The organism is Xanthomonas sp. D-109 (assembly GCF_017746095.1).
Classification (GTDB): Bacteria; Pseudomonadota; Gammaproteobacteria; order Xanthomonadales; family Xanthomonadaceae; genus Xanthomonas_A; species Xanthomonas_A sacchari.
In genome coordinates this window covers 221,192-334,037 of record NZ_JAGHWV010000014.1, presented here as the reverse complement: position 1 = coordinate 334,037, position 112,846 = coordinate 221,192, and the positions used below count along the sequence as shown (strand labels likewise).

Sequence of the window (112,846 nt, the reverse complement as noted above, 5' to 3'; positions counted from 1 at the left end):
AAAATTGTCTTCGCCCAAATTGTTGCAAGTGGAACCGGAGTGGCCGAAGATTTTTACGGGTTTGTCGAAACATTTAAGATGCTTTATGAAATTCATCTGAATCATCGAGTTGTCGCAGTTAAGTAGCAAAGCTGGGGGCGGAGCGTGCTTCTACCCCTGTCAGTTTGACCTCTGGGGACTGAGCTTCACTGCGAGCCCGACGCTGCAGCCAATATCGCTCTCAATGGCGACTACGAGGATTTGGTAGCCGCTGGTGCTGAGCTAAAGCAAGTCATTCTTCTGATAAAAGATTTTACAAATTGCTATTGACAGTCTGCGCACCACGGTAGCAATCTCTGCCTCAAGGAGCGTCGAAACTCCTCAGAGAGCGGTACCCACCTCCGACAAACCGGTGGGTTTTTTGTGCCCGAAGCTCGGGCGCAAGCCGACGCGATGCCTGCGTCGGGAGGGCGGCTAATACAACACCCTTCGGGGAAATACGCCCGCCGGCTCTCTGCGGTTTCGAACCTCCCGACTTCCCGTCTGCCATGCGTGGCGGGCGCACCCCTTCATGGAACGAGGAGGCAACGATGGCGCACGACCGTTTGGACGACGACGACATGCCCGGCTATTTCCTGCCGGAGGACAGCCAGTTCCGCCTGGCGAAGCTGCGCGATCACGTGCGCTTCCTGGTCCGGCTGGCACAGCCACGGACGCAGGCCGAGGAGCGCGCCGCCGAACCCAAGGTACGCATGGGCGAACTGGCGCTCTGTCTGGAGTTGCTGGCCGAGCAAGTGGACCTGGTGCTGGGCGCGCTGTCCTATCCCGCCCAGCGGACCGACACCATGCAAGGCGCTCGGCATGCCGCTGCCGCGCTCGCGTCTGACGCCGGCGGCGCTGTATTTCGGATCACGCTGGAACAACTCCACTACCTCTCGCTGCTGGCCGGGACCGTCTCGGCCCACGCCCAGGCTCTGACGGTCGCCGATGGCAGCGAGCATGTCGGCCAAGCGCTGCCGCAAGCGGGCGAGGCGCTCTGCGATGCAGCGAACGCAATGCGTGCGCTGCTGGAGCGGATCGAGCGCCAGCCGCTACACGACGTTGCATCCAACGCGGTGCGCGAGGAGCGGGCAGTCTATGCGGTGGAGATGGGCGAGCCGCCTGCTGGAGGCGGACGGCTGCATTGATCGCGGCATGGCTGAGGCAGGCAGTCGGGTAGGTACAGATCACCGCGCATGCCGCGGAATAGCTTGTCGGTGATCCCGGCTGGCACAAAGACGCACGGTGTGGATCAAGCCTGCGTCCGATGGCAGGAAGCATCCAGTGTTCGCGATCTGACGCGAATTGTCTTCCTTCTGAGGCGCGGCGTTGGCCGCCCCGAAATTCTCCAAATATCTACTACTATCCGTTCGCCGCTGCGCATGCCGGCTAGGAATCCAATCAGGGGGACGACATGAAGTCTGTGACAGGGATGGTGGGGCTGCTTTCGATGGCGGTATGCCTGGGAGGCTGCGGGAATCTTGGGCGGTCGGCGGCTGAGCGCATTAACGATGCCATGCCTCCAAGTAGCGAGGTCTTGGCCAGCAAGTCACGACTGGATGCAATCGCGACGTCGCTTTCGCGGGATGTGGCGCCACTCGAGGTGGAGTACCAGACACGTTTGACGCAACGCGCGTGGGACTGCGCTGGCGGCTACGAGCCGTCCTTGTTTGCCAGTGCGGAAGACATTCGCAACAACTTGAGCAACAAGGCCTGTTTTGCACGCGCTGACGACGCGTTGCGCCAATGGCTGGGATTGCGCCGCGCTGGCCTGCTACTGGCCGCTCCGCCATTGCGCGACGTGCCGAAATCTCCACTGAGCGTCCTGACGGCGCCCAGTTACATCCAGGCCGTCAAATTCGCTCCGCGCGCGGGCGTGGCGATGCTCGAGACGGCCGGTAAGCATATGGTCGTGGACATCGGTAGCGGCCAGGTGGTGGCGCAGGGCGAGGGGCGATGGCTCACAGGTTCGTTCTCGCCCAACGGACGTCTGCTGGTTGGCAGCAAGGACGATTCGCAGGCACAGGTCAGTGACACCGAGACTGGCGACATGCTCGCGACTTTCCCCGTGCGGCACCTTGACTTCCATTGGGTCGGCGACGTCGGAGCGATCTACGAGGTCCAAAGGGGGCGCCCGGGGGATAGCGCCATTGCAGGAATCGTTTTCCTGGACTTCACCACTGGGAAGACATCACCCATTCCGATGGCAGAAGGTGCCGGCCTTCAGGGCGTTCTGCCCGTGCCAGGACAGCCGTTGCGCTATTTGTTGCTGAAGTGGAAAAGTGCGGCGGAAATCGAGTTGCGTCGTGGCTCCGGTGGCTGGTCCGTCCAGTTGCTTTCAGAACGGGAAATGCCGGCGGCTGGGTGGCGAGGTGCGGAACTGTCGTCCGACGGAACGTTCGCGTTCTCCACGGCTGGCACAGTGAGGCGGATCCAGTTGCCGTCGTTGCAAAAATCGACTGTCACGCTGGATCCACTCAAGGTGGATTCGGCAACCACCACGCCAGATCCCGATCGCCTGGTAGTGACAGGCTTTTTGACCAACGATCCTGATGGCAGCCAGGCCTACCTCTATTCGCTCAGCAAGCATACCTTGGCGAAAATTGATTCTCCGCGGGTCAGTGCCGGCCGGGTAATCTATATTCAATCGATAAACCGCAACGCCATCATCGATGGATCGAAGATTGGCCTTGTAGATCAATTTGTGTCGCAACCACCGATGGACGTGAGCGCTTATCTGGAGACGCGCCCCCAGGCGGTGGAACAAGCGAACGCAGCAAGAGCGTCGCAGATCCAGGATATACTGAGCGATCTAAGCGCCATGGACGTTCCAGCTGCAGGCACTCGTGGTACGACCGCTGAGCAGGCGCGACTATGGGCAAAGCAGGCCGATATTTTGGTAGCCCGCCAAGGCCGGGGATTCCAGGCTGCTTCCACGCTGGCGCGGCCTGGGCCGTTGGTAGAAGTGGGCCGTACAGCGCGGATCGAGGCGATTGGGATCTACGAGGGCGCCGATGCCGTCGCACTGCCTGGCACATCGCATCGCACCGGGACTGTTCAAGTCCACGTGCGGCGATCGGCGAAGCCAATCATCCTTGCGCTCAGTTCCTATGAGCCAGTGCGCTGGGTGCTGACGGTTGAGCCGGGTGCCAAGCTGGCGGCCGTGTTGAATAGCGGCTATGCCGAGTCCAAGGTGTACGGCGCAGGCAGTGCACGCGTTTATCAGATGGGACGCATGTACGCGTACAAACGTAGCAGCGACGAGTACCGCGCCCTGGATGCCGAGGTGGCCCAGTGGGCTGGGAAGCCCATCGACGTGTTCCAGGGACGCTATACCGGCCAGACATTCTTCGTGGGCATGTGAGTCAGACAGGTGGGCCGCAGGGAGAGCGACGGATCACGGTGCGTCGGTGACAGACGCTCAATCAACGGCTCGTTAGCGGTGTGTTCGATACTTCAGCTTTGTAGATGACCTTGGCGCGCAAGGAGCTTCGATGAGATTTCCGGTATGGGCTGTCTGGGTGTTCTGCCTTTCGTTGGCGCAGTGGGCGAGCGCCGCTGAAGATCCGGCTCTACAGGCCTATGCGCATGTGACCGAATTCCGCGACCGTGCCAGTCAGCTCACCGAACACGGGGCGACGAGCTCGCCCGACGATCTTCAGCGCGCACGCGACGCATTGCTCGAAGGTCTGCGCTATCTGGACGATCCCCATGTGCTGGCGTTGGCCGAGGGCAGCAAGACGCTGCGGTTCCGCCGCCTCAACCTGCTGGGCGATCTGGTACGGGTGCAGGTGTGGCTCGGCGACCGCGACGCGGCGGTGGCGGCCTGGCGCGCCCTGGACGCGATGTCCTGGCATGAGGGGCTGATCGACTTCGTGGTGGACAAGGATCCGGCCACGGCGGCGTTGCTGGACGACCCGCGCCTGGCCGAGGTCCGGCGCCACGAAGCGCTGGCGGTCCGCGATGCCACGGCGCCCTCGATTGCGGTGCCTTACGCCGTGCAGCTGACCGAAGCCCAGCGCGTGGCCGGGTTGTCGCAGGTGTGGATGGCCGTGCGCGATCGCTTCGTCTGGTTCGACCACGTGCCCGACCTGGACTGGGACCGCCTGTATCTGGAGACGTTGCCACTGGTCCAGCGCGCGGCGGATACCGACGCCTACTACCGTGTGCTGGCGCGGTTCCTGGCGCAGTTGCACGATGGACACACCGGGATCCTGCCGCCCAAGGAACTGGAGGACCATTGGTATGCCCGTCCCGGGCTGCGGACGGCTTGGCTGGACGGGGAGGTGGTGGTGACCTCGGTCAGTGATGCCGCGCTGCGCCGCCAAGGGGTGGCACGCGGTGACCGCATCCTCGCGGTCGACGGCGAGCCGGTGGAGCAGTACGCGCAGCGGGTGGTGCGTCCGCAGCTCAGCAGCCCCACCCCGCAAGACCTGCAGCTGCGCATGTATACCTACGCCTTGCTGGCCGGCGATGCCGCCACGCCGGTGCGGCTGTCGGTGGAGCATGCCGACGGGCGCCGCAGCGAGGTGCATGCCGCCCGCAGCGGCTACACCGCGGTGAAGGTGCCGGAGGCGCCGCTGCTGCGCATTCGCCGCGATGGCGTGGCGGTGCTGCGCGTGCCGCAGTTGGAGAACGATGCCAGCCTGCAGGCACTCAAGCAGGCACTGCCGCGCGTGCGTGCCGCGCGCGGACTGATCCTGGACCTGCGCGGCAATGGTGGCGGCAACACGTGGTTCGGCTTGCAGATCCTGCGCTACGTCGCCGCGGTGCCGCTGCCATCGCTGCGCTCTGTCGAGCGCGACAACGGCTCGTCGCTGGCGCAGGCGCGCGGGGCCAGGTTGATCGAGTGGCGGCCGGTGCAGCAAGAGCCGGTGGCACCCGAGCCGAACGCCTATTCCGGCCCGGTGGCGATGCTGGTGGATGCGGGCACGTTCTCCGCCGGCGAGGACACGGCGGCGGTATTCCGGCTGATGCGGCGCGGCCCATTGGTAGGACAGGCGACCGGCGGGAGCACCGGCCAACCGCTACTGCTGGCCCTGCCCGGCGGCGGTTCGGCGCGGATCTGCGTCAAACGCGACAGCTACCCCGACGGCACCGATTTCGTCGGCGTCGGCGTGCTGCCGGACATCGTGGCCGCACCGACCCGCACCGACCTACGCGACGGCAAGGACCCCGTGCTCGAACGCGCGGTGGCGGCGCTGGGCCAGCAGTGGCCATCGACGTCGCGCTGATACGGGATGCGCGGCGTGCGGTGCGGTGGCACGTCTGCGCCATCGCACTGGCTACGGCGCTTTTGCTGTTGCCTGCCTGCACCTCGATCGAGGTGCCACCTGCCAACTTGATTGCCAAAGAGGGCGCGTCCGAATCCGTCAATGTGGTCGCTGGCGGCGGCGTGGTGCCCTCATTCCCTTCTGTCCTGACACTCCCTCGCGTTGGGGACTACTTCTTCGTTGCGCCTTTGCGGCACAAGCCGATGTTGGTTCTCGCTGCGCGCACGATGGCCAGGTAGCGGTCCGCCAGCACTGGCGTCCATCCTTCCACGGCCGCGTCGTCGTCCTTGGCGGCGTCCTCCGCATACTTGTCGAGTGTGGAAAGGCACTGCGCATACAAGCCATTTTTGTACTGGGTGACGGCCAGATCGTTACGAATGGCGCCTTCGTCTTCCCATTCCAGTGTCGGCAGGCAACTCGGCACGACTGGCGACAAGGTAGCGAGCGCCGCCTTGTAGTCTTTCGCATCATAGAGACGCTTGAAGGTCGTCCGTGTGCGGTCCAGCGCGTCTCGGCCACAGCCATCCTTGACCCGCAGGTAGGGCGCCTCGAAATCCCCGTTGTAGCCGCAGAACGTCTTGCATTCGGTGGGCGTGGCAGCCGCTACGTCAATGCCCTGCGGCGTACTGGCGAACTTCACCTGGCAGGTGGGTTGGCCCTTGTTCCCCTTGGCGACGCCGGTGTGTCCCTCTATCGCGCCATGCAGTTCGCACACGTCTTCCCCCGTGGTGCTTTCCAGGGAGAAGGTCAATGTGCCGTTTTGCTGCTTGATCAGCAGGCGACCCCATCCCTTGTCGGTGATGTACTCGCCCGGCGGAGGAGTGCTGTCGGACACAACATGCGGCGCCGCCAAGGCGGGCTGTTCCTTGCGCGCTCCCGGCTTCGGGGCAGCGTCCGGTGGTTGTGCCGAACAGGCGGCGGTGGACAGCGTGGCGATCGCAGCGCAGACCAGCCAGGTCATCTTCAGGAGGTGTTTTGGCCATATCTTTTCGCCGATCCTGTTTTCCCTGCTGATCTTTAATGGTCGATGCGGCCATGCGTCAAGTCGGTGCGCAGATGCGCGCGCTGGCCTGCGGCTGGATATCTGGCGGGAGGTCGGTGGAACGCCGGGAGACCGATTGCTATCTTCCCTGCTTACGAGCCGCAGGCCATGTACAAGGGGTGACCGATGATGAAGCAGCACCGACGCGGGCGGCGCTTGTCGCTGGTCGCGCGAGTTGTGGCGATGGGGTTGATGACCTCGTGTGCGGGTTCCGCTTACGCAAGCAAGTCCACCACATTCTCCGGCGAGTGGGGTTATGCCAAGAGATGCGACTTGGGCCATTACGTGGGCCTGCATCTGCAGCAGCATGGCGATCGCGTCACCGGAGATTGGAGCGAAGGAACCAACGCGCACGGCCATGATGGGCAGTTGCAGGGGGAAGTACGCGGGGGCACGTTGTATATCCGCTATTGCAGTGAAGATGGAGGAAAAAGCTACGCCGCATGTCCCGCGTTCTCAGGACCAGAAGATCGGTTCCGGCTACAAAATGGACTGCTTGTTCGCTATCAGAAGTACGGTTCCGGTTATCGGCGCGACGTTGCGCTTCACCCGAGTGTCGCAGGGAAGGATGTGCCTTTCGATCAAGAATGCATGGATCAAGACGATGGGCTCGACCAGCCCTGACAATTCCTTGCGCCCGAAGCAAGCAACGTCCCTGTGCTAGCGTGAGAGTGCAGCTCCCCGCTTCCATGAAGTAAGCATCGAGATGAATTTCATGGCGAAATCGAAGCAAGCGCTTTGCATGGTCTTCGTCGCCTCGACGTTGCAACTGACAGCATGCCAGCCCGAATCGGCTCAATCAGTGGCGTCCACCTAGACGCTCCATCGCAAGGAGGCGCCTGCAGCGAGGACGACCGTGCCGCTGGTCAGGAAGCTCAGTCCGCAACTCCTGTCTGATGCCATCACGCTCGATTTCTCTGTTCCGCCCCAGGAGGATGATCCCGAGCCGCCGATCTTCATCGGATTGCGGGTCGCTGCTGCAGATGGGGAGGCTGCAGCGGCCAAGGTCGATCGCCTACGCGATGCCGGCGTGACCGCTCAGTTGCACCTCTATCGATTGACAGAGGCAGGCGAGCAACCGGTGGTATTGCAGCGGAGCGAAGAAATAGGGCGTACCGAGTATCGAGTCGTGGCCTTGGGCCGCGATGGGCATGTGCCACGTATCTTCGCGACAGATGCGGACGTCACAACGATGGAAGCCGCGGGGTTGATTGCTCCGAATGTCACCTACCGCGAATTGGACATGGCTTTTATACGGGATACGCCGCCCGGCCAATACCGGGTGTCCGTCCGCTTCGAGGGTAACGTCGGTGCCTTGGAGGAGGCCGGATCGGAACTGTTGATCGCCTTCACGAGGAAGGCGAAATAGGAGCGCGCCTGACGATGGCCCATGGCAGGTTAGGCTTTGGCTAGTTGGAAGGGCAATTTCACAGATGACAGATCGACTAAGGCGGGAAGAATGACGGAAGTGCGATGGTGGCTGATCGCGGCCTTCCTGTGTGGGGGCATTAATGTTTCTGCTGCCCGCGCCGTCGAAGTAGATCGGGGTGATCTACTTTGCAGCCAAGCCAGCGATTGGACTGATGGAGCGTTGGTGGGTGCAAAGCAGATGACCCCGATGGTCGTGGAAAGTGATGCAGGCCGTACCTATCATTTCGATCTGGACGGAAGCGCCGGACTGCAGACGCTGGACGCTAGCTGCGGATGGGGGAGCTACGCAGAGTGCGTCTTCACTGCTCGCCGGTCTGACGGCGGCACTTACCAGTTCTCGGACCTCTCGAGCTTCGGCCTATGGAGAACGACGGATGGTCTTTACCTGGTGTACCGCATCGTGTCTCCCAGGGCAAAGACGGATGCCCGCAAGCGCCGCATACTGAAGTTGGATGATCCGCCGAGAGAGGTTTGCAACCAGATTGGCGACTATTCGAATCTTATGTAGGTCCATGGGCGGCCTATCTGCCTATGCCCGAGTAGATGCCTCGTCCGCCGTGATGCGCTAGCATCCCCCGCACACGACGGCGCGTGGCGCCGTCCTTCAGGGGGACATCGATGAAACATTCCATGCTGGCCGCCGCCGTGGCGGCCTTGCTGTGCGGCTGTACCGTGGTCTCGCCCGATCCGGGGCAGCAGGCGGTGCTGGTGGACAAGCCGCTGCTGTTCGGCAAGGGCGGCATCCGCCTGGACGACGTGCGCGATCCCGGCCGCACCTACACGTGGATGACGACGTCGGCGGTGTACGTGGACACCACGCCGCAGACGGTGCAGGTGGCCTTCGACGACTTCTCGTCCAGCGACAACATCCTGTTGGACTTCTCCACGCAGATCCAATACCGGATCACCGCGCCAGCGCGGCTGCTGTCCGGCTTCGGCCAGGACTGGTTCAAGAACAACGTCGCCAGCCAGTACGCGGCGATCGTGCGCGACCAGGTGAAGCGCTACGACATGACGCGGATGATGAGCGACCCGGACAGTGCACGGAAGATCGACGAGGCGGTGACCGAGAACGTGCGCGCCCTGGTCAAGGAGCAGGGCCTGCCGATCCAGATCCAGAACATCACCCTCGGCCGCGCCCGCCCCAATCCCGACGTGCTGCAGCAGATGAACCTGACCGCGGCGCAGCAGCAGCGGGTCAAGACCCTGGTGGAAGCCACCACCGCCGAGCGCCAGCGCGAGCAGGAGCAGGTGGCCAAGGCCGATGCGGACAACGCCTACCGCAACCGCATGGGCCTGACCCCGGAGCAGTACCTGGCCAGCCAGATCGCCGAGATCAATGCCGAGGCCTGTGCCAAGGCGCAGGCGTGCTACATGGTGCCGTCGGGAACGTCAGTGATCGCCAAGTAGGGCTGGTCGCGCCGCTGTCGCGCTGCCCTCCAATGGGCTGGTCGTGACCGGCCCGGCCCTGGCCGATCTACAGCGGCGTGGCGTCTAGCTGCTCTCCAGCCCGCAGTACACGTTGGAGAAGTCCTGCTTGGCGAGGTCGCTCTTGTGGATCACGAAATACACCTCGCCCGCGTCCCAGAAGCAGAAGCCGGGGTGCGGGTCGGAGGCCACCCGCAGCAGCACCATGAAGTCCTCGGGCCGCCCGCGCAGGCGATGCGCGGCTTCGCTCAGCGGGGTGTCGTGCTGCTTGAACACATGGCTGTTCACCCCATGCACCGGCTGCACGCCGGCCTGGGCGGCAAGCCGATCGCGCAGCGCGTCCACCAGCGCGTCGGCATCCTCCAGCGCTTCCATGCGCTCGAGATCCTGGTAATAGTCCTGGTCGGCATAGAAGTGCGGCACGCTGATGCACGCGGCAGCGTTGCTGCGGTAGGGCCGGGTGTCGTCTTCCATGCCATCGATCTGCGCCCCGTCGTGGACGAGCTCGGCTGCCGTCTGCAGCGCGTCGCGCGGACCGTCGTAGTGGAGAACCCGTGGCACCAGGCTTTCCTGGTCGGAGATGAAGAAGTACAGCACGCCGGTCCGCGGCAGGTAGCGCTGCAAGGGGGCAAGCTGCGCGCAGTCCAGTTGCGCGATGAACTGCATGGGCCGGGTGCCGCCGTCGACCTGGGGATGCTGTGGATACGGGATGCCCGGCGGCAGGTCGGGCAGGCCGCCGAAGCGGGTGTTGCCGCGTTGCTGGTAGTCGTCCGGTGCGTCGGTGGCCAGTGCCACCGCATGCCAGGCCAGCGCCTGCATGCTTGCACGGTAGGGCGCCCACTGCGCATCGCTGTCCAGTGCCTGTTCCAGTTGCGCGGCCAGCATGGGGTCGTTGTGCGCGAAGAACGCCGCATCGTCGAAGGCGATGGTGCCGTGGCCGTCGGCGCCCTGGTAGCGATAGTCGAGCAACGCATGCTTCTTCGGCAGTTCCAGCTCCAACTGCGCAATCCGCTCCAGCCCGGCCGGCAGCGTGGTCAACGGGTTGCCGGTGAGATCCAGCCGCTCCAGCGCCGGCAAGGCCGCCACGCTTGCGGGCACGGTCTGCAGCCGGTTGCGCGCCAGCGAGAGCACCTTGAGCGTGGGCGGGCAGGGCAGGTCCGGTAGCTGCGCGAGGGCGTTGTTGTCCAGCACGCAATGCACCCGCGGCAGCGACAACAGCTGCGGCGGCAGCGTGCGCAGGCCGGTGCCGGTGATATGCAGGCGCTGCAAACGGCGCAGTTTGGCGAGGGTGGGCGGCAGTTGCGCGAGTGCGCTGGCGCGCACGATCGTCAGCTCCTGCAGATGTGCCAGGCCGGCCAGCGTGTCCGGCAGTTCCCGCAAGCCACTGGCGGCGATGGTCTCGTCGTCGTAATAGAGACTGAGCGAGCGCAGCGCCGAACAGGCGTGCAGCGCGTCAGGCAACGTGGGCTGGGCCAGGTTGGTCAGATGCACGTGATGCGGCACGTCCGGTGGGGCGCTGGACAGCTCCTGTAGCGAGGTGAAGCGGTAGTGCGACCAGTCCAGCGAAGTGGTTGCCAGCGCGCGGGCGATGCGCACGGGATAGCGGGGGCCTGCGCCGCCATCGGCCTGCAGGTAGCCGCTGAAGCCAACCCAGCCCTGCTCCAGCACCAGCTCGCCCCAGAGTTTCAGGTCGTCAAGCAGGCCACCGGACCAGAGATAGGCGGCGTGGGCCGGTTCGCGGTCGTTTTCGAAGCGGATGCGCCCGGTCGGTACGCCGGCCCGGTAGACGCCCTTCACCGAGAAGCGGAAGTACACCTCGGCCGCGTCCACCAGGTGCGGGCGGGCAGCGGCGTCGGCCTTGCGTGCACGGGCGCGCAGTTCGATGGTCAATTCGGCGCCGGTATTGCCGGCGGCGGGAATGCTGGCCTTGGTGGCGCGGCCGAAGGCGAACGCGAGATCGTCGATCTGGAAGACATCACGGCCGTCGTCCGGAATGCGGAACGGCTCCGCGGGCGTGGTAGCAGGGGCGGGAGGCGCATCGTCCTGGTCCTCCTGCTCTTCGTCGTCGCCGAACATGTCCCGCAGCCAGGCTTCGTGCGCGGCCAGCGCGGCGGCCGGATCGCCGATCACGCGCAGGCGACGCAGCGCGGCCTCCAGCACCGGGACGTGCTCGGCCTCGGTGCCGGCCGGGCAGTCGCCGGCGATGTCGAGGTACAGCGAATCGTCCAGCGGCACGATCGCGAACAGATAGGTATAGCCGTTGCCCTGCACGGTCATCTGCAGTGCCGGGCGGCCGTCGATTTCCAGTGCCTGTTCTGCCAGGACGGCGACATCGCCGCGCCGTGTCAGGCACTCGCTGCGGAACTCTGTCCAGGGATTGGCATCTGGATCGAGCCGTGTCTTGCGCCGCCCGATCACGACACCGAGTGTCACCTCGTCGTCGGGGATCGGATACGCCGCCTTGATGGACTGGCCGATCCGCCGCACGTTGGTGAAGCGGTCGGACAGGTCGATGGAGAGGGCATCGGTCTGGACGTGGCGCATGGCGTGACATGAGATGCGGGAGATGGCCGCAGCTTATCCCGCTCGCCCGATCGGATCATTGCGTTAGCGTGAAGGCTGGCTGTTTCGGTGAGGGGCGCTACACGCGCAAGATCGCCGAGTGCCACGCAGCTGGCATGCGCGAATGGTTGGGCCCGTCGGGGTTGTTCCAGGCCAGGCGCACGCTGTGGAGCGCGCTGGTCAGGCGCGGATGCGGGCGCGGCACGTCGCCGCCATCGCGCGGGTCGTAAACAGGATCAGGTTCGAGGCAGAGAAACGGGGTGGTGCACCGCCTGCAGAACATGCGTCCCAGCAGGAACAGGCCGTTCCCGATGACCGGTCCTGTGCCGCCCATCCACCGTGTCTGCCTGAAGGCGAATGCCAGCATCATCGACGCCGACACGATCCTGAAAAAGGACAAGATCCACAACAGCACGATGATGGGATCGTGCTGCCGCCTTCGCAGACTTCGACCCTGTCCCCTGCTTGCGCAGCGAGCGTGTGTCACGTGTGGAGCACGGTGGAGTCGTGTCCTGCATATGTGATGTTTCCGGGAGGGGCGCTGATCCGGGTCGTAGGGTGCGACCGGAGGTGTCTCAGCGAAGGCGAGCGCCGACACAGATTCCCTTGCCTGAATCTGCGATCTTGCATAACGTCGGGGCATCCCTGCGGCATCGGCCACGTAGACGACCTGCGCTGGCGGTGTTGCAGCTCGCTGTGCCAGAGTGACGTGGGCAGCGGATTGGGAGATGGAGAGATGGAGTGCGCCGATGGCGTTACAGGGTCGCGCCCGCCAGCGACCCGCCTGTTTGCCCTGCTGGCCCGCGATGCCCGCACCGGCGTGATCTTCCGCCGCGGGCCGAGCAAGCAGGTGCAGTTGATCCACTGGGATCTGCGCGACGACACCTTCGTGCACGGCCAGTGGTTCAAGGGCCGCATCTACGAGCGGCGCTGCGATCTGTCGCCGTCGGGGCGGCTGCTGGTGTACTTCGCCTCCAAGCAGCGCGGCGACTTCGGCACCTGGACCGCGCTGTCGCGGCCGCCGTTCTTCACTGCGCTGGCGCTGTGGCCGAAGGGAGACTGCTGGGGCGGTGGCGGGATGTTCGAGGACGAGCGGACGTTGTTGTTGAACCATCGGCCACGCGATGGCCGCGACTGCTTTCCGATGCCCACCGGCTTCCAGTTGCCGCACCATCTGCAGGTGCGGCCGTTCGGTGAGTATTCGGGGCGCGGCGAAGACGAGCCGATCGACGGCGTGTTGCGCGAACGCGATGGCTGGCAGTTGCACGATGACGGCGAAGGCGAACGTGGCGGACTGCGCAGCGACACATTGTTCCGCTTCAGCCGCCCGCGCGTGCGCGAGAAACTCGGCGCCAATGGCCGTCGCCTGCAGTCGTTGCTGCATGCGGTCGGCCAGGAAAACCATGCGTGGTATGGCCTGGATCACCGTGTGCTGGACCGCGACGGCACCGTGCTGGTCGACCTGCCGGGCAGCGACTGGGCCGACTGGGACGGCGGCGACCTGGTGTTCGCGCGCGAGGGCAGCCTCTATCGTCTGCGCAAGAGCGACGTCCGCGAAGTGGCGCAGCGGGGTGAGCATGCCTTCCAGTTGCTGCACGATTTCAGCGGCGCGCGCTTCGCGCCACTGGCGCCGACAGCGGATGCGCTGAAGTATTGAGCGGCCGTTGCGCGGCGGCTTCAGTAAACCTCTACGACCAACGCGTCGCTGAATGGAGGTTCGCCTTCAGGAAGCCTGTAATAGCGGCCGGCGCGCACCTGTAGGAGCGGCTTCAGCCGCGACAACGCCATCCGTGGAGATGCGGCATCCGCCCAGCCAGCGGCATGGGCGCCACCCCTCACTGCGGCGAAACACCGAGCAGGAACTTCAAGCCATGGGTAAGCCCGCGCGGCGCGACGCTCAGGTGATCCTCGTCGGCGAGCACGTCCAGTTGCACGCGCAGCGACGGGTAGTGCCGCCCGCGCAAGGCCTGCACCATCTGCTGCGCATCGGTCACCATGTCATAGTGCTTGCCGTAGCGGCGCTGTTCGTACTCGCCGACATACATGTAGACCTGCGCCGGCAGGTCGCGGTGACGGGAGGCGAAGCGCGCTTCCTCGGCGCGCATGGCATGTGCGCCGAACCAGTACGACGGACTGCCCAGGATGTAGCCGGAAAATAGCTCGGGTGTGCTCAGCAGGATCTGCGTGCCGAGCAGGCCGCCGTAGGAGTGACCAAGGAACAGGCGCCGCGCTTCATCGGTGCGATAGCGTTGCGCGACGAAGGGCAGCACCTGATCGCGTAGGTAGGTGATATAGGCGCCGGCACGTCCGTGGGTAGCTTCAGCCGATGCGGCGCCGCCGTCCTCGGTGGTGGGCGTGTAGTCGCGGCGTCGGCTCGGCATCGGCGCATCGCCGAGCGCATACGACAAGCCGACCAGGATGAAGTCGTCGATGGCCGGCCCTTCGCCGTTCAAGCGCCGCGCAATCTGCCGCGCCACCGGAAACGCATAGTCGGCATCGGTGGCATACAGCACCGGGTAACGCCGCTCGGGGTGGTCCGCATAGCCGGCAGGCAGCGCCACGAACACCTGGTAGGTGCGGCCGGACACGGGATCGGGAACATCCCACACCTCGGTCCCGGCCAGTTCGTAAGGCGCGCCGCTGCCGCGCTGACCACCGAGCTGCGTCGTCACCGTGCGTGCCGGAGGTGGCACCGCCGGTTGCGTGGTGGCCTCCTTCGTTGCCGCCGCTGCCGCGGGTGCCTGCGCCGCGTTCGTGCACCCGGCGAGCAGCAGGCACGTCCAGGCCAGCCAAAGTGATTTCCTCATTCCGTCTTTTCCTGATGTTGTGTCGCCGCGCGGGTGCGGATCTTGCACATGGTGCCATGTCGGCGGTGGCGATCATCCGTATAGACTGGCGTCCCAACTCCCAGGGACGTTCAATGAAACTGCTTCGCTGCCTGTTGCTGCCGGCCCTGCTGTGCATTGCTGGGCTCGCCCAGGCCCAGGACGACACGCGCCGCATCGCGGTGACCATCGATGACCTGCCGTGGCAGCGCATCGAGCAGACGCCGCCGGTGCAATTGCCGGCGCTGCAGGCGCAGTTGATGGCCTCGCTGCGACAGGCGCAGGTGCCCATCGTCGGCTTCGTCAACGAGGACAAGCTGGAGCAGGATGGACAGGTGCAGCCGCAACGCGTGGCGATGCTGCGCGACTGGCTGGATGCCGGCTATGCGCTGGGCAACCACACCTATGGCCACTTGAACCTGCACCAGGTGGGCGTGCCGGCGTACGAGGACGCGATCGTGCGCGGCGAGCGCACGTTGCGGCCGTTGCTGGCCGAGCGTGGCCAGTCGTTGCAGTGGTTCCGTCATCCGTATCTGGCCACCGGCCGCAGCGTCGCCGACCGCGAGGCGGTCAACGGCTTCCTGGCCGCGCATGGCTACCGCATCGCGCCGGTCACCGTGGACAGCGGCGAGTGGGTGTGGGCGTTCGCCTACGCGCATGTGCTGGACGAGCCGCCCGGCCCGGCGCGCGATGCCATGCTGCTGCGCCTGCGCAAGGGCTATGTGCCGTACATGCTCAACAAGCTGGACTTCTTCGAGCGCGAATCGCAGGCGCTGTTCGGCCGCCGCATCCCGCAGGTGTGGCTGATGCACGCCAACGCGCTCAACGCTGCCGCCTTCCCCGAGCTGGTCGCGGCCACGCGCCGCCGCGGCTATGCCTTCATCGGCCTGGACGAGGCGCTGCGCGATCCGGCCTACACCCACGCTGAGGGCTACACCGGCCCTGGCGGGATCAGCTGGCTGCACCGCTGGGCGATGGCCGAGGGCAAGCCGAGGGACTTCTATGCCGGCGAACCCGTGGTGCCGCGCTGGGTGTTCGCGTTGGCTGGGGTGGATTCGGAGTAATGCAGGAATCGTCTCGTAGCGCAGGCCAAATCGGAGCAAAGGATTATGAGTCCCTGAGTGTCCTGCCTAGTCGCACACGCGGTATGGTCGCCGAAGCGAGATAGCCATAGGAACTAGATTTCCGAGAAAAATCTGCTCGGGACTGATTGTGTGAGCCAGACGCCATTGTCCGCCTGAAAGAAGGCAAAGCCCTGCTGGTGCATCCGCAGGGCTTCGACTTTCAGGACAACCGGCTTGCCATGACGTTGCCCGACCGTGGTCGCGGTCGCGATGTCTTGCGACAGGTGCACATGATGCCGTTGGCCCGCGCGCAAGCCTTCTGCCAGGATCGCGTCCAGAAACCGTGTGGCGGTGCCGTGGTAGAGGAACTCCGGCGGCACTTTGGCGTCGTACTGGATGGCGACGCTATCGGTCGAATGGCCCTGTACGGCACGAATGCGCCTGCCATCTTCCGAGAGCGCAAAACGTTTCTTGTCGCTGCTGTCCACCACGGCGCGAATGAGGTCTGCGTCGAGCGTCCTGCCGCTTTGCGCAGCACCTGCGATCAATGCATCGACCTCTGCCCAGCCTTCGCTGTCGAGGGTAATGCCAGCGGCCTGTGGCTCGTGGCGAAGCACAAAGCTGAGGAACTTGCTGATGCCTGTGTGTTGCTTGCTCATATGAAGTTCTAGTTGCTAAACAATTCGATCATCGCTCGGCATTGCCGATGACGGCTTCATCGGTCAGTTGACTGTCAATGCTGGAGTTGCGGCAGTGTAGGCCCGAATTGGCGCGATGCAATCGTCAGTGTCTGGGGTGCGGGGATTGCCAATCAAGCCGGTATCTGGCGAGTTCAATGTAATGACGCAGGAGGTATCTCACCTCCGCCGGTAAGATGTTGGACGGCTAAGTGTCGGCACAGCCGACCGCTGGCACCTTCACCCTCCACGCACGCATGGCCGGATCACGATGGCATATCTTCGCTCACCGTGACGCCCATGCCTTCGTCCAAGACGCCCCCGTGGAAGAAGCCGAATCCGCGCGGTCAGCGCAGCCAGCCGTTGTCGGCGTCGCAGAAGGAAGCGGCGAAACAACGGGCAGAAGAGAACGGCCGTCCGTATCCAAACCTGGTCGACAACATGTGGGCCGCGCGGCTGCCACGCGACGCCTCGTCCTCCAGCACGGCCAAGTCGAAGTAGGGCCGAACGGGTGAGGCGGATCGCCGCGCCTGAGCAGACCTAGCGCGCGGCCGGCGTTGTGTCGGGGCGATCCGTCGCTAGCGCCGATATCGGCTGCAAGGTGCGCAGCACCGTCTTGTCAATGCTGGCGGCCACGCCGACGCTGCGTCCGGCCAGATTGGCCACGCGATAGCGGGCCGCGACACCCAGCACTTGGGTGGCCTGCGCCAGCGACAGGCCGTAGTCCTGCTGCAGCCAGCGCAGCAGGCCGGAAGTGGCCAGGCGCAGCGCGTCGTCGCTGGAACCGGCCTGGCCGAGCACGGCGATCTGCTCGGGCGATTCCACGCGCGGCATCGCGATCGGATGGCGCTTTACCAGCTCGACGCGGAACTCGACGTCCAGCGAGGTCTCCAGTGCCCACTGGGTGGTCTCGCCGTCGCCCTGCACGGCATGGCCATCGCCCAGATACAGCAGCGCGCCGGGCTGCTGCACGGGCAGGTACACCGTGCTGCCCGCCACCACCGCGTTGAAGTCCATATTGCCGCCGCCGACGCCGGTGTCGCCCGTGGAGAGAGCCGCGCTGCCGAATCCCGGCGCCACCGCCAGTCCGCCGAGCATCGGCCGCACCGGTATGGCGAAGGTGCGCATCGGCCCGTCGGCATCGAGTGGGCGGGCCGTCCCGGCGTCGCGATCCAGGTGCCAGCGCACATGCTTGCCGAGGCCGGCCGCCTGCGTCGCCATGTACGGCGTCTGCAGGCGACCGACCAGGCCGTCGAGGCTGTCGGCGGTGTCGCGGTTGAGCCGCAGCGCGACCAGGTGCACGGCGAGCATGTCGCCCGGTTCGGCGCCGACGACGAAGAACGGGCCGACCTGCGGATTGCCGTACAGGGCGCGGGTCTCGCCATCGGCATCCACGCCGCCGGAGTCCAGGGTCTGGGTGCGCACGCTGTCGCCCGGCCACAGCACCAGCGCCGGTGCCCGGTCGGCGCTGAAGGTGTTGGCGTAGTCGCGGGGTACGAAGACATGCGTCTGCGCCGCGGCGCTCGTGCGTGCCGGCACGCGCCAGGCATCGAAGGCATGCGTGGCGCGCACATCGGCGGCATTGGGATCGGGACGCGTGCTGCGGCCGTGCATGCGCGCGCCGTCCACGCGTCCGTCGAAGCGGGACAGGCGGCCGTCGGCGCCGGTGGCGGTGAACGCGATCGCCTTGCCGTTGCGGGTGCCCTGGATCGGGTCGGCATCCAGCCGTCCCTGCAGCCGGTCGCCGTGCGCATCCAGCTCCAGCGTCTGGTACAGCCGGTTGCCCCACAGATCGGTCGCCACGATCCACTGTTCGCCGGCCCAGGCCGGGGCCGCCGTCAGCAGGGCCAAGCCCAATGTGGCTGCCCATCGCGTGTTGCGTCCGCGCATCGGTGCTCTCCTTCCTGCTTGACTACAAATGTAGTCAAGTGGCGCCATGTCCGGACCTGTCGGAAGTCATGCCCCGGCCCCTGCATCGACGGCGCCTGGATGAATGCCGGCGCACTGGCGCGCAGGCCATGCCCTTGGCGCCACCCTGGCCATGCCCATACCGTGCCGTGCCGGCACTGGGCCGGTCATCGCATCCAGGTACGGGTATGACTCCGCAAGAACAGCAGCTTCTCGAAGACTTCCTGGCGCGCCTGCGCAGCGCCGGCGGGGTGGCCAAAGATCCGCAGGCCGACGCGCTGATCCACGCGCGCCTGGCCGATCAACCCGATGCCGCGTATCTGCTGGTGCAGCGCACCTTGTTGCTGGAGCACGCGCTGGAGGCCGCCAAGGCGCAGATCGCGCAGTTGCAGCAGGCGGCCACGCCCCCGCCGCCGCCGGCCAGCTTCCTGGGCCAGGGCTTCAATGCGGCGCCGCCGCCGTTGCCGCCTGCGCCCGCTGCCACAGGCGTCGCCGGGGCTGGTGCGCCCGGCTGGCGCGAGCGCTGGTTCGGTGGTGGCGCTGCGGCCGCGGAGCCGACGCCGGCACCGGCCGCCGCGCGTGGCCCCAGCTTCCTCAGCACCGCGGCCACCACCGCGGCCGGCGTGGCCGGTGGCATGTTCCTGTTCGAGGGCGTGGAAAGCCTGCTGGGCGGCCACCATGGCGGCGGCCTGTTCGGCGGCGGCGCGCCGCAGGAGACGGTGGTCGAGAACATCACCAACAACTACTACGACGACACGCCGCAGCAGGACCTGGGCCAGGACTTCCAGGACGACGGCGACTTCGGCAACGACAACTGGACGTAGCCTCGTCGCTTGCGCTTCTGCCGGATCGGTCAGGCGAGCGCCTGCAGAGCGCTCGCCTGAGGTTCGGCAGGCTGGCCATCCATCGGTTCAGTTATCTATTCAAAGCAGCAGTCACCAGTGGGCCGGTATCGAGCTAAGGGGCAATAAATACAGTTACTTACAAGTCTAGTTCTTTTGACTATCTATTCATAAATCTATTCAATCCAGGAATGAGCGAGGCCGGCTACGCGATCTGATTGCTTTTCTGCGCCATGAGGGGGCAGAGACGGCGCCTGGTATCGCAGCGGCGCTCGGCATCAGCCAGCCGACGGTCTCGCGTCTGCTCAGCGCTGCTGGCGATCAGGTGCTGCGGATCGGCAAGGCACGCGCCACGCGCTATGCGCTCAGCCGCACGCTGGGCCGGGCAGGTCGACGCTGGCCCCTGTTCCGTCTGCGTCCTGACGGGTGCGCCGAGACGCTTGGCGATCTCCATGCCATGCACGGCGATGGATTTCTGTTCGTTCCGCAGAGCGCGCGACCGGTGCTGGTGCATGGTGAATTCGCCGATGGCGTGTTCCCGGGGCTGCCGTGGTTCCTGGACGATCAGCGCCCGCGAGGCTTCCTCGGCCATGCCTTCGCACGGCGCGTCGCCGAAGACATCGGCGCGCCGCAGGACCTGCAGCGCTGGCAGCCTGACGATGTCGTGCTGTCGTTGCTGCGGCATGGCGACGATCAGCCCGGCGACCTGGTCCTGGGCGAGTTCGCTTTGCAGCGTGCGCAACAGGCCGCCCTGCAGCCGGCTGATGCGCTGGAGAAGGCGCAGCGATCCCAGCATTATCCGCAGCGCGCCGATGCCGTCTTGCGTGGCGAGGCGGTGGGCTCGTCGGCAGGAGGCGAACAACCGAAGTTCACCGCAATACTGCACACGGAAGGCGGCTACACGGCGGTCATCGTCAAGTTCAGCGAGCGTGCCGGCACGCCGGCCGCGCAGCGTTGGAGCGACCTGCTGCGGTGTGAGCACCTGGCCAGCGACATCCTGCGTGCGCACGGCATCGCCGCCGCCGAGAGCGAACTGCTCGAGAGCGACGGTCGCGTGTTCCTGCAGTCCACGCGGTTCGACCGCACGCCTGTGCTGGGGCGGCGCGGCTTCGTCTCGCTGGCCGCGGTGGATGCGGCCTACTTCGGCCATGGGCGCATCGACTGGTGGTCGTTTGCACCGCAACTGCAGCGCGACGGCTGGCTGAGCGACGCAGATGCGCAGCGCCTGCGCGTTTGCGGTTGGTTCGGCGCCTTGATCGCCAACAACGACATGCATCTGGGCAACGCTGGCCTGATGCTGGACGATGCCTTGCCGCTGGCGTTGGCGCCGATCTACGACATGCTGCCGATGGCGTTCCGACCCGCGGCCAGCGGCGAGGTGGTGGAGCGCGCCTATGTGTTGCCGTTGCCGACACCAGACCAGCGCGACGACTGGCGTGCAGCGGCCGGCATGGCGGTGCCGTTCTGGGAGCGTGTCATCGAGGACGTGCATGTGTCCGCGGCATTCCACAGCATTGCGCGGGACGCGCTGGCGCAGTTGACCCGCGCCGTATCGCGGATCGGTTGAGCGCTTTCGCACAGCGTTAAATCACCCGACACATCGCCCTCACGCGGGCCGGACATGCGGCAGTGGAAGCTGCCGCGACTCCCCACCACGAGGTCCTGCCCATGGCTGCAACCAGCGCACGTGTCCGTCTGCATGTCGAAGATACCGGCGGTGCCGGTCGTCCGGTGATCCTGATCCATGGCTGGCCGCTGTCGGCCGAGGCCTGGAAGGACCAGGTCGGGCCGCTGCAGCAGGCCGGCTACCGGGTCATCGCCTACGATCGTCGCGGCTTCGGCCGTTCCGAGAAGCCGGCCGACGGCTACGAGTACGACACCCTGGCCGACGACCTGGCCGGCATCATCGAGGACAAGCAGCTGCGCGACGCGGTGCTGGTCGGGTTCTCGATGGGCGGTGGCGAGGTGGCGCGCTATGTGGCGCGGCATGGCACTGCGGCGCTGGCCGGCGTGGTGTTCGCTTCCGCGGTGCCGCCGTACATGCTCAAGACCGAGGACAACCCGGAAGGGCCGCTGAGCAAGGAGCAGGCGCAGGAAATGGAGCAGGGGCTGAAGGCCTCGCGCGAGACCTTCTTCGACGACTTCACCCGCGGCTTCTTCAGTGCCCACGGCACGCTGAAGGTGAGCGAGGCGCAGCGCCAGGAAGCGATCGCGCTGTGCCTGCAGAGCGACCAGACCGCGGCGCTGGGCTGCATGCAGGCGTTCGGCACCACCGACTTCCGCGAGGATCTCACCAAGGTCGACGTGCCGACGCTGGTGCTGCACGGCGATGCCGACGCGACCGTGCCGTACGAGGGCTCGGGCCAGCGCACCCATCGCGCCATCGCCGGCAGCGACGTGGTGCTGTTGAAGGATGCGCCGCATGGCTGCAACACCAGCCATGCCGAGGAGTTCAATCAGGCGCTGCTGGGGTTCCTGGCCAAGCTGGGCTGATCGCTGGCGCATAACGCGGTGCAGACGCGCAAGGCGTGGCGCCGCGACGACGCAACTAGGCAGCAGGTAGAAACCAACCCGCGGCAGTGCTCGGCTGCCGCGGGTCGATACGACCGACTCAAGCCATCGCGCAGATCACTCGCCGACCAGCGTCGCCACGCTCTGCGGGTCGACGTAGACCACGGTCTGGCCCGAGGCGACGCTGTACTTGCCGCCGTAGCCGACGTTGAGAGTGGACGAGGTGCTGTACTTGGTGAACGCGGTGGCGCTGCCGGCGGGCACGCGCACGGTGAGCTGACGATGCTGGGTGCCGGTGTTGACCGCCACCAGGACCAGCTTGCCGCTCGGGGTCTTGTAGGCGCTGACGGCGACGTCGTTATACGGCGCGGCGGTGGCGCCGATGCGCACCGAACCCGGACGCACGAAGCGCGCGTATTGCGACATCACGTAGCCGCGCTTGCTCACCGTGCCGTTCTCGGCGATCAGCCCGTAGCTGCGGCGGATGTACCACCAGATGTAGCCGCTGTAGTTGGCGAGCATGCTGTTGTGCAGTTCGCTGCCCACGCCGAGCGCCGACGGCCAGGCGTTGCCGTCGGTGTTGTCGGTGTAGTGTTCGGTCATCCACAGCTGCTTGCCCTTGCTGCGCGCCAGCGGGTAGTCCTTGGGCTGCACGCCATACAGGTGACCGCCGACGATGGACAGGTACTGGGCGGCGCTGCTGTTGAGCACCGGGTCGGTCAGTGCGGTGTTGAAGCCCAGCGACTCGGCCGCGAGCAGCTTGAACTTGCCGAACTTCGCGCCCTGCGCGCTGATGAAGTTGAGGAAGTCGGTGCCGTTCCAGTCGCCCGACTCGTAGTCCGGATGCCAGTCCGGTTCGTTCTGCAGTGACAGGGCGTAGATCGGTGCGCCCTTGCCGTCCATGTAGGCGGTGAAATCCAGCAGGTGCTTGGCGTAGGCATCGTAGTACTGCGACAACAGCTTGCCGCCGTTGTTGAGGTTGTTGTTGGACTTCATGTAGGCCGGCGCCGACCACGGCGTGGCCAGCAGCACCGCGCCGTGCGCGCGGGCCCGCACCGCCGAGGGCACCTGCTGGCTCCAGCCGGAGCTGGACGGATCGATGCGCATGCGCATGATCGACAGGCCGATCTGCCCGGTGTCGCTGCCGAACGCCAGGTCGACCTGGGCCGGGGTGAGGTCGGCGATCCAGCCGGCGCCGTTCATGCCGCCGAAGCCCTGGATGGTCTGGTGGACCTCGCTCGGGGTCACGGTGACGGTCTGCGCCAGGGCGGTGCCGGCGGAGAACAGCGTGGCGGCCGCGGCGAGCAAGGTGCCGAGCAAACGGGGGGTCTTCATGGCGTGTCCAGCAGTGGGGGAGGCGTGACGCTAGCCAGCGCAGATGACCATTTCAATGTCGCGGTCGTCCAAAGCCGGCAAGTGAGACCGGCGGCGCACCCCAAGCGCCAACGTCTCCTCAATCCACATCAGCGTATGCGTCGCGCTGCATGATGCGTGCAGCGCGGTGCACCACCCGGCTGCGGCGTGAGGTGCGGCGTGCGGATTGTGCGCAGTTGCGCGTGCAAACGCCGCAAGATGCACAAGTGCGCGCATGGCAAAACTGCGCACAATGCAGGCGCTGGCACAGCGCAGGGGGCGTGCCGGCGTTTCCTCTTGCGAAGGTGTTGCGCATGCCACTGTTCCGTGTTCCGCAACGCTGCGGCGTTGCCCTGTTCGCTGCGATGCTGTCGATCCTGCTCTGCCTGCCGTTGTCGGCGCAGGCGCAGGCCACCCGCTATCGCGACGTCGCGCCGCTGTTGCTGGGCGTGGCCTGGTATCCGGAGCAGTGGCCGGAGGCACAGTGGGAGCAGGATCTGGCGCTGATGCAGGCGGCGCACGTGCGCGTGGTGCGGATCGGCGAGTTCGCCTGGAGCCGGATGGAGCCGCGCGAGGGGCAGTACGATTTCGACTGGATGGACCGCGCCATCGCCGCGGCCGCGCGGCACGGCATGGTGGTGGTGCTGGGCACGCCGACTGCGGCGCCGCCGGCGTGGTTGACCCAGGCCTATCCGGACACCTTGCGGGTCAGCCAGGATGGCGTGCGCGACGAGCACGGCAACCGCCAGCAGTTCTCCTTCGCCAGCGCCCGCTACCGGCGCTTCGCGCATGCCATCGCCGAGCAGATGGCGCAGCGCTACGGGCACAACCCGCATGTGGTCGGCTGGCAACTGGACAACGAGTACGCGCAGTCCTCGTTCGATCCCGAGGCCAAGGCGCAGTTCCACGCCTGGCTGCAGCGCAAGTACGGCAGCATCGAGGCGCTGAACCAGCGCTGGGCCACCGCCTACTGGAGCCAGACCTACAACGACTTCGCGCAGATCCCGGTGCGCGAGGACGAGGAGAATCCGGCGCTGCTGCTGGAGTGGAAGCGCTTCGTCAGCGACACCTGGGCCGACTACTCGCGCAACCAGATCGACGCGATCCGCCCGCATGCCGATCCGCGCCAGTTCATCACCACCAACACCATGGGCTGGTTCGCCGGCTTCGACGCCTACACCGTGCACAGCGCGCTCGACATCGCCGCCTGGGACGACTACGTCGCCGGCGAGCGCTACGACTGGGTGGACAATGCGGCTCGCCACGATCTCACCCGCGGCTACAAGCAGCGCAACTACTGGGTGATGGAGACCCAGCCCGGCTTCGTCAATTGGCGCGCGACCAACGTGGCGCTGCGCAAGGGCCAGGTGCGGGCGATGGCGTGGCAGGCGGTGGCGCATGGCGCCGATGCGGTCTCGTACTGGCAGTGGCGCGCCGCGCCCAACGGCCAGGAGGAATACCACGGCACCCTGGTCGGCGCCGATGGCGCGCCGGTGCCGGTGTATGCGGAGATCCAGCAGGTCGGCGCGGAGTTCGCCAAGGCCGGTCCGGCGCTGGCGGGCACCACGCCGCAGGCGCAGGTGGCGTTGATCAACGACTTCGACAGCCGCTGGGCGATCGGCTTCCAGAAGCACGCGGCCGACTTCGATCCGGTCGTGCAGATGAAGAGCTTCTACCGGCCGCTGCGGCAACAGGCGCAGGTGGTCGACGTGGTCTCGGCGATGGCGCCGCTGGAGCGCTACAAGCTGGTGGTGGCGCCGGCGCTGAACGTGCTGACCGAGGCGCAGGCACAGCGGCTGAAGGCCTATGTGGAACACGGCGGGCATCTGGTGCTGGGGCCGCGCAGCGGCATGAAGAACATCGACAACGGCCTGCATCCGCAGCGCCAGCCCGGTCCGCTGGCGACCTTGCTCGGTGGGCGCGTGGAGCAATTCTATGCGCTGGACAAGCCGATCCCGCTGGTCGGCGCGGGCGCCGACGGCAGCGCCAAGATCTGGGCCGAACAGTTGCAGGCCACTACCGCCGACACCGCCGCGCCGCTGCACTACGGCGCGGCCAACGGCTGGCTGGATGGCGCGCCGGCGCTGCTGACCCGGCGCGTCGGCAAGGGCCGCATCAGCTATGTCGGCGGCTGGTTCGACGACGCCACGCTGGATCGCCTCACCGGCGACTGGTTGCGCGACGCCGGGGTGCAGGCGCCGCTGGCCGACGTGCCGGAGGATGTGGAAGTGGGCGTGCGCAGCGACGGCACGCGCCGCATCGTGGTGCTGATCAACCATGGCGCCACCGCACACACCGTGCGGCTGCCGGCGTCGATGCGCGCGCTGCTGGGGCCGACGCCCAGCGGCGATACGGTGCAACTGGCGCCCGACGACGTGGCCGTGCTGGAACAGCGCCGCTGAGGACTGCCGCGGTGCGCTGCGGCGCACTGCCGGCCACGCGATGACGGATCGGTGCGCTGGGGCTACCTGTGCCGCGCTCGCCGTGGCCGCGTCGCGCCTGTGCGCCACGCGCAAGGACACGCTCTACAATGCAACTGCCAGCGGGCGTCGCCGCCGCCATCGCGTCGCGGCCTCGTTTCCTCACTGGAGTCGCGTGTGTCATTGTCTTCTTCCCGTCCGTTGTCGCCGGTGGGCCGGCTGTTCGCCGCTGCCGCCGTGTTCGAAGGCCTGACCTGGGCCGGTCTGTTGCTCGGCATGGTGCTCAAGTACGGCACCCAGACCACCGAGCTGGGCGTGTGGCTGTTCGGACGTCTGCATGGGGCTGCATTCCTGCTGTACGTGGTCGCCAGCCTGCTCGCGGCGCTGCGGTTGCGTTGGCCCTGGTGGGCGTGGGCGTTGAGCCTGCTGGCGGCGCTGCCGCCGCTGGTCACGGTGCCGCTGGAACTGTGGTTCCGCCGGATCGGTCTGCTCGGCGCGCCAGGGCAGCGTGCCGTGGAATAGTGCAGGCGCTGCGGCGCAGGCGAGGCATCTTGCCCTGTGCGCTGCGCTGCATCGGTGGTGCGTTGTGACGGCATTCTCCGGCTGCGCTCTAGAATGCAGCCCCCAGCGCAGGCGAGGAGGCCATGGGCAAACGCAAACGACGACCGCCCCCGCCAATGCCGACACCCACGCGCCTGCAACGGCTGGTCGCGCGTCTTGAACGGCCGGTGTTGATGTTGATGGCGGCGGTCATGGTGGCGGTCGCCGCGATGAAGCTGTACCTGCTGGCGAAAGCCCTGCAGAGCGGCGTGTACATCAGCGTACCGAGAGCCGGGCCGAAGCGGATCTATCTGCTGGCGACCGATCCAGGCCACTATTGGTTCTCGATCGCGTGGGACAGCATGCTCTGCCTCGTGTTGCTGGCGCTGGCCATCGCCACGGGCTGGGCGCTGATGGCGCTGCGCAAGCCGAAGTAGCATCGGGTCGGCGGATCGCCGCGGCCGTCACTTGTCCAGGCAGCGCCGCCAGCGCTCGGCCACGCGCTGCGCGAACCAGGCGGTGGTGAGCTTGCGGGTGATCTTCGGGCTTTCCAGGGCGATGCCCGGCAGCACTGCGCGCGGCAGTGGCTTGCCGGCATCGCGGTCGGCCAGCGCGAACACCTGACGATACAGCGCGCTGTCGGCGAAATCCGCCTCGCCGCCGCGTTGCAGTTCGCGGCGGATGGTGCGCGCGTCCATGCCCAGTTGCGTGCCCAGGCTGCGCGCGGCGCGCTCGGTGGCGCCGGGGACGTCGAGGTCGGCGCCGGGCGTCAGCAGATCGCCATCGAGGGCGAGCGAGATGCCGCTGGCGCGCGCCAGCGCGGCCTGGAACGCGGCATTGCGGCTGGCGTACCAGCCGGCATTGAAGTCGGCGAAGCGGTACAGCATCGCCGCTTCGTTCGGGTAGCCGAGCAGGTGGCGGGTGCCGAACCAGATGCCGCCGCGGCGGCTGAACACCGCGTGGCGCACGCCGTCGCTCAGCGGATACGGATAGCCATCGGTATGCGCCTGCGCGAAGGCGATGCTCACCTGCATCGGTCCGGCGGTGTGCACCGGGTTGAGGTCGCCGAACAGGCGCTGGCCCAGCGGCACGCTGCCGGCGATGTCCTCGAAAATGGTGCTGAGATCCTGCTCGGTGCGTGCGGCGGCCAGGCGCTCGGCATAGCTGCGTCCATCGGGCCCGCGCAGCTTGAGCGCCGCATCCAGCGCGAACGCCGGCACATGCACCGCCGCCGCGCGCCGCTGCAGTTCCGCCCGGGCGATCTTGCCCAGACCCGGCACCGGTGGATTGGTCTGGTAGGTCGATTCCTGTTCGATCACCGCCAGGACCGCACAGATGTTCTCGGCATTGGTGCCCAGACTCTGCGAGGCCAGGGCCACGTAGACGTCGTCGGCCCAGCCGCGGCGATCGGGCGCCGTGGCCGGGATGCGCCGGGCGATGTCGGCCTTGACCTCGCTGGGCGTGCGCTCGGGCAGACGCGGCGCCTGCGTGGCGCAGGCGCCGAGCAGGGCGGCGCTGCACACGGCGAGCAGGCGGACGAAGACGGCGGTGGACATCGGCGCGGCGGCTCCAACGGAGTGGCGATCGCTGCATCCTACAGGTGCGCTGTCGGCGCCGCGCCTACGTCGTCGGCGTCGACGCTGTGCGGTCGGAGGTCGCCGCCGCTTGCGTGTCCGTGTCGAGCACATGGATGCCGAAGCCGCTGCGGCCGGGTGCGAATTCCTCCCGCAGCGTCAGTGCCGGGATCGCGTAGTCGCCTGCATTCTGCTTGCGGAACGCGATCGGCGTGGTGCTGAACAGCGTGTCCAGGCGTTCGCCCAGCGCCGCGCTGGTCTGCGCGAAACGCGCCGCATCCATGCGTCCACTGCGGTACACCACGAACGGCGGCAGCACATCGAACCCGGGGTAATGCAGGATGCCGTGCTGGATCGGGAACAGCAGGTCGTGGATGGGGCCGTTGATGCCGCGCGGTGAGTAGTGCGATTCCCAGCCGCCGGCGGTGACGATCAGCATCGCGCGCTTGCCGGCCAGCGTGCCTTCGCCGTAGCGGTCGCCCCAGTGGGTGTCGGAGTGTTCGCCGACGCCGTAGGCGAAGCCGCAGGCATACACCCGGTCCACCCAACCTTTGAGGATGGCCGGCATCGAGAACCACCACAGCGGGAACTGCAGCAGCAGCGCATCGGCCCAGCGCAGCTTGTCCTGCTCGGCGGCGATGTCCGCGCGCTGGCGGCCGCTGGCGAAGGCGCGCTGCGAGTCGCGCGAGGGATCGAAGCGCGCTTCCGCGGCGCCGTCCAGGCTGTCCTGCGCGTCGACGGTGGTTTTCCAGTCCATCGCATACAGGTCCGACACCTGCACGCGATGGCCGGCGGCCTGCAGGCGGTGCACCGCCGCCTGCTTGAGGGCGCCATTGAGCGAGGCGGGTTCGGGATGGGCATAGACCAGCAGGACGTTCATGCGGGTTCTCGGTGAGGGAAGGTCTCCACGCTAGGCCGCGCTTCGCTATACTGGAAATGAATTGCCTTGATGGTCGCTATTGCCATGGTTGATCTGCGGCGCCTGGACCTCAATCTGCTGCTGACCCTGGACACGTTGCTCGACACGCACAACGTGACCCGCGCCGCGGCGCGTCTGCATCTGTCGCAGCCGTCGGTCAGCGTGCACCTGGCCAAGTTGCGCGAGGCGCTGGGCGATCCGTTGCTGCTGCCGGGGCCACGCGGCATGCGCCCCACCGCCCGCGCCGAATCGCTGCGCGCCCCGTTGCGCGAGGCCTTGCAGGCGCTGCAGCAGGCGGTGGCACCGGACGCGCCGTTCGATCCGGCGCGCGCGCAGACGCTGTGGCGGGTGGCGGCCAGCGACTACGGTGCGTCCACCGTGTTGTTGCCGGCGATCGACGCCCTGCGCCGGGTGGCGCCGGGTACAACATTGGCGGTGCTGCAGTTGGCGCCGCCGACGATCGCGCAGCAGGCCGAACAGGGCCAGATCGACCTGGCCCTGCACACCGTCGCCGACGCGCCGCCCGGCCTGCGCCGGCGCACGCTGTTCGCCGAACACTACGTGCTGGTCGGTCGGGCCGGTCATCCGCGGTTGCGACGACGACCGAGCCTGGCCCAGTTCTGCGCGCTCGAGCATGTCATCGTCTCGCCCGATGGTGGCGGTTTCAGCGGCGTCACCGATGCGGCGCTGCGCGCGCATGGCCTGCAGCGCCGGGTGGTGCTGTCGGTGCCGCACTTCCAGTTCGTCGTTGCCGCGCTCCAGCGCAGCGACCTGGTGGCGATGCTGCCCGAGCGGCTGGTGCGCGAACAGCCCGGCCTGCGGGTGTGCGCGCCGCCGCTGGAACTGCCCGGCTACGAGATGGCCATGCTCTGGCACGAGCGCGTGCACCGCGATCCGGCGCACCGTTGGTTGCGCGAGCACATTCTCGCGTCGATCTGATATCGCGTTGGGCGCGCTGCCGCCTCAGCGGCGCGTGGCCAGCACCCCGTCCAGCGCCAGTTGCGCGGCGAAGCCGGCCTTCTCCAGGCGTTTGGCCACCTCGCGCGGCACATCGCGGCCGCTGGTGAGCTTGTTCGGCGTGCCGGTGTAGTGGAACAGCCGGCCGCCGCGGCGCAGTACTCGCGCCAGTTGGTCGTAGAAGGTCTGTGCGTAGAGTTCGCCGGCGATGCCGAAGCGCGGCGGGTCGTGCAGGATCGCGTCCATCGACGCATCGGCGATGCCGCCGATGGCGGCGCCGACATCGCCATGGGTCAGCTGCAGGCGACCGTCGCTGGCGGCCGGATCCGGCGACCACGGATTGAGCGTGCGCAGCCACAGGACATCCGCGTTCTTCTCGAACGAGTGCAGGCGCGCCACGCCGGCTTCCAGCGCGCAGGCCGCGAAATAGCCGAGGCCGCCGCAGGTATCCAGCACTTGCTTGCCGCGCGGCTCCACCAGCGCCACCTTGCGCCGCGCGTCCTCGAACGGCGACAGCTGCGCGCTGGGCAACATCTTGATGCCGTCGATCTCGAAGGTCGGCGCGCCCCACTCGGTGGGCACCAGCTTGATCAACGCGCCGCCGAAGCGCGACACCGCGGCGAAGTCCTCGCCGTCCCAGTAGTAGAGCGTGCGGTCCTTGAGCTTGCCCGGATAGGGATAGTCGCGTCCCTGCCACTGCCAGCGCTCGGCTCCAAGCAGTGCCTGGCCGTGACTGCGCTCCAGGTCGAGCGAGCCGGACCAGGTGGCGGCGCCGGCATCGCGCGCGGCAAGCAATGCGGCGGCGAGCGGACGGGTGAGCAGGGGGCCGGAATAGCGGGTCACGGGGGATCTGCCGGCAGCAGGGCGCGGCACGGGGCTCGGATGCGGGAGCGCATCGTAACCGACGCGGCACCGAGAGGGGATGACTGCGACGGGCGAGCGCCGCATTTCCCGTCGCTACGTGCGAAACGCATCGGCAGGATTGCGGCACCGGACCAAGGCGCTACTCCGGCAGAAGCGCTTTGGTCTCCGGTGCACATCTCACCGGGATCCAGCCGCCGCGTCCTGCACGAGCAGTGCGGCAGCTTCGTCAATGCGCCATGCCACCGCGTGCCTGCGCGGGTTCCAGCTGCGGGGCAGGCTGCTGCAATGCTTGATCGCGCTGCTGATTCTGCGCATCCACCTGGCGTGTGCTTTCCTGCAGCGTCGGCGCCTGGTCCAGATCGACACGCGCACGAAATCCTGGCGTGGTGCCGGCGACGAACGCAGCCTTGTCCTGCACCGTGACCGTCTGCAGTTGCTGCGGGCCCTGGATGCCCTCGGCTTTGGCCGCTTGCAGGGTGTGCGCGACTTGCGCGTCGGTGGCGCCGGGCATGCGTTCGCGCAACGCGTCGAAGAACGGATGGTCGGCATGCGTGGCTTCGGAGAGCAGGGGCGAGCGCTTGGCCTCCGCCAGAGCTGCCCGTGTGTCGCGTCCGACGACGGCATCGTCATCCAGGCCATGCGCGCGCTGGAACTCTTTCAGGGCATGGCGCGTATTGCGTCCGAAGTCGCCGTCCGGCTTCAACGGCTTGCCGTCGGCGCCCCGGTAGCCCAGTTCAGCCAACTGCTCCTGCAGTGCCCGGGTTTGCTGGCTGCGCTCATCTCCACCCATGCTGGCCAACTGCTGCAGCGAGACCTTGCCGCTCTGGATGTCGGCGACCAGCTCGGGCGTGATGGTCTGGGCCCATTGGTTCGCGGCCTGCACGCGTTCGTTGGCACCGTTGTCGCCACCATTGATGATGCGGCCCGCCGCACGGGCGTTGTCGCGCAGGTTCTCCGGCACGCGATCCCGCCAATAGGCCACCGCGAGATTGGCCGCCGTCTGCGGCTCGGCCGCCAGGTCCGGGTTGTTGGCGAGATCGACATTGAAGCGCTGGCCGTAGCGCTCGTAGTTGTCGCGGCCGGTGTACTGCAGATAGCCGCGGCCATGAAACCGCCAGCCGTCGCCGGGTTCGGTATTGCCAAGATCGGCGCGGTTTTCGTACATCACGGTGGCAATGCGCTGCGGATCGCGGCTGGCAACGGCGTCCTCCACCTGCTTGCGGGTGAAGCGGTCATCGGCCGAGGAGACCGCGGCGATCACGCTGTCGGCCGAGGTATAGCCCAGGTTCTCGTGCATGCGGCGAAAGTGGCCGGTCTCGACGGCGGCGTTGCCCATCAGGTTGGCCAGTTCGGTTGGCGAGGTGATGCCGGAATCGACCGCAGTCTTGAGCAGCAATGCCGAGCTCTCGTTGAAACGGGGCATGGTTCTCTCCTTGGAATCGGATTACTGGACGACGGCGCGGTGCTTGTCCATGGCGTCCTGCAGTTTTTCTGGGTCGATCTGCGAAATCGGGGTCCACGCGAAGTCCGCCGGGTAACTGGCGGTTCCGCGGAAGACCTCCATCGCGCCGCTCTGCGGATTCTCTGCAGGTGCCGTGCTGCTCGCTTCCGCCAGATACCAGGCTTTCTTGGCCGAGTCGTACTTCAGCGTGTAGGTGACATTGCTGCGCGCCTGCTGGTTGACGTAGACGATTTCCTGCGTCTTCAGGCTGAGGTTGTCGTCCAGGCGCTTCGCGTTGCGCGCCACATCGTTGTAGAGGCAGTCGACCGCTTGCGGGCTACGGTCGGCCACGTTCCATGCCGCATTCGCCTGTTGCAGGACCAACAGCTCGCAAGTGTTGCCTGACGCATCGGCATTGGCGTGGCGGACGATGGCGACGGCATCGGTCCCGCCGTTGCCGGTCAGGTCGTGCTGTTTGAAGGCCAGGATCTGGTCTCCCGGCTTGAGCAAGGGTTGCAGGGATGCCTCCCCTGAAAGGGACGCCGCCGGCGAAGCGGACGCCTTGTCGGTCGTTGGAGCAGGGGAGGGCGAGTCCGCGCCGCCGTTGGCGGCGTGGTCGGCCGATGTGGTTTGCGCGGACGGCTGGCAGCCGATCAGGCTTGCCGCAAGGAGGAAAGGCAGACAACGTGGCAGTGATGGCATCGGGCGGTCTCTGGCTGCACGCAACGGGCGCGTTGCGATCGGGTTCAAGGCAGCAGGGAGGCCGACGAGGCGGTCTTGGGTTCGCGTCGTCCTGACACGGAGGCAACTCCCGCTCCCTGGATGCAACCGCGGGCACACCCTTGGTTGCGCTGAGGCTTATAGCAACGCATTGCTTAAGAATTTGTCGTGTCCTGGACGGTTCGCGCGGTCGCTGCTTCCGTTCCCCCCGCATAATGGGCGCCAGTTCCCGTGTGCCCGGTATGGGGCGCCGTTGATCGCAAGAGGCTCATGATGCTCAAGGGTGTGCTGCTCGGTTTCGCCTGTTACGCCGCCTATTCGATCAGCGATGCCTTCGTGAAGGGGCTGGAGGGGTCGCTGCCGGCCTACGAGGTGGTGTTCTTCGGGGCGCTGCTGATGCTGTCGGCGCTGCCGTTCCTGAAGAAGCCGGGCGATCGCTGGCGCGAGGTGGTGGTGGCGCAGCGGCCCAGCATCTGGCTGCTGCGCGCGTTCACCGGCGCGGCCGGCAATCTGTCCGCGGTTACCGCGTTCACTCTGTTGCCGATGGCCGAGGCGTTCGCGCTGATCTTCCTGATGCCGATCTTCGTCACCGTGCTGTCGGTGCTGCTGCTCAAGGAGGAGGTGCGCTGGCGGCGCTGGCTGGCGGTGATCGTCGGCTTCATCGGGGTGCTGGTGGTGCTGCGGCCGGGCTTCCGGCACCTGGGCCAGGGCCATGTCGCGGCGATCGTCTGCGGCCTGGTGGGGGCGGTGTCGGTGATCAGCCTGCGCATGGCCGGGCCCGGCGAGAAGCGCCTGACCCTGTACGGCGCCGGCGTGCTCGGCCCGCTGCTGATGGGCGGGCTGCTGATGCTGCCGACCTTCGTCTGGCCGACCTGGCAGCAATGGATCCTGCTGGCCGGCTACGGCCTGCTCGCCGGCCTGGCCGCGATCTTCATGATGTACGCCTCGCGGTCGGCGCCGATCAGCGCGGTGGCGCCGACCCAGTACAGCCAGATGCTGTGGGCGATCGGCTTCGGCTACTGGCTGTTCCACGATCACCTGGACTGGCCGATGGCGGTGGGCATCGCGCTGATCCTGGGCGCCGGGCTGTTCACCCTGGTGCGCGAGGAGAAGGTCACGCGGTGGTGGCGGCGCACCAAATTGGTGTGAGCGCGGCCGCCTGAGCCGATCTCGGTCGCCGCACCGGTACCGATCAGGAAATCGCCGATACGGCCGCGCACGCAGCGCGGCGATGCTGCCGGCTCACGGACGAGGCAGGGCAGCGGCGCGTGGCCGCGAGGGAGCGCAGCGGTCGCAGCGCCATCGGACTTTCCTTATCAAGATCGGAGAACGGCATGATCAACAATGCGATGGAACAGTTGCGCGACGCCGCCACCCATGCGGGCGTGCGGGTGGTGGCAGGCGTGGTCGGCGCGGACGGTGCGGTCCGCAATGGCGGGGGGTATACGGTGGCGCACGTCAGCACCGGGCATTACCTGGTGAGCTTCCAGCCGCCGTTCCAGGCGCTGGACGGGGTCTCGGTGACCCAGATCTATCCCGGCGACGGCAGCACCTGCGACAACGCGGTGATCATCCGCCTCGATGCGGGCCAGGTGCTGCTGAAGACCGGCGACGGCGGCGGCAACCAGTCCGACCGCGACTTCAGCTTCGTGGCGATCGGGCAGGGCGGCGCGCTGGCCTGAGCGACGGCCCCCGCGACGGCGCGGACGGCATGCGGCGCCGCCCGCGCCGCCGCGGGCGCCACCCGGCGCACGCGCGGCTGGCGCGCGCTGCCGCCATCTTCTATGTTTGCAGGCTAATCCCCCGCGATGGCCTGCGCCCATGACCGATCCGTCCGCCCAGCCCGACCACCTGCAGCGCAGCCTCTCCAACCGCCACCTGCAGCTGATCGCGATCGGCGGGGCGATCGGCACCGGCCTGTTCATGGGCTCGGGCAAGACCATCAGCCTGGCCGGGCCGTCGATCCTGTTCGTGTACCTGATCATCGGCGTGATGCTGTTCTTCGTGATGCGCGCGATGGGCGAGCTGCTGCTGTCGAACCTGGAGTACAAGTCGTTCATCGACTTCTCCACCGACCTGCTGGGGCCCTGGGCCGGGTTCTTCTGCGGCTGGACCTACTGGTTCTGCTGGATCATCACCGCCATCGCCGACGTGATCGCGATCGCCGCCTACGCGCAGTTCTGGTTCCCGACGCTGGCGCCGTGGATCCCGGCGATGCTGTGCGTGCTGTTGCTGCTGGGGCTGAACCTGGTGACGGTGAAGCTGTTCGGCGAAATGGAATTCTGGTTCGCGCTCATCAAGATCGTCGCCATCTGCGCGCTGATCCTCACCGGCGCCGGGCTGGTCGCCTGGGGCTTCCAGTCGCCGTCCGGGCACGTGGCCTCGCTGGCCAACCTGTGGAACGACGGCGGCATGTTCCCGATGGGGATGGGCGGGTTCTTCGCCGGGTTCCAGATCGCGGTGTTCGCCTTCGTCGGCATCGAACTGGTCGGCACCACCGCCGCCGAGACCGCCGACCCGCGCCGCAACCTGCCCAAGGCGATCAACTCGATCCCGGTGCGCATCCTGGTGTTCTACGTGCTGGCGCTGGTGGCGATCATGGCGGTGACGCCGTGGCGCGAGGTGGTGCCGGGCAAGAGCCCGTTCGTGGAGCTGTTCGTGCTGGCCGGCGTGCCGGCCGCGGCCAGCCTGATCAACTTCGTGGTGCTGACCTCGGCCACGTCCTCGGCCAACAGCGGCATCTTCTCCACCAGCCGCATGCTCTACGGCCTGGCCGAGGAGCGCCACGCGCCGCGCGGTTTCGCCCGGCTCTCGCGCGCGGCGGTGCCGGCGCGCGGGCTGCTGTTCTCCTGCGCCTGCCTGCTCGGCGGCACCGTGCTGATGTACCTGATCCCGAACCTGGTCACCGCCTTCACCCTGGTCACCACCCTGGCCGCGGTGCTGTTCATGTTCGTCTGGTCGCTGATCCTGTGCGCCTACATCGCCTACCGGCGCAAGCGTCCGCAACTGCACGCGGCCTCCGCGTTCAAGATGCCCGGCGGCGTGGTCATGTGCTACGTGTGCCTGGCGTTCTTCGCCTTCGTGCTGGCGCTGCTGACCCTGCAGGCCGACACCCGCCAGGCGCTGTTCGCCAGCCCGGTGTGGTTCCTGCTGCTGGGCGTGGGCTACGCGCTCAAGCGCCGCAGCGCCGGCGCCTGAACGGTCCACCCGGGCGTCGTTGACGACCGTTTCCCGGCAGCGGATGCTCGCCGCCTTCCACTGCGCGAGCCAGCACCGATGATCACCATCCATCGCCTCGGCGGCACCTCCGATACGCCGGTGTGCTGGGTGGACCTGTGCCGGCCGAGCGAGGCGGAGCTGGCCGAGGTCGACGAGAAGGTCGGTTTCGCGGTACCGACGCGCGCGGCCATCGGCGAGATCGAGTTCAGCAGCCGGGTGCGGGTGGAGGGCGAGGTGCTGTTCCTCAACGTGCCGCGTTTCCAGGACGCGGACGGGCCGACCGCGCCGCTGGGTTTCGCGGTGTCGCCGCGGGTGCTGGTGACCCAGCGCGAGCAGCCGATGGCCTCGCTGGACGCGGTGGCCGCGCAGCTGCAGCACAGCCCCTGCCGCAGCAGCGACGACCTGCTGCTGCGGCTGCTCGACGAACTGGTCGGGCGCCTGGCCGATCGCCTGGAAGCGCTGGAGGCGCAGATCACCGAGACCACGCGCGCAGCGTTCGCCAAGCCGCATGCGCGGCACAAGTCGCGGCACCTGGAGCGGATGTTGCACGACGTCGGCGACATGGGCCGGCGCCTGGGCGGCATGCACAACGCCGGCCACGGCCTGCTGCGCGTGGCCACCTACCTGGACGACGCCGCGCCGGACTGGTTCGGCGAGGACGCGGCCAAGCGCATCGGCCTGTTGCACAAGGATCTGGCCACCCTGATCGAATTCGAGCAGCACCTGGACGACCGCATCGAGTTCCTGCTCGACAGCGTGCTGGGCATGATCAACGTCGACCAGAACAACGTGATGAAGGTGATGGCGGTGGCCTCGGTGGTGGGCATCCCGCCGACGGTGCTGGTCGGCGTCTGGGGCATGAACTTCGCGCACATGCCCGAACTGAAATGGCACGACGCCTACTACTGGGCGCTGGGCGTGATCGCGCTGAGCATGCTGCTGCCGCTGGCGTGGTTCCGCCGGCGCGGCTGGATCTGAGCGACAGCGGCACTCAGTCCGGGCTGTGCCGCACGCCGCGACGTTTGCGCAGGTGTTGCCTGGCCAGACGTAGCGCGCGCAGTCCCGGATAGGCCCACTGCAGCGCTCGCGGCAGGGGCGTGGCCAGGCGATCGTCCTCGGTGGGCGCCAGCAGGAACGGGATCAACTGCAGGCTGCCGCGCCAGTTCGACTGCAGCGACAGCAGGCGCAGGGTGTAGCGCGCCATGCCGAGCCGGGCCGCCAGATCGGCGCCGCGATCGGAGCCGAGCGCATCCAGGTGCGGCAGCAGCGTGTCGGCCGCGAAGCGCGCGCTGCGCAGCAGCGATGCCTGTTCGCGCAAGGCCGCGGGCAAGGGCACGCCGAGCGTGGCCTCGGCCAACAGGACGCCCAAGGCCAATTGCCGTTCCACGCCCAGCTGCCGTGCCAGCGCCAGGGTGGCCGCCCAATCCTGCGACGGGCTGCGCAGCGCCTGCGCGAGATCCACCAGCCAGAAGGCGCGGTGCCAGTTGTGCTTGGTACCGTGGAAGGCGGCATAGACCACCGCCAGCGGCGGCGCCAGTGTGGTCACCTGCATCCCGGCCACGCGAACGAGGGTGGTGTGGTGATCCCACAGCGCTGCCGGTTGCAGCGGGAATTCGCGGGCCCGGTTGGCCAGACGCAGATGCAGTTCCAGCACCAGCCCGCTGTCGGCATGCCGCAAGGACAGGGCGTGATTGTCGCGCGCGTATCGCTCGAGCCTGCCCGCCGCATCCGGATCCAGCACGTAGTCCAGGTCTTGCAGCAGCGCCAAGGCGCGGTCGCGGTCGGCCGCATCGATCAACAGATCGATATCGCAGGCCTCGCGATTTTGCGGGGTGCCGAACAAGGCGGCGTAGCCCTGGCCCTTGAGCAGGCAGTGGCGCAGTCCGGCATCGTCCAGGCCACGGACGATCTGCTGCAGTGCCGCGGTCTGTCGCAGCGTGCGCAGGAGGGTGCTGCGTTGGCGTTGGCGGAGCGTGTCGCGCAGCGGCGTCGGCATGGCGCCATCCAGTGCGTCGGCCGGCGGTAGCGCGAGCGCCAGGCGATGCTGCGCAAGCACGCGTGCGAACGCGTGTGGATCGATCGCGCTCGCACTGCACGCTGCCGTTTCTGAGCGCAGGACGCGCAGTGCGTAGTCGAACGCGGGCGACCAGGCGGCGCACGTGCGCGTCACGGCGCGAGCAGGGCCGCGTTGCGCGCGCGATCGGCAATCGTGGCCACGACTGGAGGCCGATCATGCATTGCAGCGGACTTGTACTCGTACGTAGACAAAATTTGCACGCGAGGCCGCATCGCGCATGCCGTGGAAAGTGCTAAGTGGCTCAGCGCACACATGATTCCTCTCTGTTTCCCGTGATTCTTTCGGCGCGCATCAGTCCTTGACTGATGGATCGGTCGCTCGCGCGCTGTGTAGCATACCTTCGACCTGCGGCGCGACGCTCTGCGCAGCTTGACGGATGGGGGGACGCGTGCGATCGGGGATACGACGCGCGCGCCAGTGCTGACATTTGAGGAGCCGCACGATGAATGAGACCGATGCGTTTGTGGGCGAAATTCGCCTGTTTCCGATCGACTGGGCGCCTGCCGGATGGTTGCCATGCGATGGCCGCTCGTTGCCGATCAACAGCAACGTCGCGCTGGCCTCGCTGCTCGGCAACCAGTATGGCGGCGACGGCAAGACCACGTTCAATCTGCCGGACCTGCGCGGTCGCGTGCCGGTGGGCCAGGGCGTCAATCCGCTCACCACGCCGACGGTGGTCTACACGGTCGGCACCTATGGCGGCCTGGAGGGCGTGGCGCTGACCGCGGCGCAGATTCCGCCGCATACCCACCTGGTCAACGCGGCCAATACGGCGGCCACCACTGGCGCATTGGACGGGAACGAACTCCTCGCGCAGACACCGACACCGCACAATCTGTACGCGCCAACCGGCACGTTGGTCGGTCTGGCGGCTGACTCCGTGAGCCAGCAAGGTGGCGGTGCCGCCCACAACAACATGCAGCCATCGCTGGTGCTGAATTTCTGCATCTGCACGGTCGGCATCTACCCGCAGCGCCCCTGACGCGGGCCACAAAGGAACCACACCATGGATGCCTATACCGGTCAGATCATCCTTTTCGCCGGCAATTACGAACCCGAGGGCTGGGCGTTCTGCGACGGACGCCAGCTGCAGATCAACACCTACATGGCGCTGTACTCGCTCATCGGCACCACCTACGGCGGCGACGGCAGGGTCAACTTCAATCTGCCGGATCTGCGCGGCCGTGTCGCGGTCTCGCAAGGGCAGGGCATGGCACGCGCGCCGGCGCCGCAACTGACGGCGCGCGTATTGGGCCAGAAGTTCGGTAACGAGACGGTGTCGCTGCAAACGGCGGAAATGCCGGCGCACAGTCATACCCTGCAGGCAGTGACCGCAGCGGCTTCTGCGCTGACCCCTGTGGGCAATCTGCTTGCCGCACCTCAGAACTCGGAAGTGGCGTACTTCATCCCGCCCGCGGGGACCACCGATTCCGTCTACCAATTGGCACCGACGGCGGTGAACGTGAGCGGCGCCAATCAGCCCCACGACAACCACATGGCCACGCAGACGCTCAACTATCTGATCTGCCTGAACGGGTTCTACCCGCAGCGGCCGTGACCGGCCATCGCAAAGGAGTTCGACATGTCCAATAGCTTTATCGGCGAAGTGCGGGCGTTCCCTTACAACTTCGCGCCCGATGGCTGGCTCGAGTGCATGGGGCAGACGGTCAGCATCCAGCAGTATCAGGCGCTGTTCGGGGTGATCGGCTTTGCCTACGGGGGCGACAAGCAGAATACGTTCGGACTGCCGGATCTGCGCGGCCGGGCGGTCACCGGCCAGGGGCAGGGGCCGGGGTTGACCAACACCACCATGGGCCAGTTGCAGGGCACCGACACCGTTGCGTTGACTTCTTCGTCGCAATTGCCGGCACACACGCACACCATCTCCACGCAGTTCGTCAGGCCGGCCACCGCCCTGACGGCCTTCGTCAATACACCGAGCGCGGCCGCTTACGTGACGCGCTTGCTGAATCTGACCCTCACGCCAAGACAGACGTATCTCGCGTATGCGCCGGCCGTGGGAACGCCTATCGGCCAGATGTCGCCCAATACGCTGACGCCTTTCCCCGCCACCTCCACATCGGTGCAGGCACACGAAAACCGTCAACCGTTCACCACGGTGCGCTACTGCATCTGCGCCACGGATGGCATCTATCCGCCCAGGCCGTGATGTCGCTGCACTTCGCCTGCCCGGCGCCATTGTCGGCGCTGGGCATGGCGATCCGCCCCGAGGGCGCGGCGGACATGTCGGCGTTGCGCGCCCTGCTCCGGGAAGCGCGCTGGGCCGAATTCGCGATGCTGCCGTGGGACGATACGGCAAAGGCCGCGTTGCTCGATCAACAGTTCCAGGCACAGCGCCGCCATTACGCTGTGCTGCATCCCGATGCCTTGTTTCTGGTGCTGGCGCACCAGCAACGCGTGATTGGCCGTCTCTATCTGGCGACGACGGATGAAGGGGATTTCCGCGTGCTGGATATCCTGTTGTCATCCGATTACCGCCGCCAGGGGATCGGAACGATCCTGATCGGCGCGGTGCTGAACCAGGCGCATGCCGACGGGCGGCGCGTGCTGCTCGAGGTGAAAAAAGGCAATCCTGCGGTCGGGCTCTACCATCGACTCGGCTTCCAGGAATTTGCCGATGCCGGTATCTCCTGGCATATGGCCTGGCGTCCTGCCTTCAGCGATAGCCAAGCCAGTCCATGACCACGCCGTGGTCGGCGACCAGGCGCTGTGCCTGGTCCGTGGTGAGCGCGGAGCGCCATGCGCCAGCGCGGCCTTGGCGAAAGAATCGCGCCTGCTCACGGCTACGTTCGGCGAATCCGTGACGCTCCTCCGCGCTGCGTAGCGTTTCGAAGCGGCAGGCGGCGACCGCGCGTGCCACATGCGATGGGTCGGCGGGCAGACCCAGGAATTCCGCAAGACGTGTCGTCTCCCGCATGGGCTGCGCCAGAAGAGTTTCGTAGTGCAGGAGCAGGCGTGGCCCTGGAGCCCGCTGCAGCCATGAGGCCACATGCCCTGACCAGGACCCATACCATTGCGGCGTCTGGGTGCGGAACGAGGGGCCGGCACGGCTCATGGTCAGGCCGGCGTCGCACATCTGGCGGATGGCGGCGTCGACGTCGATGTTCGTCTGGTCGGCCCAGGAAGGCGCGATATCCCGTGGGTCGCGCACGATGTACACCGTTGCGAGCGTCGCATCTTCTGGAAACAGCGTCGCGTCGTAGCGATCGTGCACTTTGAGCAGTTCCAGCGACCGTGCCGCGCATTGCCGATAGGCGCTGCTGCGCAGAAGACGAAGTTCGCTCGGTGCGAGGTCGCTGCTGTCCACGTCGACGAATTGCTCGAGCCAACTGCGCGAGGCCGCGTACGGCAGGCTGCGGCCGAGCGTATCGATCGCCACCTCGGCTGCGCCGGTCTGCAGGCTGGAGATCAGGCAGCGCACCCAGGTATTGCCGGATTTCGGATAGGACGCCAGCCAGATGATGCCGCGCCGGCTCATGTCCCCAGGTGTGCTTCGATCAATTCGACGCCGGCGTCCAGCGCATCGAAACGCAGTGGGCGCAGCAGGTGCCAGACCGGCACCTGGCGCGCGATGGCCGCGGCTTGGGCAAAGGTCGTCGGCCACAGGCCAAGCCGCCGGGCAGCCTGTGGCCGCGTCAGGTAACTGTGCAGCAAGGGCAGCGCGGCACCGGGGGAATGCCGCTGCATCCTCGGTTCCGGTGCCTCCTTCAGGATCAAGATCGCATCCAGCGGCGCGGGAGTCGGGTCGAATCCGGATTGCGGGCGCAGGTCGAACTTGTCCATTCCCGGGCGTATCTGCGGGAGCCCGGCGTGGGGCATCTGCAGGGAATCGAGCGTATCGCGCCAGAGTTTCAAGCGTGGGAAGGCCGGCAGCACCTCGATGCGGCCTTCGGTGCGGAGGACCGTTAGATCGTCGCTGAGCAAGCCATGGCCTCGCTTGAGGAGGGCGGCCGACAGTGTGGACTTGCCGGCGCCACTGTGCCCGGCGATGGCCACGGTGCGGCTGCCGATCCGCAGGCAAGCCGCATGCAGCGGAAACAGGCCGCGTTGCAGGCACAGGTAGCCGAGCGCCGAGCCGAGCAGGAACAGCCGCCAGCTCTCATCGTCCTGGCGCAATCGCTGCACCTGGATCGAGCGTCCGCCGCGCACGAGGATGCGGACCAGGTCTGGGATCTGCAGCAACACGGACCCGTCGGTTCCGATGCTCAGCCAGGTATCGGTGGGATCGGCCGAATCGAGCCGGCTGGGGAGCGACGCGTCCTCGATCACCACATCCGCATCGTGATGCCCGGCAGCCGATGCCGGCCAGGGCGGCAACTCCGGAAGGGCCAGTGTGCTGCGGACATGCCAGCCGCACAGCAGGTAGTGGTGCTGGCGTTCCGGCAAGACCCGCGCCGCCGGGTTTTCGAGGCTGCGGTTCAGACGCGGATCTCGATGGTGCCGGCGCTGCGCAGCGTTTCCAGCAGCGATGCCACGTCGGTCTCGATTCTGGATCGTGTCGTCGCGTAGTCGGCGCACAGCCGATCGCACAGCACGACGAACGTGCAGGGTGATGCGAGATGCGTCCAGATGTCCTTGCCCACCGCGTCAAGCGAGAAATACAGCCCGCGCTCGGTGTTCATCACGACCAGTTCTTCGCCCATTTCCGCGGCCAGGCAACCGGGAGCCTGTGCGATCAAGGCATTCGGATCGATGGGCATGGCGAACCATCCGTGGAAGGACTTGGAACCTTAACCGGGAAACGTGCGTCTTGGAAGGCGGCTAACCGCTGGATCGGCTGCGATCGCCGACTCAGTGGCGTGGATGCGCGCGGCGCCGGAATACCACTTCGTCATCTGACTGAACGGGCAGGCGCAGATTGTCCGGACCGAACAGTGGGGTATCCGCTTGCGCCGGTGTCGGAATGCGGAGGACCGGGTCGAACCAGCGCGCTGCTGCCGTATCACGAAGGCGGAAGTTGGCGTGGCGCAACGCCAGCAAGCCGCCAGGGCGCAGGCAGCGGGCGAAGTCCAGCAACTGCGCCTGTACGTCCTCGAAGCGAATCAAATGGTCGCAGCGTTGGCCGGTATGGAAGGCCAGATCGCCCCGTCTCAGGACGGCCAGGCAGAAGATCGCATCGTAGGAGGCGTCGGCCTCACCGGCCGTGTTGCCCGCCAAGCGGAACTGAATACGGGCGTCCGGTTGCGTCCGAAGCCGGAGGGTGCACGCCGAGATATGGTCGGGATGGATGTCCAGTCCGGTGATGGCGGCGTCCGGGAAGTAACTGCGTAGCGTGAGCACTTCCTCGCCGCTGGCACAGCCGAACGACAACAGGCGCAGGTTTGCAGCCGCTCCCAGTGTGGTCTGCACGAAGGCGAACAGCGTGGGATAGCGATGCATGGCGGTCGTGCCGTAATCCTGGAACACGGGCGCGGCCGAGGTAAGGCGCAACCACGCATACAGCCGGCCCTCGCGGTTGCGCAGGGCGCGATACAGCAGCTTCATCTGCGCAACGGGCCACCTGCTTCGCCAGCGGGAAAGAAGCGGGATCATCCCTTTTTGTGATACGTGTCTAGAAAAATCGGGCGCCCGGCGGCGTGCGGCACGCCGATGGACGCATTCGCTGGTGTTGGCAACGGCATCGATCGTAGGATCATGGAATCAAGCAACCAGCTTGAGTGGGAATTGCTCCAAGCGTAGCCGGGAGCACCCACAAACGACACGGCCCGCAACGCGGTGCGATGTCAGGCGCGTCGGATGTACGTCGTTGACGCTACGTGCAGTACGGGAGGCGACGCGTTCGCGAGCCGCAGGTGACGCTAACAAAACGGGAGTGCGCAATGTACGAGAACGATCAGGCAGTGCCGTCCGAGGTCTCCTCGCAGCACGGGCGCAAGGTATGGACGACGCCGATGGTGTCGTTTCTTGCCATCGATGAGACCGCAAACCAGACCTTCGCCGGCAACGACGGCACGGGGACTGGCACCGGCTCCTAAGCCGGTTTAGGCGATCGAGGTGAGCGATTTTGCGGGGATCTGGCGTCTCGACGGCGCTCCGGTTTCCCCCGCGGATCTGCTGCGCCTCGATCGCGCGCTGGAGGCGCGCGGGATCGGCCCGGCGCGTGTCTGGCATGGCGGTGACATCGCCATTGTCCATCGCCAGCATTGCTTCACACCGGAGGATGCGTTCGAAGCGATGCCGTGGGTGGGAGCGTCCGGGGCGGTCCTTGCCGCAGATGTGGTGTTGGCTGCGCGTCGCGAACTGGTGGCGGCGCTAGGGGAGCCCAGCAGCACCTCCACGCCCGATGGCGCCTTGTTGCTGGAGGCCCTGCAGCGCTGGGATGTCGACGCGTTGCCGCGCGTGTACGGATCCTACGCGCTGGCCTTGTATCGGCCCGACCAGCGCCGGCTGCTGCTGGCCCGCGATCCCGTGGGCATCCGCTCGTTGTTCGTGCATCGTGGTCCCAATCTGATCGCGTTTGCCACCCGCTTGCGGGCGCTGCTGGCCTTGCCGGAGATTCCCTCCGATCTTGATGAGCAGGCGCTGGCCGATCGGCTGCTGATGGATCGAACGCGGGCGACCCGCACCATCTATCGCTACATCGATCGAGTCCCAATGGCGCATGCCCTCAGCGTGACGCCGGAACGGGTTCATCTGCAGCGATGGTGGGCGCCGCCGCAGGCCGGTACGCTGCAGCTGCGCAACGATGAGGACGTCGAGGCCGCCGCTGCCGACGTGTTGGACCTGGCCGTCGCCGACGGCCTGCGCGCGCCTGGTCGCGTCGCCATGTGCCTGACCGGTGGCCTCGATAGTACGTCGGTGGCACTCTCCGCCGCACGACAACACACCGCAGCGCCGTTGCTGGCGCTCACGCGTGCTCCGCAGACAGCGACCGCAGCGGCGAGCGCACGCCATTACTACGACGAATCGCCGCGTGCCCGCCTGCTGGCGGAACCCCATCCGGGCATCGACTGGCACATGATCGGCGACGATGGCCAGGACTGGGGCGAACATGACGCCGAGCGCTGGTTGCAGGAGGGTGGCCAGCCGACGCGCTCGCCGCTGAACATGGCGTGGTTCTTTCCGCTTTATCGTGTCATGGAGGAGCGCGGCAGTCGGGTCCTGATCGGCGGAGAGTTGGGTAATGCGTTCTTCAGCTACGACGGCTTGTCCCGGCTGCCGGAGTTGCTGCGGCAACGCCAGTGGCGCGCGTTGCTTGTGCAAGCGCGGGCGCTGGCGGCCACGGAAGGGTTGAGCGTGCGCAAGGTGCTGCAGCGCCATGTGTTGCGCCCGTTCGCGCCGATGGCGGTGGTGCGCCGCTGGCATCGTCTGCCGGTCGACGTGTGGCGGTGCAACGCCGCGTTGAATCCTCAGTGGGCGCGAGAGCTGGATCTGCGCCGCACTCTGGATCTGCGTCGCTACCGGCTTTGTCTCGGCGCGAACCATCCTTCCCTGGCCGTGCGGCGGGAGTGGTTTTTGAGCGATGCCGCGGCGATGGAGACCTATGGGGTGCTTCGCGCACTGTCCGGTGTGGATCTGCGCATGCCGCTCGCCGACCGGCGGGTGATCGAGTTCTTCGGCAGCCTCCCGCTGGATCAGTTCCTGCGCGATGGCGTCAGCCGCTCGCTGCCGCGCCGCCTGCTCGCCGCGCGCGGCGCACCTGCGGAGATCTTCGCCAATCGCCAGGTCGGCGTGCAGCATGGCGACTGGTTCGCGCATCTCAGCGCGCAGCGCGCCAGCCTGCAGCAGCAACTCTACGCGCTGCACGATTCTCCCCTGGCACGCCGCGTGCTCGACCTGCCACGGCTGCAGGGCCTGATGGACACCTGGCCGCGCGACGCGCAGGCCGCCGAGCCGAGGCGCGAAGCCTATCTGCACATCCTGCTGTACGGCCTGCAGACGGGGCGGTTTCTCGCGTGGCACGAGCGTGGCGGCGTCTGAGTGGGCCGCAGCGCTCGGACTGTCGTGTCTGTGGGCGGGCAGACGGTTGCGCTGCCGCTTCGTGTCCGGTCCCGCGTTGTCGGAGTTGCAGGCGAGTGCGATCGACACGCCACTGGCAACCGCGCACCGCGCAGGCCACTGCCTTCGGACTTGCCGCTGGTCATGCCAGGCGGCAGCAGGTGGCGCTGATCGCGCGGATCACGCGGCGAGGCTGTCGGCCTCCGTTGCGAGCTCCGTCCCGTCGTGCTCCTCGCCGCTGACGTGCTGCACCGGCGCGATGTCCCAGGACACCGTGTCCGGGTCGATCAGCGCGTGGATCGCCGCGCCCTGCAGTTCGCGCATCAGCCGCCGCGCCGACGCGGTGCCGTGGGCGACGCTGTCCCACAGCACCATGTCGACCACGCTGCCGTCGCGGCGGCGGGCGATGCGCCGCGAGCGGAAGCCGGGCTGGCGCTGCAGCCAGGCATCGACTTCGGCGTTGGCGCGCAGGAAGGTGCGCCAGGTGCAGTCGAGCAGGCGGAACGTGGCGATTTCCAGGGCTTCGGTATGGGGATGCATCGGTCTCTCCTGCGGTCTGCGTCGCCCGCATGGCACGCTGGCGGCGACGCGGCAGCGTGACGAGGGGCATGGGGAAGGGACAGGGCCGAACGGCCGGACAGGCGGGCGGGGGCGGGCGTTCCGGGACGGCGCCGGTAGGGGAACCGGCCGATAAAGCATGCTGGCGCGCGCCGCGGGCGCGTTAGCGCGATCCAACGGAATTCTTGTACGATCCTGCAAGCCGCGTCGCGCCGTGGTCCGCGCCGGCGCAGCATCGTGCAAGCTTGCCTTCCTCCTCCGCACGCTACGGCGCCCTTGCCGATGACCGCGCTCGCCCACCGCTACCAGGAAATGGCCGCCCTGGTTGCCCGATTGGCCACTCCCGATGGTGACCACGAGACCGCCATCGAGGGCTTCTTCTGTTCCTACCGCTCCGCGCCGTCGCCGAAGACGCATACCGCGCAGTGGCCCGTCTTCGCGCTGGTGTTGCAGGGCGAGAAATGCCTGACCCTGGGCAACGAGGAATACCGCTACGGCGTCGGCACCTATCTGCTGGTGACGCTGGATCTGCCGGTGGTCTCGCGCATCACCCAGGCCAGCCCGGAACAGCCGCTGCTGGGCGTGGGCATGTCGATCCGGCCGGACCGGCTGCGCGAACTGCTCGAGCGCATCCCGTTGCCGCCGCAGGTCGGTGCCGAGCGCCCGCGCGGGGTCTCGGTCAACACCGCTTGCCCGGACCTGCTGGATGCCACGTTGCGCATGCTGCGGCTGCTGGAACGCCCGGCCGACATCGCGGCGATGGCGCCGCTGATCGAACAGGAGATCCTGTATCGCCTGCTGGCCGGGCCGTGCGGGCCGAACCTGCTGCGCATCGCCCAGGAGGACAGCCCCAGCAACCGCATCGCCAAGGCCATCGCCTGGCTGCGCCAGCACTACGCCGAGCCGCTGCGCATCGAGGACCTGGCGCGCCAGGTCAACATGAGCGTGTCTTCGCTGCATCACCATTTCAGCGCGGTCGCGGCGATGACGCCGCTGCAGTACCAGAAGCAGTTGCGCCTGCGCGAGGCACGGCGGCTGATGGTGGTCGAACGCATGGACGTGGGCGCGGCCGGCTACCGCGTCGGCTACCAGAGCCCGTCGCAGTTCAGTCGCGAGTACAGCCGGCTGTACGGACGCTCGCCGCGCAGCGATCTGGCCGAGCAGTTGGGCCTGGCCGGCTGAGCGGTACGGGTACTGCGCGGGCCGCCTTGCGCATCTGACGTGCCGCTGCTTGATCGACGACAGCGCGTCTCGCATCAATTCGAAGCGTTTCAGCCGCGATGGGCTTTATCGGGAACGCTCCGTCGCGGCTGAAGCCGCTCCTACGGAAAAAGCTGCATCCGGCGTGCGTGTCGTGGGAGCAGATGATGCGAGGTGCGCTGCAGACAGCGCGGTATTTTGCCTCTGTGCCCGCGCAGGACCGCTGCGGTCCTGCACGGGCTGCACGCACTACTGCAGTTGCTTGAGTCGCGCGACGATCTCTTCGGCGTGGCGTTCGATCAGGCCTTCGGAGGTGCCCCAGGCGGTGCTGTTGGTCGATTCCACATCGAACTGCGCGGCGGTCTTGCCGTTGGCATCGGCGACGCTGACGCGGCTCTTGATCTTGTCCCGCCCGGCCATGATGCCGGCCCAGAAGCGTGCGCCATTGCTGCGCATGTAGTAGTGATCGATGACGATGGTCATCTTGCGCGCATTGGCCTGGCCCTGCGTGCCGTGCAGGTGCGCCGCGTCCAGTTGCGCGTCGAGCTGGCGACGGAACATGGCCAGGCTCTCGGCATCGGTGTCGTCGTTGCCGGTGAGCTGGTACCAGTAGGTTTCGGCGGTGGTCGCCTTGTAGCTCTGGTGCACCACGCTGTTGGTGGCGCAGCCGGTGGCCAGCACCATCACGCCCACCAGCGCCAGCGTTCTCCATTGCAGTTTCATGCTCTCTCCTTGTTGGGTCCCCTAGGCCGGTGCGAACGCCGCCGGCTGCGGCAGCATAGCGGCTGCGCGTGGGTGGCGGATGCCTATGGCGTCGTCTCCGCCTCGCCCAGCCACGCCGCCACGATCCGCGCATAGGCGCCGCTGGCCTTGCTCAGGTGCAGCCACTGGTCGACGTAGGCCTTCCAGGCCATATCGTCGCGCGGCAGCAGGAACGCCTTCTCGCTGTACTGCAGCGGCCGCTGCGGCGACACCGCGCACAGGCCGGGCACCTGGCGCTGCTGGAAGCGCGCCTCGGAGGCGTCGGTGATCATGACGTCGGCGCGGCCCTCGCGCAGGTCGCGGAAGATGGTGGGGTTGTCGTCGGACAGCAGCAGTTGCGCATGCGGCAGTTCGCGGCGGGCGAACGCCTCGTTGGTGCCGCCGCGCGGTTCGATCACCCGCACCTCGGGCCGGTCGATCTGGGCGATGTCGCGGTAGCGCGCCTGGTCGGCGCAGCGCACCAGCGGGATCTTGCCGTCGACCTCCAGCACCGCACTGAACCAGGCCTGGCGCTGCCGCGGCAGCGACACCGAGATGCCGCCGACGGCGATGTCGCAGCGGTCGGCGCGCAGGTCCGGCAGCAGGGTCGGCCAGCGCGTCGGCACCCACTGCAGTTTGACCTCCAGACTGTCGGCCAGCGAATGCGCCAGGGCGATGTCGATGCCGTCGTAGGTGCCGTCGCTGCGCAGAAGGCTGTAGGGCGCGTAGTCGCCGGTGGTGCACACGCGCAGCGTGCCGCGTTGCAGGACGCTGTCCAGGTGCGAGGGCGCGGCGTGCGCCGGCAGCGCCAGCGCGGCGCCGAGCAGGGCGGTGGCCAGGCGTCGGGTCATGCGGTTCTCCTGCGGCAGGGCGGGCGTCGGGGCCCGCTGGCTGTACGCCGGCTGTCGCGCCGGCCGGGCGCGTCACCTTAGCCGGTTTCCTCGTGCGCCGACGCAATCCCTGACGCGACAAGGCCTTGCGTGTCCGCAGCGGCGGCAGGTGGCGGCGTGTCGCGGCCCGCCGCGCGCGGCGGCACGCGCCGGCAACGGAACTCCCGGCACGCTGTACCGGTCCGTCCCCCACACTCGCCCCAACCGCCTGCCCATGGATCCCCGACCATCGTGACCGCCCCTCCTGCGCAAGACCGTTGGCAGCAGCTGTGGGCGGCACTGGCGACCGCGATGATCCTGGTCTTGCTGGGGCGCCTGCTGTGGGGCGCACCGTCGGCGCCGCCACGCGCGGCGGCCGAGGATGCGCTGCGCCTGGTGTTCCTGCCGCGGGAACCGGCGCGTCGCGCGCCGGTCCCGCCGCAGGCCTCCACGCGTGCGCCCTCGACGGCCGCGCGCATGCCGGCCGCGGCGCGGCAACCGCACGCCGCCGCGCCGACTTCTTCGTCGACGCCGATCGCGCCCGCTGCAGCCGCCACGGGCATGGCGGCGACGCTCTACACCGGCGATGGCCATCCGCGCCTGCCCGATGGGGTGGCGGTGGATCCGTTCGCGCAGGCGCAGGGCACGCCGCCGGGGACGCTCAATCCGCGCGATGTCGCCAAGTCCAAGCGCCTGCTCGAACGGCCCAATCCGATCGACTACCGGTCCACCCGCTTCGACAAGGACTGGGCCAGCGACGGCACCCTCGGCGACGTCGCCGTGCAGGGCATCAACCACGCGATCAAGCAACTGTTGCCCAAGAACACGCATCAGACAGCCGTGGCGCGGCCGCCGCCGGACGTGCGCTTCAATCCGGCGCTGCACGAACGCCCCAGCGACCTCGGCAGCGAGGCCACCGGCGACGCCTACAAGGCCGCCCCGATCGCGTTCGAGAAGGCACCCGGGCTGGATGGCGAAGCCAGCCGGCGGATTCGCCAGGCCCTGGCCGATCTGCAGCAACGCCGCGGTGCCTGCCCGGCGGCGCAGCGCGAGCGCCTGCTGACGCCGGTGCGCGAGCACCTGGACACGTTGCTGCACGTGGAAACCGCAATGGCCAAGGGCGCCGACCCGATCCGCGCGCAGCAACTGCTGCCGCGCGAGGCCGACAGCGCCTACGACCTGGCGCGGCGCGCGCTGTGGTACGCCGACCAGAAGCTGGCGGCGTGCGCGCCGTAGGCGGTGATTCGAGCTTGGCCACCGTCGGGACTGAAGTCCCTCCCACAGTGCACCCAGCCAGCTTGCGGCGGATTGCTGTAGGAGCGGCTTCAGCCGCGAGGCTTTCCCGATAAAGCATCGCGGCTGAAGCCGCTCCTACGAGGGAGGCGCTGTCGGACAGCGTGCCGAACGCCGCCATCACTCGCCTCGACGCGCGCTGCGCCATGATGCGCGCCCGCCCCATCCGAGCGTGTCGCCGATGTCGCTTGCCCGTGCCGCGCTGTGCCTGTTGCTGTGCTGCGGTGTCGTCGCCGGCGCGTCCGCGCGCACGGTGTACCGCTGCGTGCGCGACGGCACGGTCAGCCTGGCCACGGCACCGGAACCGGGCTCGCGCTGCACGCCGAAGGAGCTGGACGATGCGGCGATCGCCACGCCCAACCTGTGGGGCAACCTGGGGGTGTTCAGCGGCACCCTGTACGAGCGCGAGCAGGACGGGCAACTGGTCTACTCCACGCGCAACCTGCCGGGCTCGCGGCCCTACCTGCGCTTCACCGCGGTGACCCCGCCCGGGGAAAGCGCGCATCCTGGCCTGGGCACGCTCGGCGCGCCGCAACTGCAGGCGCATGCCAGGCAGTTCCGCGCCGCGGCGCGCGCCACAGGGGTGGACGAGCCGTGGCTGCGCGCGATCGCGCATGCCGAGAGCGGCTTCGACGCCACCGCGGTGTCGCCCAAGGGCGCACAGGGGGTCATGCAGCTGTTGCCGGAGGTAGCGAAGGAATACGGCGTGCGCGATCCGTTCGCGGCCGACCAGTCCATCGACGGCGGCGCGCGCTACATGCGCGCGCTGCTGCGTCGCTATGCCGGCGATCGGGTGCTGGCCGCGGCCGCCTACAACGCCGGCATCGGCACGGTGACGCGTTACGGCGGCGTGCCGCCGTATGCGGAGACCCGCGCGTACATCGACAAGGTGATGGCGCTGTACCAGCGCTATCGCGTGGCGATGGGCGTGGTCGTGGAGACGCCGGCGCAGTAGCGCTGCGGCTCAGCGCAGGCGTTCGATCAGGCGGGACAGCAGCCGGCCCGGCGTGAGCGGAATGCGTCCGATCTCTGCGGCGTCGCGCTGGTCGAGCCGCGCCAGCAGCCGCGCGAAGGTCTCCACCTGCTGCTGCGCATACGCCGGGTCAAGGCGGGCGATGCCGCCCTCCGGCAGGACCTGGCACAGGTAATCGGGGATCGGGCAGGTGGCCACGACCGGGATGCCGGCCTGGTACAGCGGCTGGCCCTCGCCGAGCATCGCCAGCTCCAGGCGCGGCGACAGGGTCAGCGCGCGCAGCTTGCTGCGCCCGGCGCAGGCCTGCCGGTACAGCGCATCCAGTGCCGGCGTGGCCGTGTACACCAGGTCCCGTTCCAGCTTGCCGGTCGGTGCCGGCGCGCCGGCCGCCAGGTCGTCGCGCCATTCGGTGCAGCCGAGGTGCTCGATGGTGATGCCGGCCACCGCCCGCGCGTGGCTGCCGCGGCCGTCCCACAACTGCGGGTGCCGTTGCAGCCACGCCGAGGTCGCCTGGCGTCCGTGCACGCCGATCTGCGGCAACTGGAAATGGCCGGTGACCAGCACGAACACCAGGGTGCGGCGGCGCGCCGCGCGCGGCAGCGCGGCGAAGGCGTGGGCCAGCGCCAGCACGCCTGCCGCGCCGTTCTCCTCGCAGGCGTTTGGTCCATCGGTATGGGTGTTGACGATGAGCGTCTCGTCCTGCGCGCGGCCGGGCAGCACCGCATACAGCGTGTCGGTGGTGGTGTCCTGCAGCGTGGCGTGCAGGGTCAGCCGCGCCTGCCTGCGCTGCGCGGCCGCGGCACGCAGCGCCTCGGCGTGGCGTGCGCTCACCCACACCGCGGGAAGATCGCGGTACGGCGTGATGAACGGCAGCACCTGGCCGTGCAGTTGCGCCTCGGAAACGCCCTCGAACACGCAGATCACGGCGCGCACGCCGTGCCGACGTGCCTTGTCCAGCGCCACCGCCTGCAGGCCGGTCAGCAGTGGGGTGGTGATGGGCGATGCGAAGTCGGCGTCGCCGTCGGGCAGCCGCGCCTTGCGCTTGAACGCCAGCGTCAGCAAGGTCCGATCGAGGTCGCGACGGCGCAGGGCCACCACCGCGATCTTGCCGCGCGCCTTGCGGAATGAGCGCGGGCGGCCGTCGAACCAGACCAGTTCGCCGGCGAGGCCGTCGGGCGGCGTGGTGCCGGAGTAGGGCAGGGGCGCGGCGACCGCGATCGCGCTGCCGTCGTCCAGGGTCAGCTGCGTGGCATGCGCCGTCCAGCGGCGCAGCGGCAGGTGGTCGCGCTGGACCTGCAGGCCCAGCGCCTGCAGTTCGGTGGCCAGGTAGTCGATCGCCGCGGCGTGCGCCGGGCTGCCGGTCAGGCGTGGGCCGAACCCGTTCAGGCGTTCGATCCAGTGCCACAGCTGCGCCTGCGACGGCAGCCCGCGCAGCACGGCGGCCTGTGCGGCCGCGTCCCGGTCGGCCACGTCGCCGACTGCGGGGGCGCCGGTCGCGGTCATCGCCCACGCTCCTGCCGGCCCTGCGCAGGCCGACTCGCCCCACGGCGGGTTCGGCGCCAGGCGCGTGCCCCGGCCGGGCGAGGCGTGGACGGCGGGCGATTCAGGGCAATGCCGGCTCCGGCTCCGGCTCTGGCTGCGCGCGCGGCTGCGGCGCGGTGGGCGCCGCTGCGGCCGGGGCGCTGTACAGATCCATCAGCAGCAGGGTGACGCCGTTGGTCCAGCCGAAGCCGTCCTGCAACGCGTACTCGCCGCCGCCTCCACCCTTGGCCTGCGCGTCCACGCCGTACTTCTCCACCAGCTTGTGCTGCTGCGCGAACAGCGCCTGCACCCGCGCCAGGAAACGGCTGCCGATGCGCTGCGCCAGCGTGTCCTGGCCGTAGCGGCGCAGGCCGTCCACGGCGATCCATTGCAGCGGCGCCCAGCCGTTGGGTTCGTCCCACTGCTGGCCGGTATGCAGACGCGTGGTGGCCACGCCGCCGGGGCGCAGCAACTGCGCCTGCACGGTGTCGGCGGTGCGCTTGGCCCGCGCCGGCGAGGCAACGCCGACGAACAGCGGGTACAGCGCCGCGGCAGTGACCTGCTCGCGCAGCCGGCGCTGCTGCCAGTCGTAGTCGGCGTAGTAGCCGGCATCGCTCCACAGGTGCTTGTCGATCGCGGTCTTGCGCGCACTGGCCAGGGCGGCATAGTCGGTGTCGCAGCCCGGCGCGCCCGGGTTCTTGGCGCAGGCCAGGGCCAGCGTGGTCTCCAGGTGGTAGAGCAGGCTGTTCAGGTCGACCGGGACGATGGCGGTGGTGCGGATGCTGGCCAGGGTCTTGCGGTCGCCCAGCCAGCGGCTGGAATAGTCCCAGCCGCTCTCGGCGCCGGCGCGCAGGTCGCGGTAGACCTCGGCGGCGGGGCGGTCCTTGGCCTCGGCGGCGGTGCGCACGTCGTGCAGCCAGGCCTCCGGGCGCGGCGTGTCGCGGGCGTCCCAGTAGCGGTTGAGCAGGCTGCCGTCGGCCAGGCGCACCACGTGTGCATGCGCATGGCCCGGGGCCAGGGTCTGCGCGCCTTCCATCCAGTACGCGTATTCCTTCTGCAACTGCGGCAGGTAGCGCGCGTAGGCGGCATCGCCTTCCACCCTGGCCTGCAACTGCACCATGTGCGAGAAGAACGGCGGCTGCGAGCGGCTCAGGTAGTAGGTGCGGTTGCCGTTGGGGATGTGCCCGTAGGTGTCGATCAGGTAGGCGAAGTTGTCCAGCATCTGCCGGCTGCGTTCGTGCTCGCCGCTCTCCACCAGGCCGAGCATGGTGAAGTAGGAATCCCAGTAGTAGACCTCGCGGAAGCGCCCGCCCGGCACCACGTAGGGGTGCGGCAGCGACAGCAGGCTGCTGTAGGGCGGCACGTCGACCTGGCGGCGCACCAGCAGCGGCCACAGCGCATCGATGTGCTCGCGCAGGCCGGTGTCCTGGCGGATCGCCTCGGTCTGCACCGGGCCGGATTCCTCGAAGTTGGCGGCGACGAAACGGCGCAGGTCGAAACCGGGCTGCTGGCGCTGCGCCAGATAGTCGGCGTTGATCAGCGCCGGGTCGCGCAGCGGCAGCGCGTCGACGAAGTGCTTCTGGTCGTCGAACAGCTCCTGCTGCTGCACCGCCTGGAACAGTTCCGGGTAGGCCAGGTCGGGCGTCTGCGGCGGCGGTGCCGGCGCGGTCAGCGTGGTCGCCGGCGCGGCCTCGGCCATGGCGGTGTCGGTGGTGCCGAGCAACAGGCCGAGCGACAGGCTCAGCAGCGGGGTGCAGCAGGGAGGAGCGGCATGGCTCATGTCGGGTCCAGAGCAGGATGCGTGCGGCATGGTAAACGACCGAAGCGGAGACGGGGCGCGCGGCCGGATCCGCAAGGCGTGGCTGCCGATCCTGCCCTGGCGGCCGCGCGCCGCCCGGCTCGCACCGGTGAGGGACCGCAACGCCTGGGGGATGCAAGAACGGGGCCGCTGACGCGGGGCGGGTGTCCGTCGCCCGGGCGGCGGCCGGGAGGTCTCTTCAGCCGGATGGGGGGCGGCGCCTGCCGGATCGGGGCGGCGGGTCGTCCAGCGCGCGGCCAGGGCCGGTGCGCGCGAGTGCGCGCCGCTGCGCCGATCAGGGCTGCCAGCGCGCCACGCGCGCCGGTCGGCGTCCGCCCGCCGGTCAGGGCGCTTGCGGCGGCTGGCGATCCTTCTCGGCGCTGAGCGCGGCCTCGGCGCGCAGGAACACCTGCCCGATCGGTTCGTCCGCGCGTGTGGCCTGGGCGTCGCCGACCAGCACGGTCAGCCCAAGCGCCTGTTGCCGCGCGGCGATCTCGCGCAGGCCGCGCAGCTTCTGCTCGGCATCGGCGCCATGCAGCATGACGATGAACTCGGCATGCTCGGTGGCGCGGTCCACCGTGTCGGCGCCGCCGTCGTGCACGTAGCTGGCCAGGGTGCGGTCGAGCTGCTGCAGGCTGCTGCCCAGCAGGCGCTCGCTCTGCCGCTCGGCCAGCGCGGCCAGTTCCTGCACTTCCAGGATCACCACCCGGTAGCGGCCGTCGGCGAGGGCGTCCGCGCTGGCGGCCGGATGCGCCTGCAGCAGCGCCTCGCGTTCGCGCTGCAGCGCGCGGCGGCGTTCGTCGAGCAGGCGCATGGCGGTGCGCGCCAGCGCGCGCAGGCCGTCGCGCTGGGTCTCGGTGAGCTGGCGCGGCGCGGTGTCGAGTACGCAGACCGTGCCCAGCGCGATACCTTCTTCGGTGACCAGCGGCGTGCCGGCGTAGAAGCGCGCGCCGATGTCGCCGCGCACCATCTGCAGGTCGGCGAAGCGCGGGTCGTCGGCGAGGTCGGGCACTTCCAGCATGTGCTCGGGCGCACGGATGGCGTGGTCGCACACCGCCTGGCTGCGCTCGGTCTGCGGCAGCTCCAGGCCGATCCGGGCCTTGAACCATTGGCGGTCGCGGTCCAGCAGCGACAGCAGCGCGATCGGCGTGTCGCACAGCGCGGCGGCGATCTGCACGATGTCCTGGTAGGCGGCCTCGGGCAGGCTGTCGACGATGCGGTAGCTGTCGAGGACACGCTGGCGCTGGGCTTCATCGGTCATGGGGCGGCGTCGGGTCTGGCGCGGATCGCGAGGCGCAGCACCATACCGCAGGGCGTGGCGAGGCCGCGTGGACAAGCGCGCAAGCGTGACGCGGCGCACGCCAAGCGTCGACGGCCACGCGTTGGCGATCAGTCGGCGCCACCGACGCCGAGCGCGTGCAGCTGCGTCTGCAGCGTGGCGGCGTTGTCGAGGGCGTGGCCGAGCGCGCTGTTGTCGAAGATCACCCAGGCTTGGTCGGTGGGCGGCGTGGCGGCGACGACGCGTGCGGCCAGGCTGCGCAGTGTGTCGTCGGCGTAGTCGCTGTAGTAGATGCGTGGTGTGCCGTGCCAGCGCCAGTAGGCCGGCGCCGCCGCGCCGGCCGGCTGCGCGGCGCTGGCGTCCAGGGCCGGGTCGGCGGCCACGCGCGCGATGCCGTGGCGCTGCCACAGCGCCTCGGCGCGTGCGCCGAACCAACTGGCGTGGCGCGGTTCGCAGGCGATGCCGCCGTGCCAGCGGCGCCGCAGCATCGCGAAGAAGGTGGCGGCGATGCGCGCATCGAAGGCCAGGCTCGGCGGCAGTTGCACCAGCAGGCAGCCGAGCCTGTCGCCGAGATGGCCGACCTCGCCGAGGAAGGTCTGCAGCAGTGGCGCGACGCGGTACAGGCGCGCGTCGTGGGTGATCGTGCGTGGCAGTTTGGCCGAGAAGCGGAACCCCGTCGGCACGCTGTCGGCCCAGCGCTGGTAGGTGCTGGCGCGGTGGGCGCGGTAGAACGTGGAATTGAGCTCGACCGCGTCGAAGCGGGTGGCATAGCGCGCCAACTGGCTGGCGCCGTCGCCGACCAGGGCGCGTTGCGTGCTGGCGATCGACCAGCCGGCGCAGCCGACGCGGATGCGGGGAGCGGCGACGCGGCGGGGAGAAGCGGTCGGCATCGGCGGTGGCAGGCGAGGGCAGGCGTTGCGGATACCAAGCGTTGCGACCAGAAGCTGTGAAGGACAGGCGCGGCGCGCCGTCTTGGCGACCCATCCGCGACCCGCGCATGCCAGGGAAGGCCGATACCTGCAGGCTGCGCCGCAGCGCAGTCTGCGCGTTCACTCACTGTCGTCGCATGTCGCATCGCGCGACGGCGATGCGTTGCGATGGCGCCGACGCCCCATGCCGGCGTCGGCGCGTGGCGCATGGCGGGGCAGCCCCGCCATGCGTGTGCGGCGTTACGGCTTGGCCTTCGCCTTGACCGGCTGGCCGTCGCTGTCCAGCACCTGCACCTCGCCCAGCTTCAGCGCGCGCACCGGCGCTTCGATCTGCTTGAGGTCGCCGACGATGACCCAGGTCATCGCCTGCGGCGCCACGATCTCCTTGATCGCCGCTTCCGCCGCCGGCTGGTCGACCGCTTCCAGGCGCGTCTTCAGCGTCTGCACGTAGTCGTCCGGGCGGCCGTACTGGACGATGCCTTCCATCGCGCTGAGCACCGCACCGGTGGTCTCGAAGCTGCCCGGCAGGGCGCGCACGCGCTGTTCCTTGATCTTGGCGATCTCGTCGGCGGTCAGCGGCTTGTCGCCGACCACGGCCTTGGCTTCCTTGAGGATCTCGGCGGCCGATTCGGCGGTCTTGTCGGTCTGCACCGGGGCGAAGAACAGGAACGGGCGCTGGCCGATCGCGTCGATCATGAAGCTGTTGGCGCCGTAGGCCCAGCGCTTGTCCTCGCGCAGGTTCATGTTCAGGCGCGAGGTGAAGGTGCCGCCGAAGGCGCCGTTGGCCACGCCGATGGCGAGGTTGTTCGGGGCCTTGGTCGAGGGCGCCAGCAGGCCGGCCAGGATCAGCGATTGCGGGGCGTCGTCGCGGTTGATCAGGAACACGCGCGGCTTGGGCTGTGCGGCCACCTGCGGCAGGCTCTTGGTCGGGCGCTTGCCGGTCGGGGCCTGCCAGTCGCCGAAAGCGGCATCCAGCTGCGGGATGATCTTGTCCAGGGTGGTGTCGCCGGCGACCAGGATGCGCACGTTGTCCGGACGCAGCCAGTTGTTCTGGAACGCGCTCAGGTCGCCCGCGGTCAGGCTCTTGATCGCCGCCTCGGTGCCGGTGCCGGTGAGCGGCACGCCGTACGGATGGGTCGGGCCGTACAGCAGCGGCGGCAGGGTGCGCAGCGCCAGGCCCTGCGGCTGGGTCTTCTCCTGCGCGATCGAGGCCAGCCACTGGCCGCGGATGCGCTCGATGTCGTCGGCCTTGAACGCCGGGTTGCGCACGATGTCGGCGAACAGCTCCAGCGACGGCGCCAACTGGTCGTTGAGCGCGTTGAGCGAGGCGTCGCAGCTGTCCAGTTCGCAGGACACGCTGGTCATCGCGCCCAGGCGCTGGCGGCGCTGCGCCACGTCCACCGAATCCAGGTTGCGGGTGCTCTCGTTCATCAGCGCCGCGGTGAAGTTGGCGGTGCCGAGCTTGCTGCCGCGGTCGGTCGCGTAGCCGGCATCGAACAGCAACTGGATCTGCGTGACCGGGATGGTGTGGCGCTCGGCCAGCACCACCTCGATGCCGTTCTTGAGCTTGCCGCGCTGCAGCTGCGGGAAGCTCAGGCTCGGGAACTGGCTGGTCTCCGGCACGCCGGCGGCGCGATCGACCTGGGTCTTGCCGACGCTGTAGTTGCCCTTGGCCGGCACCTTCGGCGCGGGCTTGCCCGGGGCCGCCGCCAGCGGCTTGACCGCCTTGTCCTCGGCAGCCGGATCGAAGCCCTCCGGCGCCGGCAGCACGGTCAGCAGGTAGTCGCCCTTGCCGAACCAGGTGTCGGCGGCCTTGCGCACGCTGGCGACGGTGGCGTCCTGCGCACGCTGCAGGTCCTTCCTGTAGGCGCCCGGATCGTTGCGGTAGACCTGGCCCTCGGCCAGCACCGTGGCCTTGCCGCCGAAGCCGCCGACCTTCTCCAGGCCGCGCACGAAGCCGGCGCGGTAGCCGACCTGGGCGCGCTGCAGTTCGTCGGCGGTGGGGCCTTCGGCCAGGAACTTCTGCAGTTCGTCGGCGATGGCGGCCTCGACCTTGGCCGGGTCCACGCCTTCCTTCACGTCGGCAGTGATCTGCAACTGGCTGGCCAGCGCGAACGACTGCAGGCCGGCGGAGACGTCGTCGGCCAGCTTGTCGCGGTAGACCAGGCGCTGGTACAGGCGGCTGGTCTTGCCGCCGCCGAGCACGGTGGTGGCCAGGTCCAGCAGCACCGCGTCGTCGGTGCCCAACTGCGGCGCCACCCAGGTGCGGTAGATGCGCGGCTGCGCGACGTGGTCGTGCTGCACGCCGCGGGTCTGCTTGGCCAGCGGGGTGATCCACGGCTGCTGGCGCGGCACCGGGCGGCCGGCGGGGATGTCGCCGAAGTACTGCTCGGCCTTGGCCTTGGCCTGCGCCACGGTGATGTCGCCGGCCAGTACCAGGGTGGTGTTGGCGGCGCCGTAGTTGTCGTGGAACCACTGCTTGACGTCGTCCAGCGAGGCCGCGTCGAGGTCGGCCATCGAGCCGATGGTGTCGTGCTGGTACGGGTGGTTGGCCGGGAAGATGTTGGCCAGGATGTTCTCGTCGACGCGGCCGTAGGGGCGGTTTTCGCCCTGGCGCTTCTCGTTCTGGACCACGCCGCGCTGGGTGTCCAGTTCCTTCTGGCCGATCGCGCCGAGCAGGTGGCCCATGCGGTCCGATTCCATCCACAGCGCGGTGTCCAGCGCGGTGGTCGGTACGGTCTCGAAATAGTTGGTGCGATCGAACCAGGTGGTGCCGTTCATGTCGGTGGCGCCGACCTTCTCGAACGGCTGGAAGTAGGTGCCCTTGTGGTTCTCCGAGCCGGAGAACATCAGGTGCTCGAACAGGTGCGCGAAGCCGGTCTTGCCGGCCGGCTCGTCGCCCGAACCGATGTGGTACCAGATGCTCACCGCCACCACCGGCGCCTTGTGGTCCTCGTGCACCACCACGGTCAGGCCGTTGGGCAGGGTGAAGCGGGTGTAGGCGATCTCCGGTGCGGTCGCCTGGCCCGGCGTGGCCGCGGCCAGGGCCGACGGCGCGGCCACCAGGGCGGCGCCGGTGCCGAGGGTGAGGATGCTGGAGATCAACAGCGACAAGGGTCGGAGCATGGGCCGGGCCTGAGTGTGGACAGTGCGCCAGCATAGAGGGCCGGCGGCGGCAGCGGGAACGTGACTGATGGCACAGCGCGGCGCACCGGGCCGGCGGCCGGCTGCGTGCCCGGCCATCCCCCGAGGGAGTGGCCGGGCGCGTGACGTCAGGCAGGCCGCGGAGCGCTCAGCGTGCGGCGCAGAAGCCGAACTCGGCGGTGGCGCCGGGGGCCAGGGTCTTGTTCCAGTCCACGCCACTGGCGCTGAGCGTGGTGCCCGACTGGGTCCAGCTGGCGTTCCACAGGTTGTTGACCGTGCCGCTGATCGACAGGGTGACGCTCCAGTCGCCGCTGCTGCCGCCGGTGTTGGTCACCTGCACGCGGTTGCAGTAGCCGGCGTTCCAGTCGCTGTCGACCAGCACCTTGGTGCTGAAGCTGCTGCCGGACGGCGGCGGCGTGGGCGTTCCGCCGCCGCCGTTGCCACCACCACCACCACCACCACCACCGCCTCCACCATTGCCACCGCCGTTACCACCGCCACCGCCCGTGCTGCTGCCGTCGCCGTCCCACAGCTTCTTCAGCAGGGTCACCTTGTCGGTGCGCACCGTGCTCCAGTCGTCGTTGAGGATGCCGCCAGTGTCGCCGCTGTTCGGGTTCCACGACCAGTAGAAGCCGCTGTGGATGCCCTTGCCGATCAGGTAGTCGACCAGCGCGTTCTGCCACTGCACGTCCAGCGGGTTGCCCTGCCCGTACTTGCCGCCGAACTCGCCCAGCAGCAGCGCGTGGCCGGCCTGGGCGAACTGGCCGAAGTGCTGCTCCCAGATCGCCGGCATGTTGGCCGGGAAGTTGGAGGCGCTGAAGTACGGCTGCATGTAGACGTCCGGCCCGTACACGTGCGGGGCGAGCAGCAGGCGGTTGGCCGGAATGGCCAGCGCGGTGCAGGCCAGCGGTTCCAGGTTCTCGCCCCAGAAGTGCGCGGTGTCGCTGGAGCAGGTGGACGTGTTGGAAATGCCTTCGACCACGATCAGCCAGTTCGGCGCCGCGTTCAGCACCGCCGCCGCCGCGCGTTCGGCGGCCTTGTTCCAGTCGGTGGCGGCATTGCCGCTGCCCCAGGTGGCGGCGCCGTGCGGCTCGTTCTTCAGGTCCAGGCCGATCACCCCCGGCACCGACGCGTAGCGCTTGGCCACGAAGGTCAGGTCGTCCAGCCATTGCTGCTCGCTGTAGCTGCCGGTGTACCAGAGTTCGGAGATGGCGTTGCAGTCCGGCGTGTGGTGGTCGAGCAGCACGTACATGCCGCGACTGCTGAGTTCGTTGACCACCTTGTCCAGGATCTGCAGCGAGTTCAGGCCCTGCAGGTCCGGGTTGCGGCTGTAGTCGATGCTGCCGGGCGACACCGCCTGCAGCGTCTGCGGGCAGAACGGCAGGCGCACGGCGTTGAAGCCCAGGCCCTGCATCTGCGTGATCATGTCCTTCCAGTTGCGCGCCCACAGGCCGTGCACGGTGTGCTGCGAGGTCTCGAAACCGAACCAGTTGACGCCACGCAGCTGCACGGCGTTGCCGGCGTCGTCCACCACCTTGCCCTGGTTGATGGCGTAGCTCCAGGCCGGGCTGCTGGCGGCCACGAGCGCCGCGGCCAGCAGGCAGCGGGTAATGCGGGAATGCAGGGACCTGTTCATTGCGATGCTCCGATGGCGGCCGGTGCGGAGCGCGCCGGCCAAAGGGGGGCGGATGCTCGGCGGCGATGATCGGCAGTGTCCGCCGCGGCGGCCGTGACTGCGGTTGCAGAAGAGGCGCTTGTCCACCGATTGCGCATGGCCGGCCGATGCGCAGGCGCCTGGCCGCGCTCGGGCGGTGATGGGGACCGCAGAAACGCCAACGGCAGCGTCGTGGGACGCTGCCGTTGGCGTGTTGCCCCGCGGGGTGCGCGGGGCGATGGCGCGGCCTTCAGCGGGCGGCGCAGAACCCGAACTCGGCGGTGGCGCCGGGGGCCAGGGTCTTGTTCCAGTCCACGCCGCTGGCGCTGAGCGTGGTGCCCGACTGCGTCCAGGTGGCGTTCCACAGGTTGTTGACGGTGCCGCTGATGGACAGGGTGACCGCCCAGGTGCCGGTGGCGCTGCCGCTGTTGGTCACCTGCACGCGTTCGCAGTAGCCGGCGTTCCAGTCGCTGTCGACGATGATCTTGGTGCTGAAGCTGGCGCTGCCCGGGGCCGGGGTCGGCGTAGGGGTCGGCGTCGGCTCCGGGGTGGGCGTGGGCGTCGGGGTCGGGGTCGGCGTGGTGCCGCTGGTGTCGCCCCACAGCCGCTTGAGCCCGGTCATCTTCTCGGTGCGCACGGTGGTCCAGTCGTCGTCGAGCACGCCGCCGGTGTCGCGGCTGTTCGGGTTCCAGGCCCAGTAGAAACCGCTGCGGATGTTCTTCTTGATCAGGTAGTCGATCAGCGCCTTCTGCAGGATCGGGTCCTGCGCCTGGTTGCGGCCCTCGTTGCCGCCGAACTCGCCGATCATCATGGTGTAGCCGAGCTGGGTCAGCTGGCCGAACTGGCGCTCCCAGATCGCCGGCATGTTGGCCGGGAAGCTGCTGTCGCCGAAGTAGGGCTGCCAGTTCACGTCCGGGCCGTACACGTGCGGCGACAGCAGCAGGCGGTTGGCCGGCACGTTGAGCTTGGTGCAGGTCAGCGGTTCCAGGTTGCCGCCCCACCAGTAGCCGTAGCTGCTGGAGCAGGTCGGGTTGTCGGTGATGCCCTCGACCACGATCAGCCACTTCGGCGCCACCTTCAGCACCGCCGCCGAGGCGCGCTCGACCGCCTTGTTCCAGTCGGTCTTGAGGTTGCCGGTGCCCCAGGTGTTGCGCCCGTTCGGCTCGTTCTTCAGGTCGATGCCGATCACGCCCGGCACCGACGCGTAGCGCTTGGCCACGAAGCTCAGGTCGCTGATCCACTGCTGCTCGCTGTAGGAGTCGGTGTACCAGAGTTCGGAGATGCCCTGGCAATCGGGCGAGTGGTGGTCCAGCAGCACGTACATGCCGCGGCTGCTCAACTCGTTGACCAGCTTGTCCAGCACCTGCAGCGAGTTCAGGCCCTGCAGGTCCGGGTTGCGGCCGTAGTCGATGCTGGTCGGGGCGACGCCGCGCAGGGTCTGCGGGCAGAACGGCAGGCGCACGGCGTTGAAGCCCAGGCCCTGCATCTGCGTGATCATGTCCTTCCAGTTGCGCGCCCACAGGCCGTGCACGGTGTGCGCGCTGCCTTCGAAGCCGAACCAGTTGACGCCGCGCAGCTGCACCGCGTTGCCGCGGTCGTCCACCACCGTGCCTTTGCTGACCGCGTAACTCCAGGCCGAACCGCTGGCGGCCAGCAGCGCGGCGGCCAGCGCGCAACGGGTGATGCGGGTGAAGGGGGACATCGCCATCTCTGCAGGTCTCCGGAAGCGGGCCGGCCCCGCAGTGGGAGCGGCCCAGGGTGAGGGTGGGGGCAACGGACGCCATGCGCGGCTCGGGTGGAAGCCGCCACGGGCGCGCGGATCGGCCTGGGCCACCGGATCGGCGGGCCCCGGGATGCGCGAGCGCGGCATTAGAGCATGTTCAGGTTCATATTTGAGCGGTTTATCACAATAAATTTTTGCGACAGCGCACGCATGGCGGTCATCCGGCCCACCCCGGCCCGGGGCGGGCGCCGCTACACTCGATGCTCTTTGTGTCTGCCGAGGGGAACCCCGTGAAACAACCGATCGTGAGCCTGCTGGCCCTGGCGCTGTCCGGCGCCTGCCTGGCGGCGCCGCCGTCCGCACCGACCTTCGATACCCAGCGCCTGTCCAACGACGTCAAGACGTTGGCCTCCGATGCCTACGAGGGCCGCGCCCCGGGTTCGGCGGGCGAGGAGAAGACCGTGGCCTACCTGAGCGCGCAGTTCCAGGCGGCCGGCCTGCAGCCCGGCGGCGACCTGCGCGACGGCAAGCGCCTGTGGACCCAGGCGGTGCCGCTGCGCCGCGCCGACATCGTCGGCACGCCGCGCCTGGCGATTGCCAGCGGCGACCAGCGCCAGGCCCTGACCCAGGGCCAGCAGATCGCCGTGCGCGCCGCGCTCGACGGCAGCAGCCAGGTGAGCCTGGACGGCGCGCCGCTGGTGTTCGTCGGCTATGGCGTCAAGGCGCCCGAGCGCGGCTGGGACGACTTCAAGGGCGTGGACCTGAAGGGCAAGATCGCGGTGGTGCTGATCAACGACCCCGATTTCGAGACCGGCAAGGGCGCGTTCGACGGCAAGGGCATGACCTACTACGGCCGCTGGACCTACAAGTTCGAGGAGGGCGCGCGGCAGGGCGCGGCCGGCGTGCTGATCGTGCACGAGACCGCACCGGCCTCCTACGGCTGGGCCACCGTGGCCAACTCCAACACCAACAGCATGTTCGACGTGGTCCGCGACGATCCCAAGGCGGTGCACCCGGAACTGGAGGGCTGGATCCAGCGCGACCTGGCGGTGGACCTGTTCAAGCGCGCGGGGCTGGATTTCGATGCGCTGAAGCAGCAGGCGCAGTCGCGCGACTTCAAGCCGGTGGAGCTGAAGGGCGAGCGCCTGTACGCCGACTACGCGGTGAAGTCGGAGGTGATCACCTCGCACAACGTGGTCGCGCGCCTGCCCGGCAAGACCCGGCCGGACGAGACCCTCATCTACACCGCGCACTGGGATCACCTGGGCGTGGGCGCGCCCGACGCCAAGGGCGACCGCATCTTCAACGGCGCGCTGGACAACGCCAGCGGCGTCGCCGCGCTGCTGGAACTGGCCCGCGCCTTCGCCAAGGGCCCGGCGCCGCAGCGCTCGGTGGTGTTCATGTCGGTCACCGCCGAGGAGAAGGGCCTGCTCGGCTCGGAGTACTACGCCTCCAAGCCGCTGTACCCGCTGGCGCGCACGGTGGCGGTGATCAACATGGACGGCATGAGCCCGTTCGGACCCTCGCGCGATTTCGGCATCTACGGCACCGCCAAGCTGGAACTGCTCGACGACCTCAAGCGCGTGGCCAAGGGCTGGGACCTGCGCTACACGCCCGATCCCAAGCCGGAAGCCGGCTACTTCTTCCGCTCCGACCACTTCTCCTTCGCCAAGCGCGGCGTGCCGGCGCTGTCCTTCGCGGCTGGCCAGGACTGGGTGGACGGCGGCGTCGCCGCCGGCAAGGCCGCCTCGGACGACTACACCGCCAAGCGCTACCACCAGCCCGGCGACGAATGGCAGCCGAGCTGGACCTTCGCCGGCGCCGCGCGCGACATGCAGGTGCTGTACACCCTGGGCGAGGAACTGGCCAATTCGCCGCAGTGGCCGAACTGGAGTCGCGACTCCGAGTTCCGCGCCGCCCGCGACGCCAGCGCTGCGCAGCGCCAGGCGGCGCCCGCCAAGCAGTGAGCCACGACCCGTTGCCGCCTGCGTCGCAGGCGGCCCCGGACGCACGCGCGGACGAGGTCGACCCGCTCGACGCGGAGCCGGGCAACGACCCGCTGCCGCGCTGGCTGGTCGGCGTCGGCGTGGTCATGACCTTCCTGTTCGTCGGCCCGCCGCTCGGGACCGTGGTGGTCGGGCTGCCGGTGGCGATCGCGATGACCTGGGGAGAGGGCAGCGGCGCCCCGCTGCTGCTGCTCCTGCTGATGGCGACGTTTTCCTATGTCTTCGGCGCCTTGCCGGCGCTGCTGACCGGCCTGTTCGCCGCACGCGCCTGGCCGCGCCTGCGCGGCTGGCGCGCGCATCTGCGCATCGGTCTGATCGGGGCCGGCACTTCCGCGGTCTGCATCGCCGCTGCGCTTGCCTTGTTCGACAGACGCGACGACCCGTCCCACCAGGGCGTCATCGCGGTGGGCCTGTGCGCCCTGGCCGGTTTCGTCGGCGCCGCGCTGCTGTCGCGCGCGCTGCAATTCCTGCGCGGCGGCTGAGCGCCGCCGCGGCTCAGCCGGCGCTGGCCTGCTGCAGCGACGGGGTGCGCCAGCCGGCACGCACGCCCCAGAAGTAGAAGCCCAGCGCGACCACGCCGACCACCACCAGGTCCGGCCCGTAGGACAGGTAACCGTGGCCGCCGAAGGTGGTGCTGCCGGCCCACGACAGCAGGGCGATGGTCGGCAGGTAGGCGATCAGCCAGCTGGCGCCGCGCAGGTGCCGGCGGAAATCCTTCCAGCCGTCGCGCTGCTGGTAGTAGGCGTACACCGGCAGGGCCACCAGCATCAGCAGGATGATCTCGCCGGTCAGCGGCCAGCGTGCCCAGTACAGCAGTTCGGTGGCCAGCACGAAGGCCGCCGCGGCCAGCACCGGCAGGCCGGCGATGCGCAGCGGGCGGTGCATCTCCGGCGCGTGCTTGCGCAGCGCCATGGCGCTGATCGGGCCGGTCAGGTAGGAAATGATGGTGGCCACCGAGATCACCGCCGCCAGCGTGCCCCAGCCGCGGAAGAAGAACAGGAACAGGTAGGACACCAGCAGGTTGAAGAACATCGCCGGGCGCGGCACGCCCCAGGTCGGATGCACCCGGCCCAGCACCTTGGGCATGGTGCCGTTGCGCTCCATGCCGTAGATCATCCGCGCGGTGGTGGCGGTGTAGGTGATGCCGGTGCCGCTGGGGCTGATGAAGGCGTCCACGTACAGCAGCATCGCCAGCCAGTGCAGATTGACGATGATCGCTAGCTGCGCGAACGGCGAGCGGAAGTCGATGCCGTGCCAGCCGGCCTTGGCCAGCAGGTCCGGCGGCACCGCGCCCAGGTAGGCGACCTGCAGCAGCACGTAGACCACCGTGGCCAGCGCGATCGAGCCGAGCACCGCGAACGGGATGCTGCGCCCGGGATTGCGCGCCTCGCCGGCCAGGTTCACCGGGCTCTGGAAACCGTTGAAGCTGAACACGATGCCGGCGGTGGCCACCGCGGTGAGCACCGCGGCGAAGTCGATGGTGTGGCTGCCGCCGTGCAGGCCGACGCTGAAGTTCTCGCTGTGGAAACCGCTGGCGATCAGCGCCACGCCGGTGAGCGCCGGCACCACCAGCTTGAACACGGTGATCAGGCTGTTGGAGCGCGCGAACAGCTTGACGCTCCAGAAGTTGAGCAGGAAATACACCAGCACCAGCACCGCGGCGATGCACAGGCCGGGCACCGACAGCTCGCCGGCGCCGCCGGGCTGCTGCACGTACAGATCCTGCGCCCACTGCCACGGCCAGGAGGCCATGTACTGCACCGAGGCCTCGGCCTCCACCGGGATCACCGACACGATCGCGATCCAGTTGGCCCAGCCGGCAATGAAGCCGACCAGCGAGCCGTGCGAGTAGTGGCTGTAGCGGACCATGCCGCCGGACTCGGGGAACATCGCGCCCAGTTCGGCATAGGCCAGGGCGATGGTGGTGACGATCGCCGCGCCCAGCACCCAGGCCCAGATCGCACCGGGACCGGCCAGCCCGGCGGCGCGCCAGGCGCCGAACAGCCAACCGGAGCCGATGATCGAGCCGAGGCCGGTCAGCATCAGGGCGAACGGGCCGACATCGCGGCGCAGAGCGGAGTGGGTCATGGCGGGTCCGGGCGGCGGTGGCTGCGGGAAGCCGGGGATGATCGCATAAAGCCGGGAATGGGGATTGGGGAATGGGGAATCGGAAAAGCGGCGTGTCGTTGGCTGAACGTTCCCGGCTTGCGCTCAACGATTCTCCATTCTCCATTCCCGATTCCCGCCTTACGCAAGCTTTACGCCCCACGCCCTCCATCGGCATGGAACGCTTACGCCGCTCAGGCACAGACTGCGCTCCGTCTTCCCCGATGGGTGTGTTCCATGTCGATTCTGCTGATCCAGGGCCCGCATCGCGATGCGTCGGCCATTGCCGCGGCGCAGTGTCTGGCCGCCTCCCATGCCGCGCAGGTGGTGCCGGTGGCCTGCGCCGATGCCGCACAGATCGTGGCGCGGCTGCGGCAAGGTGCGTGCGACGATACGGAACTGGTGCTGCTGGATTCCGGTGAGTTGCCGGCGTCGGAGCTGGCCGACCATGGCGCGCAGCTGTGCGCGGCGCTGGAGGCGCTGGGCCACCCGTACATCGAGATGCACGACGCCAGCGCGCAGGCACTGGAACCGCTGCTGCACCCGCGGCACGCGCCGTTGCTGACGGTGATCGCCAACGGCGCGCTCGCCGACAGCTATGCGATCGCCCTGGGCGTGGCGCAGCGCCGGCTCGGCACGCGCGCGGCGCTGGCCAACTGAGGGCGCCGCCATGTCGATCCTGTTGCTCCGTGGTCCGGACTGTGTAGCGGGCCATCGCGGCCGCCCGGCGCGCATCGCCGCGCCGGTGATGCGGCAACTGCTCGCCCACGCCGGCCGCGCCGGCAAGACCCTGGCCGTGCGCGGCTGCGCCAGCGAGCGCGAACTGCTGCAGGCGCTGGCCCAGGCCGACCAGGCCGGGGTGGAGATGCTGCTGCTGGATCCGGGCGCGTGTTCGGACAGCGCGGTCACCGCCGACGCGGTGGCGCATCTGCGCCGGCCCTACGTGGAAGTGCACGACGATGCCAGCGATCGCCGCGAAGCCTGCCTGTGCGCGGCCTCGGGGCAACGCCTGGGCCAGGTCGGCGGCTACTGCGCGCAGGGCTACGCGCTGGCGCTGTCGATCGCGCTCGAACACCTGGGCTGCAACGGCTACGAAGGCGATGTCCACGTCGGTACCTGAGCGCGCGCGCCACTACCTCGCCGACTACGAGGCCTACAGCTTCGGCCAGCGCGTGGCCTGGGGCACCCTGGCGCACACCTGGGCCGAGCCGGCGCCGCTGGACCCGGAGCGGCTGCTGTGCCGCCTGCGCGCGCAGGCGGCGCAACGCCACGGCGTGGACAGCAGCGAGATCCGCATCCGCAGCGTGAGCCGGCTGTAGCGGACGACCCCGCGCGCCGCGGCGCGCGGCGTGCGCGGCGCGGGAAACATTTGCTAGGCTGGCGCATCCGCGCTTGCGCCATGGCCGCTCGGCAATGCGCCGCGGCGTCGAGTGCGCCGGTTCCCGCGGTCGTCCCCCTGCGCAGGTGTCGCCCATGTCCGTTGTGTCGCCGCTTCCGCGTTCGCGCATGCCGCCAGCGCAACGCGCCCGTGCGGCGGCGGCTTCCGTGCAGCGCGCCGCTGCGCTCGTGCGGCGTCGGGAGTGTTCATGCCTGGCGGCCTGAGCGGCTTCCTGGGCCTGCCCCGATTCGAACGCTGCCTGCTGCTGCCGGCCTGGGTGCTGCTGGGCGTGGCGCGTGCGGCCGTGCTGGCGCTGGGATTCCGTCGCCTGGCGCCATGGCTGGGACGCGCCGTGGCGGAACCGCCGCCCGCACCGCTGCTGGATGCGCGCGCGCACCGCCGTGCCATCCAGATCGGGCGGACCTTGCGCCTGGCGGCGCGGCATACGCCCTGGCACTCCAACTGTCTGGCGCAGGCACTGAGCGCGCGTTGCCTGCTCGGTCTGTTCCGGGTGCCGCACGTGCTGTGCTTCGGCGTGGCGCGGGCAGCGGACACGGCCTCCCTGCAGGCGCACGCCTGGGTCCTGGCCGGGGCCGTGCGGGTCACCGGCGGTGGGGGCGTGGAGCGCTTCGCCCGGGTCGGTTGCTTCGTGGCGCCGGCGGAGACGCGGCCATGACGACATGGCGGGCCTTGTTCCGGTTGCTGGGATGGGCGCCGCGCGGCCGCCTGTTCGGCGTGTGTGTGCTGATGCTGCTGGCCGGCGCCAGCGAAGGCATCGGCGTCTTGTTGCTGGTGCCCCTGCTCGGCGCGCTGCAGGGCGGGGCAGCCGGCGGCGGCGGTGCGATCGCGCACGCCATCGGCCAGGCCGTGGGCGCGCTCGGTCTGCCGCCCGGTGCGCCGCTGCCGCTGCTGGCGCTGTTCTGCGCGCTGGTGCTGCTGCGCAATGCGATCCAGTACGCCCGCGAGCGCGCCGCCTCGCACTTGCAGCAGGACGTGGCCGAGCGCCTGCGCGAAGCCAGCTTCGCCGCCTTGCTGGAGGCGCAATGGCGATGGCTGGTGGCCCAGCGCAGCAGCGACCATGCCAGCCTGATGTTGACCGAAGTGGAGCGGGTGGGGGTCGGGCTCGGCCATGCATTGCTCATGCTCGCGTCCCTGGCCACCGCCGCCGTCTATCTGCTGGCGGCCTTCGTACTGGCCGGGACGCTGGCGCTGGCGACGGTCGTCGCGGGCGCGCTGCTGCTGGTGCTGCTGCTCGGCCGCCGCCGCCGCGTGCTGCGGCTGGGGGCGACACTGACGCAGGCCAGGCAGCGCCTGCATGCCGGCATGCACGACAGCCTGGCCGGGCTGCGCCTGGCCAAGATCCTGGGTGCCGAGGCGCGTTACCGCGCGGTGGTGAACCGCGATGCGACGGCCGTGCGCGACCTGCAGGTGCGTTTCGCTTCGGGCCTGGCGCTGTCCAAGGCCCTGCTGCACAGCGCCGCCGCGGTTTTGCTGGCCGCTTACGTGCTGCTGGGCCTGCAGGTCTGGCACATGCCCCTGGCCGAATTGCTGATCCTGGTGGTGATGTTCGCGCGCTTGCTGCCATTGCTGACCGTGGCGCAGCAACAGCAGCAGTATTGGCTGCATACCGCGCCTGCGTTCCTGGAAGTGGAGCGGCAACTGGCGCAGGCACGGGCGTGGTCCGAGCCGGCGCTGCCGCCGCGTGCCGTCGACTGGCAGGTCCAGACCCAGATCGCCCTGCGCGATGTCCAGGTGCGCCATGCCGGGCGCGAGGTGCCGGCCCTGCAGCAGCTCTCGCTGGTCCTGCCGGCGCGCACCACCACCGCCATCGTCGGCGCCTCCGGCGCGGGCAAGAGCACGCTGGCCGACGTGCTGTGCGGCTTGCTCGGCCCGGATCAGGGCGTACTGGAAATCGACGGCATCGCCCTGGATGCGCACGCGCGGCGCAGCTGGCGGCACGCGGTGGCCTACGTGTCGCAGGAGACCTTCCTGTTCAACGACAGCATCCGCAACAACCTGTTGCTGGCCGCGCCGCACGCCGATGCGGCGACGCTGCGCCTGGCCCTGGAGCAGGCCTCGGCGCAGTTCGTGCATGCGTTGCCGCAGGGCTGGGACACCGTGATCGGCGACCGCGGCATGCGTCTGTCCGGGGGCGAGCGGCAGCGCCTGGCGCTGGCGCGTGCGCTGCTGCAGCGGCCGGCGTTGCTGATCCTGGACGAAGCCACCAGCGCGCTGGATCACGACAACGAAACGCGCATCCGCGCCGCGATCGAGCGCCTGCATGGCGATCTGACCGTGGTGGTGATCGGCCACCGGCTGGCCTTGTTGGAACGCGCGGACCAGGTGGTGGTGCTCGAGCAGGGCCGGGTGCGTGCGCAGGGACGCTGGCACGAGGTGGCCGGGGCGTGGACCGGCGCGGCATGAGCGGCGATCCTGCCGGCCTGTGCGGATGAACGCGCCCGCCCGATCCGCCTGGCGCGCGGGCGCCAGTGCGTTGTCCGCGCAATGGGGGGCGATCCTGTGCGTGGCGGCGGTCTCGCTGGGGCTGTCGGTGTGGCTGGCGCGCAGCATGCAGCCGGACGGATTCGGCCGTTATGCCTACTTGCTCAACCTGGCGACCTTGCTGGCGTTGGCCCAGGATGCGGGCATGCGCACCCTGGTGCTGCGCGAGCGCGTGGCGCCCAGTGCGGGGCTGGCCGCGGAGGCGGCAGGATTGCCTGGCCTGGCACGCGGGCACCTGCTGCTGGCGACGCTGCTGCTGCTGGGCGTTGCGCTGCTGCTGCCACGCGGCGTCGGCGGTCCGGCGCTGGCTTGGGCGGTGCTGTGCTTCGCTGCGGTGACGCTGTCGCAACTGGTCTCGGCGCAGTTGAAGGGCGCCGGCCACTGGCGCCGCGAGGCGCGCTGGCAGGTCGGTGCACGCGCGCTGAGTGGGGTGTCGATCGTGCTCGCCGTGCTGCTGCTGGGCGCCCGCCCCGAGGTGGTGTTCGCGGCCTGGGCCGTGGGGCTGCTATCGGCGTATGCGCTGCTGCAGCGGGACCTGCACGACCGGCCGCGCTGGCGGCCGCAGGCCGCGGTGTATCGCGCAGCGGCCGGCTTCCTGTGGATCGACCTGGCGACCTGCCTGTACCGGCGCAGCGACATCGTCATCCTGCATCGCGCGGTGTCGCCGGCCGAGGTCGGCCAGTATGCCGCGGCCTATCGTCTGTTCGATGGCGTGCTGTTGCTGGCGGCGCCGGTGGCGCTGCTGTTGTTCCGGCGCTTGCGCCTGAGCCGTGTCGATCCCGCTGCGGCGCGGCGCCTGCAGAGCCGGGCGCTGGCCGCCGCCGCGCTGGCCGGCAGCGTGCTGGCGATCGCCGGCGCCGTGCTCGGCAGCTGGGTGGTCGGGCTCCTGTATGGGCAGGCGTACCGGCCGACGGCCGGGCCGCTGGTGGGCTGGCTGTTCGCCGCGTTCGTGTTCGTGCTGCCGAACTACGTGCTGACGCAAACGGCGATCGCGCTCGAGCGCCAGCGCTGCTACATGGTCGGCGCCGGCCTGGCGGCGGCGACCAATCTGGCGCTCAACCTGTTGCTGGCGCCGCACTATGGCGCGCGGGGCGCGGCGCTGGCGACGATCGCCACCGAGGCGGTGCTGGCGGCGACGTTGTGGCTGGGGCTGCGCCGCGCCACCGCTCCGCCGGCGTGAGCCGCGCGTCGCATTGCCGCCATTGCGACCCGTATGGCACAGTGCCGGCTCATCCAGCCGCCGATCGCATGAGGGGACATGCGATGCCGCGTGCGGCGCTGTGCCGGGCTGGTGACTCCCTTGTACCCGAACACGGCGATGGATCCGATGCCTGGCAGAGACGATGTGCGTGACCGTGGCGACGATGCGTCGCTGGGCGACCTGGTGTTGGAACTGTTGCGTTTCTATCGACAGTTCGGCCGCCTGCTGATTCCGGTGGCCGTGCTGCTGGCGCTGGCTGCCGGCGTGCTGGTCGCGCTGCGCCCGCTCTACAGCGTCAGCGCGTTGCTGGACACGCCGCAGATGACCCTGGAACAGTGGCGGCGCCTGCAGCCGATGCTCTCGGACCGGCAACTGGTCGCCGATTCGGTGGCGGTCGCTGCCTTGCCGGCGGAACTGCGCGACCGCGTGCAGCGGCAATTCCAGCAGCCGCGCTACTGGGAGGCGCAGGTGCAGTACCGCAGTGCGATCGAGCGCGACGATATCCGCCAGCAGGTCAATATCGATCCGAAGACGGTCGGTGCGTTGGGCCTGGAGGTGACGTTGCGCGCACGCGACGATGCGTCCGCCACGCAGCAGTTGCAGGCGATCGCCCTGCACGTGCGCCAGGCGATGCTGTGGGGCGGCCTGCGCGATGCCTTGGACGGCATGCGCCAGCAGACGCTGGAGAAGCGGCCGGAACTGCAGATCGCGCAGATCCAGCAGCAGTTCGCCATCCAGCAGAGCACCCAGCAGGCGGCGGACATGCAGGCGTTGCTGGAGCGCTATCCGGAACTGCGGCGCAGCGAGGTCAACACGGTCGTCTCGGTCGGCGACGGCGGCGGCAAGTATCTGTCGCCGCTGGCGCAGATCGTGGCGCTGCAGGCCACCATCACCGAGACCCGGGCCAATCTGCGCCAGGGCCAGCGCGAACTCGAACAGCTCGATTGGAAGCGGCGTTTCCTCGCGTGCGCCGATCGGCGCGCCGCCACCCTGCATTCGGGCAAGGCGCTCGCATCCTGGTTGCAGGCGTGCCGGACGGCGGTCTTCGCCGATGGCGCGGAGACGGAGTCGGCGCGCCTGCAGGTGGCGCGCGAGATCGAACTGACCCTGGCGCAGCACCTCGGCCGGTCGCAACAGGTGCGTTACCGGGCGTTGCCGGCGCTGTCGACGGTGCCGGTGCCGGCGCGGCGACCGCTGTTGGTTGCGGTCGCGGTGTTCGCCGGTGCGCTGCTGGCGATGTCGCTGGGACTCGGCATCTACGTCGCGGCCCGGCGCCTGCACGATCCGTCCGCGTGGTCGCCGCAGCGCGATCCGCTGTTCGCCTGGTTGCCGGCCGCGATGCGGCGCCGGCTGCTGCCCGACGACGCATCGCCGCGTGCGTCGGAGCGATCGTGAGACGGGTGCTGGTGACCGGCGCCGCCGGCATGATCGGTCGCCGCCTGGCCACGGCGCTGTTGCAGCGCGGCGATGCGGTCGCCGGCCTGGACGATCTGTCCAGCGGCATGGCCATGCCGGATGGCCTGCACGTCGCGGCCGTCGCCGACATCCGCGACACCGCCGCGGTGACCGCCTGCCTGCGCACGTTCCGTGCCGACGCGGTGGTGCATCTGGCGGCGGTCCACCATATCCCGACCTGCGAACTGCAGCGCATGCACTGCCTGCAGGTCAACGTGGTCGGCACCGAGAGCGTGCTGCAGGCCGCCGACGCCGCCGACGTGCAGCACGTGCTGATCGCCTCCAGCGGAGCGGTGTACGCCTGGGGCGAGGAGGCGTTGGACGAAGCCGGCAGTCCCACCGAGGCGCGCGACAACTACGCGCTGTCCAAGCTCTGCAACGAAAGCCAGTTGCGCCTGTGGTGCGCGCGCGGCCACGGGCGCCGCGGCCGCGTGGCGCGGCTGTTCAACTGCATCGCCCACGACGATCCGAACGCGCATCTGATTCCCGAGGTGCTGGCGCAACTGGCGGCCGATCCGGCGCCGGCGCCGCTGGTGCGGCTGGGCAACCTGCAGCCGCGCCGCGATTATCTGCATGCCGACGATGCCGCCGCGGGGCTGCTGGCGCTGCTCGACGATGCGCGGCCGCAGCCGGCCTACGATGTCTTCAATCTGTGCTCGGGCGTGGAACACGCGGTCGGCGACCTGGTGGCGGAAATCGGCGCGTTGCTCGGCCGCGCACCGCAGGTGCAGGTGGATCCGCAGCGGCAGCGTCCGCACGACCGGGCGCATCAGCTCGGCAACCCGGCCAAGGCTGCCGCGATCCTGGGCTGGCGCACGCGCTGGACCCTGCGCGAGGCGTTGCGGCGTACGCTCGCGCCGGAGCAGGCCGCGGACGCGCGCGTCGGCGGATGAGCGGTCGCGACCGGATCGATCCATCCGCAGCCGATCCGCTGCTGCAGTCGGTACCGGACATCGTTCACGGCGGCGTTCCCGCCACCGCGCGGAGTGCGTCGCCCACTTTCGGCGCGGACCAGGCGCGATCCGTCGTCGGCGTGGCCAGGCGCATCCTCGTGCACCATTGCGCTGGTCGGGATCGAGCCTGGATACTCGGATGCGTGCGCTTCCGGCCCGACGCAAGGTGTCCGACTTGTCTGTAACGATCATCGAACGCCTCAAGCTCGCCTATCGCGGCCTCCGCGTCGGCGCGAATCTGCATCGCAACGATGCCCTGGGCGCGCTGTATCGCGCCTGGGCCTACGTGCATGCCACCCAGCTTGCTGGCGACTACTACGAGTTCGGCGTGTACCGCGGCAACAGCCTGGCACATGCATGGCTGTGCTATCGGCACCAGCGGCGGCGCATCGAGCGCAGCGCCGGCTTGCCCTTCCAGCATCAGGGCACGGTGTTGGGCTTTCTGGGTCAGCGGCCGCGGTTCTACGGCTTCGACACCTTTGCCGGCATGCCGCGCAATGCCGAAGGCGAGGACAGCCTGGCCACCGGCAGTTTCCATGCCGCGCAGTCCGAGGCGCAGGCGCGCTGCGCCGCGGTGGGGCTGCGCGCGCCGGACCTGCAGCTGGTGCCTGGCCTGTTCGCCGACAACGCACATGCCGTCGGCCACACCCAGGCAGCGATCGTGAACCTGGATTGCGACCTGTACGCCTCGGCGTGCGACGCCCTGGCGCTGATTGCGCCGCGCTTGGTCCAGGGCAGTGTGCTGCTGTGCGACGACTACGATCTGTTCCAGGCCGATCGCCAGCGCGGCGAACGGCGCGCCCTGCAGGAATGCGCTGACCGGTGCGGCATCGAGTTCGAGCCGTGGTTCGCCTACGGCGCGGCCTCGCGGGCCTTTCTGTGTCATGTGCCGGCGCCCGGATCCCTCGCCCGCCCATGAGCGCGGCCGCGCGCATGCACGCGGGATTCGTCTCCGGCGCGTTGCTGTACGCGCTCGGGCAGGGATGCGCGTTGCTGTTCCAATGGCTGCTGTTGCGCCAGTTCGGCCTGCAGGGCTACGGCGACGTTGGGCTGGCGCATCTGGGACTGACGACGGTGCTGTTTCTGGCGGACCTGGGCTACGCCTCGCTGTTCCTGCGCGAGGACCCGGTGGCGCCGGCGTGGGAGACGCGCTGGCGGCAGGCGCTGCGCCACCGGCTGCTGACCACCCTGGTGCTGGACCTGGCCTGGGTCGCCGCGGCCGGATGGTCCTGGCAGTGGCATGGCGCCGGCTTCGGGTACGTGCTGGCGGTGCTGCCGGCGACCGTGTTCGGCCTGGTCGGCTATTCGGCGCCGTTGCTGGCGCAGGGGAGGCGGCTGGCGGGGTTCGCCGTGCAGCAGGTGGCGATGCCGGTGGCGATCGTGGCCTGGCTGCTGCTGCGGCCCTTGCCGGGCTGCGGCGGAGCCGCCGGTGCCGGCATCGCCGTGAGCATCGGCTATCTGGCGCAGGCGCTGGTCAACCAGGCGGTGTTCGCCGCGCCGCTGCGCCTGCTGTGGCCGCAGCGCGGCCAGGGCCGCCACCTGCTGGGGACGTCGGTGCAGCTGTCGCTGCTGGGGATCGTCGGCATCCTGCACGACCGCCTGACGCCGCTGCTGTTGGCGGCGGTGGCGCCGGGCTTCCTGCCGGTGTATCTGTTCCTGGGTTATCTGCTCAACGGTGCCAGCGGCGTGTTCAATCAGTTCAATCGTCTGCTGTTGGCCGAGGCCGCCAGCGCGGCCGGTCAGCGCTGGGCGCAGTCGCTGATTTCGCTGGTGCTGGGCGGCGCGGCGCTGGCGGCGCTGCTGCTGCCGCTTGCGGTGGCGGCCTGGGGCAGTGCCGAACAGCGGGCCTGGTGGCCATGGACGACGCCGGTGTTGGCCGGTGGCGCGACCGTGCTGCTCAGCGGTGTGCTGGCGGCGCTGTTGATCGGGCGCCATCGCGAGCGTGCGCTGTTGCGCCTGCTGCTGATCGGGTTGCTGTGCAGCGCGGTGCTGCAGCTGGCCGCTGCGGCATGGGCGGCGCCGCAGTGGCTGCTATGGGGGCGGCTGCTGTGCCTGTTGGGCATCGCCGCGGTGAGCCTGCATCTGTGCGGCCTGCGCCTCAACGGCGGGGGCGTTGCGGCGCTGCTCTCGGCATTGCTGGCGGCCTCGCTCTGGGGTGGCCGGATCGGCTGGACGCTGGCGGCGGTACTGCTGCTGCCGGTGCTGTGGACGGCGTGGCGCCAGCGCAGCCTGTTCGCGCCCGTGCCGGAGCGCGCGGCGTGACGCGGTCGTCGAGGTGCGCTGTCGTGTCGCGCCGCGGCGTAGGGGCAAGGAGGCGCGCATGTGCGGCATAGTCGCGTTGCGCGATTTCGGCGACGGCGCAGCGCTGCAGACGCAGGCCGAACGCGCGCTGGACGCGTTGGCCCGGCGCGGGCCGGATGCGCAGGGACTGCTCTGTACGCAGCAACCGGTGCCGACCGCGCTGGGCCACCGCCGCCTGGCCATCCTCGACCTGAGCGAGGCGGCGACGCAGCCGATGCGCTGCGCCGAGACCGGCAACGCGGTGGTGTTCAACGGCGAGATCTACAACTTCCTGGAATTGCGCCGCGAGCTGGAGGCGCTCGGCCACCGCTTCCGCACCGACAGCGATACCGAGGTGCTGCTGCACGGCTGGCGCGCCTGGGGCGAAGACCTGTTCGCGCGCTGCAACGGCATGTGGGCGATCGTGCTGCTGGAGCAGGCGAGCGGCGACCTGATCTATTGCCGCGATCGACTCGGGGTGAAGCCGCTGTATCTGCATCACGACGGCCGCCAACTGCTGCTGGCCAGCGAGATCCGCGCCATCGCCGCGGCGCTGGGCGGTTATCCGCCGCCCAATCCCGCTGCGATCTTCGATTTCCTGGTCGCCGGCCTGTCCGATCATCGCGGCGAGACGTTCTATGCCGGCATCCGCGCGGTGCCGCCCGGATGGGTGTACCGCGTCGCGGCGGACGGCCACAGCCGCCGCCACCGCTACCATCGCTGGCCGCTGCCGGGCGAGGCGGCACCGCTCGATGCCGAGGCGACGCAGGCGCTGCTGGAGGACGCCACGCGGCTGCGCCTGCGCTCGGACGTGCCGACGGTGACGCTGCTGTCGGGCGGGCTGGACAGCGCGATCCTGACCCGGCTCAGCCTCAGCGCCGCCGATGCGCCGCGCACCTGCTTCGCCGGCGCCTACACCTATGGCTACCGCGATGCCGAGCAGGCGCGCTTCGACGAGGTCGCGGCCGCGTCGGGGCTGATGGCCGAGTGGGGCGAGGCGGCGCGCCACCGCGTGCATCGGGCGCATGCGCTCCCGTCGCAAGACGAGTTGCTGGAGCTGGTGCGCGCGCAGGAGGAGCCGTTCTGCACGCCGTCGATCCTGGCCAGCTTCCGCATGTACCGGGCGATCCGCGACGCCGGCTACACCGTGGTGCTCAACGGCGAGGGCGCCGACGAACTGTTCGGCGGCTATGTCCGCCTGTATCTCGCCTTGCGCGCGCGCAGCGCGCTGCACGGCCTGCGCCTGCCGACCCTGGCGCGCCTGCTCGGCAGCGGTGCGGTGGATCCGCGCTTGCTGCTCAACCGCCTGACCTGGGATCTGCCGGCGGGTCCGCTCGGGGCGCTGTTGCGCCGCTACCGGCCGAGCGTGGCCAGCATGTCCGCGGCGCTGTGGCACGACCAGGCGCCGCGCTTTCAGGCGTTGCAGGCCGATCGCCGCGGCGACGTGCAGGCGCGCCTGCGCGCCGACGTGCTGGCGACCAACCTGCCGATGATCCTGCGCATGACCGATCGCAACAGCATGCACTCGGGTGTGGAGGTGCGCGCGCCGTTCCTGGATTACCGCGTGGTGGAACGCGCGCTGGCCACCCCCGCGGATCGGCGCATGGGCGATTACCATGGCAAGGCGCTGCTGCGCCAGGCGTTTTCCGGCACCTTGCCGCAACGCCTGGTCGGCCAGCGCAAGAGCACCGGGTTCGGCCATGCCGAGCAGTTCCTGGTCGACCGCATGCCGCTGCAGCCGATCCTGGCGGCCTTGCCGCCGGAACTGGGCGAATTCCTGGACCTGGCCGCATTGCGCCGCCACTGGCAGCGCGGCGAGGCGCACAGCACGCTGTGGTTCGCCGTGTCGGTCGCGCTGTGGTATCGGAGCATCTATGGCTGAGGTCGGACGTGCGCCGATGGAACTGGCCGCCGACGACGGCGCCTGCCGCTGCTGCGGCGCCACCACGCGGCAACGCGGGGTGTGGCCGGAGGTCTATGCCGACACCGGCCAGGAATTGCGCCGCTGCGGCCATTGCGCCGCGGCCTATCTGGCGCCGGACTTCACCGAGGAGACGCTGGCGCGGTTCTACGCGCACGATTACCGCCGGCTGTTCCCGGCCGAATCGCCGTGGCGCAGCGAGGCGCGCTTCTTCGCCTGGCGCGGCGATCGTCCGATCGCGCAGCGCCGGCTGCAGTGGATCGCGCCGCAGCTGGCGACCGGTGCGCGGTTGCTGGAAATGGGCTCGGGCTTCGGCGCCTTTCTCGGTGTCGCCGCCGCAGCGCGCCCGGATCTGCACCTGTCTGCGATCGAACCGGACCTGGAGCACCGTGCACGGCTGCTCGGCGACGCGCGCGTGGCATTCGTGGCGGATCTGCAGGCAGTGGCCGATGCCAGCGTCGACGCGGTGGTGGCGTTTCACGTGCTGGAGCATCTGCCCGATCCGCGGGGGTTCCTGCAGACGCTGGTGCGGGTGCTGGTGCCGGGAGGAACCGCCTGGATCGAGGTGCCGGACGTGATGAGCGATTGGCGCTCGCGCAACTATGTGCAACCGGCGCACCTGAGTTACTTCTCCGCCGCCTTGCTGCAGCGGCTGGCGCTGAGCGCCGGGCTGGAGGTGGTGCAGTGCGGGGCGCATCCGGCCGGCGGCGCGCTGGCCGACAATCTGTGGATGCAGTTGCGGCGGCCGCCGCACCCATGCGCCATGCCGTTGGCGGCCGCCGACGCGGAGGAGGTGCGCCGGCTCGATGCGCGGCTGGACAGCGTCGGCTGGGGCCTGCGCGACCGCCTGCGGCGCGCGCTCAAGCGCGCGATCGTGCGCGTGTTCGGCCCCGGCTTGCCCGGCGAAGTGCAACGCTGGCGCGGACGCCGCCACGTCCGGGAGGCGATGCGCGATGCGCTTCGCTGAGTTCCAGCAGGCGCTGCAGGCGCACTACGGCGAAGAGGCCGCGGCGGCGCGTCACGAACTGTATTTCCTCGCCCGGCGCGGGCGCGGCGCGGTGGTGCGCGGGTTCGTGGCGGCAGTGCGCGATGCCTGGCTGTGCTGGCGCCTGCCGCGCGCGTCGGCACCGCTGGCCGCCTGGGTGGCGCTGGCGACGCTGCCCGGCGCCAACGGCTGGGGCGCGCTGGCGCCGTGCGTGGCCGATCTGGCGCAACGCGGCATCGCCTGCAGCGTGTTGATCCATCCGCGCCTGCGCGGCCGCGTCGCCGGGCACCTGCCGGCGCGCCCGGCGGCGGCGGCCTGGCGCCACGCCGCCGGCGCCTGGCGACTGCGGCAGGCATCGGCAGGCGCGGCGCCGCTGTCGCCCTGGCTGGTGCGCTGCGGCGTGTTCCGGCAACGCCTGTGGCGCGGCGCCTGGGCGCGCACCCTGGCCGCGCGTGGCCAGGCGACGCTGCTGCTGCACAACGACTTCGACCTGTACGCGGTGGCCGCGCAACAGGCCGCGGGCGCCGGCTGGCGCAGCGTCTGCGTGCAGCACGGCCTGCCCACCGACGAGTTCTTTCCGGTGCGCGCGCAGCGGCACCTGGTGTGGGGACCGAGCAGCGCGCAGGCGTTCGTGCGCCATGGCGTGGCGTCGCAGGCGCTTGGCTATGGCCCGGCGCTGCTGCAGCCCGAGGCTTCTGTAGAGCGCGCAGCGGATGCTCCGTCGCCAGCGGCGCTGTTCCTGGTCTCGCAGACGCATACGCCGATCTATGGGCGCCCGCTCGCGGCGGACTTCCTGGCGCTGGCGCAGGCACTGGCGCAGGACGACGGCCCCGCGCTGCAGATCCTGCTGCACCCGGAAGAGGTGCGCGGCGGCCATCCTTATGCTGCGCCGGCGCTGGCGGCACGGTGCCGGCCTCCGCCGCATGCACTGCTGGAGGCCGCCGCGGCGCCGGCAATCGTGATCGGTTTCTGCTCCACCGCGCTGCTGCAGGCCGCCTGCTGTGGCCATTACGTCGTCGGCCTGGCCTGGGCAGCGACGCAATCGCTGGATGCGCTCGCGGTCGGGCGTCCGCCCACGCAGGTGGACGATGCGGCGGCGCTGTGTGCGTTGATCGAGCGGCTGTGCACGGATGCGTCGGCACGCCGGCAGTTGCTGGCGGAGCAGACGCAGTGGCTGCGCCAGACCTTCGCCAGCGATCCGAACTGGCCGCAGCGCCTGGGAGCGAGCGCGTGAGGCGGCTTGGTGTGGTGCTGCTGATCCTGTGGATCCATCTCGGCGATCTGCTGGTGGCCTGGCTGTACGGCGGCGGCGCGGTGCCGCAGGCGGCCTGGCTGCGACCGCTGCGCGATGCGACGGTCCTGGGGCTGGCCGGGCTGTGCCTGCTGAGCGTGCGCATGCCGCGGCCGATGCTGGTGTCGGTGCTGGTGTTCGGCGCGCTGGCGGCTGCGTACGCGCCGCTCGGCTATGCGCATGGGCTGCCGGCCGGCATCGTCGTGGGATCGTTCGGCGTGGTGATGGTTCCGATCCTGTTCCTGTTGGCCGGTTACGGCGCCATGCCGCAGCCGCGGGACCTGCGCACCGCCACGCGCACGCTGGTGTGGTTGGGCGTGGCCAGTGCCCTGTTCGGCGCCTGGGATCTGACCCATACCGACTTCTGGGTGAGGCAGGTGCGCTTGCCGGACTACCTGCAACAGGTCAAGGGCGTCCTGCCGCAGGACACCGACCCGACCACCGGCCTGCCGTGGAACTTCTTCGGTGGCGAAGACTACGCGCGCCGCGCCGGCGGACTGCTTGCCGCGCCGTTGGGGCAGGGCCAGTTCCTGGTGACCGCCGCGCTGGCGGCGCTGGCGCTGTGGCAACGGCGCTGGCCGTGGCGGGCATTGCTGGCCTGTACCGGGTTGTTCGCGGGGATCTGGATGTCCGGCACCCGCGGCGCGATGCTGGCCGGCATCGTCGCCGTGCTCGGCTATGTGCTGACCGGGCGCGGCCTGGTGCGCTCGGCGCCGGCGCGCATCGCGCTGGCCGGCGCGTTCGGGCTGGCCGTGGCGGTGGCCTCCTACGGCATCGTGATGATGTCGGTGAACTTTCGCGACGGCTCCACCATCGGCCACTGGTGGGCATTGCAGCGCAATCTGTCCGACCTGCATGAGGTCGCGCTGTTCGGCGGCGGCTTGGGACGCCAGGGCGCCATCGCCGCGCGCCAGTCGCTGACCGACCTCGGTGGCGGCGAAGGCGCCATCTTCAGCATCGCCTACCAGATGGGCGTGCCGGCGGCGCTGCTGTTCCTGGGGTTCATCGGCTGGTGCCTGCGGATCCTGTGGCGTGCCTATCGCCAGGACGACGACCGCCTGGCGTTGGCCACGTTCTGGTTGCTGTGCGGCATGGCGACCACCCTGGTGTCCTCGGACAACGCCTTGACCGTGTCCGGCGCGGGCGGCTTCTGGTTGTTGCTCGGCGGCGTGCTGCGGCACTGCCGGATGCGGGCGCGTGCGGTCCAGGTGCGCAGCGCCGATCTGCCGCGCGCTGCGGCGGAGGCCTGAGCATGCGCATTCTGCACGTGTACAAGGATTTCGCGCCGCTGCGCGGCGGCGGCGGCGTGGCGCGGCACATCCATGGCCTGGCGGTGCTGGCGGCGCAGGCCGGACATGCGGTGCGGGTGGCCGCGCCGGCGGCGGAAGACCCGGGCAGGCCCGACTACGCCGCGGTGCGGGTCGCCGCAACCGGGTTGTGGCCGCACATCGGCTGGGCCGACGTGGTGCACGTGCACGGCGCACGCACGCCGATCGCGGCGCTGGCGGCGCTGCTGGCGCGCTGCCGCGGCAAACGCGTGGTGTACACGCCGCACTGCTATTACGATGCTGCGCCCAGCCTGGGCAAGCACCTGCGCAAGCGCCTCTGGGATGCGCTGGTGGAACGTCCGCTGCTGCGGCGCGCCGATTGCGTGGTGCTGCTGTCGGCCTATTGGCGCGATTATCTGCAGGCGCGGCGGATGCCGGCCACGCGTGCGCTGCTGCTGCCCAACGCGGTGCTGGCCGCCGAGCTGCCCGCTGCCCCGGTCGAGGCCGCCACGCTGGCAGGCGCGCCGGCCCTGCTTTCGGTCGGCCGGCTGGATGCGGTGAAGCGCCTGCACGATGCGATCGCGTTGCTGGCGCAGCCGGGGATGGACGCGGCGGTGCTGCATCTGGTCGGACGCGGGCCCGATCGCGACCGCCTGCAGGCCTGTGCCCACGCGCAAGGCGTGGCCGCACGTGTGCGCTTCCACGGCTTCGTCGCCGATGCCGCCGTCGCGGCGATGGCCGCGCGCGCCGACGCATTCGTGCTGCCGTCGGCGGTGGAAGGCATGCCGACGGTGTTGATCGAAATGCTGCTGCTCGGCTGCCCGGTACTGGCCAGCGACATCCCCGGCAATCGCGCGATCCTGCAGCCATTGGGGTTACAGGACGCGCTGTATCCGCTGGGCGACATCGCAGCGCTGGTGGCGCGGGTCGCGGCGCTGCGCCGGCAACGCGTCGCGCCGCAGTTCATGGCGTCGGTGCGCGCCGGCTTCACCTGGGAGGGTATCCGGCCGCAGGTGCTGGCGCTGTACGATGCGCTGATCCCCGAGGAGCCTGCCCCTTGAATCCCAGTCCGCCGCGTCTGCGCTTCTTCGACTGCCCGCTGGATCTGCTCGCGCCTGCCGACCTGCTGCAACGGGCGCAGGCCGCGGCCGCCGGCGGCGCGCCACTGCGGATCGAGGGCCTGAACGTGGCCAAGCTGATCGATGCGCGCGCGCAGGCGCCGTTGCGCGCGGCGCTGGACGAGGCCGAACTGGTGCACATCGACGGCAGCGGCATCAGCATCGGCCTGCGCTGGATGGGCGTGGAGCCGCCGCCGCGGCGCGCCGGCATCGATCTGATGCAGGACTTGTGCGCGCAGGCCGCGCAGTCCGGAGACGGCGTGTATCTGCTGGGCGCGCGGCCGGCGGTGGTCGCGGCCGCGGCCGAGCGCCTGCGCGCGGCCGCGCCGGGACTGCGCATCGTCGGCGCCCGCGACGGCTATTTCGGCGAGGCCGAGGTGCCGCAGGTGGTCGCGGCGATTCGCGCGTCGGGCGCACGCTACCTGTTCGTCGGCATCAGTTCGCCGAAGAAGGAACTGTTCCTGCAGCGGCACTGGTCCGGCCTGGGGGTGGCGGTGGCGATGGGCGTCGGCGGATCGTTCGATGTGCTGTCCGGCATGCTGCCGCGCGCGCCGCTGCTGATGCAGCGGTTCGGCATGGAGTGGCTGTTCCGGCTGGCGCTGGAGCCGCGGCGCCTGGGCTGGCGCTACGTCCGCACCAATTTCCTGTATCTGCTCCTGCTGCTGCGTGCGCGCCTGAACCGGCGCTACCGCGCGCGCGCGGCGATCCGCGAACCGGCATGAGCGCACTGGCATGAGCGCACCGGCGACGGGCGCGTCCGCCGCCGACGCGCGCGCGCCGCAGCCGCTGGCGGTCGCGGCGTGCCTGGGCGTGTACCTGCTGTTCTGCCTGCAGCAGGTGGTGCTGACCGGTCGCTACTTCGGCGTGGGCCTGTCGCTGGGCTCGATGGCGATCCGCGCGTTCGTGCTGGGCGTCGCGGTCTGGGCGGTGTGGCGGCATGGCGTACCCGCGATCCTGCGCAGGCCCTTGCTGGCGATCCTGGCCTGCCTGGCCGCGCTGGCCGCGTCGGTGCTGGCATCGGGGCATCCCGAGCTGGCGTTCAAGTTCGCCGTGCGCTACGCCACCGCCTTGCTCGCCCTGTGGGCGATGCTCAACCTCGCGCTCGCCTGCCCGCGCTGGCCGCGCGCGGCGACGCTGGCGGCGCTGATCGCGCTGTGGTGGAACCTGGCGCTGGGGCTGGCGGTGCGCCTGCACTTGCCGCCGGCGCTGCGCCTGTCGTTGGCCTTCCACGCCGAGGACAGCTTCAAGTATCTGCCGCGGATCTCCGGCATGTACGAGCATCCCGCGCTGCTGGCGGCGAGCGCGGTGGTGGTGGCCGCGCTGGTCCTGCAGTGCTGGCGCAGCGGTGCGCTGGGGCGCTTTGCGCTGGCCATGGCGCTGCTGGGCGCGGTGCTGGCGCTGGCGCTGACCCAGGTGCGCAACCCGCTGTTGCCGGTCGGCGCGCTGCTGCTGTGGTGGGCGTGGCCGCGCCGCGGCGCCTCGCGCGGCCGCCGCCAAGCGGCCGTGTTCGCGCTGCTGGGTCTGCTGGGGCTGGCCGGCTTCGTGCTGTGGCAGCGCTATGCGGACATGACCAGCGCGGTGCACGAAAGCACGCTCACTGCGGTGTCGCTGGGCCGCACCTATCTGTGGGCTGGCGCGTTCGAGGCCTGGCGCAGCCACCCGTGGTTCGGGCTGGGCGCCGGGGTCTTCCAGTTCCTGGTGCCGGACTACACCGGCGGCCGCTTCGACCGCGGCGAACTGCATGCGCACAATCTGCTGCTGGCGGTGCTGTCGGAAACCGGGCTGTGCGGGCTTGTCGCCTGCCTGGGCTTGCTGGTGGCCGTGTGGTCGCCGTTGCTGCGGCAGGTGCGAACGCGCGCCTGGGCGCTGCTGTGGCTGGTTCTGCTGCTGGGCCTGGGCGTGTTCGACGTCTACCTGCAGTTCTATGCGTTCTCGCTGCATGCGGCGCTGGCGGTGGCGGCGCAGTACGCCAGCGTGTCCGCGCCGGCGCGATCGCCTGAGCCGTGCCGTCAGCGTGCGGCCTGACGCAGCGGCGCCCGTTCCGAGGCGCGTTGCCCGGCCTGGGTATTCGCCAACAAGGTGTCGAGCACGTCGCGATAGGCATGGCCGTCGCCGAACGGGTTGCGCCATGCCACCTCACGCGCCAGCAGTGCGTCGGCGGCCGCGCGCAGGCCGGGTGCGTCCAGGCTCAACGGCAGCTCCGCGCCGCCGACCTGCAGGGTCTCCGGCCGCTCGGTGTTGGTGCGCAGCACCAGGCACTTGCGCTGGAGGATGCAGGCTTCCTCCTGGATGCCGCCGCTGTCGGTCATGATCAGCGACGCGCCCTGCTGCAATGCCAGCATGTCCAGATAGCCGACGGGCCCGATCGCGCGCAGGCAGCGATGCCGCGCCGAGGCCGCATTGCCCATGCTCGCCAGGCGCGGATGCATCGGGAACACCAACGGCACGCCGGCGTCCTCGGAGATCGCGGCCACCGCCTGCATCAGCGCGGCGAAATGCTGCGGATCGTCGGTATTGGAACGCCGGTGGCAGGTCAGCAGGTGATAGCCGCCCTGGTGCAGGCCCAGCCGCTGCAGGATGTCCGAGCGCCGCAGCGCGGTGCGCGCATGCGCCAGGGTCGCATCCGCCACGGTGTTGCCGGTGACCCGGATGTTCGCCGCCGGCAGGCCTTCCTCGCGCAGGATCTGCGCCTGCAGCGCAGTCGGGCAGAACAGGTGGTCGGACATGTGGTCGATCAGCACCCGATTCACTTCCTCGGGCATGCTGCGGTCGCGGCTGCGCAACCCCGCTTCCACGTGCGCCACCGCGATGCCGAGCTTGTTGGCGGTCATGGCGCCGGCCAGCGCGCTGTTGGTGTCGCCCTGCACTACCACCACGTCCGGTCGGGTGCGTTCCAGCACCGGTTCGATGCCGCACAGCATGCGCCCGATCTGGGTGGCGTGCGGCGCCGAGCCGACCCCGAGGTTGTAGTGGGCGCGCGGCAGGTCCAGTTCGTCGAAGAAGATGCGGTCCATCGTCTCGGCGTAGTGCTGGTTGGTATGCACGATCGAGAAGCGCAGGCCGTCGCGCAGGCTGGCGGCGATCAGCGAGGCCAGTTTGATGATCTCCGGGCGGGTGCCGAGAACGTAGCTGATGTGCATCGGATTCGGACTCCCCCGGTCCTGCGGTCAATAAGCGTCGCGGTCGAACAGCACGATCGCCGCCGTCTGCGCGATGATGCTCAGGTCCAGCCACAGCGACCAGTGCTGGATGTAGTACAGGTCGTAGTCGATGCGCTTGCGCATCTTCTCCACGGTATCCGTCTCGCCGCGCAGCCCGTTCACCTGCGCCCAGCCAGTGATGCCGGGCTTGACCCGGTGGCGTTGCAGGTAGTTCGGCACCAGGTCCTGGTATTGCGCGTTGTGCGCCAGCGCGTGCGGACGCGGACCGACGATGGACATGCGCCCCTGCAGCACATTGAAGAACTGCGGCAGCTCGTCCAGGCTGGTGCGGCGCATGAATGCGCCGAAGCGGGTCACCCGCGGATCGCCGCGCTGGGTCTGCGGCGCGGCATCGTCGGTGTCGTGCAGACGCATGCTGCGGAATTTCCACAGTTCGAACGGTTGCCCGTCCCAGCCGTGCCGCGTCTGCCGGAACAGCACCGGCCCCGGCCCGGACAGCTTGACGCCCAGCGCCAGAATCAGCAGCAGCGGGCTGCTCAGCAGCAGGATCAGCGTGGCCAGCAGCTTGTCGGTGACGTCCTTGAGCCATTGCGCGGTGCGCGACAGCGGCCGCACCGACAGCTCCAGCAGCGGCGTCCCTGCCACCTCGGCGATGCCGTGGTGGATCATGCCGAAAGCGAAAATGTCCGGGACCCAGCGCACGTCCACGCTGCTGGCGTCGAGCTGGCGCATGCTCTCGCGGATCAGCGCCTCCTCGCGCATCGGCCAGGTCAGCCACACTTCGGCGATGCCGTGCAGGTCCAGCCATTGCGGCAGCGCCGCGAGGTCGCCGCCGCGGATCGCCGTCGGCGACGGCACCCACTGCAGTCCGGACCATGGCCCCTGGCTGATCCGCGCGCCGAGTTGCTCGACCCGTTCCGGCGGGCCCAGCACCGCGATGCGGCGCGTGCCCACGCCATGCCGGTGCAGCCAGCGCAGCAGCCGGTCCGCGGCCACGCGCACCCCGACCAGGCCGAATGCGCCGATCACCGCCCAATACAGGAACCACAAGCGCGAGAAGCTGGGGCCGGTCTTGCTCAGGAAGCTCAGCGACGCGAGCACGCCCAGCACCACGCCCCAGCCGAGCAGCAACCGGCCCAGCATCATCGTCGGCAGTGCCAGGCGCCAACTGCGGTACAGCGCCAGTTGCGAGAACACCAGCAGCGCCAGCGCCGCGCCGGCCAGCAGGGCATACGGGTAGCGTGGCGCCTCCGGCAGGCTCGCCTGGCTCACGCGCACGGCATAGGCCAGCAGGCCGCTGCCGACCACCACCGCGGCATCGGCCACCTTCAGCAGCGTCGCCGCCAGCGCCATCGCATCGCCGACCACGCCCGATGCCGCCGCCCGCGGCAGCGGCCCGCCCAGCAGTCTCATGCGTGTTGGCTCCGCGCATGTCGCGAAGGCATTGCGTTGTTCCCGTGCGTCCCCAAGGTGCTCCTCATCCCCATTCCCTGTCGGCCGTCCCGCGCCTCTCGCAGACCGTGCGGTACAGCGCCAGATAGGCGTCGACCATGCTGTCGGCGGTGAACAACCGCCGGTATCGCGCTTCCGCGTGCCCCCCAAAGGCCGCGGCGATGTGTGGATGGTCCCATAGATAGCGCATCGCGTCGCGCAAGGCCACCGGATCGGCCGGCGGCACCACCAGGCCGGTCTCGCCATCGACGTTGACGAAGCTGGTGCCAGTGCCGATCTCGCAGGAAATCATCGGCCTGGCGTGCATCGCCGCTTCCAGCAGGGAAAGGCCGAACGCTTCCGAGCGAAGATGGGATGGGAACACCAATGCCGCGCAGGCGCCCAGCAGGGCGTGCTTGTCGGCCTCGTCCACGGCGCCGAGGAAATGCACGTGGGTCAGCCCCAGCGCCTGCGCCTGGGCGCGCAAGGCCGGCGCTTCGGGGCCGTCGCCGACGATCGCGATCGGGATCTGCAGTCCCTGCGCGGCCTGCAGCAGAAACCGCAGCCCCTTGTAGTAGCGCAGTACCCCGACGAACAGCAGGAAGCGCGGACCCAGGCGCGCGCGCCACGCCTCCATCCGCTGTGGCGAGACCGCGTGTTGCGGCGCGGCATCCAGGCCGATGGGAATGACGCTGACTTTGGCGCGGTGTTCGGCCAGGATGGCGCTGCTGGCCAGGTAGTTCGGCGAGGTGGCGACGATGCGGTCGACGCTGCGCAGAAAGCGCCGCTGCAGCGGCCGGTACAGGCGCAGCAGCTGCCGTTGCCGCACGATGTCCGAATGGTAGGTCAGCACCGAGGGGGTGCCCGCCGAGGCGGCGAAGTGCAGGGCGTCCATGAACGGCCACGGGAAGTGGTAATGGATCAGGTCGGCGCGGCGCGCCAGTTGCGCGTAGCGTCGCACCAGGCCGAGCGAGACCGGCATCGAGGCGAACTCGGCGCTGCGCCGCAGCCGATGCAGCGTATAGCCGGCATGGATCCGGGTGCCGGCATGCGCAGCGTCGCCGCACAGCGCCAGGACCTCGCTGTGCACCCCGCGTGCCTGGGCATGCTGCGCCAGCGTATGCACCACCCGCTCGATCCCGCCGATGGAGTCGGGCAGGGCGGTCTTGTAGACATGCAGGACGCGCATCAGCCCGGGGCTCCGTGGTTCATGCGCGCATCGCGTCGCGGTAGGCGTCGGCGGTGCGCTCGGCGCAGGTGCGCCAATCGAACTGCGCCCCGCGACGGCGCCCGGCCGCGCTCAGCGTCGCGCGCCACGCCGCATCCTCCAGGCCGCGGGCGAGCAAGCCGAGCAGGCCGTCCACATCGCGGGGATCGAACAGCGCCGCTGCATCGCCGGCGACCTCGGGCAGCGCCGCGGCATTGGAACACAGCACCGGCGTGCCGCTGCCCATCGCTTCCAGCACCGGCAGGCCGAAGCCCTCGTAAAGCGACGGGAACACAAACAGCCGCGCACCGGCGACCAGCGCCGGCAGACAGGCCTGCTCCACGTAGCCCAGGTAACGCAGCCAGCCCTCGCGTTGCGCCTGCGCCATGCGCTGGTGCAGCGCCTCGCTGTGCCAGCCCGGATGGCCGGCCACCACCAGCGGCCAGCGCGTGCGCAGCGCCGCCGGCAGCGCGGCATAGGCCTGCAGCAGCGCCTGCAGGTTCTTGCGTGGCTCGATCGTGCCCAGGAACAGCGTGTAGCCGTCGGCCTGCAGGCCCAGCGCCTGCAGCGGCGCCTGCAGCTCTTCCGCGCCATGCGGGCGGAAGGCCGCATGGCCGGCCAGCGGGATGGCGCGGATGCGCGCCAGCGGCCAGTCGAATTGCGTGGCAATTTCCTGCCGCGAGAATTCTGAAACAGTCAGGATCAACTGCGCGCGGCGCAGCGACAGCGCCAGTTCCTTGCGCATGTAGCGCACCCGGTCGGCACGATGGCACTCGGCCCAGCGATAGATCGAGACGTCGTGGAACGTGGCGACGCAGGGGCCGTCGAACGCCGGCAGGTAATAGTTGCAGCCATGGAACAGGGCCGGCGCCTGGCCGCGCAGCGCGCGCGACTTGGCCGCGTTGTGCAGCCGCCGGTAGACATCGACGGCCGGCCGGATGCCCGACAGGCGGTCGCGCAGCCACGGCACCAGCGTCGGTGCCGGTCCCGGTGACGGCAGGTCCTGGCGCAGGTGCCGGCCGTGCAGGAAGCGCAGCGATTCGATCTGCGGCAAGGCCGCCAACTGCGTGGCCAGTTCCTGCGTGTAGCGGCCGACGCCGGTCAGCGGATACCGGATCGACTCCGTCGCCAGGATTACGTGCATCGCAACCACGGTCGCATGCGACCCAAGGTGGGCCTGGCGACGCCGTGCCGCTCCTGCGCGCGCGCGGCGGTCGGCCAGAGCGCGGCCGCCGCCCGGCGCGGGGCGAGCGTCGGTATGGCGCTGCGTGGGACGTATTGCTGGGGCATCCTGGCTCCGGCTGGTTGAACCTAGAGTCTAGAACGAACCTGGGCCGCCCATGCAGTGGTCGATCGTTGGCAGCGGCGAGCGCCGGTCGAACACCGACGCAAAGCCGCTGCTGCCCGGCAGGTCCGTCGACGTCGTTCCCCCGGAGCGCATGCCAGCAGTGCGCGAGCATCGGATGCAGCGCCCTGGCCGGCCGTGGTTGGCACCCTGATTTCCATCATCGGCGCCAGGTTTCTTCGCTTTCGTCGCGACGGGCTGGCGGCGCCGGCCGCGGCGGCTATGCTCGCCGGCACCTCCTCTCGCCCCGGCCGCCATGCTCGCCAGCCTGTTCTTCCTCGTTCGCCTGTTGTGCGCCTGGGCCGGAGCGGTGATCGTGGCCGCCTTCGTCTGGGCCGGGTTGTTCTACGGCATGAATTCCGGGCCGGGCTGGCTGTTCGGGCTGCTGGCGATGCTGCTGATGCTGTCGGCGCTGATCGCCGGCATCACTCACCTGCGCAAGGTCTGGCTGATCGCCGGGCGCCTGGACTGGGGCACCCTGGCCAGCCGCCAGCGGCGCCAGATCGAGATCCCGCTGGACACCCGCGAGGCGTTCGCACTGCTGGATGCGGCGGTGCGTGAGTTGCCGCGGGTGGAGGAGGTGGAAAGCACGCTGGACAGCCTGCAGGTGCGCGCCAAGGTGCGCCGCATCGATCCCTACAACGGCCGCCCGCCGTCGCGCTGGAACCTGGCCGCGCGCTTCGCGGTCAAGCGCAACCAGGTGGTGGCGACGGTGACCCCGGGCACCGGCACCAGCAGCCTGACCCTGCTGCTGGAGCCGGACGCCAGCGCCTGGATCGACCTGTTCGCAGTCGACGAGGGCAGCAACTACGAGAACGCCGAAGCCTTGGGCCGCGCGCTGGCCCGGCGCGTGGCCGAACTGCGCCGCGACGAGCAGGCCGCCGCCGCGCAGGCCGCCACCGAGCAGGAACTGACCGTGGCGCGGCTGAACCTGCTGCACGCCCAGGTCGAGCCGCATTTCCTCTACAACACGCTGGCCAGTGCGCAGGTGCTGGCGCGCACGGATCCGCCGCGCGCCGACCTGATGCTGGGTTACCTGATCCAGTACCTGCGGCGTTCGCTGCCCAGCACCGAGGATGCGATGAGTTCGCTCGGCGACGAACTGGAACGGACCCAGGCCTACCTGGAGATCCTGCGCATCCGCATGGGCGCGCGCCTGCAACTGCAGGTGCAGGTACCGGAGACGATGAAGACGCTGCCGCTGCCGTCGATGATGCTGCAGACGCTGGTGGAGAACGCGATCAAGCACGGCCTGGAACCCAAGCCCGGCGGCGGCACCATCTGGATCCTGGCGCGTGCGGTCGACGACCACGTCACCCTGACCGTGGCCGACGACGGCCTGGGCTTCAACACCCAGTCCAGCGGCACCGGCATCGGCCTGAAGAACCTGCGCGAACGGCTGCGCCTCACCTATGGCGGCGCGGCGAGCTTCGCCATCGTCTCCAACTTCCCCAGCGGCGTGGCCGCCACCATCACCCTGCCGTGGCCGGCGGGGACGACCCAGACACCGCCGCCAGCGCCAGCGCCAGCGCCGGCACCGGTGGCGATGCACACGGGAGCGCACCATGACTGACGCGATCGTCGCCGAGGACGAAACCCTGCTGCGCGACGCGCTGGTCGCGTTGCTGGGCGAGGTGTGGCCGCAGCTGCGCATCGTCGCCGAGTGCGAAGACGGTGCCAGCGCGCTGGAACGCCTGGCCGAACTGCAGCCGCAGGTGGCGTTCCTGGACATCCGCATGCCCGGGCTGAGCGGCATCGAGGTGGCGCGTGCGCTGGGCGAACTGAGCCCGCACACGCAGGTGGTGTTCGTCACCGCCTACGACCAGTACGCCATCGACGCGTTCGAACACGGCGCGGTGGACTACCTGCTCAAGCCGATCGTGCGCGAGCGTCTGCAGGCCACGGTGCAGCGGCTGCAGGCGCGTGCGGCCCAGGGGCCGGATCCGGCGGTGCTCGATGCCTTGCTGCAGCGCCTGCAGCAGCGCCCGGCCGCACCGACGGCGCCACCGCCGCTGGCCTGGGTCACCGCCAGCAGTGGCCGCGAGACGCGGCTGATCCTGCTCGACGACGTGCTGTATTTCCAGGCCGACAGCAAGTACACCACGGTGCTCACCCGCGACGGCGAGGCGGTGCTGCGCACCTCGTTGCGCGAGTTGCTGGACGTGCTCGATCCGACCGCGTTCCGGCAGATCCATCGCTCCACCATCGTCAACCTCAAGGCGGTGGCCTCGGTGGTGCGCGAGGACACCGGCAAGGGCCGTCTGAAGCTGCGCCACCGCGACGAGGTCCTGACCGTCAGCCAGCCGTACATGAGCCTGTTCCGCGGCATGTAGCCGCGCTGCCCCTTCGCTTCGCCCTGGAAAAGGAATCTCGGTCATGCGCCTGCTCTCCTTGCTGTGGTCGTGCCTGCTCGGCCTGTTCGGCTGCCAGGGACATGCCGATCTGGACCTGTCCACGGGCGCCCGCCGCGAGACGGTGGTGCAGGTCAGCGAGCGCGGCGTGCCTCTGATCTTCAGCCGGACCACCTACCGTGATGGCGTGGCCACGTTCCGTTGCATCGACAGCCGCAGCGGGCGCTGCCACTACCAGGTCTATGCCGCCTGCACGGCAGCGCAGGCGGCGCCCGGCAGCGACGGCGCTGCCTGCAGTCCGCGCGTGCTGCAGGCCTTCGATCTGGCGGTCGGCCAGCGCCGCGAGATCGCCGGCCTGCCGCGCGATTTCCGCCAGTGCGTGGTGTCGGATGCTCCGGCGTCGGCCTGCGGGCGGGAGTGAGGGGCGACAGGGAAGGAACGATCGATACGATCTTCCGACACGTCCAGCGATGTCACGATGGCCGCGGCGGTTGTGGGAGGGACTTCAGTCCCGACAGCGCGTGCAACGAAGCTGCCGGACGACGTCCCGCGTCGCGACTGAAGTCGCTCCCACAGGAAGCGTTACCGCGCAGTTGTCGGACGTCCTGCGTTGCGGCTGAAGCCGCCGAGAGGCATTACCGGGAAGCTGTCGGATGACGTCATGCGTCGCGGCTGAAGCCGCTCCTACGTGATGCCTTGCTGCGGTCCGAACATCGGCACCGTAGGAGCGGCTTCAGCCGCGACCCGGATGCGAGGTCGACCGATACATCGCATCGCGTCGCCGCATTCGCCCTTGCACTCGAATGGCGCAATCAGCCCGCCGCTGTTGTGGGAGGGACTTCAGTCCCGACGCCTCTGCAACCGAATTGCCGAATAGCGCCTCGCTCGCGACCGACGCCGCTGACGCTCCAGCCGTCGGCCGCGCCGTGGGCGGTGTACTGCCGCCACAGCGAACCGCTGTGCCGCGGCACGTTGTACAGGCGGCTGCCGACGCTGCTGACGCGTTGACCACCGTCGTCGGTGACCACCGCATCGGTGTAGGCGTAGCCGCCGAACAGGCTCAGCCCATCGCCCAGGTCGGCGGCGGCGTTGAGCTCCAGGCCGCGGCTGCGCTGTTCGTCGGCAGCGCATCGCCACGCGCTGTCCACAAACGCAAAGCGACCGCCGGTGCGGTCGCTTTGCGGCGCGGTGACGCCGTTGAGGTGGTGCGCGTCGCGCGGGCGCGCGGCGGCCTCAGCCGGCGACGCGGAACACGCCGGGCTGGCCGCCGGGCGGCGTGCCTTCGAACTGGATCAGCGAGGCGACCAGTTCGGCATGCAGGCGGATGCGGCCCATCTCGCGCATGATCCGGATGTCCTCGTGGCGCAGTTCGCGATTGGCCACCACCTCGCGCTTGTAGGCGAGGATCTCCGGATACTTGCGCGCCATGTTCAGCGCGTCGGCCACGCACTCCACGGTGTCGGCATCGGCGGACAGCGGTTCGCGGCTGTTGAACGCGGTGAGCCAGCGCTCGAAACCGGCGGTGCGGTCGAACATGTTGGCGATGAACCAGATCACGAACAGGATCGCCACCCACGAGGTGACCACGATGACGATGCGCGAGAAGGTCAGGTGGTAGTCGTGCTGCCACAACTGCGCGGTGATCACGCCGAGCAGGATCAGCGAGATCGCCTGCCAGCCGATGATCGAGGCCACCAGCCATTGCTGCTTGGCCTTGGCCAGCAGGGCCACCTCTTCGCGGATCTGCGATTCGCTCTTGTGCTGCCAGTGCGCGACCTGTTCGGGAAACGAGCGCTGGTGCAGCGCGTTGTCCTCGAGCAGCAATCCCAAGCCTTTGAACAAAGCGAGCATGACGGGCTCCTTGCAGATGCGGTGACGGACGCGGAACGTCGGCGGGCGATCTTGAGGCAGCTTCTTTCTAGCACAGCGGCCGCAAAGTGCATGCTGCGGTCGCACATGCGGCGCGGCCGGCGTGCGCCATACGCCATCGCACGGCGCTGGCGCCGCCTCCGCTACCATCGGTGCATGCCCTCCCTGCTGCGCACCCTCTCCGCTCCGGCCACCACCCAGATCCGCCGCTGGGTGCTGGGCGCGTTCCCGCGCGAACGCGATGCCATCGACTACGACCAACCGCTCGGCGATGTGGGCCTGTTCGGTCCGGACAGCGTCACCTGGCGCATCCATGCCGAGTTTCCCGGGATGCTGGCCGGCGGGCTGTGTGCGCTGCTGCTGCAGACCCTGCACCCACTGGCGCTGGCCGGGGTCTACGACCACTCCAACTTCCGCGAGGACCTGGTCGGGCGCCTGCGCCGCACCACCCAGTTCGTCGCCGCCACCAGCTACGCGCCCATGGATGCGGCGCAGCGCCAGATCGCCCGCGTGCGCGCGATCCATGCGCGGGTGCGCGGCCACACGCCCGACGGGCGCGCCTACGCGGCCGACGATCCGGCGCTGCTGACCTGGGTGCACGTGACCGAGGCCTACGGCTTCCTGCAGGGCTACCGCCGCTATTGCCGCGCGGTGCCGACCGCGATCGCCGACCGCTACTACGACGAAGGCCGGCGCGTGGCCGAAGCACTGGGCGCGCGCGAGGTTCCGGCCAGCGAGGCGGCGGTGCTGGCCTATTTCGAGCGGCAGCGGCCGCTGCTGCGGGTGGATACGCGCTCGCGCGAGGTGCTGGCGGTGCTGTCCGGCCTGCGCCTGCCGGTGCCGGCGCCGGGGCTGTCGCGGGAACTGTTCCTGGGGGCCGGCGCGGCGCTGCTGCCGCCGTGGGCCAGCGCCCTGCTGCGTCAGGCGCGGTTGCAGCGCATCGGCCCGACGGTGCCGGCGTGGCTGCTGCAGCAGGTGGCGCCGCTGTTCCGGGTCGCACTGCACGACGGCATCGCCGCGCGCGCGTGTCGGCGGGTAGGGCTGCCGGCGCAGGCATTGGCGCAATGGCCGCAGTGCACTGAATGATTTATCTGTGTCGCTGAACGCAGTATCGCGTCACGCACGGTCAAGATCGCCGGACCCAGGCCGCTGTAACCAGCACCTACGCCAGTCCTCACTTTTCGATGCCGCCGAACCCGCTCGCCGACAGGAAGCGCGACCGTCGCTTTCGGCACAGCCTGCGGCGCGTCACGCGCGCGCCGCTGCGGGCGATCGCGACCTGGGGGCTGGTGCTGGCGGTGCTGCTGGCCGCCGGCCTCGTGCTGGTGCTGGCGCAGGACCGCCATCACCGCCTGGCTGCGGCGCAGCGGCAGAGCCTGGCGTTGGCCACCGGCACCGACCGCCTGCTGCAGTTGCAACTGGACAATCTCGGCCAGGCGCTGCATGGCGAGGGGCTGGGCGCACAGGCGCTGCTCGCGGAGACGCCGGCACGCGCCCCCGACCTGATCGACGCCTCGCTGCACGGCCTGCTGGCGCGGCATCCGGAACTGCGCGACGTGGCCTTGCTGGAGGCGAACGGGCAACGGCGCTTCAGTGGCGCCGGCGATGCGCAACTGCGCGCATGGATGCAGCGTGCGCGCTGCGGTGGCCGGGTCTGCGTGAGTCCGCCGCTGCGCCTGGCCGATGGCGAGGCCGTGGTGCGTATCGCCGTACCCTGGGGCACCGACGGCTGGGTGGAGGCGCAATGGCGGGTGGCTGCGCTGCAGCGCATCGTGCAGGGCACCGACAGCGGGCGCGAGGGCATCGTCGCGTTGACCGACGCGCAGGGTGTGCTGCTGGCCGCGAGCCGCTCGCTTGCAGGCCAGCCGCGCCTGCCGCAGGCGCTGGCGCAGCCGATGCCGCACGGTGGCGCGCTCGGCGTGCGCCGCGACGTCTTCGATGGAACACCGCGGATTCTCGCGATAAGCGGCGGCGGCGCCTATCCGTTGCTGGCGGTGGCCGGCGTGGGGCTGCGCGAGACGCTGGCGGGCTGGTGGTGGTTCGTTGCGGCGGCGGCGCTTGTCTATGCGCTGTACCTGCTCGGCCTGGCCTACCTGCTCGGCAGCCTGCGCCGCGCCGAGCGACGCCAGCACCACCTGCTGCAGCGCTTGCGCCGCGGCGACGAGGATCTGCGCCTGGCGCATGGCATGGGCGGCATCGGCACCTGGCGCATCGACATCGCGCAGCGCGTGCTGCGCCTGTCCGAGCCGACCGGGGCGATGTTCGGCCTGCAACGCATGCAGATGCCCATCGAGGCGTTCCTGGAACGGCTCCACGTCGAGGATCGCGCGCGGGTGGAGCAGTTGTACGAGGACGCCGCGCAGGGGCGTGCGGAGTACAACACCGTCTATCGCATGCATCTGCCCGACGGCCGCCTGCGCTGGCTGGCCGCGCGTGGTGCCTTGGTGCGCACCCGCGAAGGCATGTGCATGACCGGCGCGGTGCAGGACGTCAGCGACCGGGTGGCGGCGCAGGCGCGCCTGCTCGATGCCGAGCGGCAGTTCCGCCTGGTGTTCGACCGCAATCCGCTGCCGTACTGGGTGTTCGCCGTCGACAGCCTGCGCTTCCTGGAAGTGAACCAGGCCGCGGTGCGCCAGTACGGCTACAGCCGCGAGGAATTCCTGGCGATGGACCTGCTTGGCCTGCGCCCGGCGGAGGACGCCGAGCGCTTGCTGCGGGACGTGCGCAAGCCGCGCGACGGCTTCGACGCGCCGAGCGTGTGGACCCACCGGCGCAAGGACGGCAGCCTGCTGTCGGTGTGCATCCACAGCGTCGACCTGGAGTTCGGCGGCGTGCCGGCACGGCTGATCCTGGCCGAGGATGTCAGCGAACGCCTGGCCCACGAGCGCGAACTGGCCTATCTCGCGCGCCACGACTTCAGTACCGGTCTGCTCAAGCCGCATGCGCTGGCCGAGGCGCTGCGCGCGCAGCGCGGCGGCTACGCCATCGCCTACGTGCAGGTGCGCGGCCTGGCCCTGATCGGCGACACCCTTGGCCGCGCCGCCGGCGATGCAGTCCGCAGCACGGTGGCCGGGCGCATCCGCACGCTCGGCGAGCGCTTCGGCCTGAGCGCGCACCAGCCGGCGCAGGACTTCGTGCTGGCGATCCTCGACCCGCAGTCCCTGCCGCAGGCCTTGCAGGCGCTGCAGGAGGCGTTGCATACCCCGGTGCAGGGCGGAGAGTTCGCCCAGCAACTGCAGGCGCACATCGGCGTGGCGCTGTGCCCGGACGATGCCGCCGATGCCGACGAGGCCATCGGCAGCGCCGCGCAGGCCGCGCATGCGGCACAGGCCGAGGGTCGCAGCCTGGTGCGCTTCGATCGCGCCATGGCCGCGCGTACCGGCGAACGCCTGCGCCTGGCCGGGCGCCTGCAGCAGGCGATCGAGCGGCAGGAATTCGAGCTGCATTTCCAGCCGATCATGGACGCGGTCAGCGGCGCGCCGCGCGAACTGGAAGCGCTGATCCGCTGGCCGCAGGCCGATGGCGGCTTCATCGCGCCGGACACCTTCATCCAGTTGTGCGAGGACACCGGACTGATCCTGCCGCTGGGACGCTGGGTGATGCGCGCCGCAGCGCGTGCGCGCCGCGAACTGGCCGACCACGGTTGGCCGAACCTGCCGGTGGCGGTGAACGTGTCGGCGCTGCAGTTCTTCGATGGCGATCTGGTCGCCGACCTGGTGCAGGCGTGCGCCGAGGCCGGGCTGGCCGCCGACGGCCTGCAGTTGGAATTGACCGAAAGCAGCCTGATGCGGCAGCCGCAGCAGGCCGGCGACGTGCTGCAGCAACTGCGTGCGCTGGGCGTGCGCGTGGCCCTGGACGATGTCGGCACCGGCTTCTCCAGCATGGCGTATCTGCGCGACCTGCCGCTGGACACACTCAAGATCGACCGCAGCTTCGTCGCCGAGGTCGACCGCGATCCGCGCAACGCCTCGATCTGCCAGGCGCTGCTGACCCTGGGCCATTGCCTGGGGCTGGACGTGGTCGCCGAAGGCGTGGAAACCGAGGCGCAGTTGCGCTGGCTGCGCGCGCACGGCTGCGGCGGCGTGCAGGGCTATCTGCTCGGGCGTCCGGCCCCATTGGCGACGGTGCTGCAGCGGCTCGGCGCAGTCACAGCATGATCTCCACGTCGTGGCCGCTGCCCGGTGCCGGCAGCGGCTCGCCGTCCCAGTAGCGGCGCAGCGGTTCGCGCACCAGGTCCAGCGCGGTGGAGGCGCCGCGTGTGCCGGGATAGCGCTGCAGGTTGCGCGACTGCAATGCGAGCATGCGCCGGTCCTGCTCGCCGACCCGGCGCAGCAGCGGCCACACCAGCAGGCGCACCGCCCACGCCGGCGCCCAGCGCCCCTCCACGTGCAGGCTGGCGAAGACCGCGGTGCTGCGCACGTCGAGCGGGGTGAAGTGCAGGCTGATCCGCACACGGCCGCCGCGCGCGTAGCGGTACTCGATCTGCGCGCTGCCGGGGGCGGCGAAATGCGCGCGTTCCAGCGTGCGCGGCGATTCGAACAAGCGGTACAGCCAGCCGCTCTGCGCCGCGGCGCCGCGGTAGTCCACGTGGAAGCCTTCCTCGGTGTGGCGCAGTTCGGCGCGCATCGCGGTGCGCGCGCCGCCGCGCCGCACCAGCCCCGGATGCAGCAGATGGGTGTGCAGCGGGTCGAGGAAGTTCTCCAGCGCATCGACCACGTGTGCGTCCCAGCGGGTGCGCCACAGGAAGCGCCGCGCCGACGGCTGCAGCGCCTGCACCAGCTGCGACGGCGCATCCGCGCCTTCGGGATCGGGGCGCAGCCAGATCAGGCCGTCGTGCTCGAGTGCGGCGAAGGCGCGGACCCGCACGGCCGGCGGCGTCTGCCCGGGCGGCAGGCCGGGAATCTCGCGCAGCGCGCCGCTGCGGTCGAAGCGCCAGCCGTGATACGGGCAGGACAGCCCGTCGCCGGCAGCGCAGCCGGCCGACAACGGCGCGTGCCGGTGCGGACAGCGGTCTTCCAGCGCGAGCAGGCCGCCGTCGGCGCAACGCGCGATCGCCGCATGCCGGTCCATCACCGTCACCGCCAGCGGCTGCCGCCGCAACGCCGCGGCGGGTGCGACGGCGAACCAGTGTCGGTACAGCGATGGATGCCAGGCGCTCATGCCGGCGGCATGGTGCGCAGGGCGTGCCGCCCGCCCGGGGCGCTCATGCGACGGTGGTGCCGGCGATGCGGTTGCGGCCGGCGCGCTTGGCCGCGTACAGCGCCTGGTCGGCCACCAGCACCAGGGTCTGCCACGGCGCTTGCGCGCGCGGCGACAGGCAATAGCCGATGCTGACCGTGCATGCCAGCGAGGTGTCGGCGGCGACGTCGATCTGCTGTTGCTCGATGTGCCGCCGCAGGCGCTCGGCGAGGTCGCGCATCCCCGCCTCGTCGCCATGCGGCATCAGCACCATGAACTCCTCGCCGCCGATGCGCGCGAGCAGGTTGGGGGTGTGGATGTGTTGCGCCAGCGTCTGCGCGATGGCGACCAGCACCTGGTCGCCGATCGCATGGCCGAAGCGGTCGTTGATCGCCTTGAAATGGTCCACGTCGATCATCAGCACCGCGATCGACGCCTGCCTGCGCGCGGCATCCTGGGTCGCGGCCTCGCCACGCTCCCACATCACCCGGCGGTTGGTCACCCCGGTCAGCGGATCCTGCGAGGCGTGCCGCCGCAGTTCCGCGTTCATTTCGCGGGTCAGCATCCACAGGAAGCCGGGGGTGATGCTGGCGGTCAGCACGATGCGCGAGAGCAGGCCGAAGTTGGTGGTCGGGTCGTAGCTGGTATCGGCATCGGGATGCAGCGCCCACCAGGCGATCCGCAGTCCCACCATGCCCGCCCACAGGAAATGGCAGACGGCGGTGAAGCGTGCCGCCGAACGCACCACGCCGTCGGCATAGCGCCACAGCGCAACGGCCGTGGCGGCGGTCAGCAGGCCGCGCACCATGCCGCCGAAGATCACCATGATCCGGTGATCGTGGTTGGCGTAGTACAGGCTGTAGAGTTCCAGCGTGCACAACAGCGCGACCGGCAGCAGCAGCGTCCATTGCATCAGCGGACGCCGCAGATAGGCGTTCACCGCCACCAAGGTCAGCATGGTGGCCACGTCCAGGATGACGTTGCCGGTGTGGTTGACCCAGAAGTTGGTGACGTTCCAGGCCGGCGCCATCAGGATGCCGAAGCCCAGGGCGAACACGCCGTAGCTCAGCGCCAGCAGCAACAGGCTGCGTGCGTGCCGTTCCTTGCGGCCGGTGACGTACAGGGCCAGGAACATCGCCGAGGACACTGCCGCGAGCAATGCGTTGACGATCAGCAGGGTGCCGGCATGGGCCAGATGCGCAATCCATTCCACAGATGTTCCGGGCCGCAGCGGCGATGGGGTGTTGCAGGTGCGGCAAAGTATAAGGCAGCGTGTGTGCCTGGAATTCGGCAAGGCGCGCCGAGTTCGTGCTGAAAACGGTTACGGAGTGCAAAACGCGGGGTGCGGACCCCAGTCAGAGCCGATAGTGGCGCATCAGCGGCACGCCGATGCGCCGGGTCAGCGTGCCGAGCGCGGCGATCGGCTGGCGCCGTCGCAACGGCAGGTGCCGCGCATCGACCGCGCTGTACTCGATGACCGGCACGCCGCCGCGCTGGCGCTTGAAGCTGGCTGCGCCGGCGCTCTGGTTGAGGCGCTGGCCGTACCGGCGCGCATGGTCGATGCCGCAGGCGGTGAGGGTGCGGTACAACGCCAGCCGCTGCGGCAACTGCAGGTCGTAGCCGACGATCGGCGCAGTGACGGTGCCGCCGATACCGAACAGCCCGGTGATGCACACCAACTGTCCGTCGCCATCGCGGAAGCCGTCGAAGCGCAGCAACCCGGCGCGGTGCCAGGCGCGCAGGAAGCCGGCGTGGTAGGCCGGATTGCAGCGCGAATATTTTTCAAGATACAGCTGCGCATACAGCGCGGCGATGCGCGGGTAGTCGGCCTCGCCGATGGCGTCGTTGCCGCAGCGCTGCAGGTCGCGACGATCCACCAGCTTGAGATCGCGGGCCAGGTCGCGATGGCGCAGCAGTCGCGGCCAGTCTTCGTACAGGTACACCTGGCGGCTGCCGATCAGGGTGAAGCCTTCGGCCTGCAGCGCGTGCAGCCACTGCGGCGTGTCCACCGTGTTGAGCGAGCGAAACCACAGCGCGTGGTCGGGCCAGCGCGTGCGTGCGGCGTCCAGCAGCGTGCGCAGCCCGGTCGGCGGCAGCGGTGGGTACAGGTTGGTGGACAGCAACCAGTTGTTGAGGGTGACCGCGCGGTCGATCCGTGCCCAGTCCAGCCAGGCGCCGATGCCGCCGCACAGCCCGCGCACCGGCGCGGCCAGCGCGCCGGGCAGCAGCCGTGCGGCTTCCTCGGCGGCGTAGTCGGCGTAGGTAGTGCGCGGCGAGCAGACCCAGGCGTTGCCAGGGTGGCGTTCGCCGACCGTCACCGGCAGCGCCAGGTCGCCGGCCTGCAAGACCTCGATGCGCGCATGTGCGTTGTCGGCCAACTGCTGCGCGTCGCCGCCGGCATGCAGCGCGGCGAAGCGTTGCAGCTGCGCGGCGTAGTCCGCGGCGGCGTCGCCATGGCTCATGGCGGGGGCAATGCCTCGCCGTCCCACTCGGTATCGCGGGTGGCGGCTTCGCGCACGCTGCAGCGTCGTGCCAGCGCCAGGCGCGCATGGCTGCCCAGGTCGCACAGCGTGCCGACCAGCGGCCAGCGGTCGCCGCGCGGCGCCAGCACGTCCTCGGCGCGTGCGTAGTCGTGGCGCCACTGTCGCAGCCGGCCCTGGCCCAGCGCCGCCGGCAAGGCCGCGCCGAGCATCAGCATGCCCAGCATCGCTGCGCGGTCGTCGGCCGGGCGCAACGGCGACGGCGCCGCGCGCGCGTCGCCGCACAGCAAGGCCACCAGCGGATCGGTCGCGGCGAACAGGTGCAGGCCGCTGGTCGCGCGCGGATTGCATTCGATCACGCTGCAGCGCCCTTCCGAAGACACCATCCAGTCGAAGGAGATCTGCCCGGTGAAGCGCAGCGCCCGCACCAACTGCGCGGTGAAGCGCTCGATCTGCGGATCCGGCGCTGCGTCGAAGTAATAGCTGGAACTGCGCCGCAGCCGATAGCGCGGGCGGTACACGGCGTGCGCCAGCAACACGCCGTCGCGCGCCAGCGCATACGAGCAGCGCTCCTGGCCCTCACAGTAGCGCTGTGCGACCCAGTCGCCCTGCGCGGGCAGCGGCGTGGCATCGGTGGGCACGCCTTGCGGGTACAGCCGCACATGCACGCCGAAGCGCGAGAACTCCGGTTTGAGCACCAGCGGTTCGGAACCGGCCCACTCGCGTGCCTGCGCCAGGCTGCGCACGCGCACGCTGGCGGGCACCTCCACATCGCTGCCGAGCCCACGCGCCAGTTCCATGAAGTGATACTTGCTGTGCAGCGTGCGCAGCGTGGCGAAGTCGTGCAACGGTAGCTGCAACTGCGCCGGCAGCGCACTGCGATAGCGGGCCAGGTAGAACACTTCCTCGCAGGTCGGCACCAGCACGTCGATGCGCTGGCGGGCGAGCAGGGCGTTGAGATCGGCCAGCCACGCGCGCGGCGCATCGCGTGCAGGTGCGATGCGATGATGCCCGGCGACCGCGCGCGACCAGCCGGAGATGCGGCTGGCGACGCTGTCGGCCAGGTGCACCCGCCAGCCCTGCGCGGCGAAACGGCGCGCCAGATCCAGGGCGACCGGCGCGCGCGCGCCGGTGATCAGCACGCCGGGTGCCTCAGTCATGCGTGTGCTCCGCCGGCGCTGGCCGCCATTGCCGGCAGTGCGAGGGCACCAGGCGCACCTGCGGCGCGGCCTGGCGCAGCGCATGCAGCCGCGCCAGCGTGTCGCGGTACACGCGATGCTCGCCGAGCAGATGGGTGACCAGCGCCGGCGGTGGCGTGCCGTCGGCGAGCGCGGCGCTGGACCAGGCCGCATCGGCGATCAGGAACACCGGGCCGTGCGCGTCCTCGAACCACAGCCCGTAATGGCCGGGCGCATGTCCGGGCAGCGGCACCAGCAGCACGCTGGCATCGCCGAACAGATCGCGTGGCGTGCCGAAGTCGCGCAGCGCGGCGGGTGTCGTGGCCGCGGGCAGCGCCTCGATCCAGTGCATGCGCGGACGCGCGCCGTGCAGCAGCGCCGGCAGGAAGCCTTCGCGCAGCGCGGTCAGCCGGCCGCGGCGCTGCAGATCGTCCCAGGCCTGCTGTGCGCAGGCCAGGCGCGCGTGCGGGAAATCGGCGACGCCGCCGACGTGGTCGCCATGGAAATGCGACAGCACGATCCAGCCGATGCGGTCCGCATCCACGCCGTCGCGGGCGAGTTGCTCGCGCAGCGATTGCCCGGGCGCGAGGTGCACCGGGGTCAGCCAGCGGTACAGGCGCTCGGGGAAGCGCGCGGTGGCGTCGAAGAAGTGCGGCGAATAGCCGGTGTCGAACAGCAGGTCGCCGTGCTGCGGATGCTGCAGCAATGCTGCCAGCGCCGGAAACGGACACGGCGCCAGCGGCGCGCCGCGGCGCGTGGCGCGCTCCGGATGCGTGCAGTGGCCGGCTTCGTACAGCCGCCACTGCAGCCTGGGCGCGCTCATGGCCGCCCCAGCGCGGCCAGCCCGGCCTCGGTCGACAGCACCGGCACGTAGCCGAGCTCGCGGCGCGCGCGGCCGATGTCCAGTGTCTGCGAATAGCCGAGCACGCCGATGCCGTAGCGGCTGAGCCGCGGCTCCGGCTGCCCGCGTCGGCGCAGCGCGATCTGCTCGCCGAGCGTGGCCAGCGCCAGCGCCGGCCCGCGCGGCACCGGCAGCAGCCGCACGCGCAGGCGCAGCACCGCGAACAACTCGGTCAGCAGCTCGCGCACCGCGATCGGCACGCCGTTGCTGATGTTGTAGGCGCGGCCGTCGCCGATGTGCTCGGCGCGCAGCGCGGCCAGCGCCGCAGCCACTGCGTTCTCCACGCAGCACACGTCGATCATCGCGCGGCCGCCGTGGACCAGCGGGAACCAGCCGCGCTGCGCCACCGCCAGCAAGCGCGGCACGATCGCGTTGTCGCCCTGGCCGAACACCGCGCGCGGACGCAGCACCACCGCCGGCAGCCCGGCCGCCGCCGCCGCGCGCACCTTCTCCTCGGCTTCCCACTTGGTCTGCGGGTAGCCGCCGATCCAGCGCGCCGGCGGGGTGAATTCTTCGCGGACCTGGTATTGGTCGGCGAAACGAAAGTAGATGCTCGGCGAACTGAAATGCACGAAGCGGCGCACGCGTGCGGCCAGCGCGGCATCCAGCAAACGCTCGGTGGCGACCACGTTGGCCAGGCGGAAGGTCTCGGCGCTGGCCCACGGTGCCGACAGCGCCGCGCAGTGGATCACCGCATCGCAGCCGTGCAGCAACGGTGTCAGGTCGTCGCGGCACAGGTCGGCGCGCTGCACCTCGATGCGCGAATCGCCGGCGAAGGCCGCCAGCTTGGCGGCGTCGCGGCCGCTGGCACGCACCGGCACGCCGGCCTCGGCCAGGGCGCGCACGATGTAGGCGCCGATGAAGCCGGACGCGCCGGTGACCAGGACGCGGGCCATGTCAGTAGCGCAACACCGCGCCACCGAACGCCAGCCCGGCGCCGGAGCCGACCAGGCCGATCAGGTCGCCACGGACGATGCGGCCGCTGGCGATCGCCTGGTGCAGCGCGCCGGGAATCGACGCGGCCATCTGGTTGCCGCGGTGGCCGATCACCTCGATCAGCGCGTCCGGCGTCAGCCCCAGCGCCACGCGCAGGTGGCGCAGCGCCTTGGCGCTGGCCTGGTGCGGCACGATCCGCCGCAGCTGCGCCAGCTCGACCCCGGCCTGCGCCAGCAGCCGCTGCAGGAAACCTGGCAGCTTCGCCGCGGCCAGCCGGTAGGTGGCGCGCCCGTTCATTTCGAACTGCGAGCCGGCGCGCAGCGCGTCGACGCCGTGATCCAGGCGCAGGCGGGTGCCGCCGGCGCGCACGCGGCAGTGGTCGATGCCTTCGGAATAGGTTTCCAGGCGCGCGGTCAGCAATTGCGAACCGCTGGCGCCGTCGTCGGCGCCGAGCACCACCGCGGCGGCACCGTCGCCGAACAGCGGCGCGGTGTCCGCATCGTCCGGGTTGAGGCCGACGCTGGCGATCTCGCTGGCGACGATCAGCACGCGGCGATGGCGGCCGGCGGCGATCGCGCAGGCGGCCAGGTCGAGCGCGGCGATGAAGCTCAGGCAGGTGGCGTTGATGTCGAAGGCCGGAATGCCGCTGCCCTGCAGGCCCAGCCGCGCGTGCAGCAGCGCCGCGCTGCACGGGATCGCCTGTTCCATCAGGCTGCAGGCGCTGATCACGCAGTCGATCTCGTGCGCCTGCAACTGCGCCGCGTCCAGCGCCGCGCGCGCGGCGCGTTCGCCCATGAAGGTGGCCGGCTCGTCGGCGCCCGCATAGTGGCGCGTGGCGACCCCGGTATGCCGCAGGGTCCAGCCGGCGGGCTTGCCCCAGCGCCGGTCGAAGGCCTCCGCCGGCACCTGCTGCGCGGGCAGATACTCGCCCGTGCCGAGGATGCGCAGCGCGATGGGCCTGCTGGTGTGGATGCTCATCCGTAAAGCTCGCACAAGGGGCGCGCAGCGTACTGCCAGCGCCTCGGCGCCGGCAACCGCCCTTGCGAAGATCGCGCCGCTGTCTGCGGCTGGAGACCTCAGACAGTGCTCAATCGCGCAGCGACTTGGCGAAATACGTGGGCGCTTCGACAAAGCCTTCCCGCCGATAGAAGGCGTGCGCGCGTTCCCGCCGGCTGTGGCAGTGCACCTCCAGGCGGTCGCAGCCGCGCTGCCGCGCCAGCGCCTCGCCCTCTGCCAGCAAGCGCTGTCCCACCCCGGCGCCGCGCGCGCGATCGTCGACGCAGAAACAACTGATGCGGCAGATGTCGCCGGCCAATGCCAACTGCGGCAGAAAGTGCAGCGACAACACACCCAGGACGTCGTCCCCTGCGGCGGCCACCAGCAAGGCCGCGTCCGGATGCGCCAGGAGCTGCGCCAGGAGCTGCGCCAGGCGGGCCTCGATGAAGTCCTCGGTTCCGGCATAGTCCAGCGCCGCCATCAGCGCCACGATCGCCTGCCGGTCCGCCATCGCTGCGTTTCTGATGTCCAGGGTGCTGTTCTCGCGCATTTGCAGAGCGTAGGAAGTCGCCCGCGTCGGGTGCAACCGCTTTGCCTACCGGACGCAACTTGTGCGGAAATGGGCGACGCGCTAGCGCCCGCGTCGCTGCCCGTACCAGAAGCCGAGCGCGTCGCGCGAGCGCAGCATGCCGCGGCCGCGGCGCAGCAACTGCAGCAGCAGGCCCAGATGCTCGCGCTTGCTGAAGCTGCGCAGCTTGCGGTCGGAGGTGTGCACCGGCTCGCGCAGGATCACGAAGCGTCCCTGCCGCGCCAGCGCGCGGCTCAGCGCCACGTCCTCGCCGGCGTAGTAGCGCTCGTCGAAGCCGCCCGCCGCGACGAAGGCGCTGCGCGTGCAGAACAGGAAGCAGCCGGGGGCGATGCCGGTGCAGCGGAACAGCCAGCCGAACAGCGTCTGCGCCAGGCGCTCGTGCCAGGCGATGTCGCCGAGCAGGCGCACCTGCGCACCGCCGCCGACCGCGCCGGTAACCAATGCGCGCAGCGCCGCGGCCAGCAGCGGGGTGTTGACCCGGGTGTCGGCATCGACGAACAGCAGATGGCGGCCACGGCTGGCGGCGGCACCGGCATTGCGCACGGCGGCGATGTGCCGCAACTCCACCTCAAGCACCTGCGCGCCGTGGCGGCGCGCGATCTCGGCGGTGGCGTCGCTGCAGGCATCGGCCACCACCAGGGTCTCGCAGTCCAGCCGCAGCGCCTGCGCGGCGACATGCAGCGACGCCAGCGTGTCGCCGATCAGGGCGGCTTCGTCGTGCGCGGGGACGATGAAGGAGATCACCCCCGCATCATGCGGGGCCGGCGCGGCGCGGGCAATCGACCCGCGCCGCGTCCGGGGGCGCGGTTCAGCCCTGCAGCGCGCCGCGCGAGGCGGCGGGGTAGCGATGGCCGGCGGCGGCATCGGCGGGGAAGATCGCCTCGATCTGCGCCAGCTCCTCGGCGCTCAGCTTCACCTGCAGCGCGCCCAGGTTCTCTTCCAGGTAGGCCAGGCGCTTGGTGCCGGGGATCGGCACCAGGTCCTCGCCCTGCGCCAGCACCCAGGCCAGCGCCAGTTGGCCGGGGGTCACGCCCTTGGCCTGGGCCAGTTCGCGCACGCGCTCCACCAGTTGCAGGTTGCGGGCGAAGTTCTCGCCCTGGAAGCGCGGCGAATGGCGCCGGTAGTCGTCGGCCTCGAAGTCCTCCGGCGAACGGATCGCCCCGGTCAGGAAGCCGCGGCCCAGCGGCGAGTACGGCACGAAGCCGATGCCCAGCTCGCGCACCGTCTCCAGCACGCCGTCGTGTTCCGGATCGCGCGACCACAGTGAGTACTCGCTCTGCAGCGCGGTGATCGGGTGCACTGCGTGGGCGCGGCGGATGGTGGCGGCGGCCGCTTCGGACAGGCCCAGGAAGCGCACCTTGCCCTGTTCCACCAGCCGCGCCATCGCCCCGACCGTGTCCTCGATCGGCACGTTCGGATCCACCCGGTGCTGGTAGTACAGGTCGATGTGGTCCACGCCGAGCCGGCGCAGGCTGGCCTCGCAGGCCGACTGCACGTACTCCGGGCGGCCGTCGATGCCGCGTGCGGCCGGGTCGTCGGGGTCGAGCTTGATGCCGAACTTGGTCGCCAGTACCACCTGGTCGCGGCGCCCGGCCAGCGCCTTGCCGACCAGCACTTCGTTGGTGTGCGGGCCGTACATGTCGGCGGTGTCGATGAGGCTGACGCCGTGCTCGATCGCCGCATGGATGACCGCGATCGCGGCCGCGTCGTCGCTGCGGCCGCCGTAGAACGCGCTCATGCCCATGCAGCCGAGGCCGAGGGCGGAGACGCGGGGGCCGTTGCGGCCGAGGGTGCGGGTTTGCATGGAGGATGCTCCTGAGGGGGAGGGGAGGGAAAGCGTGGCCGCAGGGCGGTTCGCTCAGGGTGAGGACATGCCTGGCGCGTTCTGTGTGGCAGGCATGCGCGGTTCTCGGTGCGCGAAGGACACGATGGCCGCGCTCAGCGCGGCTGGATGCGGGTGCCGCCGCTCAGCAGCGCCTGCGGGTTGGGCGAGGCCAGGAAGTCGTGCGGGAAGCCCAGTTCGATCGCGCTGGCGGCCTCCAGCCGCTGCAGGGCTTCGGCATCCAGGTGCAGGGTCAGTGCGCCCAGGTTGTCCTGCAGTTGCGCCACGCTGCGCGCGCCGACGATCGGCATCGCCCCGCGCGCCAGCAGCCAAGCCAGCGCCACCTGCGCCGGCGAGCGCTGCAGCTCGCCAGCCAGCGCCACCACCGCCTCGGCCACCGCCAGCGCGTGCTCGTTGAACGTTAGTTGCGAATGCGCGACCTCGGCGCGGCCCACGCCATCGACCTGCGCGCCGCCCGAGGCGGCCGCGCGTACCCGCGCCAGATCGGCGGCGCCGTACTTGCCGGTGAGCACGCCTATCGCCAGCGGCGACCAGGCCAGCACCGACATGCCCAGCGCCGCGGCCATCGGCACCAGTTCGCGCTCGACCGTGCGCTGCGCCAGCGAGTACTCGATCTGCAGGGCGACGAATGGCGTCCAGCCGCGCAGGTCGGCCAGGGTCTGCATGCGCGCCACCTGCCAGGCGGGCGTGTCGGAGATGCCGGCGTAGAGGATCTTGCCGGCACGCACCAGATCGTCGAAGCCGCGCATCACCTCGTCGATGCCGGTGGTGCCGTCCCAGGCATGCAGGTACAGCAGGTCCAGGTAATCGGTGCCCAGCCGCGCCAGGCTGGCGTCGACCGAGCGCAGCAGCGCCTTGCGGTGGTTGCCGCCGCCGTTGGGGTCGCCGGGGAAGGGGTTGAGCGCGAACTTGCTGGCGATCACCAGGCGGTCGCGGCGGCCGGCGACGAAGCGGCCGAGCAGGGTCTCGGCGCTGCCGTTGGTGTAGATGTTGGCGGTGTCGAGGAAGTTGCCGCCGGCATCGACGTACAGGTCGAACAGGCGCCGCGCCTCGGCTTCGTCCGCGCCCCAGCCCCAGTCGGCGCCGAAGGTCATGGTGCCCAGGCACAGCGGGCTGACGCGCAGGCCGGAACGGCCGAGCAGGCGGTAATGGTCGAGAGCCATCGCGGTGGTCTCCAGGTGGGGTGCGGGCACTGTAGGCGCCGCGTCGCACTGGATAAATCCGGGTAATCCGCATGGGCTTTGAAGTTGTGCTACACAATGGCCGGCGCCTGCCGCGTCCGTCCTCCATTGCCGCCCGCCCGCCATGCACCGTCCCTCGCCGCTGTCCGCCGTCGTCGCCTTCGTCCGCGTCGCCCACCATGGCAGCTTCACCCGCGCCGCCGCCGAACTGGGCGTCTCGCCCTCGGCGCTGTCGCAGACGTTGCGCGCGCTGGAGGCGCAGCTCGGCGCGCGCCTGCTCAACCGCACCACCCGCCGGGTCGGCCTGAGCGAGCACGGCGAGCGCTTCCTGCAGCGCGTGGCGCCGGGCCTGGCGCAGATCGATGCGGCCTTCGCCGACCTGGATTTCCTGCGCGACCGCCCGGCCGGCACGCTGCGCATCAATCTGCCGCTGGTGGCCGCCGAGCAACTGGTGTGTCCGCACCTGCCGGCGTTCCTGGCGCGCTATCCGGAAGTCAGCGTCGAGTTGTATTCGGACCGGACCCTGGCCGATATCGTCGCCGGCGGCTTCGACGCCGGCATCCGCCTGGGCGAGAGCCTGGCGCGCGACATGATCGCGGTCCCGGTGGGCCCGCCGCAGCGGCAGACGGTGGTGGCCGCGCCAGCGTACTTCGCCGCGCATGGGACGCCGCAGACGCCGGCCGAACTGGCCGCGCACGACTGCATCCGCTGGCGGCGCACCGACGGCCGCCTGCAGGCCTGGGAGTTCACCCGCGACGGCCACGATTTCCTGGTCGAAGTCGCCGGGCGGCTGGTGGTCAACGACACCGCGGTCGGCCTGGACGCCGCGCGCCGTGGGCTGGGCCTGGGCCAGGCGTTCGAATGGCAGGTGGCCGCCGATGTCGCCGCCGGGCGGTTGCAGCGGGTGCTGGACGACTGGCATGCGCCGTTCGCCGGCTGGCACATCTACTACCCGGCGCGCGAACACTTGCCGCCGAAGCTGCGGGTGTTCATCGATCACTTGCGCGCGGCGCATGCGGCGGGCGGCACGGCGTAGCGCGATGGCGCTGGTCGAGGCCGGCGGGTGAAGTGGAAATAGAGGGAACAGGCGGCGGCGCCGCGGCCGCGAGTGCGGCGTCGAGCAGCGCCCGACCGGCAAGGCCGGGCGCCGAAGAAACAGTGCGTTGCACAAGCACCGCTGCGTCGCGGTGCAGGGTGCCGCCCTTTGCGGGCGGCACCAATCGGCCTCAGCCCTTGAGCTTGGCCGCGAACTCGGCCACGCGCTTGCCGAGCAGGCGCGCGGTCTCCAGGTCGCCGCTGCGCGGCGCCTCGTCCGGGGAGGCGTCGGACGGCGAGATCGCCAGCGCGCCGCCGGAGCCGGCAGTCCAGTTCACGTCGTCCGGGCCGTGCGCCTTGGTGTTGGACGGCAGCAGGCCGGTGCCGACCCAGATCTGGCCGTGCTGCTGGGCCAGGGTCCAGAAATATTCGATGGTGGCGAACTTGTCGCCGTTGACCGAGGCCGAGTTGGTGAAGCCGGCGGCGATCTTGTCCTTCCAGGCCTGCGAGAACCACGGCTTGGAGCTGGCGTCGGCGAACTTCTTGAACTGCCAGGCGGGGCCGCCCATGTAGGTCGGGCTGCCGTAGACGATGGCGTCGGCCTGGCCGATGGCCTCCCAGGCGCCGTCGGGCAGGTTGCCGTCCTGGTCGATGCGGTACAGCGTGGCTTCGCCGACGCTGGCGGCGCCGGCGTGCACGGCTTCGGCCTGCTTGACGGTGTGGCCGTAGCCGCTGAAGTAGACGATCGCGATCTTGCTCATGCGCGGACTCCTGAAGGTGAGGGGGAAAAGCGCGGGCATTGTGCGCATGCCCGGCCGCCCCGATCAGCGCCATCGGCGGGATGTTGTGTCCGGTCCGCGCGCCGCGGTTCAGCTCTCGGCCGGGGAGCGCATCGTGCGGTCGATGCCCACTTCGACCAGGTAGTCGATGAAGCTGCGCACCTTCGGCGCCAGGTGGCTGCGGCTGGCGTACACCGCGTACACGCCGATCGGTCCGATCTCGTGGTCGGGCAGCACCCGCACCAGGCGGCCGTCCTCCAGCGCCGCCTCGGCCATGAAGTCCGGCTGCACGGTGATGCCCATGCCGGCGATGGCCGCCTCGCGCAGCACGTCGCCGCAATTGGCGCGCAGGGTGCCGGCCACCCGCACCTGGGTCGCGCCGTCGGGGCCGTGCAGGGTCAGGTCGTCCTGCACATAGCTGTAGCTGAGGAAGGGGTGGCCGGCCAGGTCGGCCGCCAGTTGCGGCGTGCCGGCGCGGGCCAGGTAGGCCGGCGCCGCGCACAGGAACGCCTGCACTTCGCCGAGCTTGCGCGCGATCAGGGTCGGCGCCACCTGCCGGGTGATGCGGATCGCCAGGTCGTAGCCTTCCTCGACGATATCCACCAGGCGGTCGGAC

Annotated in this window: 103 protein-coding genes (2 of these 103 cut by a window edge); 56 read left to right on the top strand and 47 right to left on the bottom strand. The window is 69.7% G+C overall.

The genetic code is table 11. The features are described 5' to 3' along the window. From J7357_RS15910 to J7357_RS15895, 4 genes are all read left to right on the top strand, one after another. On the top strand, positions 1 to 126 hold the end of the coding sequence (locus J7357_RS15910; RefSeq protein WP_209247925.1) for a reverse transcriptase domain-containing protein. Its footprint begins 1,572 nt before the window's first position; the window shows 126 of its 1,698 coding nt (coding positions 1,573-1,698); the start codon falls outside the window, past its left edge; the stop codon is at positions 124 to 126. A 443-nt stretch (positions 127 to 569) separates the two neighbouring features. Next, positions 570 to 1,166, top strand: a complete 597-nt coding sequence (locus J7357_RS15905; RefSeq protein ID WP_209247924.1) for a hypothetical protein — start codon at positions 570 to 572, stop codon at positions 1,164 to 1,166. 266 nt (positions 1,167 to 1,432) lie between these two features. Continuing rightward, positions 1,433 to 3,382, top strand: coding sequence for a hypothetical protein (locus J7357_RS15900; RefSeq protein ID WP_209247922.1), 1,950 nt, complete (start codon positions 1,433 to 1,435; stop codon positions 3,380 to 3,382). A gap of 226 nt (positions 3,383 to 3,608) precedes the next feature. Beyond that, positions 3,609 to 5,252 carry a S41 family peptidase gene (locus J7357_RS15895; RefSeq protein ID WP_209247920.1) on the top strand — a complete coding sequence of 548 codons (1,644 nt, stop codon included), beginning with the start codon at positions 3,609 to 3,611 and terminating at the stop codon, positions 5,250 to 5,252. 208 nt (positions 5,253 to 5,460) lie between these two features. On the opposite strand, the gene J7357_RS15890 is transcribed toward J7357_RS15895, so the two are convergent. Next, complete coding sequence (locus J7357_RS15890; protein WP_209247918.1) at positions 5,461 to 6,252, bottom strand: hypothetical protein; 792 nt, start codon at positions 6,250 to 6,252, stop codon at positions 5,461 to 5,463. 207 nt (positions 6,253 to 6,459) lie between these two features. On the opposite strand from J7357_RS15890, the gene J7357_RS15885 reads away from it, so the two are divergent. From J7357_RS15885 to J7357_RS15870, 4 genes are all read left to right on the top strand, one after another. Beyond that, complete coding sequence (locus tag J7357_RS15885; protein ID WP_244667569.1) at positions 6,460 to 6,957, top strand: hypothetical protein; 498 nt, start codon at positions 6,460 to 6,462, stop codon at positions 6,955 to 6,957. Between the two features lie 232 nt (positions 6,958 to 7,189). Next, entirely contained in the window at positions 7,190 to 7,702 is a 513-nt protein-coding gene (locus tag J7357_RS15880) for a hypothetical protein (protein ID WP_209247916.1), read from the top strand. Positions 7,703 to 7,792: 90 nt separating this feature from the next. Then, the gene (locus tag J7357_RS21405) at positions 7,793 to 8,272 is read left to right on the top strand and encodes a hypothetical protein (protein ID WP_244667568.1); all 480 of its coding nucleotides are present in this window, start codon (positions 7,793 to 7,795) and stop codon (positions 8,270 to 8,272) included. Positions 8,273 to 8,394: 122 nt separating this feature from the next. After that, positions 8,395 to 9,174 carry an SPFH domain-containing protein gene (locus J7357_RS15870; RefSeq protein ID WP_017907998.1) on the top strand — a complete coding sequence of 260 codons (780 nt, stop codon included), beginning with the start codon at positions 8,395 to 8,397 and terminating at the stop codon, positions 9,172 to 9,174. A gap of 84 nt (positions 9,175 to 9,258) precedes the next feature. On the opposite strand, the gene J7357_RS15865 is transcribed toward J7357_RS15870, so the two are convergent. Further along, a complete protein-coding gene (locus tag J7357_RS15865; RefSeq protein ID WP_209247914.1) occupies positions 9,259 to 11,736 on the bottom strand; it encodes a YwqG family protein in 2,478 nt (825 codons plus the stop codon). Positions 11,737 to 11,833: 97 nt separating this feature from the next. Then, the gene (locus J7357_RS15860) at positions 11,834 to 12,169 is read right to left on the bottom strand and encodes a hypothetical protein (protein WP_209247912.1); all 336 of its coding nucleotides are present in this window, start codon (positions 12,167 to 12,169) and stop codon (positions 11,834 to 11,836) included. A 321-nt stretch (positions 12,170 to 12,490) separates the two neighbouring features. Between J7357_RS15860 and J7357_RS15855 the strand changes: the two genes are divergently transcribed. Next, on the top strand, positions 12,491 to 13,411 hold the full coding sequence (locus J7357_RS15855) for a hypothetical protein (protein ID WP_209247910.1): 921 nt from the start codon (positions 12,491 to 12,493) through the stop codon (positions 13,409 to 13,411). Between the two features lie 178 nt (positions 13,412 to 13,589). On the opposite strand, the gene J7357_RS15850 is transcribed toward J7357_RS15855, so the two are convergent. Further along, the gene (locus J7357_RS15850; RefSeq protein ID WP_209247908.1) at positions 13,590 to 14,561 is read right to left on the bottom strand and encodes an alpha/beta hydrolase-fold protein; all 972 of its coding nucleotides are present in this window, start codon (positions 14,559 to 14,561) and stop codon (positions 13,590 to 13,592) included. Positions 14,562 to 14,674: 113 nt separating this feature from the next. On the opposite strand from J7357_RS15850, the gene J7357_RS15845 reads away from it, so the two are divergent. Beyond that, positions 14,675 to 15,643 carry a polysaccharide deacetylase family protein gene (locus tag J7357_RS15845; protein WP_209247906.1) on the top strand — a complete coding sequence of 323 codons (969 nt, stop codon included), beginning with the start codon at positions 14,675 to 14,677 and terminating at the stop codon, positions 15,641 to 15,643. A gap of 113 nt (positions 15,644 to 15,756) precedes the next feature. On the opposite strand, the gene J7357_RS15840 is transcribed toward J7357_RS15845, so the two are convergent. Next, entirely contained in the window at positions 15,757 to 16,302 is a 546-nt protein-coding gene (locus J7357_RS15840; RefSeq protein WP_209247904.1) for an RNA 2'-phosphotransferase, read from the bottom strand. Positions 16,303 to 16,620: 318 nt separating this feature from the next. Between J7357_RS15840 and J7357_RS15835 the strand changes: the two genes are divergently transcribed. Next, positions 16,621 to 16,821, top strand: a complete 201-nt coding sequence (locus tag J7357_RS15835; protein WP_209247902.1) for a hypothetical protein — start codon at positions 16,621 to 16,623, stop codon at positions 16,819 to 16,821. A 39-nt stretch (positions 16,822 to 16,860) separates the two neighbouring features. Here the strand turns inward: J7357_RS15835 and J7357_RS15830 are convergent, their stop codons facing one another. Beyond that, a complete protein-coding gene (locus J7357_RS15830) occupies positions 16,861 to 18,171 on the bottom strand; it encodes an acetamidase/formamidase family protein (RefSeq protein WP_209247901.1) in 1,311 nt (436 codons plus the stop codon). Positions 18,172 to 18,416: 245 nt separating this feature from the next. On the opposite strand from J7357_RS15830, the gene J7357_RS15825 reads away from it, so the two are divergent. From J7357_RS15825 to J7357_RS15815, 3 genes are all read left to right on the top strand, one after another. Then, positions 18,417 to 19,052, top strand: coding sequence for a DUF2076 family protein (locus J7357_RS15825; protein WP_209247899.1), 636 nt, complete (start codon positions 18,417 to 18,419; stop codon positions 19,050 to 19,052). A 184-nt stretch (positions 19,053 to 19,236) separates the two neighbouring features. Then, positions 19,237 to 20,637, top strand: a complete 1,401-nt coding sequence (gene yjjJ / locus J7357_RS15820; RefSeq protein WP_343237424.1) for a type II toxin-antitoxin system HipA family toxin YjjJ — start codon at positions 19,237 to 19,239, stop codon at positions 20,635 to 20,637. 101 nt (positions 20,638 to 20,738) lie between these two features. Next, positions 20,739 to 21,563, top strand: coding sequence for an alpha/beta hydrolase (locus tag J7357_RS15815; RefSeq protein WP_209247897.1), 825 nt, complete (start codon positions 20,739 to 20,741; stop codon positions 21,561 to 21,563). 135 nt (positions 21,564 to 21,698) lie between these two features. On the opposite strand, the gene J7357_RS15810 is transcribed toward J7357_RS15815, so the two are convergent. Beyond that, positions 21,699 to 22,916 carry a glycoside hydrolase family 30 beta sandwich domain-containing protein gene (locus tag J7357_RS15810; protein ID WP_209247895.1) on the bottom strand — a complete coding sequence of 406 codons (1,218 nt, stop codon included), beginning with the start codon at positions 22,914 to 22,916 and terminating at the stop codon, positions 21,699 to 21,701. 332 nt (positions 22,917 to 23,248) lie between these two features. Here J7357_RS15810 and J7357_RS15805 point away from each other — a divergent pair, with 332 nt between their 5' ends. The 3 genes from J7357_RS15805 (at position 23,249) to J7357_RS15795 (ending at position 26,331) form a co-directional block, all read left to right on the top strand. After that, the gene (locus J7357_RS15805; RefSeq protein ID WP_209247893.1) at positions 23,249 to 25,336 is read left to right on the top strand and encodes a beta-galactosidase; all 2,088 of its coding nucleotides are present in this window, start codon (positions 23,249 to 23,251) and stop codon (positions 25,334 to 25,336) included. A 219-nt stretch (positions 25,337 to 25,555) separates the two neighbouring features. Next, positions 25,556 to 25,876: a DUF3817 domain-containing protein gene (locus tag J7357_RS15800; protein WP_209247981.1), complete on the top strand. Its 321-nt coding sequence runs from the start codon at positions 25,556 to 25,558 to the stop codon at positions 25,874 to 25,876. A 122-nt stretch (positions 25,877 to 25,998) separates the two neighbouring features. Further along, a complete protein-coding gene (locus J7357_RS15795; RefSeq protein WP_244667567.1) occupies positions 25,999 to 26,331 on the top strand; it encodes a hypothetical protein in 333 nt (110 codons plus the stop codon). 27 nt (positions 26,332 to 26,358) lie between these two features. On the opposite strand, the gene J7357_RS15790 is transcribed toward J7357_RS15795, so the two are convergent. Together J7357_RS15790 and J7357_RS15785 are read right to left on the bottom strand one after the other, a co-directional pair. Next, complete coding sequence (locus J7357_RS15790) at positions 26,359 to 27,450, bottom strand: DUF1615 domain-containing protein (RefSeq protein ID WP_209247891.1); 1,092 nt, start codon at positions 27,448 to 27,450, stop codon at positions 26,359 to 26,361. Between the two features lie 64 nt (positions 27,451 to 27,514). Next, entirely contained in the window at positions 27,515 to 28,348 is an 834-nt protein-coding gene (locus tag J7357_RS15785; RefSeq protein WP_209247889.1) for an NAD(P)H-dependent oxidoreductase, read from the bottom strand. 84 nt (positions 28,349 to 28,432) lie between these two features. On the opposite strand from J7357_RS15785, the gene J7357_RS15780 reads away from it, so the two are divergent. Further along, positions 28,433 to 29,326, top strand: a complete 894-nt coding sequence (locus J7357_RS15780) for a LysR family transcriptional regulator (protein ID WP_209247888.1) — start codon at positions 28,433 to 28,435, stop codon at positions 29,324 to 29,326. Positions 29,327 to 29,350: 24 nt separating this feature from the next. Here J7357_RS15780 and J7357_RS15775 read toward each other — a convergent pair whose 3' ends face one another. From J7357_RS15775 to J7357_RS15765, 3 genes are all read right to left on the bottom strand, one after another. Then, complete coding sequence (locus J7357_RS15775) at positions 29,351 to 30,187, bottom strand: SAM-dependent methyltransferase (RefSeq protein ID WP_209247885.1); 837 nt, start codon at positions 30,185 to 30,187, stop codon at positions 29,351 to 29,353. 247 nt (positions 30,188 to 30,434) lie between these two features. Continuing rightward, positions 30,435 to 31,544, bottom strand: a complete 1,110-nt coding sequence (locus J7357_RS15770) for a peptidoglycan-binding protein (RefSeq protein WP_209247883.1) — start codon at positions 31,542 to 31,544, stop codon at positions 30,435 to 30,437. 108 nt (positions 31,545 to 31,652) lie between these two features. Continuing rightward, a complete protein-coding gene (locus J7357_RS15765) occupies positions 31,653 to 32,351 on the bottom strand; it encodes a hypothetical protein (RefSeq protein ID WP_244667565.1) in 699 nt (232 codons plus the stop codon). Between the two features lie 291 nt (positions 32,352 to 32,642). On the opposite strand from J7357_RS15765, the gene J7357_RS15760 reads away from it, so the two are divergent. The 4 genes from J7357_RS15760 (at position 32,643) to J7357_RS15745 (ending at position 36,566) form a co-directional block, all read left to right on the top strand. Beyond that, positions 32,643 to 33,518, top strand: a complete 876-nt coding sequence (locus tag J7357_RS15760; protein ID WP_010340290.1) for a DMT family transporter — start codon at positions 32,643 to 32,645, stop codon at positions 33,516 to 33,518. Between the two features lie 185 nt (positions 33,519 to 33,703). Beyond that, positions 33,704 to 34,051 (top strand): hypothetical protein, encoded by a 348-nt coding sequence (locus J7357_RS15755; protein ID WP_209247881.1) that lies wholly within the window; start codon positions 33,704 to 33,706, stop codon positions 34,049 to 34,051. Between the two features lie 139 nt (positions 34,052 to 34,190). Beyond that, positions 34,191 to 35,567, top strand: a complete 1,377-nt coding sequence (cycA, locus tag J7357_RS15750; RefSeq protein WP_209247879.1) for a D-serine/D-alanine/glycine transporter — start codon at positions 34,191 to 34,193, stop codon at positions 35,565 to 35,567. Between the two features lie 78 nt (positions 35,568 to 35,645). Continuing rightward, positions 35,646 to 36,566 carry a CorA family divalent cation transporter gene (locus J7357_RS15745; RefSeq protein WP_209247877.1) on the top strand — a complete coding sequence of 307 codons (921 nt, stop codon included), beginning with the start codon at positions 35,646 to 35,648 and terminating at the stop codon, positions 36,564 to 36,566. Positions 36,567 to 36,579: 13 nt separating this feature from the next. Here the strand turns inward: J7357_RS15745 and J7357_RS15740 are convergent, their stop codons facing one another. After that, positions 36,580 to 37,758, bottom strand: a complete 1,179-nt coding sequence (locus J7357_RS15740; RefSeq protein ID WP_209247875.1) for a nucleotidyltransferase family protein — start codon at positions 37,756 to 37,758, stop codon at positions 36,580 to 36,582. Between the two features lie 349 nt (positions 37,759 to 38,107). Here J7357_RS15740 and J7357_RS15735 point away from each other — a divergent pair, with 349 nt between their 5' ends. From J7357_RS15735 to J7357_RS15720, 4 genes are read left to right on the top strand one after another with little or no spacing between them, the layout of a single operon-like run. Next, entirely contained in the window at positions 38,108 to 38,647 is a 540-nt protein-coding gene (locus tag J7357_RS15735; RefSeq protein WP_209247874.1) for a tail fiber protein, read from the top strand. 24 nt (positions 38,648 to 38,671) lie between these two features. Continuing rightward, positions 38,672 to 39,223 carry a tail fiber protein gene (locus J7357_RS15730; RefSeq protein ID WP_209247872.1) on the top strand — a complete coding sequence of 184 codons (552 nt, stop codon included), beginning with the start codon at positions 38,672 to 38,674 and terminating at the stop codon, positions 39,221 to 39,223. A 24-nt stretch (positions 39,224 to 39,247) separates the two neighbouring features. Then, positions 39,248 to 39,835, top strand: coding sequence for a tail fiber protein (locus tag J7357_RS15725; protein ID WP_209247870.1), 588 nt, complete (start codon positions 39,248 to 39,250; stop codon positions 39,833 to 39,835). Then, the gene (locus J7357_RS15720; RefSeq protein WP_244667564.1) at positions 39,835 to 40,368 is read left to right on the top strand and encodes a GNAT family N-acetyltransferase; all 534 of its coding nucleotides are present in this window, start codon (positions 39,835 to 39,837) and stop codon (positions 40,366 to 40,368) included. Before J7357_RS15725 ends, J7357_RS15720 begins: the two co-directional genes overlap by 1 nt. On the opposite strand, the gene J7357_RS15715 is transcribed toward J7357_RS15720, so the two are convergent. From J7357_RS15715 to J7357_RS15700, 4 genes are all read right to left on the bottom strand, one after another. After that, the gene (locus J7357_RS15715) at positions 40,343 to 41,164 is read right to left on the bottom strand and encodes a sulfotransferase domain-containing protein (protein ID WP_209247868.1); all 822 of its coding nucleotides are present in this window, start codon (positions 41,162 to 41,164) and stop codon (positions 40,343 to 40,345) included. The two genes, J7357_RS15720 and J7357_RS15715, sit on opposite strands and share 26 nt — an antisense overlap. Beyond that, positions 41,161 to 42,072, bottom strand: coding sequence for a hypothetical protein (locus J7357_RS15710; RefSeq protein WP_209247866.1), 912 nt, complete (start codon positions 42,070 to 42,072; stop codon positions 41,161 to 41,163). The genes J7357_RS15715 and J7357_RS15710 overlap by 4 nt, the downstream gene beginning before the upstream one ends. Before the next feature lie 32 nt (positions 42,073 to 42,104). After that, positions 42,105 to 42,386 (bottom strand): PqqD family protein, encoded by a 282-nt coding sequence (locus tag J7357_RS15705; protein WP_209247864.1) that lies wholly within the window; start codon positions 42,384 to 42,386, stop codon positions 42,105 to 42,107. A gap of 91 nt (positions 42,387 to 42,477) precedes the next feature. Next, on the bottom strand, positions 42,478 to 43,170 hold the full coding sequence (locus J7357_RS15700; protein ID WP_244667563.1) for a class I SAM-dependent methyltransferase: 693 nt from the start codon (positions 43,168 to 43,170) through the stop codon (positions 42,478 to 42,480). Positions 43,171 to 43,505: 335 nt separating this feature from the next. Here J7357_RS15700 and J7357_RS15695 point away from each other — a divergent pair, with 335 nt between their 5' ends. Together J7357_RS15695 and J7357_RS15690 are read left to right on the top strand one after the other, a co-directional pair. After that, complete coding sequence (locus tag J7357_RS15695; protein WP_209247860.1) at positions 43,506 to 43,661, top strand: hypothetical protein; 156 nt, start codon at positions 43,506 to 43,508, stop codon at positions 43,659 to 43,661. Between the two features lie 19 nt (positions 43,662 to 43,680). Then, positions 43,681 to 45,606, top strand: a complete 1,926-nt coding sequence (locus J7357_RS15690) for an asparagine synthetase B (RefSeq protein ID WP_209247858.1) — start codon at positions 43,681 to 43,683, stop codon at positions 45,604 to 45,606. 198 nt (positions 45,607 to 45,804) lie between these two features. Here the strand turns inward: J7357_RS15690 and J7357_RS15685 are convergent, their stop codons facing one another. Next, positions 45,805 to 46,164 carry a hypothetical protein gene (locus tag J7357_RS15685; RefSeq protein ID WP_209247856.1) on the bottom strand — a complete coding sequence of 120 codons (360 nt, stop codon included), beginning with the start codon at positions 46,162 to 46,164 and terminating at the stop codon, positions 45,805 to 45,807. Between the two features lie 300 nt (positions 46,165 to 46,464). On the opposite strand from J7357_RS15685, the gene J7357_RS15680 reads away from it, so the two are divergent. Continuing rightward, on the top strand, positions 46,465 to 47,364 hold the full coding sequence (locus J7357_RS15680; RefSeq protein ID WP_209247854.1) for an AraC family transcriptional regulator: 900 nt from the start codon (positions 46,465 to 46,467) through the stop codon (positions 47,362 to 47,364). Between the two features lie 267 nt (positions 47,365 to 47,631). On the opposite strand, the gene J7357_RS15675 is transcribed toward J7357_RS15680, so the two are convergent. After that, positions 47,632 to 48,105 (bottom strand): DUF4410 domain-containing protein, encoded by a 474-nt coding sequence (locus tag J7357_RS15675; RefSeq protein ID WP_209247852.1) that lies wholly within the window; start codon positions 48,103 to 48,105, stop codon positions 47,632 to 47,634. Between the two features lie 83 nt (positions 48,106 to 48,188). Further along, complete coding sequence (locus tag J7357_RS15670) at positions 48,189 to 48,974, bottom strand: transporter substrate-binding domain-containing protein (RefSeq protein WP_209247850.1); 786 nt, start codon at positions 48,972 to 48,974, stop codon at positions 48,189 to 48,191. 270 nt (positions 48,975 to 49,244) lie between these two features. Between J7357_RS15670 and J7357_RS15665 the strand changes: the two genes are divergently transcribed. Next, positions 49,245 to 50,228, top strand: a complete 984-nt coding sequence (locus J7357_RS15665) for a hypothetical protein (protein WP_343237423.1) — start codon at positions 49,245 to 49,247, stop codon at positions 50,226 to 50,228. 238 nt (positions 50,229 to 50,466) lie between these two features. Next, entirely contained in the window at positions 50,467 to 51,240 is a 774-nt protein-coding gene (locus J7357_RS15660) for a lytic transglycosylase domain-containing protein (protein WP_209247848.1), read from the top strand. Positions 51,241 to 51,249: 9 nt separating this feature from the next. Here the strand turns inward: J7357_RS15660 and J7357_RS15655 are convergent, their stop codons facing one another. The 7 genes from J7357_RS15655 to J7357_RS15625 all read right to left on the bottom strand — a co-directional run bounded on the left by J7357_RS15655 (position 51,250) and on the right by J7357_RS15625 (position 63,285). After that, entirely contained in the window at positions 51,250 to 52,761 is a 1,512-nt protein-coding gene (locus tag J7357_RS15655) for a hypothetical protein (RefSeq protein ID WP_209247846.1), read from the bottom strand. Positions 52,762 to 52,861: 100 nt separating this feature from the next. Further along, positions 52,862 to 54,559 carry an alpha,alpha-trehalase TreA gene (gene treA, locus J7357_RS15650; protein WP_209247844.1) on the bottom strand — a complete coding sequence of 566 codons (1,698 nt, stop codon included), beginning with the start codon at positions 54,557 to 54,559 and terminating at the stop codon, positions 52,862 to 52,864. A 361-nt stretch (positions 54,560 to 54,920) separates the two neighbouring features. After that, complete coding sequence (locus J7357_RS15645; protein ID WP_209247842.1) at positions 54,921 to 55,838, bottom strand: GAF domain-containing protein; 918 nt, start codon at positions 55,836 to 55,838, stop codon at positions 54,921 to 54,923. Between the two features lie 128 nt (positions 55,839 to 55,966). Next, the gene (locus J7357_RS15640) at positions 55,967 to 56,746 is read right to left on the bottom strand and encodes a DUF72 domain-containing protein (RefSeq protein WP_209247840.1); all 780 of its coding nucleotides are present in this window, start codon (positions 56,744 to 56,746) and stop codon (positions 55,967 to 55,969) included. Positions 56,747 to 57,025: 279 nt separating this feature from the next. Further along, positions 57,026 to 59,911, bottom strand: coding sequence for a pitrilysin family protein (locus tag J7357_RS15635; protein ID WP_209247838.1), 2,886 nt, complete (start codon positions 59,909 to 59,911; stop codon positions 57,026 to 57,028). 166 nt (positions 59,912 to 60,077) lie between these two features. Then, positions 60,078 to 61,565: a glycoside hydrolase family 5 protein gene (locus J7357_RS15630; RefSeq protein ID WP_244667562.1), complete on the bottom strand. Its 1,488-nt coding sequence runs from the start codon at positions 61,563 to 61,565 to the stop codon at positions 60,078 to 60,080. Between the two features lie 268 nt (positions 61,566 to 61,833). Next, positions 61,834 to 63,285 carry a glycoside hydrolase family 5 protein gene (locus J7357_RS15625; protein ID WP_209247969.1) on the bottom strand — a complete coding sequence of 484 codons (1,452 nt, stop codon included), beginning with the start codon at positions 63,283 to 63,285 and terminating at the stop codon, positions 61,834 to 61,836. Positions 63,286 to 63,596: 311 nt separating this feature from the next. Between J7357_RS15625 and J7357_RS15620 the strand changes: the two genes are divergently transcribed. Both J7357_RS15620 and J7357_RS15615 read left to right on the top strand, forming a co-directional pair. Then, positions 63,597 to 65,273: a M28 family metallopeptidase gene (locus tag J7357_RS15620; protein ID WP_209247836.1), complete on the top strand. Its 1,677-nt coding sequence runs from the start codon at positions 63,597 to 63,599 to the stop codon at positions 65,271 to 65,273. Then, positions 65,270 to 65,794: a hypothetical protein gene (locus J7357_RS15615; protein ID WP_343237422.1), complete on the top strand. Its 525-nt coding sequence runs from the start codon at positions 65,270 to 65,272 to the stop codon at positions 65,792 to 65,794. Before J7357_RS15620 ends, J7357_RS15615 begins: the two co-directional genes overlap by 4 nt. A gap of 13 nt (positions 65,795 to 65,807) precedes the next feature. On the opposite strand, the gene J7357_RS15610 is transcribed toward J7357_RS15615, so the two are convergent. Continuing rightward, positions 65,808 to 67,400: an APC family permease gene (locus J7357_RS15610; RefSeq protein WP_209247834.1), complete on the bottom strand. Its 1,593-nt coding sequence runs from the start codon at positions 67,398 to 67,400 to the stop codon at positions 65,808 to 65,810. Positions 67,401 to 67,655: 255 nt separating this feature from the next. Here J7357_RS15610 and J7357_RS15605 point away from each other — a divergent pair, with 255 nt between their 5' ends. The 17 genes from J7357_RS15605 to J7357_RS15525 all read left to right on the top strand — a co-directional run bounded on the left by J7357_RS15605 (position 67,656) and on the right by J7357_RS15525 (position 85,795). Next, positions 67,656 to 68,078 carry a hypothetical protein gene (locus tag J7357_RS15605; RefSeq protein ID WP_048490616.1) on the top strand — a complete coding sequence of 141 codons (423 nt, stop codon included), beginning with the start codon at positions 67,656 to 67,658 and terminating at the stop codon, positions 68,076 to 68,078. Between the two features lie 10 nt (positions 68,079 to 68,088). After that, entirely contained in the window at positions 68,089 to 68,538 is a 450-nt protein-coding gene (locus J7357_RS15600) for a type II 3-dehydroquinate dehydratase (protein ID WP_010343672.1), read from the top strand. Then, positions 68,519 to 68,737 (top strand): hypothetical protein, encoded by a 219-nt coding sequence (locus J7357_RS15595; RefSeq protein WP_209247832.1) that lies wholly within the window; start codon positions 68,519 to 68,521, stop codon positions 68,735 to 68,737. Before J7357_RS15600 ends, J7357_RS15595 begins: the two co-directional genes overlap by 20 nt. 267 nt (positions 68,738 to 69,004) lie before the next feature. Beyond that, the gene (locus J7357_RS15590) at positions 69,005 to 69,472 is read left to right on the top strand and encodes a lasso peptide biosynthesis B2 protein (protein WP_209247830.1); all 468 of its coding nucleotides are present in this window, start codon (positions 69,005 to 69,007) and stop codon (positions 69,470 to 69,472) included. Next, the gene (locus J7357_RS15585; protein WP_209247828.1) at positions 69,469 to 71,220 is read left to right on the top strand and encodes an ABC transporter ATP-binding protein; all 1,752 of its coding nucleotides are present in this window, start codon (positions 69,469 to 69,471) and stop codon (positions 71,218 to 71,220) included. The genes J7357_RS15590 and J7357_RS15585 overlap by 4 nt, the downstream gene beginning before the upstream one ends. A gap of 70 nt (positions 71,221 to 71,290) precedes the next feature. Then, positions 71,291 to 72,478, top strand: a complete 1,188-nt coding sequence (locus J7357_RS15580) for a polysaccharide biosynthesis C-terminal domain-containing protein (RefSeq protein ID WP_244667561.1) — start codon at positions 71,291 to 71,293, stop codon at positions 72,476 to 72,478. A 147-nt stretch (positions 72,479 to 72,625) separates the two neighbouring features. Beyond that, positions 72,626 to 73,894 (top strand): hypothetical protein, encoded by a 1,269-nt coding sequence (locus J7357_RS15575; RefSeq protein WP_244667560.1) that lies wholly within the window; start codon positions 72,626 to 72,628, stop codon positions 73,892 to 73,894. Then, positions 73,891 to 74,847, top strand: coding sequence for an NAD(P)-dependent oxidoreductase (locus J7357_RS15570; protein ID WP_209247822.1), 957 nt, complete (start codon positions 73,891 to 73,893; stop codon positions 74,845 to 74,847). Before J7357_RS15575 ends, J7357_RS15570 begins: the two co-directional genes overlap by 4 nt. A 199-nt stretch (positions 74,848 to 75,046) precedes the next feature. Then, positions 75,047 to 75,826, top strand: coding sequence for a TylF/MycF family methyltransferase (locus J7357_RS15565; protein WP_244667559.1), 780 nt, complete (start codon positions 75,047 to 75,049; stop codon positions 75,824 to 75,826). Next, entirely contained in the window at positions 75,823 to 77,169 is a 1,347-nt protein-coding gene (locus J7357_RS15560) for a hypothetical protein (protein WP_209247820.1), read from the top strand. The genes J7357_RS15565 and J7357_RS15560 overlap by 4 nt, the downstream gene beginning before the upstream one ends. A 58-nt stretch (positions 77,170 to 77,227) precedes the next feature. After that, positions 77,228 to 79,069: an asparagine synthase (glutamine-hydrolyzing) gene (gene asnB, locus J7357_RS15555; protein WP_209247818.1), complete on the top strand. Its 1,842-nt coding sequence runs from the start codon at positions 77,228 to 77,230 to the stop codon at positions 79,067 to 79,069. Further along, on the top strand, positions 79,062 to 80,075 hold the full coding sequence (locus J7357_RS15550; RefSeq protein WP_209247816.1) for a class I SAM-dependent methyltransferase: 1,014 nt from the start codon (positions 79,062 to 79,064) through the stop codon (positions 80,073 to 80,075). The genes asnB and J7357_RS15550 overlap by 8 nt, the downstream gene beginning before the upstream one ends. Next, positions 80,062 to 81,327 carry a hypothetical protein gene (locus tag J7357_RS15545; RefSeq protein ID WP_209247814.1) on the top strand — a complete coding sequence of 422 codons (1,266 nt, stop codon included), beginning with the start codon at positions 80,062 to 80,064 and terminating at the stop codon, positions 81,325 to 81,327. The genes J7357_RS15550 and J7357_RS15545 overlap by 14 nt, the downstream gene beginning before the upstream one ends. Beyond that, positions 81,324 to 82,634, top strand: coding sequence for a hypothetical protein (locus J7357_RS15540; RefSeq protein ID WP_343237421.1), 1,311 nt, complete (start codon positions 81,324 to 81,326; stop codon positions 82,632 to 82,634). The genes J7357_RS15545 and J7357_RS15540 overlap by 4 nt, the downstream gene beginning before the upstream one ends. A gap of 2 nt (positions 82,635 to 82,636) precedes the next feature. Further along, positions 82,637 to 83,713 (top strand): glycosyltransferase family 4 protein, encoded by a 1,077-nt coding sequence (locus J7357_RS15535; RefSeq protein ID WP_209247812.1) that lies wholly within the window; start codon positions 82,637 to 82,639, stop codon positions 83,711 to 83,713. After that, on the top strand, positions 83,710 to 84,492 hold the full coding sequence (locus J7357_RS15530) for a WecB/TagA/CpsF family glycosyltransferase (RefSeq protein WP_244667558.1): 783 nt from the start codon (positions 83,710 to 83,712) through the stop codon (positions 84,490 to 84,492). The genes J7357_RS15535 and J7357_RS15530 overlap by 4 nt, the downstream gene beginning before the upstream one ends. A 10-nt stretch (positions 84,493 to 84,502) precedes the next feature. Then, entirely contained in the window at positions 84,503 to 85,795 is a 1,293-nt protein-coding gene (locus J7357_RS15525; RefSeq protein WP_209247810.1) for an O-antigen ligase family protein, read from the top strand. Here the strand turns inward: J7357_RS15525 and wecB are convergent. The 4 genes from wecB to J7357_RS15505 form a co-directional block, all read right to left on the bottom strand. Next, entirely contained in the window at positions 85,780 to 86,910 is a 1,131-nt protein-coding gene (gene wecB, locus J7357_RS15520) for a UDP-N-acetylglucosamine 2-epimerase (non-hydrolyzing) (protein ID WP_209247808.1), read from the bottom strand. The two genes, J7357_RS15525 and wecB, sit on opposite strands and share 16 nt — an antisense overlap. 27 nt (positions 86,911 to 86,937) lie before the next feature. Beyond that, entirely contained in the window at positions 86,938 to 88,344 is a 1,407-nt protein-coding gene (locus tag J7357_RS15515; RefSeq protein WP_244667557.1) for an undecaprenyl-phosphate glucose phosphotransferase, read from the bottom strand. Between the two features lie 64 nt (positions 88,345 to 88,408). Further along, the gene (locus J7357_RS15510; RefSeq protein WP_209247806.1) at positions 88,409 to 89,551 is read right to left on the bottom strand and encodes a glycosyltransferase; all 1,143 of its coding nucleotides are present in this window, start codon (positions 89,549 to 89,551) and stop codon (positions 88,409 to 88,411) included. 19 nt (positions 89,552 to 89,570) lie between these two features. Then, a complete protein-coding gene (locus tag J7357_RS15505) occupies positions 89,571 to 90,713 on the bottom strand; it encodes a glycosyltransferase family 1 protein (protein ID WP_209247804.1) in 1,143 nt (380 codons plus the stop codon). Positions 90,714 to 91,170: 457 nt separating this feature from the next. Between J7357_RS15505 and J7357_RS15500 the strand changes: the two genes are divergently transcribed. Genes J7357_RS15500 through J7357_RS15490 form a run of 3 tightly spaced genes read left to right on the top strand, consistent with a single transcriptional unit; the run spans position 91,171 to position 93,686 of the window. Then, positions 91,171 to 92,487, top strand: a complete 1,317-nt coding sequence (locus tag J7357_RS15500; protein WP_209247802.1) for a histidine kinase — start codon at positions 91,171 to 91,173, stop codon at positions 92,485 to 92,487. Then, entirely contained in the window at positions 92,480 to 93,247 is a 768-nt protein-coding gene (locus tag J7357_RS15495) for a LytTR family DNA-binding domain-containing protein (protein ID WP_209247800.1), read from the top strand. Before J7357_RS15500 ends, J7357_RS15495 begins: the two co-directional genes overlap by 8 nt. A 43-nt stretch (positions 93,248 to 93,290) precedes the next feature. Next, positions 93,291 to 93,686 carry a hypothetical protein gene (locus J7357_RS15490; protein ID WP_209247798.1) on the top strand — a complete coding sequence of 132 codons (396 nt, stop codon included), beginning with the start codon at positions 93,291 to 93,293 and terminating at the stop codon, positions 93,684 to 93,686. A 391-nt stretch (positions 93,687 to 94,077) separates the two neighbouring features. Here the strand turns inward: J7357_RS15490 and J7357_RS15485 are convergent, their stop codons facing one another. Both J7357_RS15485 and J7357_RS15480 read right to left on the bottom strand, forming a co-directional pair. Beyond that, a complete protein-coding gene (locus tag J7357_RS15485) occupies positions 94,078 to 94,413 on the bottom strand; it encodes a TonB-dependent receptor (protein ID WP_343237420.1) in 336 nt (111 codons plus the stop codon). An 85-nt stretch (positions 94,414 to 94,498) separates the two neighbouring features. Further along, a complete protein-coding gene (locus J7357_RS15480; RefSeq protein WP_184449412.1) occupies positions 94,499 to 95,116 on the bottom strand; it encodes a hypothetical protein in 618 nt (205 codons plus the stop codon). Positions 95,117 to 95,290: 174 nt separating this feature from the next. On the opposite strand from J7357_RS15480, the gene J7357_RS15475 reads away from it, so the two are divergent. Both J7357_RS15475 and J7357_RS15470 read left to right on the top strand, forming a co-directional pair. Next, positions 95,291 to 96,220, top strand: a complete 930-nt coding sequence (locus J7357_RS15475) for an oxygenase MpaB family protein (protein ID WP_209247796.1) — start codon at positions 95,291 to 95,293, stop codon at positions 96,218 to 96,220. 98 nt (positions 96,221 to 96,318) lie between these two features. Further along, on the top strand, positions 96,319 to 99,291 hold the full coding sequence (locus tag J7357_RS15470) for an EAL domain-containing protein (protein WP_244667556.1): 2,973 nt from the start codon (positions 96,319 to 96,321) through the stop codon (positions 99,289 to 99,291). Here the strand turns inward: J7357_RS15470 and J7357_RS15465 are convergent. The 11 genes from J7357_RS15465 to J7357_RS15415 form a co-directional block, all read right to left on the bottom strand. Then, on the bottom strand, positions 99,281 to 100,294 hold the full coding sequence (locus J7357_RS15465) for a Rieske 2Fe-2S domain-containing protein (protein ID WP_209247794.1): 1,014 nt from the start codon (positions 100,292 to 100,294) through the stop codon (positions 99,281 to 99,283). The two genes, J7357_RS15470 and J7357_RS15465, sit on opposite strands and share 11 nt — an antisense overlap. 43 nt (positions 100,295 to 100,337) lie before the next feature. Continuing rightward, on the bottom strand, positions 100,338 to 101,525 hold the full coding sequence (locus J7357_RS15460; protein WP_209247792.1) for a GGDEF domain-containing protein: 1,188 nt from the start codon (positions 101,523 to 101,525) through the stop codon (positions 100,338 to 100,340). A 142-nt stretch (positions 101,526 to 101,667) separates the two neighbouring features. After that, on the bottom strand, positions 101,668 to 102,774 hold the full coding sequence (locus J7357_RS15455; protein WP_209247790.1) for a hypothetical protein: 1,107 nt from the start codon (positions 102,772 to 102,774) through the stop codon (positions 101,668 to 101,670). Further along, positions 102,771 to 103,952 (bottom strand): ATP-grasp domain-containing protein, encoded by a 1,182-nt coding sequence (locus J7357_RS15450; protein ID WP_209247788.1) that lies wholly within the window; start codon positions 103,950 to 103,952, stop codon positions 102,771 to 102,773. Before J7357_RS15450 ends, J7357_RS15455 begins: the two co-directional genes overlap by 4 nt. Continuing rightward, positions 103,945 to 104,793 (bottom strand): MBL fold metallo-hydrolase, encoded by an 849-nt coding sequence (locus tag J7357_RS15445; protein ID WP_209247786.1) that lies wholly within the window; start codon positions 104,791 to 104,793, stop codon positions 103,945 to 103,947. Before J7357_RS15445 ends, J7357_RS15450 begins: the two co-directional genes overlap by 8 nt. Continuing rightward, a complete protein-coding gene (locus J7357_RS15440; RefSeq protein ID WP_209247783.1) occupies positions 104,790 to 105,767 on the bottom strand; it encodes an NAD-dependent epimerase/dehydratase family protein in 978 nt (325 codons plus the stop codon). The genes J7357_RS15445 and J7357_RS15440 overlap by 4 nt, the downstream gene beginning before the upstream one ends. A gap of 1 nt (position 105,768) precedes the next feature. Beyond that, positions 105,769 to 106,785, bottom strand: coding sequence for a 3-oxoacyl-[acyl-carrier-protein] synthase III C-terminal domain-containing protein (locus tag J7357_RS15435; RefSeq protein WP_209247780.1), 1,017 nt, complete (start codon positions 106,783 to 106,785; stop codon positions 105,769 to 105,771). A gap of 109 nt (positions 106,786 to 106,894) precedes the next feature. Next, the gene (locus tag J7357_RS15430; RefSeq protein ID WP_209247778.1) at positions 106,895 to 107,353 is read right to left on the bottom strand and encodes a GNAT family N-acetyltransferase; all 459 of its coding nucleotides are present in this window, start codon (positions 107,351 to 107,353) and stop codon (positions 106,895 to 106,897) included. A gap of 81 nt (positions 107,354 to 107,434) precedes the next feature. Continuing rightward, on the bottom strand, positions 107,435 to 108,136 hold the full coding sequence (locus J7357_RS15425) for a glycosyltransferase (RefSeq protein ID WP_209247776.1): 702 nt from the start codon (positions 108,134 to 108,136) through the stop codon (positions 107,435 to 107,437). A 64-nt stretch (positions 108,137 to 108,200) separates the two neighbouring features. Beyond that, entirely contained in the window at positions 108,201 to 109,196 is a 996-nt protein-coding gene (locus tag J7357_RS15420; protein ID WP_209247774.1) for an aldo/keto reductase, read from the bottom strand. A 134-nt stretch (positions 109,197 to 109,330) separates the two neighbouring features. Beyond that, positions 109,331 to 110,398 (bottom strand): aldo/keto reductase, encoded by a 1,068-nt coding sequence (locus tag J7357_RS15415; protein WP_209247772.1) that lies wholly within the window; start codon positions 110,396 to 110,398, stop codon positions 109,331 to 109,333. 142 nt (positions 110,399 to 110,540) lie between these two features. Here J7357_RS15415 and J7357_RS15410 point away from each other — a divergent pair, with 142 nt between their 5' ends. Beyond that, positions 110,541 to 111,452, top strand: coding sequence for a LysR family transcriptional regulator (locus J7357_RS15410; protein ID WP_209247770.1), 912 nt, complete (start codon positions 110,541 to 110,543; stop codon positions 111,450 to 111,452). Positions 111,453 to 111,642: 190 nt separating this feature from the next. Here J7357_RS15410 and J7357_RS15405 read toward each other — a convergent pair whose 3' ends face one another. Both J7357_RS15405 and J7357_RS15400 read right to left on the bottom strand, forming a co-directional pair. After that, complete coding sequence (locus J7357_RS15405) at positions 111,643 to 112,212, bottom strand: flavodoxin family protein (protein ID WP_152235744.1); 570 nt, start codon at positions 112,210 to 112,212, stop codon at positions 111,643 to 111,645. 108 nt (positions 112,213 to 112,320) lie between these two features. Then, positions 112,321 to 112,846, bottom strand: partial view of a LysR family transcriptional regulator gene (locus J7357_RS15400; protein ID WP_209247768.1) — the 3' portion only. Its footprint extends 380 nt past the window's final position; only the last 526 of its 906 coding nucleotides appear in the window; the start codon falls outside the window, past its right edge — the gene reads right to left on this strand; its stop codon occupies positions 112,321 to 112,323.

Bases quoted from the DNA above. Each gene is read 5' to 3' on its own strand.
- J7357_RS15475 (WP_209247796.1), top strand. From the start codon at position 95,291: ATGCCCTCCCTGCTGCGCACCCTCTCCGCTCCGGCCACCACCCAGATC.
- J7357_RS15525 (WP_209247810.1), top strand. From the start codon at position 84,503: ATGAGCGCACCGGCGACGGGCGCGTCCGCCGCCGACGCGCGCGCGCCG.
- J7357_RS15585 (WP_209247828.1), top strand. From the start codon at position 69,469: ATGACGACATGGCGGGCCTTGTTCCGGTTGCTGGGATGGGCGCCGCGC.
- J7357_RS15560 (WP_209247820.1), top strand. From the start codon at position 75,823: ATGAGCGCGGCCGCGCGCATGCACGCGGGATTCGTCTCCGGCGCGTTG.
- J7357_RS15760 (WP_010340290.1), top strand. From the start codon at position 32,643: ATGCTCAAGGGTGTGCTGCTCGGTTTCGCCTGTTACGCCGCCTATTCG.
- J7357_RS21405 (WP_244667568.1), top strand. From the start codon at position 7,793: ATGACGGAAGTGCGATGGTGGCTGATCGCGGCCTTCCTGTGTGGGGGC.
- J7357_RS15455 (WP_209247790.1), bottom strand. From the start codon at position 102,774: ATGAGCCATGGCGACGCCGCCGCGGACTACGCCGCGCAGCTGCAACGC.
- J7357_RS15855 (WP_209247910.1), top strand. From the start codon at position 12,491: ATGGAGTGCGCCGATGGCGTTACAGGGTCGCGCCCGCCAGCGACCCGC.
- J7357_RS15865 (WP_209247914.1), bottom strand. From the start codon at position 11,736: ATGCGCCACGTCCAGACCGATGCCCTCTCCATCGACCTGTCCGACCGC.
- J7357_RS15840 (WP_209247904.1), bottom strand. From the start codon at position 16,302: ATGAGCAAGCAACACACAGGCATCAGCAAGTTCCTCAGCTTTGTGCTT.
- J7357_RS15495 (WP_209247800.1), top strand. From the start codon at position 92,480: ATGACTGACGCGATCGTCGCCGAGGACGAAACCCTGCTGCGCGACGCG.
- J7357_RS15490 (WP_209247798.1), top strand. From the start codon at position 93,291: ATGCGCCTGCTCTCCTTGCTGTGGTCGTGCCTGCTCGGCCTGTTCGGC.
- J7357_RS15450 (WP_209247788.1), bottom strand. From the start codon at position 103,952: ATGACTGAGGCACCCGGCGTGCTGATCACCGGCGCGCGCGCGCCGGTC.
- J7357_RS15730 (WP_209247872.1), top strand. From the start codon at position 38,672: ATGGATGCCTATACCGGTCAGATCATCCTTTTCGCCGGCAATTACGAA.
- J7357_RS15655 (WP_209247846.1), bottom strand. From the start codon at position 52,761: ATGACCGCGACCGGCGCCCCCGCAGTCGGCGACGTGGCCGACCGGGAC.
- J7357_RS15735 (WP_209247874.1), top strand. From the start codon at position 38,108: ATGAATGAGACCGATGCGTTTGTGGGCGAAATTCGCCTGTTTCCGATC.
- J7357_RS15420 (WP_209247774.1), bottom strand. From the start codon at position 109,196: ATGCAAACCCGCACCCTCGGCCGCAACGGCCCCCGCGTCTCCGCCCTC.
- J7357_RS15815 (WP_209247897.1), top strand. From the start codon at position 20,739: ATGGCTGCAACCAGCGCACGTGTCCGTCTGCATGTCGAAGATACCGGC.
- J7357_RS15715 (WP_209247868.1), bottom strand. From the start codon at position 41,164: ATGAGCCGGCGCGGCATCATCTGGCTGGCGTCCTATCCGAAATCCGGC.
- J7357_RS15725 (WP_209247870.1), top strand. From the start codon at position 39,248: ATGTCCAATAGCTTTATCGGCGAAGTGCGGGCGTTCCCTTACAACTTC.
- J7357_RS15625 (WP_209247969.1), bottom strand. From the start codon at position 63,285: ATGTCCCCCTTCACCCGCATCACCCGTTGCGCGCTGGCCGCCGCGCTG.
- J7357_RS15515 (WP_244667557.1), bottom strand. From the start codon at position 88,344: ATGAGACTGCTGGGCGGGCCGCTGCCGCGGGCGGCGGCATCGGGCGTG.
- J7357_RS15500 (WP_209247802.1), top strand. From the start codon at position 91,171: ATGCTCGCCAGCCTGTTCTTCCTCGTTCGCCTGTTGTGCGCCTGGGCC.
- J7357_RS15680 (WP_209247854.1), top strand. From the start codon at position 46,465: ATGACCGCGCTCGCCCACCGCTACCAGGAAATGGCCGCCCTGGTTGCC.
- J7357_RS15720 (WP_244667564.1), top strand. From the start codon at position 39,835: ATGTCGCTGCACTTCGCCTGCCCGGCGCCATTGTCGGCGCTGGGCATG.
- J7357_RS15805 (WP_209247893.1), top strand. From the start codon at position 23,249: ATGCCACTGTTCCGTGTTCCGCAACGCTGCGGCGTTGCCCTGTTCGCT.
- J7357_RS15755 (WP_209247881.1), top strand. From the start codon at position 33,704: ATGATCAACAATGCGATGGAACAGTTGCGCGACGCCGCCACCCATGCG.
- J7357_RS15835 (WP_209247902.1), top strand. From the start codon at position 16,621: ATGCCTTCGTCCAAGACGCCCCCGTGGAAGAAGCCGAATCCGCGCGGT.
- J7357_RS15745 (WP_209247877.1), top strand. From the start codon at position 35,646: ATGATCACCATCCATCGCCTCGGCGGCACCTCCGATACGCCGGTGTGC.
- J7357_RS15845 (WP_209247906.1), top strand. From the start codon at position 14,675: ATGAAACTGCTTCGCTGCCTGTTGCTGCCGGCCCTGCTGTGCATTGCT.
- J7357_RS15890 (WP_209247918.1), bottom strand. From the start codon at position 6,252: ATGACCTGGCTGGTCTGCGCTGCGATCGCCACGCTGTCCACCGCCGCC.
- J7357_RS15405 (WP_152235744.1), bottom strand. From the start codon at position 112,212: ATGAGCAAGATCGCGATCGTCTACTTCAGCGGCTACGGCCACACCGTC.
- J7357_RS15535 (WP_209247812.1), top strand. From the start codon at position 82,637: ATGCGCATTCTGCACGTGTACAAGGATTTCGCGCCGCTGCGCGGCGGC.
- J7357_RS15440 (WP_209247783.1), bottom strand. From the start codon at position 105,767: ATGGCCCGCGTCCTGGTCACCGGCGCGTCCGGCTTCATCGGCGCCTAC.
- J7357_RS15565 (WP_244667559.1), top strand. From the start codon at position 75,047: ATGCGTGCGCTTCCGGCCCGACGCAAGGTGTCCGACTTGTCTGTAACG.
- treA (WP_209247844.1), bottom strand. From the start codon at position 54,559: ATGAGCCATGCCGCTCCTCCCTGCTGCACCCCGCTGCTGAGCCTGTCG.
- J7357_RS15410 (WP_209247770.1), top strand. From the start codon at position 110,541: ATGCACCGTCCCTCGCCGCTGTCCGCCGTCGTCGCCTTCGTCCGCGTC.
- wecB (WP_209247808.1), bottom strand. From the start codon at position 86,910: ATGCACATCAGCTACGTTCTCGGCACCCGCCCGGAGATCATCAAACTG.
- J7357_RS15770 (WP_209247883.1), bottom strand. From the start codon at position 31,544: ATGGGCAACGCCGCCGTCGAGACCGGCCACTTTCGCCGCATGCACGAG.
- J7357_RS15795 (WP_244667567.1), top strand. From the start codon at position 25,999: ATGGGCAAACGCAAACGACGACCGCCCCCGCCAATGCCGACACCCACG.
- J7357_RS15505 (WP_209247804.1), bottom strand. From the start codon at position 90,713: ATGCACGTAATCCTGGCGACGGAGTCGATCCGGTATCCGCTGACCGGC.
- J7357_RS15785 (WP_209247889.1), bottom strand. From the start codon at position 28,348: ATGAACGTCCTGCTGGTCTATGCCCATCCCGAACCCGCCTCGCTCAAT.
- J7357_RS15675 (WP_209247852.1), bottom strand. From the start codon at position 48,105: ATGAAACTGCAATGGAGAACGCTGGCGCTGGTGGGCGTGATGGTGCTG.
- J7357_RS15610 (WP_209247834.1), bottom strand. From the start codon at position 67,400: ATGACCCACTCCGCTCTGCGCCGCGATGTCGGCCCGTTCGCCCTGATG.
- J7357_RS15430 (WP_209247778.1), bottom strand. From the start codon at position 107,353: ATGCGCGAGAACAGCACCCTGGACATCAGAAACGCAGCGATGGCGGAC.
- J7357_RS15445 (WP_209247786.1), bottom strand. From the start codon at position 104,793: ATGAGCGCGCCCAGGCTGCAGTGGCGGCTGTACGAAGCCGGCCACTGC.
- J7357_RS15695 (WP_209247860.1), top strand. From the start codon at position 43,506: ATGTACGAGAACGATCAGGCAGTGCCGTCCGAGGTCTCCTCGCAGCAC.
- J7357_RS15705 (WP_209247864.1), bottom strand. From the start codon at position 42,386: ATGCCCATCGATCCGAATGCCTTGATCGCACAGGCTCCCGGTTGCCTG.
- J7357_RS15550 (WP_209247816.1), top strand. From the start codon at position 79,062: ATGGCTGAGGTCGGACGTGCGCCGATGGAACTGGCCGCCGACGACGGC.
- J7357_RS15510 (WP_209247806.1), bottom strand. From the start codon at position 89,551: ATGCGCGTCCTGCATGTCTACAAGACCGCCCTGCCCGACTCCATCGGC.
- J7357_RS15435 (WP_209247780.1), bottom strand. From the start codon at position 106,785: ATGAGCATCCACACCAGCAGGCCCATCGCGCTGCGCATCCTCGGCACG.
- J7357_RS15605 (WP_048490616.1), top strand. From the start codon at position 67,656: ATGTCGATTCTGCTGATCCAGGGCCCGCATCGCGATGCGTCGGCCATT.
- cycA (WP_209247879.1), top strand. From the start codon at position 34,191: ATGACCGATCCGTCCGCCCAGCCCGACCACCTGCAGCGCAGCCTCTCC.
- J7357_RS15640 (WP_209247840.1), bottom strand. From the start codon at position 56,746: ATGCCGACCGCTTCTCCCCGCCGCGTCGCCGCTCCCCGCATCCGCGTC.
- J7357_RS15480 (WP_184449412.1), bottom strand. From the start codon at position 95,116: ATGCTCGCTTTGTTCAAAGGCTTGGGATTGCTGCTCGAGGACAACGCG.
- J7357_RS15810 (WP_209247895.1), bottom strand. From the start codon at position 22,916: ATGAAGACCCCCCGTTTGCTCGGCACCTTGCTCGCCGCGGCCGCCACG.
- J7357_RS15600 (WP_010343672.1), top strand. From the start codon at position 68,089: ATGTCGATCCTGTTGCTCCGTGGTCCGGACTGTGTAGCGGGCCATCGC.
- J7357_RS15790 (WP_209247891.1), bottom strand. From the start codon at position 27,450: ATGTCCACCGCCGTCTTCGTCCGCCTGCTCGCCGTGTGCAGCGCCGCC.
- asnB (WP_209247818.1), top strand. From the start codon at position 77,228: ATGTGCGGCATAGTCGCGTTGCGCGATTTCGGCGACGGCGCAGCGCTG.
- J7357_RS15670 (WP_209247850.1), bottom strand. From the start codon at position 48,974: ATGACCCGACGCCTGGCCACCGCCCTGCTCGGCGCCGCGCTGGCGCTG.
- J7357_RS15780 (WP_209247888.1), top strand. From the start codon at position 28,433: ATGGTTGATCTGCGGCGCCTGGACCTCAATCTGCTGCTGACCCTGGAC.
- J7357_RS15850 (WP_209247908.1), bottom strand. From the start codon at position 14,561: ATGAGGAAATCACTTTGGCTGGCCTGGACGTGCCTGCTGCTCGCCGGG.
- J7357_RS15900 (WP_209247922.1), top strand. From the start codon at position 1,433: ATGAAGTCTGTGACAGGGATGGTGGGGCTGCTTTCGATGGCGGTATGC.
- J7357_RS15765 (WP_244667565.1), bottom strand. From the start codon at position 32,351: ATGCCATCACTGCCACGTTGTCTGCCTTTCCTCCTTGCGGCAAGCCTG.
- J7357_RS15415 (WP_209247772.1), bottom strand. From the start codon at position 110,398: ATGGCTCTCGACCATTACCGCCTGCTCGGCCGTTCCGGCCTGCGCGTC.
- J7357_RS15545 (WP_209247814.1), top strand. From the start codon at position 80,062: ATGCGCTTCGCTGAGTTCCAGCAGGCGCTGCAGGCGCACTACGGCGAA.
- J7357_RS15635 (WP_209247838.1), bottom strand. From the start codon at position 59,911: ATGCTCCGACCCTTGTCGCTGTTGATCTCCAGCATCCTCACCCTCGGC.
- J7357_RS15590 (WP_209247830.1), top strand. From the start codon at position 69,005: ATGCCTGGCGGCCTGAGCGGCTTCCTGGGCCTGCCCCGATTCGAACGC.
- J7357_RS15825 (WP_209247899.1), top strand. From the start codon at position 18,417: ATGACTCCGCAAGAACAGCAGCTTCTCGAAGACTTCCTGGCGCGCCTG.
- J7357_RS15645 (WP_209247842.1), bottom strand. From the start codon at position 55,838: ATGACCGATGAAGCCCAGCGCCAGCGTGTCCTCGACAGCTACCGCATC.
- J7357_RS15660 (WP_209247848.1), top strand. From the start codon at position 50,467: ATGTCGCTTGCCCGTGCCGCGCTGTGCCTGTTGCTGTGCTGCGGTGTC.
- J7357_RS15470 (WP_244667556.1), top strand. From the start codon at position 96,319: ATGCCGCCGAACCCGCTCGCCGACAGGAAGCGCGACCGTCGCTTTCGG.
- J7357_RS15885 (WP_244667569.1), top strand. From the start codon at position 6,460: ATGATGAAGCAGCACCGACGCGGGCGGCGCTTGTCGCTGGTCGCGCGA.
- J7357_RS15870 (WP_017907998.1), top strand. From the start codon at position 8,395: ATGCTGGCCGCCGCCGTGGCGGCCTTGCTGTGCGGCTGTACCGTGGTC.
- J7357_RS15685 (WP_209247856.1), bottom strand. From the start codon at position 46,164: ATGCATCCCCATACCGAAGCCCTGGAAATCGCCACGTTCCGCCTGCTC.
- J7357_RS15700 (WP_244667563.1), bottom strand. From the start codon at position 43,170: ATGAAGCTGCTGTATCGCGCCCTGCGCAACCGCGAGGGCCGGCTGTAT.
- J7357_RS15905 (WP_209247924.1), top strand. From the start codon at position 570: ATGGCGCACGACCGTTTGGACGACGACGACATGCCCGGCTATTTCCTG.
- J7357_RS15595 (WP_209247832.1), top strand. From the start codon at position 68,519: ATGTCCACGTCGGTACCTGAGCGCGCGCGCCACTACCTCGCCGACTAC.
- J7357_RS15630 (WP_244667562.1), bottom strand. From the start codon at position 61,565: ATGAACAGGTCCCTGCATTCCCGCATTACCCGCTGCCTGCTGGCCGCG.
- J7357_RS15465 (WP_209247794.1), bottom strand. From the start codon at position 100,294: ATGAGCGCCTGGCATCCATCGCTGTACCGACACTGGTTCGCCGTCGCA.
- J7357_RS15575 (WP_244667560.1), top strand. From the start codon at position 72,626: ATGCCTGGCAGAGACGATGTGCGTGACCGTGGCGACGATGCGTCGCTG.